This is a genomic window from Lysobacter sp. CCNWLW3, from assembly GCF_036697405.1.
GTDB lineage: Bacteria > Pseudomonadota > Gammaproteobacteria > Xanthomonadales > Xanthomonadaceae > Lysobacter.
In genome coordinates, this window is the sequence record NZ_JBAHWA010000003.1 from 1 (window position 1) to 114,662 (window position 114,662).

Consider the following 114,662-nt stretch of genomic DNA (forward strand, 5'->3'; position numbering starts at 1 on the left):
AGCCCTTCTCTTTGGTTACTTTCTCTTGGGCTAGCAAGAGAAAGTGACCCGCACGCGCAGCGGGCGGAAGCCCTTGATCCAAAGCAAAGTCCGATGCCAGCGGATCCCAACAAAACCCCAGCCAGCGCAGTAGCCGAAGTTCGCGGTCGCGGCTCGCGCCGCTCCTACAGGAGGCTGGGCGAGAGAAAGTGACCCGCCGCAGCGGGCGGAAGCCGTTGATCCAAAGCAAAGTCCGATGCCAGCGGATCCCGACAAAACCCCAGCCAGCGCAGTAGCCGAAGTTCGCGGTCGCGGCTCGCGCCGCTCCTACAGGGGGCTGGGCGAGAGAAAGTGACCTCGCCGCAGCGGGCGGAAGCCGTTGACCCAAAGCAAAATCCGATGCCAGCGGATCCCAACAAAACCCCAGCCAGCGCAGTAGCCGAAGTTCGCGGTCGCGGCTCGCCGTTGCCCTCGACCGCCGCCCGCGAGAAGAAAATCACGGCCCCGAAACGCAACGAGCCCGGCAATGCCGGGCCCGTCGGGCAACCCCTGCGCGATCGGTTACTTGATCAGACGAAGCGCGACCGGATAGCGATAACGCTCGCCGTTGTTGGCCTTGATGCCGGCGATGATGAAGAACACCAGGGACACCGCCCAGACCAGCAGCGACAGCGGGCTGGCGAGCCCCAGCGTCACGATGGTCAGCACGAACAGCACCACGTACACGATCAGCAGCGTGATGTTGAAATTCAGCGCTTCCTTCGACTGGTCGATCAGGAAGGCCTTCTCCGGCTTGTCCTTGTTGATCAGCCAGATGATCAGCGGGACGATGAAGCCCAGCACGATGCCCGACAGATGGGTGATCAGCGCCAGGGTCCGGTCTTCGGAGTTGCCGTCGGCCGATGATTCGTTGATATCGCTCATTCCTTGTTTCCCCTTTCCAGTTCCTGTTTTGGATGGCATTGGCGGCAGCCGTACGGCCGCCCCAGCCGCCCCACTCTCAGCCGCGTCGCCACCGCTGTCAAGGACGGTGGCGCACGGTCCGCAGGGCGCGGCCCCCGTAGCAACGCAGGCGACGCCCGGCAACGGCCAGGCGAATGCGGTGGCGCAGCATGACCGGCCAGGATGACAGGCCGGCGTCGGCGCCGGGCTCAGCCTTCGCCGGCGTCGCCGGCCACGGTCATGCGCCCGACCAGGATGGAGCCGGTGTGCAGGTGCGAGCGCGGGTCGACGTCGCTGCCGACCGCCTCGATGGCCTCGAACATGCGCTTGAGATTGCCGGCGATGGTGATGCCGTCGACCGGATGCTGGATCTGGCCGTGTTCGACCCAGTAGCCGGCCGCGCCGCGCGAATAATCGCCGGTCACGGTGTTCACGCCCTGCCCCATCAACTCGGTCACCAGCAGGCCGCGCCCCATGCCGCGCAGCATGGCCTCGAAATCGCCGGCGTTCGCGGCGACCTCGAGGTTGTGCACGCCGCCCGCGTTGGCGGTGGTCTGCAGCCCGAGCTTGCGCGCCGAGTAGCTGCCCAGCAGGTAGCGCTGCAGCACGCCGTCGCTCACCAGCGCCGATTCGCGCGTGGCCACGCCTTCGGCGTCGAAGGCGCTGGAGCGGAAGCCGCGCTGCAGGAACGGACGCTCCTGGATCGAGAACCAGTCCGGGAACAGGCGGGTGCCGGCGGCGTCGAGCAGGAAGCTCGCGCGCCGGTACAAGGCGCCGCCCGAGACCGCGCCCAACAGGTGGCCGATCAGGGAACGCGCCGATTCGGCCGCATACAGCACCGGATATTCGCCGGTCGCGATCTGGCGCGGCGCCAGGCGCGACACCGCGCGCTGCGCGGCCTGGCGGCCGATCGCGGCGGTGGTTTCCAGGTCGCCCTCGGCCAGGGCGATGCTGTACCAGCCGTCGCGCTGCATGGCTTCGCCGCGGCCGGCGATCAGGGCGCAGCTCACGCTGTGCTGGGTGCTGCCCTCGCGGCCGATGAAGCCGTGCGAATTGGCGTATACGCCCAGGCTGGCGCCGGTGCCCAGCGAGGCGCCGTCGGAGTTCTCCACCCGCGCATCGAACTCGCGGCCGGCGCTCTCGCAGGCCAGGGCCAGGTCGACCGCGCGGTCGGCCTCGATCATCCAGGGGTGCCAGCTGTCGAATGCGCGCCAGCCGCCCTCGGCCTGGGGCGCGGCCATCAGCCCGGCGTCGGCCAGGCCGGCGGCGGGGTCGTCCTCGGTGTAGCGCGCGATCGCGCAGGCCTGCTCCACCGTGGCCTCCAGGCTGTCGTCGCGCAGGTCGGCGGTGCTGGCGCTGCCCTTGCGGCGGCCGAAATAGACCGTGATGGCGATACCGCGGTCGCGGGTGGCCTCGACCGTCTCGACCTCGCCCATGCGCACGTTCACGTTCAGGCCGGTCTCTTCCGAGCACGAGACCTCGGCCTGACTGGCGCCGCGCGCGCGCGCGGCCGCGAGCAGGCGCTGGGAGAGCTCGGACAGGGCGTCCAGGCGCGCTTCGGGGTCGGCGATGACGTGGGCCGGGGCGGTCAGGGGGAGGGCGACTGCGTTCAATGTCTTATCCTTGGCTGCCGTGACGCCGTGGCGTCGCGGGATTTCGATTCGGTTTGACGGTAGGAGAGGTGGTAGCGATGCGCGGCAGAGACGAGGAAACCGGCGAATTTTTCAGCCCCAGCCGCAGCCAGAACCGGCGCGAGGCGCTGGAAGTGTTGTCGCTGGGCGAACAGCTGTCCAAGCTGACCGACGCCCAGCTGGCGCGGCTGCCGATCCCGGAGGACCTGCTGCCGCACATCCGCGAATGCCGGCGCATCACCGCGCACATCGCCCACAAGCGCCAGCTGGCCTACCTGGCCAAGCAGATGCGGCGCGAGGACGACGCCACCCTGGAAGCGATCCGCGACGCGCTCGACGTCAACGGCGAAGCCGGCCGGCGCGAAGTCGCCGCGATGCACCGGGTCGAATCCTGGCGCGAACGCCTGCTCGAAGGCGGCGACACGGCGCTGGCCGAACTGATCGACGAACATCCGCAGGCCGACCGCCAGCGTCTGCGCCAGCTGGTGCGCAACACCCTGGAAGAGCGCAAGCGCAACAAGCCGCCGCACTCGTTCCGCGAGCTCTACCGCGAACTGCGCGGCGTGATGCTGGGCGCGAACGAGGCCGGCGACGACGACGACGGGATCGTGTCGGACGACGAGAACTGAGTTAGGGCTGCTTTGCGCCTCTCGCGTTTGCGGGGAGAACGCGGCAATACGTAGCCCTTCTCCCGCAAGCGGGAGAGGGGTTGGGGCGAGGGCCCGGCGCGGGCGCTTGGCGCCCTCCTCCATCGCAGCCCTCATCCGCCCGGCGGGCACCTTTTCCCGCATGCGGGAAAAGGAACGTCGAAAGCCTCTTCTGGTGGGACCTGTCCCTGACGGGAACAGGAGACCGGCGCAGCTCACGACTGCGTGCCACCCACCGTCAGCCCGTCGATCAGCAGCGAGGGCTGGCCCACGCCCACCGGCACGCTCTGCCCGTCCTTGCCGCATACGCCCACGCCCTCGTCCAGGGCCAGGTCGTGGCCGATCATGCGCACCTTCTGCATGGTCTCCGGGCCGTTGCCGATCAGGGTCGCGCCCTTCACCGGCGCGGTGATCCTGCCGTCCTCGATCAGATAGGCCTCGGTGGCCGAGAACACGTACTTGCCGCTGGTGATGTCGACCTGGCCGCCGCCGAAATTGACCGCGTACAGGCCCTTCTTCACCGAACGGATCATCTCTTCCGGATCGTGCTGGCCGGCCAGCATGTAGGTGTTGGTCATGCGCGGCATCGGCAGGTGGGCGAAGGATTCGCGGCGGCCGTTGCCGGTCGGCGCCATGTCCATCAGGCGCGCGTTGAGGGTGTCCTGCATGTAGCCGACCAGCACGCCGTCCTCGATCAGGGTGGTGCAATGGGTCGGCGTGCCTTCGTCGTCGATGTTGAGCGAGCCGCGCCGGCCCGGCAGGGTGCCGTCGTCGACGATGGTGACGCCGGGCGAGGCCACGCGCTGGCCCATGCGGCCGGCATAGGTCGAGGTGCCCTTGCGGTTGAAGTCGCCTTCCAGGCCGTGGCCGACCGCTTCGTGCAGCAGCACGCCCGGCCAACCGCTGCCCAGCACCACCGGCATCACGCCGGCCGGGGCGTCGATCGCCTCCAGGTTCACCAGCGCCTGGCGCAGCGCTTCGCGCGCCAGCGCCTCGGGCTTGCCGCCGGCGAACAGCTCGGCATAGCCGTAGCGCCCGCCGCCGCCGGCATAGCCGCTTTCGCGGCGGCCGTTGTGCTCGACGAACACCTGCACGTTGATCCGCACCAGCGGGCGCACGTCGGCGGCGAGCACGCCGTCGCTGCGCGCGACCAGCACGGTGTCGACGCCGCCGGACAGGCTGACGGTGACCTGCTGCACGCGCGGGTCGGCGGCGCGCACCAGGCGGTCGAGCTTGCGCAGCTGTTCGACCTTGTCTTCGTTGCCGATGCCGTCTATCGGATCCTCGGCCGGGTACAGGGAGCGCCCGCCGCCGCGCACCAGCGCTCGCGGCGCATGCGCCGAACCCTCGCGTGCGATCGCGCGCGCCGACTTCGAGGCCGCCAGCAGCGCATCGCCGTTGATCTCGTCGGAATAGGCGAAGCCGGTCTTCTCGCCGCTGATCGCGCGCACGCCCACGCCCTGTTCGATCGAATGCGAACCGTCCTTGACGATGCCGTCCTCGACCGTCCAGCTCTCGCGGCGGCCGTGTTGGAAATACAGATCGCCGAAATCCACGCCCGGCCCCAGCAGGGTGCCGAAGGTGCGTTCCAGGCCGCTGGCGTCCAGGCCGGCGGGCAGCAGCAGGCGGGTTTCGGCGAGTTGCAGGGGCAGCGTCATGGGGAGTCCGGGGGCGGTGAAGGGGACATGCTAACCAACCGGCGCCGGCGGGGCCTGGGCGGGGACTGGGCAGCGCAGGGTTTGACCAGGAGATGGTGCCTGGGCGGGGCGGGTTCAACCGGGGACGGTGGCCGGGTTCGGCGTTCATGCGACGGGATCGGGCGCCGGTTTCCCACGAAAGGTGGGCAGCGATGGCGGTTTGGCGCCTGATCGAGGTCCCGGGTCGCGCATATCGCCGACCTCGCACCGAGAGCAGCCCGCGCCTGCGCCGGATCCTCCCCTTCTCCCCGCAAGAAGGGCTTCAGCCAAGGCGGCTAGCCGGCCGGCGCCGGCTCGCGGCTGGCGTTGCGGGTCTGGTCGCGGGTCATGACTTCGACCTTGGGCTCCTTCCAGGGGCCGGTCACGCGGTAGGTCTTGGCGCCGATCTGGCTGAGCGGCTTCTGCAGCACGGTGCCGGCGGCGGCGCCGATGGCCGCGCCGACCGGGCCGGCCGCGATCGCGCCGACCGCGGTGAGCAGGTTGCCGGTCTTGGGCCGGACCTCGATGGTCTGGTCGTAGCTCTGCGCGCGCAGATTGGTCGAGCCGCGGATGTTCACGGTCGCGGCCGGGCCGTCCATGACCAGGTCGTCGCTGCGCGCGCTGCCGTTGCCGACGGCGATGTGGCCGCCGACGCGGTTGAAGGCGAAACCCTTGGAGAACAGGTCGCGGAAATCCAGGCCCAGGCGGCGCGGCAGTTGGGCGATGCTGAGCAGGCCGATCACGCGCCCGGTGCCGGGCTCGACTTCCAGCAGGCGCCCGTCGCGCACGTCCAGGCTCAGGCCGCCGTCCAGCGAACCCAGAGCGAATGCGGCCGGGCTGCCGGGCCAGCCCGCGTCGAAGCGGATCTTGGCCTTGCCGCCGGCGACCAGGCCGCCGAAGCCGAAACCGGTCAGCAGGGCGCCGGTGTCGCCGCTGTCGATGTTCATGGTCAGGCGCGTGCGCGCGGCCGCGCCGCGGCCGTTCCAGTCGCCGCTGATGTCGATGGCCTGCTTGTCGGCGCGGGTCTGGATCTGCTCCAGGCGCATGCCGGCGGCGGTGGGGCGGGTGCGCACGCGCGCGCTGCCCATGCGCGCCTCGCCCAGGCGCAGATCGGCGATGTCGATGTTCAGCGGCGGCACCTTGGCCGGATCGAAGCCGGCCTCGGCCGCGCTCGCGGCCGGCGCGGCAGTCGCCGGCGCCGGCGCCGGCGCCGGCGGCGCGCCGCCGTTGCCGGCGGCCGAGGACGCGGGCGCGCGCCAGTACACGCGCTCGAACCTGCCGGCCAGCGGCGCGGCCGGATCGGCCTGCGCCAACACCGCGCCTTGCAGCGACGGGCCTTCGACGCGCACCGCGGTGGCGCCGCGCGGCGCCGGCGCGACCACCAGGCGGGTGTCGGCGAACACGCCGCCCAGCAGTTGCAGCTTCTGCGCGGTGACGTCCACGCGCTGCAACGGCAGGCCCTCGCCTTCGCCCTTGCCCTTGCCGCCTTCGGCGAAGGCCATCCATTCGATCGCGTCCAGCGAGCCGGTGCGGCCGGTGGCGATCAGTCCGTGCGCGGGCGGCGCTTCGTCCACGCGGGTGGCGCCCAGCGCCACGCGCACGCCGGTGCGGCCGTTGACGGTGCGCGCGCGCAGCGCCATCACGTTGCCGAAGCCCACCCGGATGTCGCCGCTGCCCACCGGCAACGGCGTTTCCACCGTCGTCGCCAGGCTGCCAGCGGCCGGCTTGCGCAGCGGCGCCGGCAGTTCCAGGGCAGTGCCGACCAGGTTGGAATGCAGTTGCAGCAGGGTCGGCGGCGCGGCGCCGTCCAGCGCCCTCGGAATCGCGATGCCGATGGTCCAGTTCGAGCGCCCGTCCAGATACGGCTTGAGCCAGCCCAGTTCCGGCGCGCGTTCGATCAGCGACTGCGCGCCGACGCTGGCGTCGAGCCCGGCTTCGAACACGTTGCCGCGGTCGCGCACGTAATCGCCCGCGCGCAGCGAGAGCCTGCCGGGCTGGCCTTCGTGGCGCACCGCCAGATCGTTGGCGCCGAAACCGCCGCGCGCGTATTCGGCGCGCCCGCGCACTTCGTCGAAGGCGAGCTTCCAGCGCGCGTCGGCGAGCTTGGCGCCGCCCAGGTCCACCGAACCCGAGATCGCGGTGACGCTGCCCGGCTTCAGCGGCAGCTTCATGTCGAAGGCGACCTGGGCCGGGCCGCTGGCGCTGAGATTGGCGAAGGTGTCGGCGTGCTGTTTCTGCAGCGGACTCAGGCGCAGCATGCTCAGCAGCTGCGCGGCGTCGGACTTGGTCTGCGCCTGCACCGTCAGCGCGCCGTCCTTGTAGTGATCGATGCCGGCATGGATCTGCTGGATGCCGACGCCGGCGAGCTTGGCGACGCCGTCGACGCTGAAACCGTCGGCGACGAAGGCCACGTCCGCGTCCAGGCCCTCGGCCGCCGGCCATTCGGGTTGGAACTTGACCACCGCCTGGTGCAGCTTCGCGGTCGCCTCGAAACGGCCGTTGCGGTCGCGGAACGGCCAGTTGTCGAGATCGCCGGACACGATCGCGTGGCCGTCGCGCACGCTGCCGCCGAGCAGGGCCGAGTCCAGCCATTTCACCAGCGCGGGCGACATGCTGTGACGGATCCAGAAGCCCTTGGCGACCGGCACCCGCGCCTCGTCCAGGTCGGCGGCGATATCGATCCACGGCCGCGTGCCGTCGCCCTGCCACCACATGCCGCCGCGCGCACGCGCGCCGAAGCCCTCGCCCTTGATGGTCAGGGCGTGGGTACCGATGCGCCAACCCGCGCCTTCGCGCCAGCCGGCGACGGTGCCGTCGAGGTTCACGGTGTGGACCACGCCGAAGCCGCTGGGCCAGTCGAAACGCATCGGCGAAGCCGGATCCAGGCGCAGGCTGAAACCGTCGGCGTCGCCCTCGATATCGCCCGACAGACCGCTCAGGCCCGGCGCGGTGCCGACCGCGGCGAAACCCAGGCCGTCGAGGCGCGCGCTCGCGTGCAGCGGGCCGTCGCGACGGCCGGCCACCGAGATGCGCTGCAGCGACACCTGCGGCTTGGTCCGGCTCAACCAGCGCCGCAGGCCCGCGGGCACGCGATCGCTGAGCGCCGCGGCCTGCAGCAGGGGGCCGGCGTCGATGCGGTCGGCGAGCAAGGCATAGCGCTCGCCGCCGGCGACCGCCAGGCCGTCCAGCACCTGCTGCTTGGCGCCGCCGCCGATGCGCAGGCGCGGCGCGTCGAAGCGCCAGCCGCCCTCGGCCAGGCGCCAGCGCGCGCGCGTTTCCACGCTGTCGAAACGGATCCGCGGCACCGCCTCGTCGCCGTCGCCCAGCGGCGCGCCGCGCAGCGCGACGCGCTCCAGCACGGCATCGACGGTGACCATGGCGACGCGGTGGCCGCGCAGCTCGGCCCAGGCCTCGGCGCGGCCCTGCCCGCTCTCGGCACCGATGCCGGCGACCTGCAGCAAGGCCGTCCAGGCGCCGAGATCGGCGCGGCGCGCGCCGGCGTAGGCGCGGCCGTCGCCGCGCTTACGGTCGAAATCCAGGGCCGCGTCCAAGGGCGACGCGGGTGCGCCGGCGACGCCGACGCTGGGCCAGGCGCGCAAGCCCGCGCGCACGCGATCGCCGTCCACGCGCAGGCGCAGGTTGATCTTGGGAATGCGCGCGTCGACGCCGAGCTTGGGCGCGATCACCGCCAGCTTGCCGTCGATCACCTGCAGCTCGCCCAGGCCTTCCAACGCCGCCAGCGGGTCCTTGCTCGGCTGCTCCTGCCCGGGCAGGCCGCGCACCTTCCAACGGCCGTCGTCGGCGCGCTCCAGGGTCAGGTCCAGGCCGTGCAGGCGCAGCTCGGAGAAGGAATGGCCGGGCAGCAGGCCGGCGTAGATCGACACCAGCATCTCGGCGTCGCCGACCACGAAGGCCTGCGCGCCTTCGCCGACCCGCAGGCCGTCCAGGCGCAGCAGCGGACCGCGCCGCGTCCATTGGGTTTCAACGCGATCGAACGCGACCGGCCGCCCGGCGCGCTGGCTCAACCACGCCGCGATCCGGTCCGGATTGCGCTCGGCCATCGGCAGGATCTGGCTGGCGATGCCCAGCAGCACCGCCAGCAACACCAACAGCACCGCGCCGGTATAGGCCACGCTGCGGCGGGCGAAACGCAGACGGCGGCGCAGCGGGGTCGGCATCAGCGTCGCGCTCCGCGCGCCGCCGGGATTCGGCATTCGGGATTCGGGATTAGGCAAAGCCCGGGCCGGCATTCGCCTTTGCGAATCCCGAATCCCGAATCCCCAATCCCGGCTTCAAAGCAACACGACATCGAACTGCTCCTGCGCGTACTGGTCGTCCGGCTGGAAGCGGATCGACTTGCCCAGGAATTCCTCGAGCTCGGCCACCGCCGCCGATTCCTCGTCGGTGATGCGCGCGACCACCTTCGGCGAGGCGATCACCAGCAGCCGCGGGGCGTCGAACTGGCGCACCTGGCGCACGATGTCGCGGAAGATTTCGTAGGTCACCGTTTCCGGCGTCTTCAGGGTGCCGCGGCCGCCGCACTCGTGGCAGGGCTCGCTGAGTTGGCGCTCCAGGCTTTCGGTGGTGCGCTTGCGGGTCATCTCGACCAGGCCCAGCGGCGAGAACTCGTAAACCGTGGTCTTGGCGTGGTCGCGCGCCAGGGATTTCTCGAGCTGGCGCAGCACCTGGCGCTTGTGCTCGGCGTCGGTCATGTCGATGAAGTCGATGATGATGATGCCGCCGAGGTTGCGCAGGCGCAGCTGCCGGGCCACCGACTGCGCCGCTTCCAGATTGGTGCGGTAAACGGTTTCCTCGAGATTGCGTTGACCCAGGAAGGAGCCGGTGTTGATGTCGACCGTGGTCATGGCCTCGGTCTGGTCGATCACCAGATAACCGCCGGACTTCAACGGCACCTGCTTGTCGAGGGCGCGCTGGATTTCGTCCTCCACCCCGTACAGGTCGAAGATCGGACGCGCGCCGGTGTAATGCTCGATCTTCTCGTCCAGGCCCGGCATGTACTGGGCCGCGAACACGCGCAGGCGCTCGCAGGTTTCGCGCGAATCGACCTTGACCTTCTCGACGTCGCGCCGCATCAGGTCGCGCACCGCGCGCAGCGGCAGGCTCAGGTCCTCGTACACGCGCTCGCCCACGCGCGAGCTGCGCGACTTCTCGGCGATCAGCGCCCAGGCGCGGCTGAGGTAGGCCACGTCCTCGGCCAGGGCCTCGGCGGGCTGGCTTTCGGCGTTGGTGCGCACGATGTAGCCGTGGTTTTCGCCGGCCGGCGCCAGCGCGGTCACGTGCGACTTCAGGCGCTGGCGTTCGGCCTCGTCCTCGATCCGCGCCGACACCCCGACCACGCGCGTGCGCGGCAGCAGCACCAGATAGCGCGAAGGGATGCTGAGCTGGGTGGTCAGGCGCGCGCCCTTGCTGCCGATCGGGTCCTTGACCACCTGGACGATGATTTCCTGGCCCTCGCGCAACAGCTCGGCGATCGGCCGGGTCGGGGTCGGCGGCAGCGGCGCCTCGTCGCCCTCGCCTTCGCTGACCTGGGTCGGCTTGACGATGTCGGCCGCGTGCAGGAAGGCGGCTCGCTCCAGGCCGATCTCGACGAAGGCCGCCTGCATGCCCGGCATCACCCGCTGGACCTTGCCCTTGTAGATGTTGCCGACCACGCCGCGGCGCCAGCCGCGCTCGATGTGCAGCTCCTGCAACATGCCGTTTTCGACCACCGCGACACGGGTTTCGCGCGGGGTGACGTTGACGAGTATTTCTTCGGTCATGGCGTGGAGGCGCTCAGCGGGTCGTCAACGGAAGGGGAAGGCAGCGCGGCGGCCGACGCGCGGGTCACGCATCGAGTCCGGCCTCGCGCAGCAGGCGCACGGTTTCGTGCAGGGGCAGGCCCATCACGCCGGAATAGCTGCCCGACAGGCGGGTCACGAAGGCTTCGGCGCGGCCCTGGATGGCGTAGGCGCCGGCCTTGCCCTGCCACTCGCCGCTGGCGACGTAGGCGGCGATGCGCGCCTCGTCCAGGGTGTCGAACGCGACCTCCGAGACCGACACGGTCTGGGCCTCGCGCGCCGGCGAGACCAGCGACACCGCCGATATGACCCGGTGGCTGCGCCCGGACAGGCGGCGCAGCATGGCCGCGGCGTCGTCGCCGTCGCGCGGCTTGCCGAACACCTCGTCGTCCAGCACCACCTCGGTGTCGGCGCCCAGCACCAGCGCGCTCGGATTGGCGACCACCGTCAGCAGACCGGCCCCGGCCTTCTCGCGCGCGACCCTGCGCACGTAGTCCTCGGCGGGCTCGCCGGGCTGGCGATGCTCGGGGATATCGAGGTCCAGCACCCCGAACGGCAGGCCCAGGCGGCTTAGCAATTCGTGGCGTCGTGGCGACTTGGAGGCGAGATAGAGCATCCTGCGAAGCATAACCCGCGCTGACTGAGCGCCGCCCCACGCGGGTTAGCACAACCCCGCCGTGGATCACGATTCGTTCACTGGATCGGCAACACCCTAGTTCCCACATCAACAGGAGTTGAACATGTCGTCCTCGCCAAGCCGGCACCGCACCGCGCCGTCCCTGTCCCGTTTCGCCCTGCGCCCCCTGGTGCTGGCCGCCACCCTCGCCTTCGGAGCCGTCACCGCCATGTCCGCCACCGCCCAGACCGCTCCGGCCTATGTGGCCACCGACGGCACCCTGCTCTCGGTGTCGGCCGAGGCCCAGGTCAAGCGCGTGCCCGACATCGCCGTGATCTCGACCGGCGTGGTCACCCAGGCCGCCGACGCCAACGGCGCGATGCGCGCCAATGCCGACCAGATGGCCAAGGTCGTGGCCGCGATCAAGGCCGCCGGCATCGCCGAGCGCGATATCCAGACCAGCGGCGTGAACCTCAACCCGCAGTACCGCTACGCCGAGAACCAGCCGCCGGTGATCACCGGCTACCAGGCCAGCAACACGGTCAACCTGACCGTGCGCGACATCGCCAAGCTCGGCAAGATCCTCGACGCCCTGGTCGCCACCGGCGCCAACCAGATCAACGGCCCGACCTTCGACATCGACGACAAGGTCAAGGACGTCGCCTACGACGAGGCCCGCCGCGGCGCCGTCGACAAGGCCCAGGCGCGCGCCGAGATGTACGCCAAGACCCTGGGCATGAAGGTGCGCCGCATCGTCAGCATCAGCGAAGGCGGCCGCTTCAACCCGCCGATGCCGATGATGGCCATGCGCATGGAGAAGGCCGGCGCCGCCGCCGACACCTCGATCTCGCCGGGCGAAAGCGCCTTGTCGGTCAACCTGGACGTGGTGTTCGAGCTGGGCAAGTGAGCACGAAGGCCGCCCCCGACCCGCGCAAGCCCGCGCCCGGCTACTCCGAGCCGCAGCCGCGCGATCCGGACGACGCGCGCCAGCCGCATCCCAAGCGGCCGCCGAATCCGGACGAGGGCGGTCTGGACCGCGAGCCGGATCCGGCGCCAGATCCGGCCGACCGCTGACCCGGCGTCATTGGCCGTACCGAAGGCCCGCGCAAGCGGGCCTTCTTCTTTGCGCGCCGCGGCCGTTGGCGGGCTGCGCGACGCCTGCCCGCGCCCGCCCGCGCCCGCCCGCGCCGGCCCGCGTCCGCCCGCGGATGCCGCGTTCGCCCTGTCCCCATGTGTTCGCACCGGGACCGGAACGCGCCTTCGGGCCGACCGCCGGACATCCGCGATTTTTTTTCGTCCGGCTTAACCCCGCCCGCAGCCCCGGCCCGTTTCGATCCGTGCAGACCACTCCAGGAGAGCTTCCATGGCGCACACGATCGAACACCCCGACCGTCAATTGGACAGCAGCCGCATCGTCGGCACGGCCGGCGCCATCGCCGTCAACGTCGCGCTGCTGATGTTGCTGATGGTGCCGATGTCGGCGCCGCAGTGGATGGCGAAGCCCGGTGAGATCGTCGTGAATTTCGTCCCTCCGGAAAAGCGCAAAGTCGACCCGCCCAAGCCGGAAGTCGTGAAGATCGAGAAAGTGCGGCCGAACACGCCGACGCCCAAACCGGTGCCGATCGAGATCCCGCCGACCCCGCCTATCGTCGACCCGATCGCGACCGACAGCCTAGTCGTGCCCGACACGCCGCCGCAGCCCGAAACCTTCGCCCGCAACGACATAGGCCGCGGCGAGGCCCTCACCGGCGTGACCCTGCAGGTGGTCAACAACCCGCCGCCGACCTATCCCGGCGAGGCGGTGCGCAATCAGCTCACCGGCACGGTGATGCTGGAGATCCTGGTCGGCATCGACGGCAAGCCGATCGAGGTGACCGTGGTCAAGAGCAGCGGCCACCGCGTGCTCGACCAGGCCGCGCGCCGCGTGGTGATGTCGCGCTGGACCTTCCAGCCGGCGATGGAAGGCGGCCAGGCGGTGCAGGCGCGCGGCCGGGTGCCGATCGAATTCACCCTGGAACGTTGAGTCCTTTGGCGAGGGGCGGCCCGGGCCGGTATGGCCGGGCCGTTTTTTTGCGCCGATTACGCTGGGCGCAAAAAAGCGAAGCTCCCGGGACCCGCCATGCAATGAGAAGAGCGGAGCCCGCGAACGCAGACGAAGAACGTTTCGCCCCCCTCCTTAAAAAGGGAGCGAGGGGATTTGCTTTGCCCGCCCTACTCGATCAAGCGAAAAGCAAATCTCCCCCGGCCCCTCTTTTTCAAAGAGGGGAGACAAGCCAAGCAGGGGAGACAAGCCCAAGGGAAGCGCAGCGGACCGGCGATGCTCAGGCGCGGTGATACGGATGATTCGCCAGCAGCGCCGCCGCGCGGTACAGCTGCTCGGCCGCGACCAGGCGCACCAGCATGTGCGGCAGGGTCAGCGGGCCCAGCGACCATTGCTCGTCGGCGCGCGCGAGCACCTCGGGCGCATGGCCCTCGGGGCCGCCGATCAGGAAAGCCAGATCGCGCCCCTGGCCGCGCCAATGCTCCAGGCGCTGCGCCAGCTGTTCCGAAGTCCACAGGCGCCCGCGCCCCTCCAGCGCGACCACGCAGGCGTTCTTGGGCAAGGCGGCGACCACGCGCGCGCCTTCGTCGGCAGTCGCGCGCGCGGCATCGCGGCCCTTGCCGCGCAGGCCGGGTTCGATTTCCACCAGTTCCAGCGGCAGCCAGTGCGAGAGCCGCTTCTGGTACTCGCCGAAACCCTCGGCGACCCAGCGCGGCGCGCGTTCGCCGACGGCGATCAGTTTCGCTTTCATCGCGCCATGGTAGCGGTCCGCGACGCATGCACGGAGCAAACCGCGCCTGCGTCGCATTCAGACGCGATGACACCCGCGTGTCATCGAACGGTTATCGCACCGACCTAGCGTGCAGGCTCCCCCAGCCAGCAGGAGCCGCACCATGGATGCTTTCGATCCCTCCCGCCGCCAGGTCCTCAAGGGCAGCGCCGCCGCGATGGCGGTCGGCGCGATGGGCACGCTAGGCGCGCTGTACTCGCGCCAGGCGCTCGCCGCCCAAGACCCGACCCGGCTTGCCCCCGTCCCCAGCCGCTACGGCCCGCTCGCCCCGGTGGCCGACCGCAGCACCGGCCTGCCCTTGCTGCAGTTGCCGCGCGGCTTCAGCTATAGCTCCTTCGGTTGGAGCGGCGACCGCATGGACGACGGCCAGCCCTGCCCCGACCGCCACGACGGCATGGCCGTGGTCGGCGTGCGCGCGGGCGGACGCCGCCCGCACGGTCTGGGCGCCGACCGTTTCCGTCCGCACGGCCCCGAGTACGTGCTGATCCGCAACCACGAACGCGGCGCGGCGGCGCCGATCCAGGCCCCGGGCATGTACGACACCGGCGACCTCGGCGGCGGCAAGTACGCCGGCGGCGGCACCACCACCCTGAGCTACCGCAACGGCGAATGGGGCAGCCTGGAACCCAGCCTGGGCGGCACCCTGGTCAACTGCGCGGGCGGCCCCACCCCGTGGGGCACCTGGCTGAGCTGCGAGGAGATCAAGAGCGACGCGGTCTCCAGCGCCGGCCGCAAGCACGGCTACGTGTTCGAGGTCGATCCGCGCAGCGAGCGCACCAGCGGCCGGCCGCTGATCGGCCTGGGCCGTTTCAGCCACGAGGCGGTGGCGATCGATCCGCGTACCGGCATCGTTTATCTGACCGAGGACGACCGCAACAAGGCCGGCCTGTACCGCTTCATTCCCAACGATCGCGGCGGCCGTTACGGCTCGCTGGAACACGGCGGTCGCCTGCAGGCGGCGCGCGTGCGCGGGCGTCCCAACGCCGACCTCACCGTCGCCACCATCGGCACCGAATACACGCTGGAATGGGTCGACGTGCCCGATCCGGACCTGGACTCGATCGCCGCCCCGGCCGGCTACCCCGACATCTCGGCCGGCGAAACCCTCAGCGGCACCTTCGCCCAGGCCTGGAGCGAGGGCGCGCTGCGCATGAGCCGCGGCGAAGGCATCTGGTACAGCTACGGCAAGATGTTCATCGTCGACACCAGCACCGGCGTCGACGGCCAGGGCCGCAAGGGCCGCGGCAACGGCGCGGTGTGGGTGCTGGACCTGTCCAGCCAGCGCCTGCGCGCGCTGTTCGTGAGCGGCAACCAGCTCGCCGCGCACAACCCCGACAACATCAGCGTGAGCGCGCGCGGCGGCGTGATCCTGTGCGAGGACGGCGGCGAAAGCCCGGACGAATACGGCCCCGGCGCGCGACTGATCGGTCTGACCCGCGCCGGCGAATCCTTCTATTTCGCCAAGAACAACGTCGCCCTGACCTCGCAGCAGATCGCCGACGCGGGCAAGAGCGTGCCCGAGGGCGACCACCGCGACTCGGAATTCTGCGGCGCCTGCTGGGACCCGTTCGCGCGCACCTTGTTCGTCAACCTGCAGACGCCGGGGATCACGGTGGCGATCACCGGGCCTTGGGAGCGCGGGCCGTTGTAGGGTCTTGTCGCGACTCGGAGCAAATCCCCCCTAGCCCCCTTTTTCAAAGGGGGACAGACGCCGCGATTGTCTCCGCCTTCGCAAAGGGGGCAGGCGCTCCTGCTTGTCTTCCCCCTTTGAAGAAGGGGGATTGAGGGGGATTTGCTTTTACGCGAACCCAAACGAAAACGGCGCCTGAGGGCGCCGTTTTCCGTAGCGAACAAGCGACGCCTTACAGGCGATCTTCCTCGTCCGTCTCCAGTTCGTCGTAGCTGGGCGGCTGGTCGCCGACCGTCCACAGCCGCTCCAGCGCGTAGAACTCGCGCACGCGCGGCAGCATCACGTGCACGACCACGTCGCCGAGGTCGACCAGCACCCATTCGGCCTCGCGCTCGCCTTCCACGCCCAGCGGCATAACGTCCAGGTTCTTGGCGAACTTGACCACTTCGTCGGCGATCGACTTGACGTGGCGGGTGGAAGTGCCCGAAGCGACGACCATGTAGTCGGTGACGCTGCTCTTGCCGCGCACATCGATCTCGACGACGTCCTTGGCTTTGAGTTCCTCGACCGCCGCGCGCACCGTGCTCAACAGCGCGTCGGTGGACGGGGGCGGGGTCGGCATGCGGGTCTTGATGACGTGGGCTTGGCTGGTCAAGGAAAGGGCTCTGGGGGGCTTAGCGGGGTTGCGCCGGAGATTATAGCGGAGCGACGGGCGAGGCCTGGTCCGCGTACAGGCCATGGCGCTCGATATAGACGGCCACCGGCGCCGGCACCAGGTCCTGCCAGGGCTGGCCGGCGGCGATGCGCTGGCGCACCTGACTGGCCGATTCGGCGTGCAGGGGCTGGTTCAGGCGCAGCACCCGGCCGGCCGGGGCGGCCCGCAGGGCGGCCGCATCGGCGGCCTCGCGGCCGGCGATCTGGGCGCTCAACTCGGGCGCCAGGCCCTGCTCCAGGGGGCTGCCGGGCCGCTGCGCGACCACGAAATGGGCCAGATCGAACAAGGCCTGCCACTCGCGCCACTGCGGCAGGTCCAGGAAGCTGTCGGCGCCCACCAGCAGCGCGACCGGCGCCTGGGCGCCGATCTGCGCGCGCAGTTCGCGCAGGGTCTCGACGGTGTAGGAGCGGCCGGCGCGCGCGAGTTCGCGCGTGTCGACGATCAGGCCCGGCTCGCCGGCGACCGCCAGGTCGAGCATGCGCGCGCGCTGGGCCGCGTTCGCGCCCGGCGGCGCGCGGTGCGGCGGATCGGCCGCGGGCATCAGGCGCACGGTGGCGTCCAAGGCGTCGCGGGCGGCGCGCGCGATCGCCATATGGCCGTCGTGGACGGGGTCGAAGGTGCCGCCGTAGAACACCAGCAGGCTCATCGCGCCACCGTCGCGGCGGCCACGCAGCGCCCGTCGCCCACGCTCGCGTTCACGCGCCGCCCGTGCTCAGCAGTCGCGCCGCGCGCGGTTCGGCCACGGCCAGCAGCAGGCGCTCCAGCGCCACCCAGGCGTCGCCGGCTTCGCGGCCCTTGGCCATGCGATCGACGCGACCGGCCTGGGCGACGAACGCGTCCCAGCGGCGCGCGTCGTGGCGTTGCAGGGCGCGCCGGTACATCGGCTGCTTGGAATCCCACACCCGCTGCGCCTTGAACTCCGCCGACAGGTTGCCGCCGCGCGCGTTCACCCGCGCCAGCGCGGCGCCGCGCTGCAGTTCGATCACCACCATGCCCAGCAGCGCCGGCACCGCCTCGCCTTCGGCGCGCAGGCCGGCCAGCATGCGCGAGACCTGCGCGCCCTGCCCGTTCATGGCCGCGTCGACCACCCGGAACACGTCGTAGCGCGCGGCGTCGGCGACCAGGGATTCCATACGCGCCAGATCGATGCTTTCGCCGTCGGACAGCAGGGCCAGCTTGTCGACTTCCTGGGCGGCCGCGAGCAGGTTGCCTTCGACGCGGTCGGCCAGGCTCTGCACCGCGTCGCGGTCGGCGCGCAGGCCGCGCGCGCGCAGGCGCCGCTCGATCCACTCGGGCAATTCGTGCGGCTTGATCTGCCAGGCGATCGCGACCCGGCCGACCCGGCCGATCGCCTCGCTCCACTTGCCGCCGTGCTGCTTGCTCCACTCGCCGCAGCTCACCAGCAGGCACACGTCCTGGGGCGGGTCGGCGCAGAAACCGGAGATGACCTCGGCGCCGTCCTTGCCGGGCTTGCCGGTGGGCAGGCGCAGCTCGACCAGGCGCCGGCTGGCGAACAGGCTGGGCGCGCGGAAACTGGCCTCCAGCGCGTTCCAGTCCGGCTCGCGCTGGTTGCCTTCGGCTTCGAACACTTCGCGTTCGGCGATGCCCTGCTGGCGCGCGGCGGCGCGCACGGCATCGGCGGCTTCGAGCACACGCAGCGGCTCGGGGCCGGCGATCAGGTAGGCGGGACGCAGCGGCTCGGACGCGACTTGGGTCGCCAGCTGTTCCGGCTTGAGCTCCATCGTCAGCGCGGCTTGGGCGGTGCCGGTTCGGTCTGGGCGGGGGCCTGCGGCGCGACCGATTCGGCCGCCTCCATCGCCGCCTGCGCGGCGTCGGTGGCGATCGGACGCTCGCGGTGGGCGGCGGGCGCGGCGGCGGCATCGCCGCCGTCGACCTTCTTCACCACCGCATCGATGCGGCGCAGCACCGAGGCGCTCATCTCGCGGCGCATTTCGCGCTGCAGGACTTCGCGCTCGCCCTCGGTGCCCAGCGAGTTGACCGGGTTGGAGACGTAGTCGCGCGAAAGCTCGACGGTCTGGCGCGGCACCAGGGCGGTGCCGTCGGCCTTGCGCAGTTCGAAGATCACCGCGTAGCGCAGGCTGTACTCCTGGGTGCGGCCGAGCTGGTCCAGCGCGACCGGGGTATCGCCCCAGCGCTCCGACAGCAGGTCCAGCACCGCCGCCGATTCGGTCTCCGGCGTGGCCGGCACCGCGCCGGCGCGGGTCAGCGCGGTGGCCAGCGATTCGGCCAGCGGACTGTAGCGGTCCACCGACACCACGCGCACCGGACCCAGGTCCGGCGGCAGCGTCAGCGCGCTGCGCAATTGGAAACCGCAAGCCGACAAGGCCAGCACGAGGGCAGCCGTAGCGGCGGCGATGAACGGACGACGGGTCATGCGCGAAGTCTGGACGAGCGGGCCGCGCGCATCAATAGCGGGGCGGCTTTGGGCTGAACGAGGCTTCAGGGGTTGCAAGAAGCCAGTCCCCCAGCCCCTCGACGAAGAGGGGAACAGAAAAGCGGAACGGCTGACCGCTCGCCCGGCTTCGCTTCCCCCTTTGGAAAGGGGGACCGAGGGGATTTGCGCGCGCGCTCAGCTCGCGACGATGTTGACGATCTTGCCCGGCACCACGATCACCTTGCGCACGGTCAGGCCTTCCAGGTACTTGATCACGTTGGGCTCGGCCAGGGCCAGACGCTCGGCCTCCTCCTTGGCGACGTTGACCGCGACCTCGATGGTGCCGCGCAGCTTGCCGTTGACCTGCACCGCCAGGGTGACCGCGTCGCGCTGCAGCGCCGAAGCATCGGCCTGCGGGAAGCTCAGGTCCTCCAGCAGGGTCTCGGCGTGGCCCAGGGCCTGCCACAGGGCGTGGCTGGCGTGCGGGGTGATCGGATTGAGCAGCAGCACCGCCGCAGCCAGCGCTTCCTGGCGCAACGCGCGGCCGTTGGCGCTGGCGTCGTCGAACTTGGACAGGTGGTTCAGCAGCTCCATCACCGCGGCGATCGCGGTGTTGAAGCTGTGGCGGCGGCCGTAATCGTCGCCCACCTTCTGGATGGTCTCGTGCAGCTGGCGGCGCAGGGTCTTCTGCGCGGCGTCCAGACCGGACAGGTCCAGCGCCGGGGCCGGGCCATCGGCGGCGTGCTTGTGCACCATCGTCCACAGCCGGCGCAGGAAGCGCGCCATGCCTTCGACGCCGGCCTCGTTCCACTCCAGCGACTGCTCCGGCGGCGCGGCGAACATCGAGAACAGGCGCACGGTGTCGGCACCGTACTTGCCCACCATCAGCTGCGGGTCGACGCCGTTGTTCTTGGACTTCGACATCTTCTCGGTGCCGCCGATATGCACCGGCGCGCCGTCGGACTTCAGCGTCGCGCCGACGATGCGGCCGCGCTCGTCGCGCGCGATCTCGACATCGGCCGGATTGATCCAATCCTTGTTGCCGTCGTCGAGCTCGCGGTAGAAGGTCTCGGCGATCACCATGCCCTGGGTCATCAGGTTGGTCGCCGGCTCGTCGCTGTCGACCAGGCCCTGGTCGCGCATGAGCTTGTGATAGAAGCGGAAGTACATCAGGTGCAGGATCGCGTGCTCGATGCCGCCGATGTACTGATCCACCGGGGTCCAGTACTTGGCTCGCTCGTCGACCTGCTCGCTGGCGCCCGGCGAGGTGTAGCGCGCGTAGTACCAGCTCGACTCCATGAAGGTGTCGAAGGTGTCGGTCTCGCGCTCGGCGGCGCCGCCGCAACTCGGGCACACGGTCTTGCGCCACTCGGGATCGGCCTTGATCGGCGACTGCACGCCGCTGAAGGCCACGTCCTCGGGCAGCACCACCGGCAGTTGCTCCTCCGGCACCGGCACGTCGCCGCAGCTCGGGCACAGGATCACCGGGATCGGGCAGCCCCAGTAGCGCTGGCGGCTCACGCCCCAGTCGCGCAGGCGGTAATTGACCCGGCGCACGACCCGGCCGTCGTCGCCGTAGCGGGCGGCGATCGCGTCCAGGGCCTGCTGGAAGTCCAGGCCGTCGAACTCGCCGGAGTTCACCAGCCAGCCGCGCTCGGTGTAGGCCGATTCCTCGGCGATGCGGCGCTGGAACTCCTCGACCACCTGCACCGCGGCGGCGGTGTCGTAGACGTCGACCGAACCGGCCTCGCCCAGCGCGCTGCGCATCGGATCGTCGTGGCGGGCGACGTGGCGGCCGATCTCGTCGAGCGCGTCGCGCACTTCGTCGGGCACGATCACCATCTTGATCGGCAGCGCGTAGCGCAGCGCGAACTCGTGATCGCGCTGGTCGTGGCCGGGCACGGCCATGACCGCGCCGGTGCCGTAGTTCATCAGCACGAAGTTGGCCACGTACACCGGCAGTTCCTCGCCGGTGACCGGATGCAGGGCGCGCAGGCCGGTGTCCATGCCGCGCTTTTCCTGGGTCTCCAGCTCGGCCTCGGTGACGCCGCCGCGCTTGAGGTCGGCCAGGAAGGCGGCCAGATCGGGATCGCTTTGCGCCGCGGCCAGCGCCAGCGGATGCTCACCGGCGATCGACACGTAGGTCACGCCCATCAGGGTGTCGGGACGGGTGGTGAACACGGTCAGCGGCTCGACCGATTTGCCGGCCTCGTCGCGCACGTCGAAGCGGATCTCCAGGCCCTCGCTGCGGCCGATCCAGTTGCGCTGCATGGTCTTGACCGCATCCGGCCAGCCCGGCAGCGCGTCCAGGCCGTCCAGCAGCTCCTGGGCGTAGGCGGTGATCTTGAGGAACCACTGCGGGATCTCGCGCTTCTCCACCAGCGCGCCGGTGCGCCAGCCGCGGCCGTCGATCACCTGCTCGTTGGCCAGCACGGTCTGGTCGACCGGATCCCAGTTGACCACCGAGTTCTTGCGGTAGGCCAGGCCCTGCTTCATCAGGCGCACGAACATGCGCTGCTCATGCACGTAGTAGTCCGGACGGCAGGTCGCGAACTCGCGCGACCAGTCGATCGCGTAGCCCATGGTCTTGAGCTGCGCCTTCATGTGTTCGATGTTGGCGTAGGTCCATTTGGCCGGCGCGGTCTTGTTCTTGATCGCGGCGTTCTCGGCCGGCAGGCCGAACGCGTCCCAGCCCATCGGCTGCAGCACGTTGTGGCCGGTCATGCGCTTGTAGCGGCTGATCACGTCGCCGATGGTGTAGTTGCGCACGTGGCCCATGTGCAACGCGCCGGAGGGATACGGCAGCATCGACAGGCAGTAGTACTTGGGCTTGTCGGAGCGCTCGTCGACCTCGAAGGCGCGGCTACCGTCCCAAAAACGCTGGGCGGCGGCTTCCACGGACTTGGGGTCGAAGGCGTTGCTGTCGATCGGGGCTTGGGCGGCGTCGCTGGACACAGGGGGGGTCTGGCAGGGCAAGGAAAGACCGGAAAGCCTACCGCAGCGCACAAAAGCCCGCCATGGCGGCGGGCGCGGCGGCGCTCCCGCAAGCCTGAAACCCGTGGCTTGCGCCGGTTTTCGACGGATATTCGCGCTCTTGGGCGGCTCGTCCCGATGCGCCGCCGCGGCGGGCGGCGAACCGGATCGCTCTGGCCGCGCGCCGCAAGCCGGCCCGGGGCCGCGCGCATGCGGGCGACTGCGGCGCCGCGGCCGGTGGGGTACCGGCCGCGGCGCACCCATACCGGTGCAGCGGATTCAGCGCTTGGTGCACACCCAGGCAATCACCTTGCCGGTGCTGTCGTATACCGGCGTCGCCCTCTGCCCGATCGGGCATAGGAGCAGAGGCTGGCTGGTCGCGCTGGCCAGTGCCGGCGCCAGCGACATGCCGATGAAGGCGAGGAGCAGACAGAACGTCAGTTTCATGGACGAACTCCTGTTGATTTCCGCAAAGGTTCGCTTGCATGCTGCGGCGGCCCATTCCCGGACCGCGCGGGCGATTGTCTACGCATTCGGACCGGGATGTGCGAAGTCGGTCGCATTCTCTGCCGGTGCGCCAGCGTATGGCGCACCCGATCCTTCACGTGTACAGCCGGAATCCACGATGACTCGTCCGTCCGCCGCCGTATCGTTCGTCCTCGCCGCCTTCCTCGCGCCGCCCGCCTTCGCCGCCGAAGCCCCGACCGCGCTGCACTGCGGCCGCTTGTTCGACGCGCGCAGCGGCCAGTTGCTTGACGCCCGCACGGTGGTCGTGCGCGAGGGCAAGGTCGCCGAGGTGCTGCCGGGGCGTGCCGATGTCGCCGGCGCGCGCGCGATCGATCTCAGCGGCCACACCTGCACCCCGGGCTGGACCGATCTGCACGTGCACCTGGGCTCGCAGTCCAGTCCGCAGAGCTATTCGGAAGGCTTCCGCCTCGACGACGTCGATTTCGCGTTCCGCTCGGTCGGTTTCGCCAAGAAGACCCTGATGGCCGGCTTCACCAGCGTGCGCGACCTCGGCGGCGAGGTCAGCCCGCACCTGCGCGACGCGATCAACCAGGGCCTGGTCGACGGGCCGCGGATCTGGGCCGCGGGCAAGTCGATCGCGACCACCGGCGGCCATGCCGACCCCACCAACGGCTACAACGACGCGCTCTCGCACCTTATCGGCCCGCCGGGCCCGACCGAGGGCGTGATCAATTCGATCGACGACGCGCGCCAGGCCGTGCGTCAGCGCTACAAGGACGGCAGCGACGTCATCAAGATCACCGCCACCGGCGGCGTGCTGTCCTACGCCAAGTCCGGCGATGCGCCGCAGTTCACCGTCGAGGAGGTCAAGGCCATCGTCGACACCGCCAAGGATTACGGCTACCGGGTGGCGGCGCACGCGCACGGCGAGGAAGGCATGAAGCGCGCGGTGCTCGGCGGCGTGACCAGCATCGAGCACGGCACCTACATGAGCCCGGACGTGATGTCGCTGATGAAGCAGAAGGGGACCTGGTACGTGCCGACCATCTATGCCGGCCGCTTCGTCGCCGAGAAGGCCAAGATCGACGGCTACTTCCCCGAAGTGGTGCGGCCCAAGGCCGCGCGCATCGGCGCCCAGATCCAGGACACCGCCGGCCGCGCCTATCGCGGCGGGGTCAAGATCGCGTTCGGCACCGACATGGGCGTGGGCCCGCACGGCGACAACGCGCGCGAGTTCGTCTACATGGTCGAAGCCGGCATCCCGGCCGCGACCGCGCTGCAGGCCGCGACCATCCGCGCCGCCGAGGTGTTGGGCGTGGACGATCAGGGCGTGATCGAAGCCGGCAAGCGCGCCGACATCGTCGCCGTGCCCGGCGATCCGATCGCCGACATCAATGCGGTGATGAAGGTCGATTTCGTAATGAAGGACGGCAAGGTCTATCGCCAGCCCGGTGCCGGCGACTGACGCCCCAACCCCGCCGGCGGCCGTTTTCGGTGCCGGCGCGCGGCGTGGATGGATTTTACGGCCAGTCCGTAACATGTCGGATCCGGCATTCGGCATGCATCACAGCCATAGGCGTTGGCGAGTCACCGTACAAGCGGCCACGCAGTCAGCTTTAGATCGCCAACCATGATCGCAACCGGCGCATGATTCTGGGGAGAACGGGCTGATGGCCATGCACGAACGAATACCCTACGCCCAACTCCCCATCGAGCTCAGGGCGTTCGTTCGGGTCCATGACTTCATCAAAGCATATGCGCTGCCTGATTCCGGGAACTACATTTTGTGGACCCACAATCAGTCGCTTGGGAAGCAGCAGGAAAAGGAGTTCTCGGCAGATCTGGGGCGCCTGCTTGAGCGCAGCGAGCGTGAGCGGCGGCTTCCGGCCCCGCAAAAAATATCGCTTGAGGTGCGCGGTTTTTGGATCGTCAAGGGATTTCGTCTGGAGGAGCGCACGGATTGCCTTTACGAGACATATGCCGTGCACGATCCCGACACTCTGCAGGCGATCCTGACGTGCGAGCAGATCGTGTTCGTCCCGAGTATGCGCGCGGTTCGCGACCTGGTGGGCGACGCGCTGGACAGCCACATGTTTCCGCGCGAGTACGCGTCATGGAGCGAAGGCGAGAAGATCGCGCATTGGGTTCGGTTTCTTTATCGGATCCGACGCCAAGCCGGTGAGACGGGATCGGATCCCAATGTCGTATTCGACGCCAGCCTCTTTGAGCACATGAGCAGCATCGATCCGCACATCCGCGCCACGATCGAGCAAGTGCTGGATGGTCTTGCAGGCATGGAGGCGATATCGGCCGCGGATCTTCGCGTTGCCCTCGAACGGGGCTGGCGTGGCCTCTAGGCGTCAATCGAAAAGGTTTCGGACAAACCGCTAAGCGGAGCAACGGGGAGCGCCACGATGGATCTGGAATGGATGGGTTACGTCGCCGCCACCCTGACCACGCTGTCATTCCTGCCGCAGGCGGTGAAGACCATCCGCAGCCGCGACACGCGCGGCATCTCGCTGGGCATGTACGTGGTGTTCACCATCGGCGTCGGCTTCTGGTTCGGCTACGGCCTGGCCCTGCACTCCTGGCCGATGATCGTGTCCAATGCCATCACCTTCGCGCTGGCGGCGACCATCCTGGGCCTGAAGATCAAACACGGTTGAGGCCGCGCTCAGCGCGTGGCCGCCTGCGCGCGCGCCGCGACCAGCCACCACAGCAACCAGGCGCCGAAGGCCGCGCGCTGGGCCAGGCCCGCCGGCAGCAGCGACGGCAGCACCAGCGCGCACAACAGCACCGCCAGCGCGGCGATCAGGCTGGCCTGGCTGAGCGTGCGCAACTCCGGCCGGCCGCGGCTGCGGCTGCCGAACGCGATGGACAGCGCGCCGGCGGCGAAGGCCAGCCACCACAGCAGCCACACCGTCGCGTGCAGGCGGCTGGGCGCGGCATCGAAGTCGTTCGGATCCAGGGGCAACAGCCCTTGCGCGGCGAACGCCAGCGCCGACAGCAGCACCAGCTGCGCGCCCACGCGCACGCTCCAGCGCGTGCCGCTCAACGCCTGGCGCAGGCCCAGGGCCACCGCGGCCGCGAGCAGACCCGGCAGCACGAAGCAGAACAGGTTGAACCACAACGCCTGCGGCGCGCCCGAACTGCCCAGCCATGCGACCGGGTGCTGCGTGTGCCGGTAGCCGTCCAGCGCCGCGCCGTAGCCCGCCAGGGCCAGCGCGAAGCACAGCAGCGCGGTCGCGGCGGCGATCGATTTCCAAGACTTCACGGCGACTCCCATACGAATACGTCCTCGACTCCTACTTCGAACGCGCGCGCGATCCGGAACGCCAGTTCCAGCGAAGGCGCATAGCGTCCGGCCTCCAGCGCGATGATGGTTTGCCGGGTCACCCCGCAGGCTTCGGCCAGCGCCTGCTGGGTCATCTCGCCGCGCTCGAAGCGCAGGCGGCGGATCCGGTTCGCGATCGGGGTGGCGCCCATGCGCGCGCTCAGTGCCGATCGCGCCAGTAGTAAACCGCGCTGGCCGCGTATTCGAACAGCCGGCCGCACATCAGCGCGAACACCAGCAAGCCCGACACCATCGCCGGCGTCGCCCACTCCAGCCGCGAGGCCGGGCTGAAGCCCAGCGTCACCGCGATCCCGACCACGCAGGCGATCAGCGCGCCATGGCCCCAGTCGGCCGCATGACGGGCGATCTCGCGATCGCGCTCGTCCTGCTCGATCGCGCCGCGCCAGCGCGAGCCCAGCGACTTCGACAGCACCGCCCAGGCCACCAGCAGCAGGACCAGATGGCGCCCGACCGCGCCGGCTTCCGGATTGCGCCAGACCTCGGCGCCCTGGAAGGCCTGCAGCTTGGCCAGGTAGTAGGCCGCCGCCACCGCCATGAAGCCCAGACCGATCCAGGCCCGCCATTCGCCGAGGGCGGCGCGGCCCTCGAATTCCGAACGCGGCACGCGTTGCAAGGCCAGCAGCGAGCCCCAGGCCGCGGTGACCAGCAAGGCCGCACCGAGCTTGCCGCCGTCGAAACCGAGCACCGCCGACGGGTTGACGATCAGCAGCCACAACGACAGCCCCGCCACCGCCAGCAACCCCGCCAAGCCCCAACCGCGCCTCACCATGGTGTATCCCCTGCCGGACAATATGTCCGCTGTACATTACATTCGTCCCGAAGCATGTCAAGTATTCTTTACACGGCTTGGATTCGCGCCACGCTGGCACCATGTCCGGCTGATCGTTTACGCAGGACCGCCCATGACCGCCTCCGCCGCCCCGCAGCCGCACGTCTTCGACGCCACCACCGACCGTTTCGAGGCCGAGGTTCTGCAGCGTTCGCTGCAGACGCCGGTGCTGGTCGACTTCTGGGCCGCCTGGTGCGAGCCCTGCAAGACCCTGGGCCCGCTGCTGGAAAAGCTGGCCGGCGAGTACAACGGCGCCTTCGTCCTGGCCAAGGTCGACGTGGACGCCGAGCAACAGTTGGCCGGCATGTTCCAGATCCGCTCGATCCCGACCGTGTACCTGGTCAAGGACGGCCAACTCGTGGACGGCTTCCCGGGCGCCCTGCCGGAAGGCCAGCTGCGCGAGTTCCTAAGCCACCACGGCATCCAGCCGGCCGCCGCCGTCGAGGAGGAGCCCGTGGCCGACGAACCGGCGCTCGCGCTGGACCCGCACACTGAAGTGCTGCGCCTGCGCGCCGAAGTCGCGGCCGAGCCCGATCAGGCCGAGCGCAAGCTCGAACTGGCGCTGGCGCTGCTGCGCACCGGCGCCGCCCACGAGGCCGAACAACTGCTCGACGCCCTGCCCGCCAACCTGGCCACCGACGACCGCGCCCTGCGCGCCCGCGCGCGCCTGGGCTTCGCCGCCCTGCTCAAGGACGCGCCCGCGCCGGAGGTGCTGGAAGCGGCGATCGCCAGCGACGAGACCGACCTGCGCGCACGCCACCTGCTCGGCGCGCACCGCCTGATCGGCGGCCAGTCCGAGGCCGCGCTGGAGCAGTTCATCGAGATGCTGCGCCGCGACCGCGCCTACCAGGACGGCCTGCCGCGCAAGGCCTTGATCGACGCCTTCCGCGTGGTCGAGGACGAAGACCTGGTCGGCCGCTACCGCCGCAAGATGTCCTCGCTGCTGTTCTGAGCCACGCCCGCGCCGCGGGAGCGAGCCCGCTTTGGCTCGCTCCTCACTCCTCCAGGCTCACTCCCTGCCCTTGACTATACGCATGCGTATGGCAGGCTGAGCACCCCTCGCCCGCCACGACCGCGCATGCAAGCCAGCACTCTGAAACTCGGCCTCAACCTGTGGCCGCCGTTCCTGTTCAGCGGCATCCGGGTCCGCGAGATCGCGCCCGACTACCGCCGCGCGCGGGTCGAATTGCGCATGCGCCCGTGGAATCGCAACTACGTCGGCACCCACTTCGGCGGCAGTCTGTTTTCGATGACCGATCCGTTCTGGATGCTGCTCACGCTCAACGCGCTCGGCCGCGACTACATCGTCTGGGACAAGGCCGGCAGCATCGAATTCGTGAAGCCCGGGCGCGGCACGGTGCGCGCCGAATTCGCGCTCGGCGCCGAGGTTCTGCAACAACTGCGCGACGCCACCGCCGGCGGCGACAAGACCCTGCACTGGTTCGACACCGAGGTGATCGACGCCGACGGCGAGGTGGTCGCACGCGTGCGCAAGCAGTTGTACGTGCGCCGCAAGCCGGGCCGCGGCGCGGGCGCCGCTGTGCCCAACGCGGCCGCAACGACGGTGTGAAGAGCGCCCGCGGTCTATTTCTGACGCGGTAGGGCCAATCCCGACGCGTCCGCAGCCTTCGCCGGCCCGTGGCCGCGCGCGCGCCTGTGGCCTTGCGCGCCCGACCATGCACAATAGGCGTGCGCGACAACGGATGGCGCGTCTTCACGTAATTTGCGTGATGTGAGTGTGGTCAGTCCCGGCACGCATCGGCGTATGCTGGGCACTCGCGACAGGGGGCCGCGATGTCCAGGTCTACACAAAACCCGCACGAAAACGCAGTGCCGTTGCCGGAGATCGCCGGCTATCGCCTGCTCCGCGTGATCAATCATGGCGGCATGTCGACCGTGTACCTGGGCGAACAGATCGGCTTGGCCCGCGAAGTCGCGATCAAGGTCATGCTGCCCTTGGCGCTGTCGGACGAAGTCAGCCGCCGCCGCTTCGAAAACGAAGTGCGCACCATCGCGCGGCTCGAGCATCCCAACGTCGTCGTCATCCACGAAGTCGGACGCACCCGCGAAGGGCTGCCCTACTACGCCATGCCCTACCTGGCGCGCGGCCATCTCGGCCAGCGCGACCTGAGCAAGGACGAACCGCGCGCGATCGCGATCATGGAAACGCTGCTGTCGGCGCTGGACTACGCGCATGCGCGCGGCGTCGTGCATCGCGACGTCAAGGCCGAGAACGTGTTGTTCGACGATGCCGAGCGCCCGTTGCTGGCCGACTTCGGCATCGCCCTGCGGCGCGGCTTCGGCCCGCGCGTGACCGCGGCCGGTCTGGCCGTGGGCAGCACCGCCTACATGGCGCCGGAACAGGCGCGCGGCGAAGACGTCGACGGCCGCGCCGATCTCTACAGCCTGGGCGTGCTGGGCTGGGAAATGCTGACCGGACGCCTGCCCTTCGAAGCCGCCGACGCCTTGTCGATGGCGGTGATGCACGCGCAGGATCCGATTCCGAAACTGCCGCAGCACCTGCGCCATTGGCAGCGTTTCATGAATCGCGCGCTGGCCAAGCAGCCCGGCCAGCGCTTCCAGGACGCCGCCGAAATGACCGAGGCGCTGGCCGACGTGCAGCGCAGCGGTTTCGTGCACAGCCTCAAGCGCCTGATGCCGCGCGCGAATCGCCTGCGCCGGTTCGCGGTGCCGGTGTGGGCCGGGGTCGCGGTCGCCGCGGTCGCCGTGGTCGCGATCGGCTTCGCCCTCAGCAGCGCCCAGGACGACGAGTTCTTCCGGGTCGAACGCAGCGCCGCCGCGCCGGTCGCCGCCGTGGCGAACCCGGCCGGCGACCCCACCGACGCCATGCTTGCGCCGTTGCCGGAAGCGCCGCTGCAGCGCTCGCTGGAAGAGGCGCGCCGCTACATCCGCCAGGGCAAGCTGACCGCGCCGGCCGACGGCAACGCCTACAACAGCCTGCTCACCGCCTGGCACGCCGACAGCACCAGTCCCGACGTGCGCGCCGGCGTGACCGAACTCACCCGCGCCCTCGGCGATCAGCTCGCCGTGGCGGTGCGCGAACGCAACGATCAGCGCGCGCGCGAGCACATGCTCAACGCCACCACGCTGGCTCAGCAGACCGGCAGCGCCGATTCTGCGGCGATGCGCGCCTTGCGCGAACAGGCCGCGGCCGCGCTGCAGGCGCGCATCGAACTCGCCGGCAAGCGAGACGATCGCGAGGACGCGCAGCGTTCGGCCGCGCTCGCGACCGAACTCGATCTGCCCAAGGCCACGTCCGCGCGTCTGATCGCGCAGGCCAAGGCGATCGGCGGCCTGCGCCCCGGCGAACAGGTCGCGGTCGGCAGCGTGACCCAGGACAACGGCCGCATCACCGTCGCGCTCAGCCCGCGCCCGGTCAGCCGCGCCGAATACGCGCGCTTCGCCAGCGCCAGCAATCGCAGCCCGGCGCTGTGCCGCGAACGCGCCTCGCTGCTGCGCGTGCTGGCGCCGCGCAACTGGGAATCGCCGGGCTTCAAGCAGAGCGACGGCGAGCCGGTGGTGTGCGTCTCGCAGGCCGACGCCGAGGCCTATGCGCAGTGGTACAGCCAGCAGACCGGCCGCCGCTACCGCTTGCCGACCGCGGCCGAGGCCGAACACCTCAACGACACCCCTGGCCGCGCGCTGTCGATGTGGCTGCGCGACTGCGGCCGCGATTGCCAGCAGCGCCAGGCCAGCGGCGCCTCCTGGCGCAGCAGCCAGGCCCAGCGTCCGCTCGCCGCCGCGCGCGGCTACGACGACGTCGGCTTCCGGCTGGTGCGCGAACGCTAAGCGCATCCGGCGCAGCGCCGCTCCGTTCGACCAACGCGGCTGCTGCCGCGAAAGCGCCTGCGTAGGATGCGGTGAGCCGAAGGCGAACCGCATCGCCCGCGACCTGCCCGATGGCGACGGTGCGGTTACCACCGCACCCTACCGCAGCAAGGGCTGCGCCCCTCCGATGGCGCCACTCGTACGATCTCGTAGGATGTGGTGAGCCGAAGGCGAACCGCATCGCCCGCGACCTGCCCGATGGCGACGGTGCGGTTACCACCGCACCCTACCGCAGCAAGGGCTGCGCCCCTCCGATGGCGCCACTCGTACGATCTCGTAGGATGTGGTGAGCCGAAGGCGAACCGCATCGCCCCGCGCACCCTTCCTGACCGTTCGCAATGCGCCGTCCGACCGCGAACGGCCGCCCGCGCACAGGCCCGCGAAGCGAATCCTCCCGCCGCAGCGCCGTCCGCGCCCGCGCTCGCCTACAATCTGGCGCCATGCGCATGTCCAACCTGCAACGCCTGTTCCTCACCGGTCTGCTGACCCTGCTGCCGATCTGGCTGACCTGGGTCGTGGTCAAGTTCGTGTTCGTGCTGCTGTCCGACACCAGCCGGCCGCTGATCGACCCCTTGTTGGCCAACCTCGCCGCGACCAACCCGCAGGCGCTGGGCTGGCTCACCGAACGCTGGTTCGCCACCGCGCTGGCGCTGGCCGCGACCCTGGGCGTGATCCTGCTGTCCGGGGTGATGGCGCGGCGCGTGGTCGGCCAGACCGTGCTGCGCGGCCTGGAATCCCTGATCAAGCGCATCCCGCTGGCCAGCACCATCTATTCCAGCGCGCGCCAGCTGCTCGACATCCTGCAGACCAAACCCGACGGCACCCAGCGCGTGGTCCTGATCGACTTCCCGCATACGGAGATGAAATCGATCGGCTTCGTCACCCGCGTGCTCAAGGAACACGGCACCGGCCGCGAGCTGGCGGCGGTGTACGTGCCGACCACGCCCAATCCCACATCGGGCTATCTCGAAATCGTGCCGGTGGAGAAGATCACCCCGACCGATTGGAGCGTCGACCAGGCGATGAGCTTCATCATCTCCGGCGGCGCGGTATCGCCGGAGACCATTCCCTTCTCCGTCCCCGTCGTCGCCGACGCGCCCACTTCGAACTGAGGCCCGCATGAGCCAGCAAGGACGCACCGCACTCGCCCGCCTTTTGCCTTTCCCCTCTTCGAAAAAGAGGGGCTGGGGGAATTCGCTTTTCGCGCGCCCCAAGGCGAAAGCGAAAGCGAATCCCCGGTCGTCCGCTGCGCGGACGCCTGCCTCCTCTTTCGAAGGGGGCGTGTTCAAGAGGGGGCTGGCGATGGCGTTGTCGGCGATGCTGTTGGCTGCCCTGCCCGCCGCCGCGACCGAATCGGTGGCCCTGCTGCCGCAGACGATCAAGCTCGACGACGGCCGCAGCTTCAAGCTCACCCTGCCGGCCAACCTCGAAGTCGTGCCGGTGGCGCAGGGCTATAAGCGCATCCGCTTCTTCGCGCGCAGCCCCGACGGCCGCATCTTCCTCACCGACATGCGCGACCTCAGCGACAACCGCAAGGGCCGGGTGCTGATCCTGGACGGCTGGGACGAGAAGAAGGCCAGGTTCGCCCGCATCACGCCCTACCTGACCGATCAGCGCAACCCCAACAACCTGGCCTTCCACACCGACAAACAGGGCCAGCAGTGGCTGTACCTGGCGCTGACCGACAAGCTGGTGCGCTACCGCTATCGCGCCGGCGATCTCGCGCCCAGTTCGGCGCCCGAAACGCTGGCGACCTATCCCGACTACGGGCTGAGCTACAAGTACGGCGGCTGGCACCTCACCCGCACGGTCGCGTTCGCCGACAACGGCAAGATGTACGTTTCGGTCGGCAGCAGCTGCAACGCCTGCATCGAGAAGGAATCCGTGCGCGCGACGGTGATGGAGTACAACCCCGACGGCAGCGGCGCGCGCTTGTACGCGCGCGGCCTGCGCAACGCGGTCGGCCTGATCGCCCACGACGGCCGCCTGATCGCGACCAACCAGGGCTCCGATCACCTCGGCCTGGACAAGCCCGACGAAACCTTCTTCAAGCTCGTCGACGGCGCCGACTACGGCTGGCCGCACTGCTATCACAGCCGCGGCAAGGTCTACGCCGATCCCAAGTTCCCGCGCGCCAGCGGCTGCGCCAAGGTGCCGCCCGCGTTCGGCTGGTTTCCCGCGCACGCTTCCGCGCTGGGCGTGGACTGGTTCCCGGCCGGCGACGCCATCCTGAGCAGTCAGTACGTGGTCGCCCTGCACGGCTCGACCAATGCCAAGATCGGGCACGGCTACAAGCTGGTGCGGGTCAACGCCGACGGCAGCAATGGCGGCGACCTGATCACCGGCTTCCTCGACGGCGCCAAGGTCAACGGCCGCCCCTGCGGCGTGCTGCGCATGGGCCGCGACGCGTTCCTGTTCACCGACGACAAGTACGGCGTGATCTATTACGTGAGACCGAAACGATGAGCGCACCGGCGGCCGATGTCACGAAGACGCTGGAAGACCGCGCGCTGCGCTTGTTCATCGTGCTGTCGGCGTTCTTCTGCGTGAACGCGGTGCTGGCCGAGTTCATCGGGGTCAAGATCTTCGCGCTGGAAGACACCCTGGGCATCGCGCCGCTGCAGTGGAACCTGTTCGGCCAGAGCGGCTCGCTGAGCTTCACCGCCGGCACCCTGCTGTGGCCCGTGGTGTTCCTGATGACCGACGTCATCAACGAATTCTTCGGCCGCCGCGGCGTACGCACGATTTCCTGGCTGGCCGCGCTGCTGATCGTGTACGGCTTCGTGTTCGCGTTCGCCGCGATCTCGCTGGCGCCGGCCGGCTGGTGGGTGAAGGCGGCCCAGGCGCAGGGCGTGGCCGACTACCAGGCCGCGTTCTCGGCGGTGTTCGGCCAGGGCCTGTGGACCATCGCCGGCTCGCTGGTGGCCTTCATGCTCGGCCAGCTGATCGACGTCGCGGTGTTCCACCGCATCCGCAACGCCACCGGCGAGAAGCACATCTGGCTGCGCGCGACCGGTTCCACCGCGGTCTCGCAGCTGGTCGACAGCTTCGTGGTGCTCTACATCGCCTTCGTGCTGGGCCCGCAGAAGTGGCCGACCTCGCTGTTCCTGGCGGTCAGCACGGTCAACTACGCCTACAAGATGCTGGCCGCGATCGCGATGATTCCGCTGATCTACCTGGTGCGCGCGGCGATCGTGCGCTACCTGGGGCAGGCGCGGGCGCAGCAGCTGCGCGACGAAGCCGCCGCCTGAACGCGACGCGCGCCGCGGTTCGGCGCATCCAAGGCCGCGCCGGCGCCGACCCGTGACTTCCGACCGGGGCGGCTGCGCGGGCGCTCGGCCATGCTGGGGAACTCATCGCTCCGGGGAACCCCGTAATGACCTTGCGTCCGCTCGTTCTCGCACTCGCTCTGACGGTCGCCGCCGCGACCGCCGCCCCCGGCTACGCCGCCGAGACGCCCAAGACCGCCGTCTCCGACCAGGCCAAGGCCGCCAAGCTCACCGCGCTGTACGGCCAGTACTGGGAGGAAGTGCTCAAGCTCAACCCGGTCCAGGCCACCTTCCAGGGCGACAACCGCTACAACGACCAGCTACCCGACTTCGGCACCGCCGCCTACCGCAAGCAATCGCACGACTTCACCGTGCGCTGGCTCAAGACCGTGCAGGACATCGGCCCGGCCGGCCTGCAGGGCCAGGACCTGCTGAGCTACGAGACCTTCGTGCGCGACTCCAAGATGTCGCTGGAGTCCGAGCAGTTCCCCGACTGGATGATGCCGATCAATCAGATGGGCAGCATGGCCAGCTTCGCCGTGCAGATGGGCTCGGGCACCGGCCCGCAGCCGTTCAAGACCGTCAAGGACTACGACAACTGGCTCGCGCGCGGCAGCAAGCTGCCGGGGCTGTTCGACACCGCGATCGACAACATGCGCCAGGGCATGAAGGCCGGCGTGGTCCAGCCCCGGGCGCTGATGGTCAAGGTCATCCCGCAGTTGGACGCGCTGATCAAGGACAAGCCGGAAGAGACCTTGTTCTGGGGCCCGATCACCAGCCTGCCCAAGGACTTCTCCGACGCCGACAAGCAACGCCTGACCGCGGCTTACCGCGAGATGGTCGCCACCCGCCTGATGCCGGCCTACAAGAAGCTGCGCGCCTTCATCAACGACGAATACCTGCCGGCCACGCGCGACAGCGTCGGCCTGGACAAGCTGCCCAACGGCCAGGCCTGGTACGCCTTCAACGCGCGCCAGCGCACAACCACCGACCTGAGCCCGGCGCAGATCCACCAGATCGGACTGGACGAGGTCGCGCGCATCCACGGCGAAATCCGCAAGGTGATGACTCAGGTCGGCTTCAAGGGCTCGCTGCAGGACTTCTTCAAGTTCATGCAGACCGATCCGCGCTTCGGCTTCAGGAGCGAGGACGCGCTGCTGGCGCATTACCGCGCGCTGGAAGCCAAGATCAACCAGAAGATCCCGCAGCAGTTCTCGCTGGTGCCCAAGGCGCCGTTCGAGATCCGCGCGGTCGAACCCTTCCGCGCCCAGTCCGCGGCCGGCGGCGAATACCGCAGCCCCAGCGAAGACGGCAGCCGTCCGGGCGTGTTCTACGTCAACACCTACGACCTGCCCACGCGCAAGACCTGGGACGCCGAGGACCTGTACCTGCACGAGGCGATTCCGGGCCACCACTTCCAGCTCGCGCTGCAGCAGGAACTGACCGGCATCCCCGCGTTCCGCCGCTTCGGCGGCGAAACCGCCTTCATCGAGGGCTGGGGCCTGTACGCCGAATCGCTGGGCAAGGACCTGGGCGTCTATACCGATCCCTACGATTACTTCGGTTATCTGCAGAACGAGCTGTGGCGCGCGATCCGCCTGGTCACCGACACCGGCCTGCACAGCAAGGGTTGGACGCGCGAGCAGGTGATCAAGTACATGCTCGACAACTCGGCCGAGAGCGAGACCCAGTCCACCGCCGAGGCCGAGCGCTACATCGCCTGGCCGGGCCAGGCGCTGGCGTACAAGATCGGCGAGCTGAAGATCCAGGAACTGCGCCGCAAGGCCGAGAAGGAACTGGGCCCGAAGTTCGACGTGCGCGAGTTCCACGCCGAAGTGCTGAAGGACGGTTCGGTGGCGCTGGACGTGCTGCAGCAGAAGATCGACCGCTGGATCGCCAGCAAGAAGGGCTGATCGCAGCATCGCGGCAACGGAAGAAGCCGGGCTTGCCCGGCTTTTTCTTTGTCCGGCGCCGGGCGCCAGGCGCCGGCGCCGGGGCGCTTGGTCCCTGCCCGCGCCATCACCTGCCCGGGGCTAAGCTCGTCCCGCCATGTCGCCGGTCGTTTTCTTCCTCTGCATAGCCCTGGGTGCGCTGCTGCTGGCGGCCCTGTTCGGCCTGGCCTGGCGCCGGCGCGCCCGCCCGGTGCTGCTGGTCGCGGCCGTGGCCTGGCTGGCCTACGCCCTGTATGAAGCCGCCGTTCAGCTCTACAGCCCTGGCGCCGCGCTGCGCGCCGACCTGCTGCTGATCTGGCCGCTGCTGGTCCTGATCGCTGTGTACGCGCTCTGGCGCGCGCGCCGCGCACGCCCCTGAGGGTCGGCGGCGAGCTACCGGGCCGGCCGCGGCCGGGCGGCGAAAAAAACGCCACAAGGCACGCGCAAGCGCCATAATACTGCGCGGCCCGTCACGTTTTGGGCTCGAATCCCAGCCCCTGTCGCCAGCCACGGAAGACGGATGTTCGCCATAGCAGTGCCGCCCCACCACGCCAGGCGATGGCGTCCGCTGGGCCGATGTCTGGTCGCCCTCCTGATCACGCTCGCATTGTCCGCCACGGCCTCGGCCCAGGAGTGGACCTACCGCGTGCGGCCGGGCGACAACCTGTGGGATCTGAGCGCGCGCCACCTGCGCACGGACGTCGATTGGCGGCGGCTGCAACAGCTCAATCGCGTCGCCGACCCTTACCGTCTGCCGCCCGGCACCCTGCTGCGTTTCCCGGTGTCCTGGCTGCGGATCGAGCCGGCCAAGGCGCGCCTGGTCGCGCTGCGCGGCGCGGTGCGCGCGCAGGTGTCCGCGCGCGCGGGCGTGACCTCGGCCAGCCAAGGCCTGCGCCTGAGCATCGGCGGCTGGCTGGAAACCGGGCCCGGCGCCAGCGCCACCCTGGAATTCGCCGACGGCTCGCGCCTGATGCTGACCGACAACAGCCGCATCGTGTTCGACCGCCTCAGCGCCTACGGCCAGACCGGCATGGTCGACACCCGCATGCGTCTGCAGCGCGGCCGCTCCTCCAACCGGGTGATTCCCGCGCGCGGCCCGGCCTCGCGTTACATCATCGAAACCCCGTCGGCGACCTCGAGCGTGCGCGGCACCCGTTTCCGCGTCAGCGCGGGCGACGGCGACCGGCCCGGCAGCACCGAAGTGCTGGAAGGCAAGGTCCAGGTCGGCGGCGCCCAGGGCCCCGAGGTGCTGGTGCGCCCGGGCTACGGCAGCGTCGCCGCCGGCGGCGCGGCGGCCTCGGCACCGACCCGTTTGCTGCCCGCGCCCAGGCTGGAGGAAGCCGGCACCCAGTTGGCCTCGCTGCCCATGGCCCTGAGCTGGAGCGCGCTGCCCGGCGCGGTCGCGTATCGGGTCGAAGTGGTGCGCGACGACGCGCCCGACGAACTGCTGTTCGAGGCGTCCACCGCCGCCACCCGCCTGCGCATCGCCGACCTGCCGCCCGGACGCCATCGCGTGCTGCTGCGCGCGGTCGCGGCCAACGGCCTGGGTGGCGAGGACACCGAGCGCAGTTTCGAGGTCAGCGCGCATCCGCTGCCGCCGCTGACCCTGCGTCCGCTCGACGGCGAGACCGTGCACGCGCCGCGCCCGCGCTTCGAATGGGCGCGCATCGAGGACGCCGCCGGCACCACCCTGGAGCTCGCCGACGATCCCGCGTTCGAGCGCCTGCGTTTGCAGACCCGGGTCGAAGGCCAGCAATATCGCCCCTCCGAACCGCTGCCGCCGGGCCGCTACTACTGGCGCCTGGCTTCGCGCGACGGCAACGGCCGCAGCGGCCCCTACGGCGACGCGCTGCCGTTCGAGGTCAGCGACGCTCCAGCGGATCCCGGCCTGCAGGCGCCCGAAGCCGCGCAAGGGAAACTGACCTTGCGCTGGAAGGACGCGGCGCCGGGCCAGCGCTTCCGCGTCCAGATCTCGCGCAAGGCCGACTTCGCCAAGCCCTTGCTGGACAGCGAAGTCGAGCAGCCGCAGATCAGTCTGGATCGCCCCGGCGGCGGCCGCTGGTACGTGCGCGTGCAGACCGTCGACGACGACGGCTACGCCGCGCCGTTCGCGCCGGCGCAGGAGATCCGTCTGCCGTGTCGCCTCTGTTATGCCGGCGCCGGCGCCGCAGTGCTGTTGCTGCTGGCCTTGTGAACGTGCGCGCGCCGTCCTGGGCCCTGCGCGTCGCCGCCGCCCTCGCCGTAGCGGGGCTGGCCGCGCTGATCAGCGTCGCCGGTACGCTCTGGTGGCTGGACGACGCCTTCTACGACCAGCACCTGGCGGCCTGGACCTATCCGCCCGACGACGACGTCATCGTGGTCGCGGTCGACGACCAGAGCCTGGGCGAACTCGGCCAATGGCCCTGGCCGCGCGACCTGCATGCGCAGTTGCTGGATCGTCTGGCCCACGCCGGCGTGCGCGGCGTCGCCCTGGACCTGGTGTTCGCCGAACCCGACCGCAGCGGCCGGGCGCACGACGACGCGCTGGCCGAGGCGATACGGCGCAACGGCCGCGTCGCGCTGCCGGTGATCGCCGCCGCGCCCAGCCAGAACGGCCCGCCGGTGGAAGTGCTGCCCACGCCGGTGCTGGCCGCGGCCGCGACCACGCTGGGCCACACCGACATCGAACTCGACGCCGAAGGCACCGCGCGCGGCATGTACCTGCGCGCGGGCCTGGGCGAAGCGCGCTGGCCGGCCCTGTCGCTGGCCACCATCGGCCTGGATCCGGCCTACGCGCAACGTCCGCTGCCCGGTCTGCGCCGGCCCGCGGCCGTGGGCGGATCGCCCTACCAATGGACGCGCGACCATTACGTACGCATCCGTTATGCCGGCCCGCCCGGCAGCTTCGCCCAGGTCTCCTACGCCGACGTGATCTCCGGGCGGGTGCCGGTCGAATTGCTGCGCGGGCGCTGGGTCGTGGTCGGCGTGACCGCGGCCGGCCTGGCGCCGCCGTTCCTGACCCCGATGTCCGACGAACTGCGCATGCCCGGCGCCGAGTACCAGGCCAACGTGCTCGAGATGCTGCTGCACGATCGCGCGATCGTGCCCTTGGCCCCGCAGTGGGCCGCCGCGCTCACCGCCGCGGTGGTGCTGGCGGTGGTGCTGTGCATCCTCGTCCCCGGCTTCCCGCGCCCGCTGCTGCTGGCCCTGGCCGCCGCCGTCGCCACCCTCGCCGCGAGCATCGCGCTGTTGCGCATGGGCAACCTGTGGTTCCCGCCTGCGACCGCGATCGTCGCCATCGCCCTGGCCTACCTGGCCTGGATGATCGGCCACCTGCGCCACTGGCGTCGTCAGGCCCACCTCGACACCCTCACCCGCCTGGCCAACCGACGCCGCTTCGATCACGTGCTCGAGCGCGAACTGGCGAGCGCGCGCCGCACCCGCGCGCCGCTGACCCTGGCCCTGATCGACGTCGACCACTTCAAGGCCTACAACGACGCCGAAGGCCACCGCGCCGGCGACAAGGTGCTGCGCCAGGTCGCCCACATCATCGCCGCGCACGCGCGCCGGCCGCGCGACCTGGCCGCGCGCTTCGGCGGCGACGAATTCGCCATCGTCCTGCCCGACACCGCCGGGCACGGCGCCGCGCTGGTCGCCGAGGCCCTGCTCGCCGACATGCGCGCGCTCAACCTGCGCCACGGCGACGTCCTGGGCGGCGCCAAGGTCAGCATCAGCATCGGCCTGCACACCTGCGTCCCCGGCCCCCGCACCCGCGAGCGCACCCTGTTCGACGCCGCCGACGCGGCGCTGTATCGGGCCAAGGAGAACGGGCGCGACGGCTATATGGCGACGCGGGCGGTGGAGGCGGAGTGAGGCGACGCGATAGCGCTAGGCGTCGGTGAGTTCCCGCGCAGCGTCCTCGTCGCCCATCGCCACCGCCTTCGCCAGCCAGTGTCGGTACCTGCGGCGCCGACCTTCGTCCCTATCGACGCCGCTGTCGTCCACGTAGAAATTGGCGACGCATAACTGAGCCTCGGGAACATTCGATCCTTCAACCGCCATACCGGGGATAGCTCGCGGGGACGGCGATCGGTCCTCGTCGCCCGCGCTCGCGCTTGCTGGCGTCCCGCCTGGTGGTGGCCTTCGTGCAATCGCGCGCGGCACGCTCCGTGCCCGGCGGGTCGGCGGCATCGACGCACACGCTGCGGCCGGCCGCGATCATCAGGGCCTGCCCGCCGCCGTAGTCCTGGATTTGGTCGTACTTGAACTCCGTCAGCGGCCGGCCGTCGGCGTCCAGCAGGGCGATGCGTTTCGCGCGCCATACCGCGATAAGTCCGCTCAGGTCCCAGGTGTCGCCGATATCGCTCTGGTCGTAGACCCGCTTGCCGTGCATATCGAACAGCTCCAGCCGATAGCGCTCGGCGTGCGCCTTGCGCCATTGCATGCGTTCGTACTGGTTGAGCGCTTCGGGCTCGGGATTGAGCAGGGTGCCGTAGCCCACCGTCCGGCCGTAGTAGCTGCCGCCCGGCCTTTGCATGCGTAGGCCGGTGATGAAGTTCACGGTGAAACTCTGGTATTCCTGCTCGGACACGCGGGCCCAGCCGTTGTCCAGGCCGTCGACCGCGTAGCCCGGCGAAACTTCGTAGTACTCGATCGGCAGGATCACCCGGCCCTGGGCGTCGAGCAGGCCGCGACGGACTTTGCTCGGCTCGCCGGGCCGGGCGATATCGCGCTGCACCTGGTACCAGCTGACGTCCGGCCGCAACTTGGTGCTGACCGCGACGATGTTGCGGTACTCGAACGCAATGACGGTCTTCCCGTCCTGGTCGATGACGCCGTAGCGATCGTCCATGAAATCCGCGCCCGGCGGCCTGACGATCGCGACGGCCTGGCCGTTGACGAAATGCAACTCTCTGTCGAACAGGGTCGCCGATACTTCATTTCCCTGGCGATCGAAGTCGCGCACGCTCTGCAGGCCGATGGCGCGCAGGCTGCCGTCGCCCAGATCGACGATGCGTTGGTAACCGATCGGGATCACCACGAGGTCGCGCTGATCCACCACGCCGAAGGCCGGCTGGCCTTTTCGATCGATCCGCGCCAGATGCAGGCCGCCGCCGAGCGATGCGATCTTGCGATGCGATGGCGCGGGCTTGCCGCGCTCGGCGATCGGAAGCGGTTTGGGCTGCGCCGCTTCCTTTCCGGTCATCGCCTGATAGAAGCGAACCGGCGCACAAGCGGCCAACAGGCAAAGCAGAGCGATGGGGACGATCCGGGCCATTTTTCTCATACGTCCGATGTTTGCATGCACGGCCGCTCGCGCGCTCAGGCAGGGGCTACGGCTCGTGGCGGACCGCGCGCTCTGTAGTGTTTGGAAACGACTCAGAACTTCTCGCCCACCGGCAGATAGCGCCATTCCCCAACCGGCATCTTGCTCAGCGAAATGCGGCCGATGCGCAGGCGCCTGCTGGAGATCACCTCCAAGCCGACCTGGGCGCACATATGCCGCAGCTGCCCGCCCATCACGTTCTTGATCGCGAAGCGCAAACGGGTTTCGTTGGCCCAGCTGACCTTGCACGGCGCCAGCGCCCGCCCGCGGTACTCCAGGCCGTGCGCCAGTCGCTTCAGACCGTAGGGGCCCAGTTCGCCGCTGACCTCGACCACGAACTCCTGCTCGATCTGGGCGTAGTCCTCGGTCAGGCGGCGCCAGGCGCGGCCGTCCTGGCTCAGCACCACCAGGCCGGAAGCCTCGGCGTCGATCGGCATCAGCGGGGTCAGGCTGTGGAAATGACGCTTGAGCAGGCGCACGCCGGACAGGTCGCCCTCGGCGTGCGCCGCCGGCAGGGCCAGGCCGGGCGTGTCCTTGAAGTCCAGGCCGGCCGGTTTGTGCAGCAGCAGGGTCGCCGGCTCGGCCGGCTCCAGCCGCGCCTCCGGGTCCAGCACCACGGCCTGGGTCGTGACCGGCGCCTGCGGCTCCTCCACCACCTCGCCGTCCACCCGGACCCAGCCGCCCTCGATGTATTGCTGGGCTTGCGCGCGCGAACAGCCCGCCAGTTCTGCGACGCGTTTATCAAGACGGACAGCTTCGGACATGGACAAAGTCGGCGGTAGAGGCGCTAAGTGTAAAGATACGCCCATATCCGGCGCCCGCCCCCCCTCCACCGGATCGTTCGTACACAGGACTAGATGAAGACTCCCCCCGGTTTGCAGGCGCTGATCGACGACGGCGTGATCGATGAAGTGATGCGTCCGCTCAAGAGCGGCAAGGAAGCGGCGGTGTATGTGGTGCGCTCCGGCAACGAGGTGCGCTGCGCCAAGGTCTACAAGGACATGGCCCAGCGCAGCTTCCAGCAGCGCGTGCAGTACCAGGAAGGCCGCAAGGTGCGCGGCAGCCGCGAGGCGCGCGCGATCGGCAAGGCCAGCAAGTACGGGCGCAAGCAGCAGGAAACCGCTTGGAAGAACACCGAGGTCGACGCGCTGTACCAACTGCGCGACGCTGGCGTGCGCGTGCCCGAGCCCTACGGCTATTTCCACGGCGTGCTGGTGATGGAACTGGTGACCGACGCCGACGGCCATTCCGCACCGCGCCTGGGCGAGGTCGAACTGGCGCCGGACCAGGCGCGCGGCTTCCACCGCTTCCTGGTCCGCCAGGTGGTGAAGATGCTGTGCGTGGGCCTGATCCACGGCGATCTGTCCGAGTACAACGTGCTGGTCGCACCGGACGGCCCGGTCATCATCGACTTCCCGCAGGTCGTCAGCGCCGCCGGCAACAATGCCGCGCGCGCGATGCTGCTGCGCGACGTCAACAACCTCACCGCCAGCCTCGGCGCCTGGGCGCCGGAACTGCTGGACACCTGGTACGCCGAGGAGATGTGGGCGCTGTTCGAGGCCGGCGAGCTGCACCCCGACAGCGAACTCAGCGGAACGTTCGTGCACGACGAATCGACGGTGGACCTGGGCAGCGTGCGCGACGCGATCAACGACGCGCGCGAAGAGGCGCTGATCCGCCAGCAAGGACGGGAAGCGGCGGCGGCGGAAGACTGAGCCCGAGGCGGCCAGCGCCGCCTGCGTCCCTCAAGCGGCCTGCGCCTTCGCTTGCGCTGCTTTGCCAACGCCGAAGACCGGTCGCCGCGTGCCAAAACCCGGCCTGCCGCCCCGCGGGGAAGGCGGCCGGGCGCGGTCGGCGCGGTCGCGATGGCTACCCCGCCGCGGCCGCCGCATTCGGAGCCAAGTTCCGACCGCACATGGGAATTTTCGTTCATGTTTGCGGCCATCGCCGCCGCGGTCGCACCGGAAAAGTGCCCAGACCACCCGAATTCACGACCCCGTCGCACTTTCGCATCGCCGGAGGTGGGGTGGATTCAATCCACTCTCGTTCCACTCTTTGCGGCTGGCCTAAGCGCTGCGCATGCCAGCGCAGGACCCACGCCTGCCCTAGACCCGCCGCAAGCTGTTCGCATCCTCTCTCTTATCTAAGGAGTTTCTGGATATGCGTAAGTTCAGTATGTCGGTTATCGCTGCGACCGCAGCCATGGCTGTTTCCGGCGCGGCCTTCGCCGCCGACGACCTCGCCCCCGCGTTGAAGTCGGCCATGCAGCGCGACTTGGGGCTGTCCGGCGCTCAGTTGGCCCAGTACCTCAAGGCCGAGCGCCAGGCCGAGCAACAGGAAAAGGCCGCCGAAAGGCAGCTGGGCCGCAACTTCGCCGGCGCCTGGCTGGAGCGCAAGGCCGACGGTTCCTTCGGATTCGTCGCCGCCAGCACCTCGGCCAAGGGCAAGGTCGCCGGCGTCGAAACGCGCCAGGCCCGTCATAGCCTGGCCGCGCTGAACTCGGCCAAGGGCCAGCTCGACAGCCAGCTCGCGCGCAGCGCCGGCGCGCCCAAGGGCGTGTACAGCTGGGCGGTGGATCTGCCCAGCAACAGCGTGGTCCTGGGCATCGCGCCGGGCGCCGAGGAAGCCGCGGTCGATTTCGTCGCCCGCAGTGGCATCGATGCGAACACCGTGCGTTTCGAAACCCTCAACGAGGCCCCGCAGCGCCTGATCGCCGTACAGGGCGGCCGCGGTTACCTGCGCGATCCCGGCGACGGCTATCTGTACGCCTGCTCGGTCGGCTTCACCGTGACCCAGGGCAGCTCCCCGGGCTTCGCCACGGCCGGCCACTGCGGCACCACCGGCGAGGTCGTCTATCACGAAGTCTCGCAATGGACGCCGGGCGTGAGGATCGGTTCGTTCGCCTCCTCCACCATGCCCAGCGGCACTCAGACCGGTCCCGACCGTGGCTGGGTCAAGGTGGATAGCACGCATACGCTGTCGCCCAGCGTGTACGGCTACGGCAATGGCGACGTCAACGTGCGCGGCAGCACCGAAGCCGCGGTTGGCGCGGCGCTGTGCCGTTCCGGCCGCACCAGCGGCTGGCGCTGCGGCGCGATCCGCAGCAAGAACATGACCGTGTCCTACGTGGACGGCTCGGGCAATCCGGACGGCACCGTGACCGGCCTGACCCAGACCACCGCGTGCGCGGAAGGCGGCGATTCCGGCGGTTCCTTCATCACCGGCGTCGGCCAGGCCCAGGGCGTGCTGTCGGGCGGCAGCGGCAGCTGCAAGGGCCGTCAGGGCCGGACCGGCGGCGGCAACAGCTACTACACGCCGATCAACCCCATCCTCAGCGCTTACTCGCTGACCTTGCGTACCAGCCCCTGATCCCTGCGGGCTGAACCACGAGTATGGGCGCCCCGGTTTTCGGGGCGCCTTTTTGTTTCGTCAGGCACAACGCCCTGGGCGCGATCGGCGGCAGAGCGGCCGCCAGGCTGAAGGATTCACCGAGCAAACAGTCGACTCCACGTCAGGGCGCCGACGCAGGCCAGGAGCAGGCGCCAGGTCGACAAGGAAACAGGATCCTTCGCAACGGCGCTTTTCAGGCGCGGTCCAAGCCTGCTGGCGCGATGCCGGGGTGCTTCAGATAAAGCGGCAAATCGGAACTCGCGTGATTCGTTGATGGGCATTGCTTCAGAAGCCTATGCGCTTCGGGAATCCTTTCGCCGACCGCTTCAGCCGTCTTTCGATTGGCGATCATTCCGCGGCAACCCCACTATCGTGGTCTGCCGCCTACATCTCCCAGTTCGCCTTCGACACGATGCGCCGCCCCTCCAGGGTCAACACCGCCTCGGTTGCGGTCATGACCAGCGTGAACGAGGGAATGCCGGGGGCTTCGTCGGTGGCGGTGTAGCGCAGCTTGAGACGCTTGCGCTGGGTATCGAATTCCTCGACGCGCACCCGCTGCCTGGGCACCACCTGCCCCTTATCGCCAGGCTGGTAGATGAAGACGCTTCCGATCACGGGGCGCTTGTCGTAGCCGATTTCCAGGTTCAGCGAGTACCCGTCACCGTCGAACAGCAGGGACGAGGTGGCATGCGCGAGCCGCGCGGGCGCGAAGGCCAGCACCAAGGTGACAAGCAGAGCGAGCAGCGACTTCATGGATGCGTTCCTTGCTTTCCGTGGGAAGGCCAATCCTAGCGCGCGACGGGCCCGTCCGCCCTGTGCGCCGCCAAAGAAAAAGGCCGGCGATGCCGGCCTTTCTCGTCGACGCTGCGAAACGCTTACGCGCCTTCGCGGCGCTGGCCGTTGCCCGAACCCGTGCGGCCGCCGCTGCGGTGCTGCGGACCGGCGTGGGCGTGGCGCGGGGCCGGCTTGCCGTGCGGACGGTGGGCCGGCTTGCGCGGGCCGTTGTTGCCGCCCGGGCGCTGACCGCCGGGGCGACGCGCGCCCGGAGCGTCGGAACCCATGCGGATCGGACGGCTCGGCTCGAAGCCTTCGACCGTGACCATCTGGATGTCGTCCTTGAGGATGCGCTGGATCTGGCGCAGCAGGCCGCCTTCGTCCGGCGACACCAGCGACAGGGCTTCGCCGGTCGCGCCGTTGCGGCCGGTGCGGCCGATGCGGTGCACGTAGTCCTCGGCCACCATCGGCAGGTCGAAGTTGATCACCAGCGGCAGGCTGGGGATGTCCAGACCGCGCGCGGCGACGTCGGTGGCGACCAGCACGCGGGCCTTATTGGCCTTGAAGTCGCGCAGGGCCTTCTGCCGCTGGGCCTGGCTCTTGTTGCCGTGGATGGCGACGGCCTTGAAGCCGGCGTCTTCCAGCTGTTCGGCCAGACGGTTGCAGCCGTGCTTGGTGCGGCCGAACACCAGCACCTGATCGGTGCTGCGCTCGGCCAGGATGCGCACCAGCAGATCGCGCTTGCGGCCGCCGTCGACCGGATGCGCCTTGTGGGCGATGGTGTCGGCGATGGTGTTGTTGGCCGCGACCTGGACCTGCTGCGGTTCGCGCATGAACTCCAGCGCGAGCTTCTTGATCTCGGCTTCGAACGTGGCCGAGAACAGCATGGTCTGGCGCTGCGGCGGCACGCGGCCGAGGATGCGCTTGATCGCGGGCAGGAAGCCCATGTCGAGCATGCGGTCGGCCTCGTCCAGCACCAGGATTTCGATCGCGTCGAGCTTGGCGGTGCCGCGCTCCATGTGATCGATCAGGCGGCCCGGGGTGGCGACCAGCACGTCGACGCCGCGACGCAGCATGTCGACCTGCGGGCCCATGCCGGCGCCGCCGTAGATCGAGCAGATGCTCAGGCGCAGATGCTTGGCGTAGCTGCGCAGGCTGTCGTTGACCTGCACCGCCAGTTCGCGGGTCGGCACCAGCACCAGCGCGCGCGGCTTGCGCGGGCCGTTGCTGCCGGTGAGCTTGGACAGGCGGTTCAGCAGCGGCAGGCCGAACGCGGCGGTCTTGCCGGTACCGGTCTGGGCGCCGCCCAGCAGGTCGTGCCCGGCCATGGCCAGCGGGATCGCTTCGGCCTGGATCGGGGTCGGGGTGTTGTAATTCTGCTCGACGAGCGCGCGCAGCAACGCGGGCGCAAGCCCGAGGGATTCAAACGTCATGTGGAACTCCAAGTACTAAGGATCCGCGGACCGGAGTCGCGGAGTCACTCGGAGCGTTCCCTAGAACCGCGCTGCGAGTAATCGAAATGACGGTGCCGGATGCTCCGGACCGTGTCGGCGCTACGAAAGACGTGCGGGATAAAGCCGATCGCCCAAGAGCATTGGACTCTTGCGATGCGGCGGGCAACCTGGGAAACGTACCCCTTGCGGGGAGGCAGCCGTGCGCTGAACAGGCGGCACTGTACGCGAAAGCGCCGGGCTGCGCCAGCTAAATTCTTGTCGGGATTAGGAAAACGCCCGGAGGCGACGGATCGGTTCGGACAAGCTCGAGCGCCGGTTCTGGCCCGGCCATTCGCGCCGCACCGGACGCGGCCGACGCCGGGAAGGGTCGTGACGGACGTTGCAGATGCGCCGCATAAACCCACGATGCAGCCGCTATAGGCACCCTTTCTACACTTTAAACACTCACTGAATGTGCTAATGGAGCGGCTAAGGGCCGCAGGACGCGGTCAACGGGCGATGCACCAGCGCCGCCCGCCTTGCTCCGATCTTCCCCCAATCGGTACCAGGAGGTGTTCATGGAAGTCGCGCCCGTCCGGCCGCATGCGCTCGCCCTAGCCATCGTCGCCGCCCTGCTCGCCCTGCCCCAGCCCGCCCGCGCGACCTGCACGCCCGCGCCCACCGCCGGCGACGATGTCATCACCTGCGACGGCAGCGCGCCCGATCCCACCGCCTCGCTGGTCCTGACCGGCGGCGGCAACGACCGCGTCACGGTGAACGGCGGCACCATCACCGGCGCGGTCAGCTTCGGCACCCGCAACGACGGCCTGAGCATCAGCGACGGCAGCATCGGCGGCCTGGTCGATCAGGGTTCCGGGCAGGACAGCTTCAGCATGACCGGCGGCACCATCCAGGCGCTGGACCAGGGCGCCGACCGCGACACCGCGGTGATCCGCGGCGGCCGCATCGTCGGCGCGTTCAACGAAGGCGACATCGTCGACATGAGCGGCGGCCGGATCGGTTCGGTCAATCTGCGCGTCGGCGACAACATCATGAACATGAGCGGCGGCGGCATCGACGGCGTGCTCAACGCCGAGCAAGGCAACGACCTGCTCAATCTCAGCGGCACGGCGACGATCGGCGGCAACGTCGATTTCGGCAACGGCAACAACACCCTCAACATCGCCGGCGGCAGCGTCGGCGGCAGCCTGCTCACCGGTGCCGGCACCGACGCGCTGAGCTGGGCCAACGCCGGCACCGTGGCCGGCAACATCTCGCTGGGCGCGGGCAACGACAGCGCGGCGCTGCGCAATCTGGCGGCGGCGACGATCGCCGAGGTCGATGCCTTCGACGGCGGCACCGGTTCGGACCGCTTGCTGTTCGCCAACGCGCAGGTCGCCGGCGTATCGCGGATCCGCAATTGGGAGACGCTGGATCTCGCCACGGGCACGCGCTTCGCGCTGGACGCCGACCTGAGCCTGGGCGATGCCGGCACCGGCGGCGGCGCGCTCAACATCGACGCCACCAGCAGCCTGCTGGTCAGCGGCGCGCGCGCGGTGCGGCCGTTCAGCGCGGGCCAGTTCGGCAACGTCAACAACGCCGGTTACATCGATCTGACCTCCGGCGGCGCGGTCGCCGGCGACAGCCTGACCGTGATCGGCAACTACGTCGGCAACGGCGGCCAGCTGCATCTGCAGACGGTGCTGGGCGCGGACGGCTCGGCCTCGGACAAGCTGGTGATCTCCAACGGTCTGGCCAGCGGCAGCACCTCGATGCTGGTCAGCAATCTCGGCGGCAGCGGCGCGCAGACCCTGGCCAACGGCATCCTGGTGGTGCAGGCCATCGCCGGCGCGCAGACCCAGGCCGGCGCCTTCAGCCTGGCCCAGCCGGTCGCGGCCGGCGCCTTCGAGTACCTGCTGTTCCGCGGCGGCGTCGATGCCGGCACCCAGGACAACTGGTACCTGCGCTCCTACTCGGTGGCGCCGCCTCCGCCGCCGCCCACTCCCCCGCCTCCGCCCGTGACGCCACCGCCGCCGCCGGAACCGCCGCCGGCACCGCCCGCACCGCCGGTGGTGCCGCCGCCTCCGCCGACCCCGCCCGCGCCGCCTCCGCCGGAGCCGCCGGCACCGCCGCCGCCCGCACCGCCGGCGCCGCAGGTCGGCGAGGAGCCGATCCCGCTGTATCGGCCGGAGACCGCGGTCTACAGCGCGCTGCCGGCGCTGGTGCGGATCAACGGCCTGGCCACGATCGGCACTTTGCACGAGCGCCAGGGCGAGCAGTCGCTGCTCGGTCACGGCGGCGGCTTCGACGCCGGCTGGCTGCGCGTGTACGGCGAAAGCACGCGCCAGCGCTGGGAAGGCGCGGCGCTGCCGCGCTTCGACGGCGACATCAGCGGCCTGCAACTGGGCCTGGACCTGTACGCGGGCGAACGCGACGGCGGCGGCAGCGACCGCATCGGCGTGTTCGTCGGCGCGGCCCGCAGCCGCGGCGACATCGACGGTTTCGCGATAGGGCGCATGCAGCGCGTCGGCCGCCTGGAACTCGACAGCCGCAGCCTGGGCCTGTACTGGACGCGCAGCGGCGAAGGCGGCCGCTATTTCGACGCGGTACTGCTGGGCTCGCGCCTGGACGGTAAGGCGCGTTCCAGCCGCGGCCTGGGCTCGGACGTCGACGGTTCGCAGTTCATCGCCTCGCTGGAAGGCGGCTGGCCGATCGCGCTGGGCGAGCGCCTGGTGCTGGAGCCGCAGGCGCAGCTGGTCTGGCAGCACAGCTCGCTGGACGACACCGCCGATGCGTTCTCCAGCGTGTCCTTCGACGCCGGCGACGGCCTCAGCGCGCGCATCGGCGCACGCCTGCACGGCGCCAACGCGGATGCGAGTTGGCGCCCCTACCTCAAGCTCAACCTGTGGAGCGAGCTCGGCGGCGACGACGACACCCGCTTCGGCGACGACCGCATCCGCACCGAAAGCCGCGCCGACGCGGTCGAGTTCGGCGCCGGCCTGGTCGGCCGGATTTCGCCCGCAGTCGGCCTGTATTTCGTCGCCGACTACACCCACGAGTTGTCCGGCGAGGAACACCGCAGCGTGCAGGGGCATGCAGGATTGCGCGTGGACTGGTAGAAAGGACCGGAGCCGCGCGCCCGACGGGCGCGCGGCGCGGCACCACCGGATCCACCGCAGCCTGGGGGCAGGCCATGGACAACCGCAGCCTAGCGACCACCGCCCGCACGCTGATCGCCAGCGTCTTCATCGTCATGGGCCTGTACCGCCTGCTCGACGCCTGGGGCGGCGCGGCGACGCCGACGGCGACCCTGGCGTTCAGCGCGGTCGAACTGGTGCTGGGCCTGCTGATCGCCAGCGGCTGGAAACTGCGCTGGACCGCCGGCCTGGCCGCGGCGCTGATGGCGGCCGACGCACTGATGTCGCACCCGTTCTGGAGCCTGGCCGGTGCCGAGCGCGGCGCCCAGCTGCTGCACTTCATGAAGAACGTCGGGATGATCGGCGGCCTGCTGTTGCTGATGGCCCATGCCGGCCACCCACCGCGACGCTGAGCGGCGCCGCGCGATGAGCGACGCCCCCGCACGCAGCCTGTTGCGCAACCGCAACGCGCACGAGCACGGCCGCGTGACCATGGTCGAGCTGTTCTTCGACCTGGTGTTCGTGTTCGCGGTCACCCAGCTGTCGCATACCCTGCTCGACCACCTGAGCCTGACCGGCGCGCTGCAGACCCTGCTGCTGTTCCTGGCGGTGTGGTGGGTGTGGATCTACACCTCCTGGTGCACCAACTGGTTGGACCCGGATACCGCGCCGGTGCGGCTGCTGCTGTTCGCCTTGATGCTGGGCGGGCTGCTGCTGTCGAGCTCGCTGCCGGAGGCGTTCGGCGAGCGCGGGCTGATGTTCGCCGCGGCCTACGCGACCATGCAGGTCGGGCGCACGCTATTCATGGTGGTCGTGCTGCGCGGCGTGCATCCGGGCTTGTTCCGCAATTTCCTGCGCATCGCGGTGTGGCTGATGGTGTCCGGCACGCTGTGGATCGCCGGCGGCCTGGCCGAAGGACAGGTGCGTTTCGGCTGGTGGGTGGGCGCGCTGCTGATCGAGTTCTTCGGGCCGATCGCGTTCTACTGGGTGCCCGGCCTGGGCCGCTCAAGCATCGGCGACTGGGACGTGGACGGCGGCCATCTGGCCGAACGCTGCGCGCTGTTCGTGATCATCGCCCTGGGCGAGTCGATCCTGGTCACCGGCGCGACCTTCGCCGGACTGCCGCTGGACGCCAGCCACGGCGCCGCGTTCGTGAGCGCCTTCGTCGGCAGCGTGGCGATGTGGTGGCTCTACTTCGACAGCGGCGCCGAACGCGCCAGCCATCGCATCGCGCATGCCGCCGATCCCGGCCGGCAGGCGCGCATGGCCTATACCTATCTGCATCTGCCGATCGTGGCCGGCATCATCGTCTGCGCGGTCGCCGACGAGATCGTGCTGATGCATCCGGGGCACGCCGACACCGCCGGCATCGCGGCGATCGTGGGCGGGCCGGCGCTGTACCTGCTCGGCAACGCCTTGTTCAAATGGACGACCAACGACCGCCGCGGCCCGCCGCTGTCCCATCTGGCCGGCCTGACCTTGCTGCTGGCACTGAGCTTGGCCGCGAAGCCCGCGCACCTGTCGGCTTTGGCGCTAGGCATCGCGACCACGGCGGTGCTGGCGCTGGTGGCGCTATGGGAGACGCTGGCCTTGAAGCGCGCAGCGGCGGCGCCTGCGCGCTGATCGCGCGCGCAGGCCCGCGGAAAGCGGAACTCAGGCTTCCAGGCTCATGCCCGGCCGCACCAGCACCGGCTTGACGCCGTAACGCTCGCCGATCTCTCCCGCCAGCGCCTCGCGCGCCTTGTCCTCGCCGTGCACCAGGGCCAGCGGCGGATGCCCGGCGATCGCGCCGTACCAGTCCATCAAGCCGCGTTGGTCGGTGTGCGCCGACAGGCCGCCGACGGTGTGGCGCTGCGCGTTGACGCGCACGTCGCGGCCGTGGATGCGCGCCCACTTGGCGCCGTCGACCAGGCGCCGGCCCAGGGTGCCCTCGGCCTGGTAACCGACGAATACGACCCGCGTTTCGCGCCGGTCCAGACGCTGCCGGAAGTGGTGCAGGATGCGGCCGGCGTTGGCCATGCCCGATCCGGCGATCACGATCGCGCCGCGCTCGATGCGGTTGATCGCCATCGAATCCTCAGCCGACTCGGTCAGGCGCAGGTTGGGCAGCCGGAAAGGACTGGGCTTGTCGCGCCAGACTTGCCGGGCATCCTCGTCGAACAGTTCGGTGTGGCGGTCGTAGACGCCGACCACCTTGGCCGCCATCGGGCTGTCGAGAAAGACCTGCCAGCGCCCCATCTGCCATTCGTCCCAATGCTTGGCGAACCAGTACAGCAACTCCTGGCTGCGCCCGACCGCGAAGGCCGGGATCAGCACATTGCCGCCGTCGCGCCAGGTCTCGTCGAGGATGCGTCCGAGTTCGCGGATGGTTTCGGCGCGGTCGCGGTGCAGGCGGTCGCCGTAGGTCGACTCCATCAGCACCAGGTCGGCGCTGTCGATGCGCGCCGGATCGCGCAGGATCGGCGTGCCCTTGGGGCCCAGGTCGCCGGAGAACACCAGCTTGCGGCCGTCGGCGTAAACCTCCACCGAAGCCGAGCCGAGGATGTGCCCGGCCTCGCGGAACGCGATCTCGACGCCGGGCAGGATCTGCGCGCGTTGGTCGTAGGGCAAGGGCCGCACTCGCGTCATCGCGGCTTCGACATCGGCCCGGGTGTACAGCGGCACCAGCTCCGGCTCGCCGCCGCGACGACGGCGGTTGCCGCGTTCGGCCTCGCTCTCGGCGATATGGGCCGCGTCCAGCAGCATGATCCGTATCAGATCGGCGGTGGCGGCCTGGGCGTGGATCTGGCCACGGAAGCCGCGCCGCACCAGCAAAGGCACGCGGCCGATGTGGTCGATATGCGCATGGCTGATCACCAGCGCGTCCAGCGCGGCCACGGCGAACGGAAACGGATCGGCGTTGCGGGCTTCGGCCTCGGGACTGCCCTGGATCATGCCGCAGTCCAGCAGCACGCGCTGTCCCGCGGCCTCGACCTCGTGCAGCGAACCGGTGACCTCGCCGGCGGCTCCGTGGAAATGGACGCGCATACCTAGTAGCTCCGGAAAGGTGAACTGGTCGCACCTTTGCGCAAAACGCCTCACCCTACAAGGGGTGCGCCTGGAACAAATCCGGATGCAATCTCCGAATAGACTGCCGCCCCGACTGGCGGGGCGGCGTCGTGTCAGGTAGCGCCGCAGCAGCTGCGGCGCAGGCGTCAGCTACCGACAACGCGGCAACAAGTACGCGAGGAACGCAGCGTCGCCGCGCCAGCCGAATTGTTCTGCGCCGAGCACACGCCGCCGGAGAAGAACACGAATGGCATCTGCCACGTCGACGACTGACAGTTGGTGGCAGTCTGCATCGGATGCGTGGAGGGGCACGCCGGAGCGACCGAGTTCGCGGTGGCGCCGGCGGCAACTGGCGTGTCGGTCGTGCCGCTGTCCACGCACTGGAGCAGCAGCGGACCCGGGTTGATGAAGTAGCCGACGATATCGCCGACGAGGTGGGTCTGGGCGGTGGTGTAAACGCTGAGTTCGTTGGCCGAGGCGCCCTGATCCAAAGCCACCGTGGAGAGGTTGCCGCGAACGTCGCCAGCGGCAAAGTTCAACGTGGCAGTGTCCGGCTGGGGACGGCCGAATGGCCACGTGATGAGATGGCCGGGGCCTGCAGGGAACACCACCGTGAAGTTGATCACCGCGGCGCCGAACGAGCCGGCCGCGCCGACACCGTTGCAGTTGCTCGCGTGACCGCCCTGGAAGCTGTAGTCGGATACCGCAGTCACGTCGAAGCTGCGCACGGTAAACGCCGGGATCGGGCCGCCAGCCAAACGGGTATCGAAAAGACGGCAGGGCGTGATCGGCACGAATACCAGATCGGTGGCCGCGTCGCCCAGCGCGGTGGGCTGGACATCGGCCTTGCTGACCAAGGTCTCTCCCGTCAGCGCGGCGTTCATCGCATCGAAACTGCGCGCATCGGCGGCAGCTTGCAGCGAATCCATCGGCGCCTTGGCGAAACTCTGACCCATCTCCTTGGACCAAGCGCCGATATCTGCGCGATAGGTCTCCTGCACGTATGGGCCCCACTTCTTCACGATCTGGTAGACCAGTTCGCCGCGCGCACCACGGCCGGCGGCGTCGGCGGTGCTCGATAGCACCGGAGCGAGGGCAAACAGCCCCGCGGCCAGGATCAACTTGTTCATGTGCGTTCCCTTTGGTTCGGTTTGCGGGCCGGGTCCCCCTTGGACTCGATCGCCGACACTCAAAAAGGACGAGAACCGGATTTAAAATAGGACATTAGTCACATTTTTTCGCGCATCCGCGCTTGTACGCGAGGTCGACGTAGTGGATTCCTTTCAGGCGACCGCGCGTTGCCGCAGGCCTGCAAACGGTTGCACAACCGAAGCAACCAGGGCCGCACTCGATTTTGTGGCTACGTTGCCAGCGCAGAGTCCGCGCGAAACAGGCGCGATTCGGCCGCACGCAAAACCGAACCGGAACCGGTCAGGGCTTGGGTTCGCACGTAGCCGGCATACGCGCTCATGTCGCTGACTGGGCGTCGCCGCTGCGCCCCGCCCGCTGCGAATAGATCGTCGGCGGCGTCGTGACGGGCACAGTCGGGGGTGCGATGCCCACAGCCGAGTAGTGTGTCGGAGCGATGGGCGACGTGCGTCCGCCGATCCCGACGCATGCACACCATCCGCGGCCCCTGAATACGCCTCCGCGGCAACGGCCGCGCCCATCCTGTCCTTCCGCGGCGCCCGCAACGCCGGGAGCCCGTCCTGCCCCTACCACCAGGGCGCCATGACCTTCGACACCCCCTCGCCGGCCCGAAGGGGTCTATTGTCCTGCCACGCCCCGAATGGGGCGGTATCCATGCCCTACTCCCAAACGCCGCCAGGCCGGAGCCCGTTGTGACCTTGAAGAAACCCCAAATCCTGCTGCTGACCCTCGCCATCACCACCGCGATGGTCGCCTGCACCAAGAAGGACGAGGCCGCGCCGGTTGCCGACGCCGCCAAGCCGACCGCCGACGCCGGCGCTGTGAAGATCGACGACAGCAAGCTGCCGGGCGTCAACCGCTTCCAGGTCAGCGACCTAGACACCACCAAGGACGCCTGCACCGACTTCGGCGGCTACGTCAACGGCAAGTGGCTGGCCGCCAACGCCATTCCGGGCGACCGCACCTCCTGGGGCGCGTTCGAAATGCTCGACGAGCGCTCCACCGCGGTGCAGAAGCAGCTCGCCGAGAAGGCCGCCGAACTGCCCAACGCCACCGGCGTGGACAAGATCGTCGGCGACTTCTACGCCAGCGGCATGGACGCGGCCAAGATCAACTCGCAGGGCATCAACCCGATCAAGGGCGAGCTCGACGCGATCGCCAAGCTCGAGAACAAGGACCAGATCGCCGACTACCTGCGCGCCAGCGCCGCCAAGGGCCAGAACGTGCTGTTCGGTTTCGGCGCCGAGGCCGACTTCAAGGATTCCAAGAACAACATCGCCTACGCCTCGCAGGGCGGCCTGGGCCTGCCGGACCCGACCTACTACACCTCGCCGGAGAAGAAGGACAAGCTGGCCGCGTACGAGACCCACGTCTCCAACGTCCTGCAGCTCAGCGGCGTGGCCGCCGCAGACGCCGCCAAGCAGGCCAAGGACGTGATCGCGTTCGAAACCCGCCTGGCCAAGGTCTCCAAGACCAGCGAGCAGCTCTCGCGCGACGCCGAGTTGTACTACAACCCGGTCAGCCCGGCCGACGCGGACAAGCTGGCGCCGAACTTCCCCTGGACCAAGTTCATCGAGTCGCAGGGCGTGGCCGTGCCGAAGATGTTCTCGCTGGCGATGCCTGACTTCCACAAGGAAGTCAGCAAGATGCTCGCCGACGTGCCGGCCGCGCAATGGCAGAGCTACCTGCGCTTCCACACCGTCGATAGCGCCTCGCCCTACCTGTCGGACGACTTCGTCAAGGAGAACTTCGAGTTCTATCGCAAGACCCTGCGCGGCCAGACCGAGCTGAAGGAACGCAGCAAGCGCGTGCTCGACACCATCGAAGAGCAGGCCGGCGAAGCCCTGGGCCAGATGTACGTCAAGGTCGCGTTCTCGCCCGAGTCCAAGACGCGCATGGAAGCCCTGGTCAAGAACCTCAGCGAGGCCCTCAAGGCCCGCATCGAGAAGCTGGACTGGATGAGCCCGGAAACCAAGAAGAAGGCGATGGAGAAGTGGGCCGCCTTCACGCCCAAGATCGGCTACCCCGACAAGTGGCGCGATTGGGCCGGCCTGCAGACCAGCCGCGACAGCTACTTCGCCAACGTGATGGCCGCCAACGAGTTCAACTACAAGTGGAACCTGGGCAAGATCGGCAAGCCGGTCGATCGCACCGAGTGGGGCATGCCGCCGCAGATGGTCAACGCCTACTACAACCCGCTGCAGAACGAGATCGTGTTCCCGGCCGCGATCCTGCAGCCGCCGTTCTTCGATCCGAACGCCGACGACGCCACCAACTACGGCGGCATCGGCGCGGTCATCGGCCACGAAATGACCCACGGCTACGACGACCAGGGCAGCCGCTTCGGCGCGACCGGCAACTTCGAGAACTGGTGGCAGCCGGCCGACGCCAAGGGCTTCGGCGGCCGCACCGACAAGCTGATCGCGCAGTTCAACGGCTACGAGGCCGCGCCGGGCGCCAAGGTCAACGGCAAGCTGACCCTGGGCGAGAACATCGCCGACCTGGGCGGCCTGGCCACGGCCTACGACGCGATGGTCAAGGCCACCGCCGGCCAGCCCGACCCCAAGACCGACGGCCTGACCCGCGACCAGCGCTTCTTCCTCAACTGGGGCACCGTGTGGCGCCGCAACTTCAAGCCCGAAGAGCTGAAGGTGCGCCTGGCCACCGACCCGCACGCGCCGGCCAACTTCCGCGCGATCGGCGCACCGTCGAACCTGCCGGCCTTCGCCGCGGCGTTCTCGTGCAAGCCGGGCCAGCCGATGGTGCGCGAAGGCGACAAGCAAGTCGTGATCTGGTGAAACCCGGCGCCGCCGGCCAGGCGGCGCCGTCAAGCGTTACTTGCCCTCGTCGGCAGGCGCGAAGGCCCGGGTTTCCCGGGCCTTCGCTTTTGGGGGCCGCCGAAGCCGAACCGGCGGCCGCCATCTTCCGCAACCGCGAAACCCGTTCATGGGCAAGCGCCGGTCGCTTGTTAAACTGGCCCGATCACCAGGACGGAATCCGCGATGACGACCCTACGCCCGCTTAGCTGCGCCCTCGCCCTCAGCCTGATCGCCAGCCTGGCCCTGCCCACCGCCGACGCCGCCAAGAAGAAGCGCGCCCCCGCCAAGCCCAAGGCCGCCGCCGTCGCCACCGCCTGCACCGACTTCTACGCCAACGCCGACTGGCTGCGCGGCAATGCCCTGCCCTCCGGCACCGCCTCGGTCTCGGCCCTGGAGCAGCTGGACGCGCGCACCCGCCAGCAGACCCTGGACCTGCTCAACGGCGCCATGACCGCGCCGCAGGGCAACGTGCAGAAGCTGCTGGGCGACTTCTGGGCCAGCGGCCTGGACGAGGCCGCGGTCGAGCGCGACGGCGCCCAGCCGATCGCCCCGCTGCTGTCGCGCATCGCCGCGATCAAGAAGGCCAAGGACATCCCGGCCTCGATCGCCGCCCTGCACCAGGTCGGCATCCCGGTCGCGTTCAACTTCGCCGCCGACGTCGACCTGCAGGACCTCAACCGCCACATCGGCTACTTCGGCCAGGGCGGCCTGGGCCTGCCCGACCCGGCCTACTACACCCGCAGCGACACCGAGACCCGCCAGCTGCTGGGCCACTACAACAACTACGTGCAGAAGATCCTGGCCCTGACCGGCACGCCGCAGGCGCAGCTGGCGGCCGAATCGCAGCTGGTGATCGACCTGGAGACCCGCATCGCGCGCGCCTCGCAGTCGCTGCCGGAGCTGCGCCAGCTGCGCAACCACTACGCCCCCGTGCAGGTGTCGGCGCTGGCCAAGACCTACAAGCGCCTGCAACTGGCCGAGTTCCTCAAGGCCCAGGGCGTCAAGGACGACAGCGTCTCGATCGGCAACGCCAAGCTGTTCGCCGAACTAGACAACCTGGTCGGCACCCTCAAGCCCGAGCAGTGGAAGGTCTATCTGCGCTGGCGCGTGGGCGACTCGATGGCGCCTTACCTGGCCAAGCCCTTCCGCGACGCCCAGTACGACTTCCACGGCCGTATCCTGCGCGGCAGCGCGCCGCCCTCGCGCCAGCAGGCCGTGCTCAACGCGATGAACCTCGCCGCCGGCCCGATGATCGGGCGCGAATACGCGGCCAAGTACCTGCCCGCAGCCACCGACAAGCGCGCCGAGGAAATCGCCTCGCAGGTGCTGGCGACCCTGGGCAAGGCGATCGACGCCGACACCCGTTTCAGCGAATCGGCCAAGGCCGAGGCGCGCGCCAAGCTGGCCAAGCTCAAGATCGAAGTCGGCACCCCGCACCGCGACCTCGACTACTCGGTGCAGCCGATGGGCCGCGGCAGCTTCGGCAGCAACATGCTGATCGCCTCCACCTGGCGTCATCGCGAAGAGATGAAGCGCATCGGCCGCGGCAACGCCGACCGCCGCTGGGACGTGCTGCCGCAGGACCCCGCCCTGGCCTACGACATCGCCCAGAACCGCCTGATCGTCACCGCCGCGGTGCTGCAGGCGCCGGTGCTGGACATGAGCAAGGACGCAGCCTCGCAGTACGGCTCGTTCGGCGCCCTGGTCGGACACGAACTCAGCCACGGCTTCGACAGCCGCGGCCGACTGGTCAACGCCAAGCAGGAAATCGGCGACTGGTGGACCCCCACCGAAACCGCGGCCTGGGAAGCGCTGGGCAAGCGCGTCGCCGCCCAGTACGGCGCTTACGAATACCCCGGCCTCAAGGGCGTGAAGGTCAACGGTCAGCAGACCCGCGACGAGAACATCGCCGATATCGCCGGCGTCGAACTGGCCTGGAAGACCTTCCGCGCCGAAGTGCCGAGCCCGGCCAAGGACGCCGACCAGGCCTTCTACCGCGCCTGGGCCGGGCTGTGGGCGCAGCAGGCCAGCACCGAGGCCTACACCCAGCGCGCGGCCACCAGCGTGCATGCGCCGGGCCAGTGGCGCACCAACGGCCCCTTGTTCAACCAGCCCAGTTTCGGCGAGGCCTACACTTGCAAGCCCGGCCAGCCCATGCAGGCCAAGCCGGAACAGCGGATCACGATCTTCCCCTGATCGGCCGCAAGCGCAGGCATAAAAAACGGCGCGGATTCCGCGCCGTTTTTGTTTGGCCGGGCGTCGTCTCGACGCTTAGCGCACCAGGCGCGGCCGCGGCGGTTTCGGCCGCCCGAACGGCGGTTGCCCGCGCCAGTAGCGGATCAGCAACCAGCCGAACAGCATGCCGCCCAGGTGGGCGAAATGGGCCACGCCGGGTTGCTGCCCGGTGATGCCCAGCAACAGTTCGACCACGCCGTAGATGATCACCAGCGTGCGCGCCTTCATCGGGATCGGCGGGATCAGCAGCATCACGCGCTGGTTCGGGAACAGCAGGCCGTAGGCGAGCAACAAACCGAAGATGCCGCCGGACGCGCCCAGCGTCGGATAGGCCTCGCCGCCCTGCGACATGCTCCAGAAACCGACCGCGAGCTGGCACAGCGCCGCGCCGACCACGCATACCAGGTAATAGCTCAGATAGCGGCGCGGCCCCCACACGTGCTCGATCTGCGCGCCGAACATCAGCAGGGTGAGCATGTTGAACAACAGATGGGCGAAACCGCCGTGCAGGAAGGCGTAGGTCAGCACCTGCCAAGGCATGAAGCCGTAGCCGGCGTAGGGGCCGGCCTCGGCGCCGGGCGGCCACAGCATCAGAGGGTAGAACGTCGCGTCGCTGAGCGTGAGTTGCAACAGGAACATCAGGCCGTTGGCGATCAACAGGCCCTTGGTGACAGGCGGCAGATTGGAGAACATCGGTACTCCCGGGGGATGCGGCTATGGTAGCCGTTGCGCGCGCGCGTCGTCTTGAACGCCGCGCGCGCGACTGCGCCGGTTCAGTCCGGCGGCCCCCAGATTTGGGCATCCAGCGTCGCGGCGGCGCGAACGCCGATCACCCGCCCGGCTTCCACCCGCAGGCCTTCGGCGCGCAGGCGCCGGCATTGCTCGCGGTAGCCCCTGGAGCCTTCCGGCAGGGCGATCCGGCCGTCGGAGCGCAGCACGCGGTGCCAGGGCAGCTTGGGGTCCTCGTTCTGGCTGAGCAGGCGCGCGACCAGGCGCGCGCGCCCGGGCAGGCCGGCACGGCGGGCGACTTCGCCATAGCCGGCGACTTCGCCCTTGGGGATGGCGGCGATCGCGGCGAGGATGCGTTGGGCGGCGACCTCGGAGTCCATGGGGGTTAGCATAGAGCGTGTCATGCCCTTTGCAGCACTTTCCCGCAGCCCAGGCAGCCGGATAAAACACCGCAAAGGGCACGACACGCGCTATCAGGCCGTACGAACAAAGAAGCCCGCAGGGAGCAGACCCATGAAATTCGAACAAATCCGCAAGCACCTTACCCAGTCCGGCTTCCACCTCACCCTGCACGACGAGGGGGTGCTGTGCATCGAGCTGTCCCTGGAACAGGGCACGCGCCATCAGGCGATCTTCCTGTCCGAGCTGGAGGACGACGACCAGCGTCCGTTCCTGCGCGTGAGCACCGCGGTCGCGCCGACCACCGGCCTGGACGCGCGCCGCGCCCTGATCTTCAATTGGCAAAGCCACGTCGGCTACCTGGCCATCGGCGACCTCGACGGCGTGCCCTACCTGCAGCTGTGCGAGAACCGCCCGCTGGAGGGCCTGGCCGCATCCGAGATCGACCGCCTGGTGCTGGAGATCGGCGGCCTGGGCGACCGCATGGAGCGCATGCTGTCGGCGGACGGCGACCTGCTCTAAGCATCCTACGGGCTGCGTAAACGCGTCCGCCTTGGGTGGGAGCGGCGTGAGCCGCGATCGCGCCGGCCGGCGCGGTAGCGCAATCGCGGCTCACGCCGCTCCCACACGAAGCGACAATCACGAAGCCACAAACACCCCACAAAAAAGCCCGCATCGCTGCGGGCTTTTTCGTGGAACTCGGGCCGTGGCTCAGGCCCAGCCCAGCGCCTCGATCAGGCGCCACAAGCCGTAGGCGATGCCGCCGGCGGCCGGGATGGTCAGGATCCACGCCCACACGATGCGTTCGATCACGCCCAGCTTGAGCTTGCGCGGATTCTTGGCGAAGCCCACGCCCATGATCGCGGTGGAGATGCTGTGGGTGGTGGACACCGGCATGCCGAAGTGCGCCGCGGTCACCAGGATGGTCGCCGACGCGGTTTCCGCCGCGAAGCCGTCGATGGTCTGCAGTTTCACCATCTTGTGGCCCAGGGTCTTGATGATGCGCCAGCCGCCGGCGGCGGTGCCCGCGGCCATCACCAGGGCGCAGGTCGCGATCACCCAGGTGTCGATGTCGTCCTTGCCGCCGTCGGGGTGCAGGAAGGACAGCCACGCCGGCAGGTCGTTGAGGATGCCCGAGGACTGCGCGCCGAAGATCGACAGGGCGATGATGCCCATGGTCTTCTGCGCATCCTGGCGGCCGTGGGCGAAGCCCATGTAGGCCGCCGACACGAACTGGGCCTTGCCGAAGAAAGCGTTGACCCAACGCGGCTTGGCCATCTTCGCCAGCGGGCCTCCGGCCTTCATCATCGCCGCGATGATCAGGTACAACAGGGTGATGATGCCCACGCCCAGCAGGAAGCCCGCCAGCGGCGAGGTGATCATCGGCACCACGACCTTCCACAGCAGGCCCTTGTTGCTGGTCCAGTCGGCGTCGCCGGCCTTCGACCAGATCAGCGCGGTCCAGTTGTTGTGCGAGGCCGCCAGCGCCGCGCCGCACAGGCCGCCGATCAGCGCATGCGAGGACGAGGACGGCAGGCCGCGCCACCAGGTGATCAGGTTCCAGATGATCGCGCCCAGCAGGGTGCAGATCAGCACCTGCGAGGTCATGGCGACCACGTCGGTGTCGACCAGGCCCGAGGCGATGGTCTTGGCGACCGCGGTGCCCATGAACGCGCCGATCAGGTTGGTGCTGGCGGCCAGCATGATCGCCTGACCGGGCGTCAGCACCTTGGTCGCCACCACCGTGGCGATGGAGTTGGCGGTGTCGTGGAATCCGTTGATGAACTCGAACACGAGCGCAGCCAGGATCACGACCAGGACCAGAGTCAGCATCACGAGGAGAGCCTCAGCTGTTCTTCAGCACGATCTGGTAGGCCACCACGCCGGCTTCGCGGCAGCGGTCGATGGCCTTTTCCAGAATCTCGAAGAACTCCTTGAGCAGGAACATCTGCAGGTTGTCCAGGCGGCCGGAATAGATGTCGCGGTACAGCTCCAGCATCAGGCGGTCGGCTTCGTTCTCCAGCGAGCGCAGCTTCTCGTTGAGCTCGGTCATGCGATCGATGTTCATCTTCTGCAGGTCGTGGACCATTTCCACCACCACCGCGGCGGCCTGCTCCAGCATCGCCGCGCGCGGCGCGAAGTCGATGCCGTCCAGGTGCTGGATGGCCAGCGAGTAGCGGTCGGCGAACTTCTCGACCTGCTTGGGGATCTTGTACAGGGCCGAGCCCAGCGACTCGATGTCCTCGCGCTCGATCGGGGTGATGAAGCTGTCGACCAGGGCGTGGCTGATCTTGTCCGAGGTCGCGCGCTCGCGCTGGCGGGCCAGCTTGAAAGCGTCCAGGGCCGGCTGACGATCGGCGGCCTTCATCATGGCGTGCAGTGCCTTGGTGCTGTCGTAGGCGGCCTGGGCGGCCTCGTCGAGCAGGGTGTAGAACTGCTGGCCGGAGCCGAAGATGGTCTGCAGCGAGAACATGCGTGAAAGCCTCTGAATGCCGGCCGCGACCGGCCCGGGGTGGTTGTGCGGGCGCGATTATGACGGTTTGGTGGCAAACGCGCCCGTCTTTCGCGCCGTCGTCGGCCCCGGACCCGGCGAAAACCGCCCCGGCCGCCCCCCTCACCCGCCGCTCACGCGGCCGGCGGGGCGGCGCCTGTTAAGATCGGGGCCGCGCATCCCCCGCCCACCCTGCACTATGGACGACGACCCAACATCGCCCGCCCGCGCTTCCGCGGCCTTCCTGCCCGGCCCCCGGCGCACCGCTCACGCCCCCGGCATCCCCGCCACTGACCCCTCGATGGAGCAGCCCGCATGCTCGAGCTGCTGATCGTCGCCGCCTTGATCGTGCTCAACGCGTTCTTCGCCTTGTCGGAGATGTCGTTGATGACCTCGCGCAAGCTGCGCCTGAAACAGATGGCGGAGACCAGCCGCGGCGCGCGCATGGCGCTGGCGCTGGCCGAGCATCCGGACAACCTGCTGTCGACCGTGCAGATCGGCATCACCGGCATCGGCGTGCTGACCGGCTATTTCGGCGGCGAGTCGATCGGCCTGGTCATCACCGGCTGGCTCGGTCACCTGCTGAGCGGCGACTTCTCGCAATACGCGCGTCCGATCGGCATCGGCACCGCGATGGCGCTGATCACCGCCGCCCAGGTCATCTTCGGCGAGCTGATCCCCAAGCGCCTGGCCCTGACCAATCCCGAGCGCATCGCCAGCGCGGTCGCGATCCCGCTGTACGGTCTGTCGCGCGGCGCCCGGCCGGCGGTCATGACGCTGGGCGCGATCAACCGCCTGGTCCTGCGCATCCTGGGCATCAAGGACGACGCCCGCAGCGAGATCAGCGAAGAGGAAATCCGCCTGCTGGTGACCGAAAGCCACGAGCAGGGCGTGATCGACGCCGACGAACGCAAGATGATGAACCGCGTGCTCAGCCTGGGCGACCGCACCGCCGAAAGCCTGATGACGCCGCGCACCCGCATCGCCTGGCTGGATGCCAACTCCAGCTTCGCCGAGAACCTGGCGACCATGCGCGAGAACGCCTATTCGCGTTACCCGGTCTACCGCGACAACGACAGCGACGTGCTCGGCGTGCTGGAGGTGAAGTCGCTGCTGGACCGCCTCGACCAGACCGCGCCCGACCTGTTCCCGGACCTGCGCCCGCCGCTGTTCGTGTCCGAATCCACCCACGCCCTGAAGCTGCTGGAGATCTTCCGCGAGGAGCAGCAGTCGCTGGCGCTGGTGGTGGACGAATACGGCGACGTCGCCGGCCTGGTCACGGTCAACGACCTGATGGGCGCGGTGATCGGCCGCTTCCAAACTTCACGGAACCAGACCAACGAGACCGACGACGACGCCGCGCCGGTGGTCCAGCGTTCCGACGGCTCCTACCTGCTCGACGGTTCGCTGGCGCTGGAGGACCTGCGCGAACTGGTCGGCGGCGGCCGCCTGCCGGACGAGGACGAGCACGACTTCCATACCGCCGCCGGCATGGTGATCGCCCACTTCGGCCGCATCCCGCACGTCGGCGAGCATTTCGATTGGAGCGTGTGGCGGATCGAAGTGGTCGACCTGGACGGGCCCCGCATCGACAAGCTGTTGCTGCAACGCATCGCCGCGCAACGCGAGGATGCCCAAGAGCCGGTGGCCGATGACGCCTCCGGCTGACCGCAAGCCCGCGGCGCAGGAAGCCGGCACGCGCGCGCTGCTCGACGACTTCGCTTCCGGCGACCCCGCCGAGGTGCTGCGCCTGGGCGACGTGCTGGCCGGCCTGGGCAACCGCTCCTTCGGCATGCTGCTATTCGTCTCGACCATCCCGGCCTTCATTCCGATCCCGGGCGTGGGCGGCGCGGTCAGCGGCCCGCTGGTGATCCTGATCGGCCTGCAGTTGCTGATCGGGCTGCGCAAGCCCTGGCTGCCGGGTTTCCTGGCCCGGCGCGGACCGCACCGGCAGGCGATGGCGCGCTTCCGCAACCTGCTCTCGCCCTGGCTGGCGCGGCTGGAGCGGCTGGTCCGCCCGCGCGCGACCGGACTGCTCGATCACCGCCTCGCCAACGCCTTCACCGGCCTGTTGCTGGTGCTGCTGGGCGTGCTGCTGTCGCTGCCGATCCCGTTCACCAACTTCCTGTTCGGCGGCCTGTTGCTGCTGTACGCGCTGGCGCTGCTGGAACGCGACGGCCGCCTGATGGCGGTGGCCTGGGGCACGGGCGCGATCGCGGTGGCGATCTTCGGCGTGCTCTCGGGCAGCCTGGCGACGCTGATCGGCGGCTGGATCGATCGCTTGCAGTGAGGCTGCGAGGTCGGGCTTCCGGGTAGGAGCGGCGTAAGCCGCGACCGTGACCCCGTAGGAGTTGCGTGGTCGCGGCTCACGCCGCTCCTGCACCAAGCCCAGCGATACGCGATCAACCCAACAGGGTCAGGAACTCTTCCGCGCCCACCGGGTGGCCCAGCCAATAGCCCTGGGCGAGATCGCAGCCGCGTTCGCGCAGCACCGCGTACTGGCCTTCCTTTTCCACGCCCTCGGCGACCACGGTGATGCCCAGCGAATGCGCCATGGCGATGATCGCGGTGGTCAGGGCCAGGTCGTCGGGGTCGCGCAGCACGTCGGCGATGAAGCTGCGGTCGATCTTGACGCCGTCCACCGGCACCCGGCGCAGATGGCTGAGGCCGGAGAAGCCGGTGCCGAAATCGTCCAGCCACACCTTCACGCCGGTCGAGCGCAGCCGCGCGAGCAGGCTGCTGGCGTGGATTTCGTCGCCGATCACCGCGGTCTCGGTCAGCTCCAGATGCAGGCGCTGCGCCGGCAGGCCGGTTTCGTGCAGGCAGGCCGCGACCACGTTGGGCAGGTCGCCGCTGCGCAGCTGGCGCGGCGAGACGTTGACCGACACGAACAGCGGTTCCGCGCCCGGACGCACGTGCTGCCAGCGCACCGCGTCCTGGCAGGCCGCGCGCAGGACCTGCGGGCCCAGGGTTTCGATCAGGCCGCTCTGTTCGGCCACGTCGATGAACACCGACGGCGCGACCAGGCCCTGCTCGGGATGGCGCCAGCGCAGCAGCGCTTCGGCGCCGACCATGGCGCCGTCGCCGAGTCGGTACACCGGCTGGTAGACCAGGCTGAGCTCGCCGCGGTCCCAGGCGCCGCGCAGCTCGTGCTCCAGGTGCACGCGGCGCTCCACCGCCTGGTCCATGGCGCGGCTGTAGAAGCGATAGCAGTTCTTGCCCGCGACCTTGGCCTGGTACATGGCGATGTCGCCGTTCTTCATCAGCGAGGTCGCGCCGGATGCGTCCTCGGGGAACAGGGTCACGCCGATCGAGGTGCCCAGGAATACCTGGCGGTCGTGGACCACGATGGGCTGGCCGAGCTCGGCCACCAGCACGTCGGCCAAGTGGCTGGCGCGCGCGCGCACCCCGCCGTCCAGGTCGTCGCCGTCCTGCACCAGGATCACGAACTCGTCGCCGCCGAAGCGCGCCAGCAGCGCATCCTCGCCGCCCAGGCGGGTCACGGTCTCCTGGATGCGGTTGGCGAACTGCAGCAGCACGTCGTCGCCGGCGTCGTGGCCCAGGGTGTCGTTGACGCGCTTGAAGTCGTCGATGTCGGCGAACAGCAGGCCCAGTTGGCGCCCGGCGCCGCGCAGCTGCAGCAGGCGCTGGTCCAGGGTCTCGCGGAACGCCAGGCGGTTGGCCAGGCCGGTCAGCGCGTCGGTGTAGGCCATGCGCCGGATGTCGCGGTCGTGGCGGGCCAGGCTCTGGCTCATGCGCCCGAACGCGCGCATCAGGTCGCCGACCTCGTCGTGGCGATTGCTGGCCGGGGTGCTGGTGTCGAAATGGCCGGCCTCGATTTCCATCGACGCATCGGCGAGTTGACGGATCGGCTGGACCAGGAAGCGCTGGATCAGATAGATCATCAGCGCGCCCAGCGCGAGCAGGCCGGCCGCGAGCAGGCCGATCCAGATCATGTGCTGCTGGGCCAGGGCGTCCAGGCGCCCGCGCAGGCTGCCCAGGGCCTGGTCCTGGAACTGGTGCACGGTCTTGAGGTCGTAGCCCACGCGCACGCCGCCCAGGCGCTCGGCGCCGATCATGATCGGCGCCGACACGTCCATCACCGTGTCGCTGGACTGGGTGTGCAGCTTGCGCGCGGCGATCACCTCGAACGCCATCGGATCGTCCATGCGCTTGCCGTAGCTCGGAATCTCCTCGCTGCCGTCGTGGACGATGTTGCCGTCGTTGTCGTAGACCAGGACGTAGCTGATGCCCGGGTTGCGCAAGGTCGCGCGGCTGAGCACGCCGACCGCGTCCAGATCGAAGTAGTACAGGGGGTTGGCCAGCGATTCGGCCAGCTGCGCGACCATGCCCTCGCTGTGGCGCTTGAGGTTGTCGGCGATCATGCCGCTCATGGCCTCGCGGCTGACCCCCACCACCTCGCCCTGCATGCGCTCCTGGCGATTGAGCAGCAGCACGATCAGGGCCAGCACGACCAGCAGGGCGATGGCCATCATCGCCAGGAACTTGGCCTGCAAGCCGAAGCGCAGCTTCATTCGACCTCCGACCGGACCTGGGCGACGCCGTTGCCGATGCGCTGCAGGGCTTGGGCCGATGCCGGGTCGATCGGCATGAAGCGGGTGGTCTTGAAGAAGCGCAGCAGGGCCTCGCCGGCGTCCGGGTCGCCGGCCGCGTCCAGCAGGACCTCGCGCAGGCGCGCCTCGACGCGCGGATCGATGTCGCCGCGCACTACCTCGACCGCGCGCGGATAGTCGCCGGTGCGGCCGATCTCGGTCATGTCGCGGCGGAACGCGGGCGGCATCCGGCGCGGGTTGTCCCAGTCCAGATTGCTCATGACCCCGACATCGACCAGGCGCTTGTGCACCCAGGTCGAGATATTGAGCTCCGAGCGCGCGAACAGATAACCGACCTCGCCGTGTTCGATGCGGTCGGTCGGCGAGAGCAGGATTTCCAGGCTCAGGCCGCGGTCCAGCAGTTCGGCGACCGGAACGAAATAAGCGCTGGTCGAGGACGGGCGCTGGAAGGCCACGCTGTGCCCGCGCAGGTCGTCCAGCGAGCGCAGGCCGCTGTCGCGGCGGGCGAAGAACACGCTGTGGTAGTGGCTGGTGCCGTCGCGCTCGGTCAGCAGCAGCGGCTTGGCGTCGGCGCGTTGCTTGAGCAGCATCGCGGTGCCGGCGGTCTCGGTGACCCAGTCGACCCGGCCGCGGCGCAGGTAGCTGGCCATCTGCTGGGAGTCCTTGGCCATCAGGATCCGGCCCTCGCGGATGCCGACGCCGGCCATGCGCGGGACCACGTAGTCCAGCAGCGGCTTGAGTTGTTCGTAGTGGGCCTTGGGGTCGTCGCTGATCCGGCCCAGCACCAGCACGCCGCGGGCGTCGCTGTCGGCCGATTGCGCGGGAACCGGCACCGACAGTCCCGCGACCGCCAACGCGAGCCCGAGCAGGACAGCGATGCAACGCGCGCTAGCGATCAAGAAAGTGACTCATCGGGACTGCCCGCCGCAGCGTAATCGAAACCGGCCCTGGCCGATACCACCGAAGGCCGGCCGGGCGCCCCCGGCCCTCAACGCCGCTGGCCGGCCAGCATCGCCATGCGCTCGGCATCGGCGAGGATGCCGCGCAGCAGCCGCACCTCGCGCTCGTCCAGTTCGGCGCGCAGGAACAGCCGGCGCAGCTTGCGCAGCGCCGACTCGGGCGCGCGCCCCTTGTGGAAGTCGATCGCCTCCAGGGTCTCGCCGAGCTGGGCGAAGAAACCCTCCAGCTGCGCATGCGAGGCCGGCGGATCGGCGCGCCCGGGCGCAGGCGCCGGCGGCGCCGCCGCGAGCGCGGCCATGCGCAGCTCGTAGGCCAGCACCTGCACCGCCGCGGCCAGGTTCAGCGAGCTGTAGCCGGGGTTGGCCGGGATGTGCACGGCGGCGTGGCACAGCTGCAGCTCCTCGTTTTCCAGGCCGGTGCGCTCGCGGCCGAACACCAGCGCCACCTCGGCGCCGTCGGCGGCCTCGCTCAGCATGCGGCCGGCGGCCTCGCGCGGGTCGTACTGCTCCAGTTGGACCCGGCGGTTGCGCGCGGTGCAGCCCAGCACCAGCCGGCAGTCGGTCAGGGCCTCGGCCAGGGTCGGGAAAACCGTCGCGGCCGCGAGCACGTCGTCGGCGCCCGCGGCCAGGGCCGCGGACTCGTGGTTGGGGGCCTTCTCGGGCGCGACCAGGACCAGCCGGGACAGGCCCATGGTCTTCATCGCGCGGGCCGCGGAGCCGATGTTGCCGGGGTGCTGGGTGCCCACCAGGACGATGCGCAGCCGCGACAACGAGGCGGTTTGGTCAGGATTCGGATCGTTCGCCATGCGCAATGGTAAACTCCCCGCCCCGGCCATAGCGCCGGTTCGTTCTTTCAGCCCGCCAGCCCGTCCCCCACCTCCGTTCCCGAGGCCGTTCGCCATGCAGAAACCCGCCGTCACCCTCATGGTCAAGGCCGCCCGCGCCGCCGGCAACGTGTTGCTCCGCCACATGTACCGCCTGGACGCCCTGAACGTGGTCGAGAAGGACCGGATGGACTACGCCAGCGAAGTCGACAGCCTGGCCGAGGCCGAGATCATCAAGGAGTTCCGCCGCTCCACGCCCGACTACGCCATCCTCGGCGAAGAGAACGGCTCGATCGGCAGCGGCCGCTACACCTGGGTCATCGATCCCCTGGACGGCACCAGCAACTACCTGCGCGGCATCCCGCACTACTGCGTCTCGATCGCCCTGGTCGAGGGCGGCGAGCCGATCCATGGCGTGATCTTCGATCCGCTGCGCAACGAGCTGTTCACCGCCAGCCGCGGCAGCGGCACCCAGCTCAACGAGAAGCGCGTGCGCGTGGCCGAACGCAAGGACTTGAACGGCGCCATGGTCGTCACCGGCTTTCCGCCGCGCGAGCGCCCGCGCGCCAGCGCCCATCTCAAGTGCGTGGATTCGCTGCTGACCGAGGCCGAGGACATCCGCCGCACCGGCTCGGCCGCGCTCGACCTGGCCTACGTGGCCTGCGGCCGCGCCGACGCCTATTTCGAGGCCGGGGTGAAGCCCTGGGACATCGCCGCCGGCGCCCTGATGGTGCGCGAAGCCGGCGGCAAGGTCTGCGACTTCCGCGGCCGCGGCACCGGCCCCATGGACGCGCGCGGCACCATCGGCCGCCAGTTGGTCGCCGGCAACCTCAAGGTCTGCGACGCCCTGCAGAACCGCATCGTCAACACCGGCTACGCCGCCGCGTTCGACTGAGCCGCGGACATACGGCGCACACGAGAAGGCCGCGCGGATGCGCGGCCTTTTTCTTTGTCCGGCCCGCGCGCCTACACTCGCCCGGCCGCAACAGACGGCCTCGGCTACCTGTAGGAGCGGCGTAAGCTGCGACCGCGAATCCCGGCCAGCGCGCAGGCTCGATCGCCTTCGCGGCTCCGGGTCGCGGCTTACGCCGCTCCTACCCCAAAGCGGAGAACCAGGCCGCACGATCCGCCTACGAATTCCTCCTGTAGGAGCGGCGTCAGCCGCGACCGCGAAGCCCGGCCAGCGCGCCGGTTCCGACGCTGTCGCAGCTCCGGGTCGCGGGCTGACGCCGCTCCTACCCCAAAGCCGGCCCCATGCCTCTTGTGGGAGCGGCGTAAGCCGCGATCGATTGCCGGCGTAGCGGCATTGACCTATGGGATCCGCAGGCCGGCCTCGCATGGCGATGCAAGTCGCGCGGCCGCGCGTGTTCTCGCTATCGCGGCTCACGCCGCTCCCACAGAAAGCCGCGGAGCGCGCGTTACGCGGTCACGCCCCCGGTGCGACGCCCCGCCCCATTGCCTCGACGCAAACGAAAAGGCCGCGCATCTGCGCGGCCTTTTCGTTGCCTGGAGCCGACGCCCCAGCCCGGGACTCAGGGTCGGCGCGCCAGCGCCGCCTCGTCCTTGGCCTTGGGCATCAGGTCCTGCTTGGTCACCTTGAGCCAGCCCATGGTCAGCAGCGGGCAGGCCACGAAGATCGAGGACAGGGTGCCGATCACGATGCCGAGCATCTGCGAGATCGCCATGCCTTCCAGCGAACCGCCGCCGTACAGGTACAGCGCCAGCACGGTCAGGAAGGCCACGAACGAGGTGATCACCGTACGCGACAGGGTCTGGTTGATCGACTTGTTGAGGATGGTCTCCGGATCGGCGCGCATGGTGCGGAAGTTCTCGCGCACGCGGTCGAACACCACGATGGTGTCGTTGATCGAATAGCCCATCACCGACAGGATGCCGGCCAGCACGGTCAGGTCGAACTCGTTGCCGAACAGCGCGAACCAGCCCGCCACCACGACCACGTCGTGCAGGGTGGTCAGCACCGCCGCGACCGCGAACTTCTTCTCGAAGCGGAACGAGATGTAGATCAGGAAGCCGACCACCACGAACAGCAGCGCCCAGACGCCGTTGGCGGCCAGGTCGCGGCCGACCTGGGGACCGACGTAGCCGCCGCCCTTGATCTTGCCGGGGTTGTCGGGCGTGGACGCGATCGACTGGACTTCGTTGATGGTGTTGTCGGAGTCCTTCTGGCTGCCGCCCTTGGGCTGCAGGCGGATCAGCAGCTCGTTGCCGGTGCCGAAGGTCTGGACCTGGGCGCCGGTATAGCCGGCCTCATCCAGGCGCGAGCGGATGCCGTCGACGTCGACCGGCTTGGCGAAGCTCAGCTCGACGCTGGTGCCGCCGGTGAAGTCGAGGGCGAAGTTGAAGCCCTTGGCCACGATCGCGCCGATCGCGACCAGCATGATCAGGGCCGCGACCGCCAGCGACACCCAGCGCAGGCGCAGGAAGTCGATATTGCTGCCGTAAGGGAACACGTTGAAGGGTTTCATGTCGCGTGCTCCGTCAGATCGCGATCGATTTCAGCTTGCGACGACCGCCGTAGATCAGCGTCGCGATGCCGCGCGACACAGACACCGCCGTGTAGGCGGAGGTGGCGATGCCGAGCATCAGGGTGATACCGAAACCGCGCAGCGGACCGGTGCCGAACACCGCCATCGCCAGACCGGCGAGGAAGGCGGTGACGTTGGCGTCGATGATGGTGCCCGAGGCATGTTCGTAACCGCTGGCGATCGCGGCCTGCGGCGGCAATCCGGCACGCAACTCCTCTCTTATTCGTTCGTTGATCAGCACGTTGGCGTCGACCGACATGCCCACCGTCAGCGCGATGCCGGCCAGGCCGGGCAAGGTCATGGTGGCGCCGAACAGCGACATCAGCGCGACCACCATCAGCAGGTTGATCAGCAGCGCCAGACAGGTGATGACGCCGAACATGCGGTAGTAGACCAGGAAGAAGATCAGGGCGAAGGCGAACGAGAAGCTCACCGCCTTCAGGCCGCGCGCGACGTTCTCGGCGCCCAGGCTGGGGCCGACCACCCGCTGCTCGATGAAATCCATCGGCGCGGCCAGCGAACCGGCGCGCAGCAGCAGCGCCAGGTCGGACGCTTCCTGCTGGCTGTCGAGGCCGTTGGTGTTGAATTCCTTGCTGAAGACGCCCTGGATGGTGGCGACGTTGATCACTTTTTCGTCGATCCGGGTCGAACGCACTTCCTTGCCGTCGACCGTGCGCGACTCGGGGATGCGCTCGATGTAGACCACCGCCATCGGCTTGCCGACGTGTTCGGTGGTGTAGTCGAACATGCGCTGGCCGCCGACGCCGTTGAGGCGTACCTGCACCGCGGGGGTGCCGCTCTGCGAGTCGAAGGCGGCGGTCGCGCCGATCAGCTGGTCGCCGGAGGCGATCACGCGCTTGTTGAGCAGGATCGGAATCGGCTTGCCGTCCGGGCCGGTCTCGCGGCGGAAGTAGATGCGCGCTTCCGGCGGCACGCTGCCGCTGCGCAACGCTTCCTGGGCGTCGCCCTCGACCACGCCGCGGTACTCCAGCGTGGCGGTGGCGCCGAGGATGCGCTTGGCCTGGGCGGTGTCCTGGATGCCGGGCAGCTGGACCACGATGCGGTCGGTGCCCTGGCGCTGGATGATCGGCTCGGCCACGCCGAGCTGGTTGACGCGGTTGCGCAGGGTGCCGACGTTCTGTTCGACCGCCTCGGCCTGCATGCGCGCGATCTCGGCCTCAGGGACCTGGATGCTGATGGTGTTGCCGACCACGTCCTGGCCCATCGTCGGCATGCCGCGCGCGATCTCGGCGCGCGCCTTGGCGGCGTCTTCAGCCTTGGTCAGGGTCACGACGATGACGTTGTTGGCGCGGCGCTCGACCGACTCGTAACGCACGGCCTTGTCGCGCAGGGTCACCCGCACGTCCTCGATGGTGGCGTCCAGGCGCTTGTCCAACGCGGCCTTCTGGTCGACCTGCATCAGGAAGTGCACGCCGCCCTGCAAGTCCAGGCCCAGCAGCATGGGCTTGGCCTTGATCGTCTCGAGCCAGCCGGGCACGGTCGAGGCCAGGTTCAGCGCGACGATGTAGTCGCTGCCCAGCGGATCGCGCAGCAGATCGGCGACCTTGTTCTGGCGGTCGTTGTCGGCGAGCCGGACCAGCAGGGTGCCTTCCTTCTCGATCGCCACCGACTTGGCCGGCACGCCGGCCTTGCTCAGCGTGTCGGCGACGCGCTTGCGCAGCGCTTCGTCGACGGCGGCGCCGCGGGCCGAACTGATCTGCACCGACGGGTCCTGCGGGAACACGTTGGGCAACGCATACAGCGCGCTGAGCAGCAACACTACGAGGATGGCCAGATATTTCCAGCGCGAGTAAGTCAGCATCGATTGCCCCTGCGGCGGCCACCCCGGCCGCCGTGCTTCATGTGTCGTGGCGTCGGCTTAGGCCGACTTCAAGGTGCCCTTGGGCAGTACGTTGCCGATCGCGCCCTTCTGCACGCGGATGCGCACGTTGTCGGCGATTTCGACGGTGATGAAGTTCTCGCCGATCTCGGACACGGTGCCGGCGATGCCGCCGTTGGTCAGCACCTCGTCGCCCTTGGAGAGCTTTTCCAGCATCGCGCGGTGTTCCTTGGCGCGCTTCATCTGCGGGCGGATCATCAGGAAGTACATGATCGCGATCAGGATGACGGGCATCAGCAGGCCGCCGAGGCCGCCGCCGAACAGTCCGCCGCCGGCGGGCGCACCGGCCGCGGCCTGGGCGTGAGCGGGGGCGATCAGAAGGTCGAGCAGGTTCATCTAAGGAAGTCCTGAAACGAAAATAGCCGGGGATTATGCCATGGCCGGCTGGCGGCCATGGCTGGGCCCGAAATGGGCCCTGGCGCACGCTTTGCCGGCCGCGAGGGGGTCGGGACGGGCCCCGGCCTCGCGGTGGCCGCCTGGGCGCCGGGCGGTCCTGAGGGGCCCCGGTCGAGGGGGTTCAGGATCGCTCGGCAGGCGGCCCTTATCCCGGCCCACCCGGCCCGACCGCAGGCGGGAGAGGGGGAAAGGGAGTCCGCCAGCCTTGCGGGCGAACGGCGTTCTACAGGCGTGCGGCGTAGAAGGACTCGCGGAAGGCGGCAAAGGTTCCCTGCTCGATCGCCGCGCGCATCTGCGCCATCAGGCGCTGGTAGTAGCGCAGGTTGTGCAGGGTGCCCAGCATCGGCCCCAGCATCTCGTTGCAGCGGTCCAGGTGGCGCAGGTAGGCGCGGCTGAAACCGTTGGCGCAGGCATAGCAGTCGCAGCCTTCCTCGATCGGGCGCAGGTCGCGCTCGTACTTGGCGTTGCGCACGCGCACGGTGCCGGCGGCGGTGAAGTAATGGCCGTTGCGGGCGTTGCGGGTGGGCATCACGCAGTCGAACATGTCGACGCCGCGCGCGACCGACTCCACCAGGTCCTCGGGCCGGCCGACGCCCATCAGATAGCGCGGGCGGTCCTGCGGCAGCTGCGGGCAGGTGTGTTCGAGCATGGCGTTGCGCTCGGCCTCGGGTTCGCCCACGGCCAGGCCGCCGACCGCATAGCCGTCGAAGCCCAGCTCCTTGAGGCCGGCCGCCGAACGCGTGCGCAGCTCGTGGTGGACGCCGCCCTGGACGATGCCGAACAGCGCCGCGTCGTTGCCCTCGTGGGCTTTCTTGGAGCGCTCGGCCCAGCGCAGGCTGAGTTCCATCGATTTGCGCGCGACTTCCTCGGTGGCCGGGTACGGCGTGCACTCGTCGAAGATCATCACGATGTCGGAATCGAGCACGCGCTGGATGTGCATGCTCTCCTCCGGGCCCAGGAACACCTTGCTGCCGTCGACCGGCGAGGCGAAGGTCACGCCCTGCTCGGTGATCTTGCGCCGGTGTGCCAGCGAGAACACCTGGAAGCCGCCGGAGTCGGTCAGGATCGGGCCCTGCCAGCGCGCGAAGCCGTGCAGGCCGCCGTGGTCGCCGATCACGTCCAGGCCCGGGCGCAGATAGAGGTGGAAGGTGTTGCCGAGGATGATTTGCGCGCCCAGCGCGCTGACGTGCTCGGGCATGATGCCCTTGACCGAGCCGTAGGTGCCGACCGGCATGAAGGCCGGGGTCTCCACGCTGCCGCGCGGGAAGCTCAGGCGGCCGCGGCGCGCGGCGCCGTCCTGGCCCAGCAGTTCGAACGACATCCGGCTCATGCGCCGGCCTCCGGGTACAGCAGCATGGCGTCGCCGTAGGAGAAGAAGCGGTAGCGCTCGCCGATCGCGTGCGCATAGGCGGCGAACACGCGCTCGCGGCCGGCGAAGGCGGAAACCAGCATCAGCAAGGTGCTCTCCGGCAGATGGAAATTGGTGATCAGGGCGTCGACCGAACGGATCTTGTAGCCGGGCAGGATGAACAAGCGGGTCTCGCCGGCGAAGGGCCGCAACTCGCCGTCGGCGCCGCCGTTGCGCATGGCCGACTCCAGCGCGCGCACCACCGTGGTGCCCACCGCGATCACGCGGCCGCCGGCCGCGCGGGTGCGGCGGATTTGTTCGATCAGGCCGGCGCCGACGTTGAGCCACTCGCTGTGCATCACGTGCTGCTCGAGGCTGTCGACGCGCACCGGCTGGAAGGTGCCCGCACCCACGTGCAGGGTCACATGGCCGAACTCGACGCCGCGCGCGCGCAGGCGCGCCAGCAGCTCTTCGTCGAAATGCAGGCCGGCGGTGGGTGCGGCGACCGCGCCGACTTCGCGCGCGAATACGGTCTGGTAGCGCTCGTCGTCGTCGCTGCCGGGCTCGCGCTGGATGTAGGGCGGCAGCGGCAGTCGGCCGGCATGCAGCAGCCAGTTCTCCAGCGAGTCGCCGCGCGGCTGGCCGTCGAGATGGAACTGCAGGCGGTAGAACTCGCCCTCGCGGCCCAGCACCTCGGCTTCGCCGCCGGCGTCCAGGGCGATGCGCGCGCCGGGCTTGGGCGACTTGCTCACGCCCAGCTGCGCGCGTGCCTGGGCGCCGCCGAGCAGGCGTTCGATCAGGATCTCGACCCGCCCGCCGCTGCTCTTGTGCCCGTACAGACGCGCCGGGATCACCCGGGTGTCGTTGAACACCAGCAGGTCGCCGGGTGCCAGCAGCTCGGGCAACTCGCGGAAGCTGCGGTCGGCGATCTCGGCCGGCGCCGGCGGCACCAGCAGCAGGCGGCTGGCGGAGCGCTCGGCGAGCGGCGCCTGGGCGATCAGTTCCGGCGGCAGTTCGTAATGGAAATCGGATTTTTTCAAACGGGCGGGTCTTGGTCGGCGGCGAAGAGCCGCTATGCGGTCGGGAGCGATGAGACCGGATACCGGTCGAGGGCGCGGGGCCCCGGCAGCCAACGGCGCCGGAAGCCGGGCATTATCGGCCGCCAGCGGCCCCGGGGCAAAAGCGGCCGTTGGACCGGTTCAGGGCACCTGGCAATTAGCCCGGCCGGACAGGCAGCGCGCGAGAGACGATCTTAAGGCGTAGGGCCCTGCCCGCTCCCCGCCTCGCTCCCCGCCTCGCTCCCCGCCTCGCTCCCTGCCTCGCTGCCGCTGCCGCTGCCGCTGCCGCTGTCGTTGCGGTTGCGGTTGCGGTTGCGGTTGCGGTTGCGGTTGCGGTTGCGGTTGCGGTTGCGGTTGCCGTCGCCGTTGCCGTTGCCGTTGCCGTTGCCGTTGCCGTTGCCGTTGCCCCGGCATTGAAATCCATAGCGCCGCACTCGCCTATCAACCGTAGACCCGAAGGGCGGCGCGCAGGACGCGCTCCGATCTCGCAGGGGAGGTTTGGCGAGACACTGCCCTTCTCTTTGGTTACTTTCTCTTGGGCAAGCAAGAGAAAGTGACCCGCATGCGTAGCAGGCGGAAGCCGTTGACTTTGCTAACCACCATTCGCAGCAACACCCGACGAAGCGCTGAAGTCACTGGATCCCCGCCTTCGCGGGGATGACGAGCAAAGGCAAATCCTCCCCAGCCTTCCTTCAAAAGAAGGAGTCAAAAGCAAAGGCGGGCGCAGGAGCGGAGAAGATGCGCGCGCGCCGAAGATGGCGACGATGCGGTTCGCCTGCGGCTCACCACATCCTACGATCCCCGCCTTCGCGGGGATGACGAGCAAAGGCAAATCCTCCCCAACGTTCCTTCAAAAGAGGAAGTCAAAAGCAAAGGCGGGCGCCAGGAGCGGAGAAGATGCGCGCGCGCCGAAGGTGGCGACGATGCGGTTCGCCTGCGGCTCACCACATCCTGCGACCCCCGCCTTCGCGGGGATGACGAGCAAAGGCAAATCCTCCCCAGCGTTCCTTCAAAAGGAGCGAGTCAAAAGCAAAGGCGGGCGCCAGGAGCGGAGAAGATGCGCGCGCCGAAGATGGCGACGATGCGGTTCGCCTGCGGCTCACCACATCCTGCGATCCCCGCCTTCGCGGGGATGACGGGCAAAGTCAACAGCGGCGCGACGGAGTTCAACCATGAATTCAAACTCGCACAGAAGGCGGAGTTCGCGGTCGCGGCTCACGCCGCTCCTACAGGGAGCTACGGGAAGCTACAGCCAGCCGTTCTGACGGGCCTGGCGATAGGCCTCGATGCGATTGCCGGCACCGAGCTTGCCGATCGCCTCGGACAGATAGTTGCGCACCGTGCCCTGGCTCAGGTGCAGGCGCTGGCCGATCTCGGCGGTGGACACGCCCTCGCCCGCCAAGCGCAGGACCTGGCGCTCGCGTTCGGTCAGCGGGTCTTCCTCGCCCCAGGCGGCGACCGCGAGCTGCGGATCAATCGCGCGGCCGCCGCGATGGACCTGGCGCAGCGCCTCGGCCAGCTGTTCGGCCGGCGCGTCCTTGAGCAGGTAACCGCGCACGCCGGCGTCGAGCGCGCGGCGCAGGTAGCCGCTGCGGCCGAAGGTGGTGACGATCACCACCTTGGTGTCCAACCCGGATTCGCGCAGGCGCTGGGCCAACTCGATGCCGGTCATCTGCGGCATCTCGATGTCGGTGACCAGCAGGTCCGGCTGCAGCCGTTGCACCGCCGCCCAGGCCGCCTCGCCGTCGCCGACCGCCGCCACCACGTCCAGATCGGATTCCAGGTTCAACAGCGCGGCCAGGGCGCCGCGCACCATCGCCTGATCCTCGGCCAGCACCAGCCGGATCATGCCGCGCCCCGCTCGCCGATGGCCCGCGCCTGTAGCGGAGCGTCGTCGTTGCGGCGCGCGGCGGCCAGGGCCTCGCGCGGCAGGATCAAACGCAGGCGGGTGCCGCCGCCCACCGGGCTGTCGATTTCGACGCTGCCGCCGACCTCGCGCAGGCGCTCGCGCATGCCGGTCAGGCCATGGCCTTCGCGGCCGGCGCCGCCGCGGCCGTCGTCGGCGATCAGCAGGCTGAGGCCGCCGCGGGTTTCGCCGACCAGTTCGACCTCGACCCGGGTCGCGCCGGCATGGCGCAGCACATTGGTCACCGACTCGCGCAGGGCCAGGGTCAGGGCGGTCTCCAGCTTTTCCGGAATCTCGACCGGCGCCAGCCGGTGATCCAGGCTGATCTCGGCGCTCAGCAGGGCCAGGCGCGCGGCCGCCAGTTCGGCCTGCAGGCCGTTGGCGCGGATGCCGGCCACGGCCTCGCGGACCTGGGTCAGGGCCTCGCGCGCGACCCGCTCGACCTCGCCGATCTGGACGCGCGCGCCCTGCGGATCGCGTTCGAACAGACGCGCGGCCAGTTGCGTCTTCAGCACCACCAGCGACAAGGTATGCCCGAGCACGTCGTGCAGATCGCGGCCGATGCGCTCGCGTTCGGCCAGGCTGGCCAGTCGCCGCACCTCGTCCTGGGTCAGGCGCAGTTCGGCGTTGCGCAGCTCGCGGTTGCGGATGCTGACCACGCCGACGAACACCATCGCCGCCACGATCACGTTGATGATGAAGGTCGACAGCGGCATCGCCGCGGCCGGCACGAAGCGGTAGAAGCACACCGCTTCCAGCACCATCATCGCCACGCACAGCGCCAGCGCGCGCCCGGTCGGCAGGCTGGCCGCGGCCAGACCGACGGCGAAGATCACATAAGCCGCGCCGCTGCCGACCGGCATCGTGGCGAAACCCAGCGCGGCCACCGCCAGGGTCAGGGCGACGCGCCGGCGCCGCGACACCGCGTAGTGGTGGGCGAAATACAACAGCACGAACAGCAGCGCGGCACCGATGAAGATCGCGAGCACCCAGGCCGGCACCCGCGGCCAGTAGAACAGCGGCAGGAACGCGAAAATCAGATACAGCAAGGACACCCAGCGCCAGACGGGCGGATGTTCGTGGGCGTGGATGAAGGCCTTGATGCGCATGCGGGTGTTTCCTTCGCTGCCGCGACTGTAAGTAATCCGGAGGCAAAAGTTCAGGGCGCTGCGCCCCGGACGCAAAGCCGGTCGCGCGCGGCGGAGGCGAGGAAGGGCCCCGTAGAGCGCGACCGTCGCCGAGGATCAGCGCAGTTCGACCGCCTCGACGGCGAAGGCGAACGGGCCCGGCGCGCTCGCCGCCAGGGAGATGCCGCGCAGGCGGCTCAAGTCGACGTTGGCCAGGCTCGCCAGCGGCACCTTGACCTCGCGCCAGTCGCTGCCGGTCTCTACCCGGAGCATGCCCGGACGGCCGTTCATGTCGGGGCCGGAGAACACCAGCAGGGTCAGCGGCCTGCCGTCGCCGCGCACCCGCAGGACCAGCTCGCGCACGCCGCCGGCGTCGGTCGCGGCCATCGGCTCGCCGCCCGGGAACAGGATCAGGCCGCCCCAGGGAGACGCCGCACCGGCCGCGACTTCGCCGGCTACCTGCAGCGCCGGGCCGCCGTCGCGGCCCCGGCCGACGGCCAGCTTGGACTGCGAACGGCCGCCGATGATCTGGTCGGTGGTGGCGGCCCAGTTCGGCGCCGGCTGGTCGCCGCGCAGCAGTTCGACCGCGCCCACGCCGACTCGCGGCGTTGGTTTGTCGGCGACGCGGGCGATGCTGTAACCGTTCTTCCACACCGTGCGGATCGCGCGCGTGGCGGCGATGTCGGTGGCGGGATCGCCGTCGACCAGGACCAGATCGGCGCGCAGGCCGGGGGCGATGCGGCCGCGGTCGCTCAGCCCGAAGCGCTGCGCGGGCGCCGAGGTCGCGGCGCGCAGCGCTTCCAGCGGGCTCAGGCCGGCCCGCACCAGCAGCGCCATCTCGGCGTGCTGGCTGGCGCCGTGGGTGGTGCCCGGATTGCCGGCGTCGGTGCCGGCCAGCACGGTCACGCCGGCCGCATGCAGGCGACGCACGTTCTCCAGCGCGTTGCGCAGGTGATGGTCGATGTTCTTGGTCAGCGGGAAGGTCTGCCCCAGCGTGTCCTTCTGCGCCGGCTGCAGCATCGGCGCGATGCGCGGATCGGCGGCCAGCTTGGCGCCCTCGCCGGCGCGCGACAGGGTCGCCATCACGCTCAGCGTCGGGGTCACGAAGGCGTCGCGGCGCTTGATCTCGGCGACCAGGGCCTGGTCGGCGACGCGGTCGCTGTAGACGTGGATCAGGCCGTCGGCGCCGGCGTCGATCACCTTGCGGGCGTCGCCGGCCTGGGCCACGTGCACGATCGCCAGCTTCTTCTGCCGGTGCGCGGCCGCGATCGCCGCCTGCATGGATGCGTCCGACAGGGTCGGAGTGCGCGCACGGCCGACATAGGCGGCGCCGTTGTCGACCACCAGCTTGATGTAGTCCGAGCCCTCGCCGATGCGCTCGCGCACGAAGGCGTCGGCCTGGGCGGGATCGTCCAGGGTCGGGATCGCCATGCCGTATTCGGTGCCGTGGCCGCCCTTGGCGGTGACCAGGGTGCCGGCCGACCACAGATCGGCGCGGTCGGTGCGCGCGTGGCCCTCGCGTTCCTTGCGCGCTTCGGGGATCAGGCGGTGATCGGTGAACATGTCCAGCTCGGTGGTGACGCCGAAACGCAGGGCGTCGCGGCGGGCCTCGCCGAAGCTGTGGGTGTGGGCGTCGATCAGGCCCGGCAGCAAGGTGCCGCCGCCGCCCTCGACCACCGGCACGCCGGCCGGGATCGCGAGCTGGGGCCCGATCGCGGCGATCAGGCCGTCGCGCACCAGCACCGTGGTGGCCGGCAGCATGCGCTGGCCGTCGAACACGCGCACGTCGCGGATGGCGACGTCGCCGCCGCCGTCGCCGACCGGGTCGGCCGCGACCGCGGCGCCGCTCAGTACCGCCAACGCCAGCACGCCCAACCAGGTGGCCTGGGGAATCTTCATCGTGGAACTCCATGGGGACCGGCGCGGCCGGCTTCGGGTGACGCCACTGTCGCGATCTTGCCGCGGCCGCGGCAGTGGGCGCCGTCACCGGGCCCGCATGACAGCTGTCATCCGCGCCGGCCCGGTGGGGGTTATCGCCGTGCCCCGGACGTGGTAGACTCACACAAGCTATTGAATTGAAACGAAAAACAACCGCGAGGCCGGCCGCAAGCAGGCCGCCGCGATGGGCTTCGTTTCGGACATGCGCGTTTCGACCTGCATGAAGGGCGGCGCTTGGCGACCCGGACCCTATCCGGGGCGCTGCAACTGCGAGCGCCCGGCCACGGAGGCCGGGCCTGTTCTTCATCCCACGATGCTTCGGCCGGACTGCCGACGACCATTGGAGATCCCGTGATGACCCTGCTCAGCCCTCTCGCGCCGCTGCGTGCCCATGCCGGCGCGCGCCGCACCACCGGCCTGGACGACGCCACCGTGGCGCGCTTCGCCGCCAGCCACCCCGAATTGGTCGAGGCCATCGAAGCCGCCGCGGTGGAGTACGCCGCCGTGCGCGCCGACATCGCCGATCTGCTCGATCTGGACGAAGACGCGCAGATCCGCGCCGTCCAGGGCGGTTACGTGAATTTCTACACCGACGATGGCGTCAATCCCTACATCGCCCTGGTCGCGCGCGGCCCCTGGGTGATCACCCTCAAGGGCGCGGTGCTGCACGACTCCGGCGGCTACGGCATGCTCGGCTTCGGCCATACCCCGGGCGCGGTGATCGCGGCCATGGCCAAGCCGCAGGCGATGGCCAACATCATGACCCCGTCGCTGTCGCAGCTGCGTTTCGAGCGCGCCCTGCGCGGCGCGATCGGCATGATGCGCGGCGGCTGCCCCTACGCCCGCTTCCTGTGCCTGAACTCCGGCTCGGAATCGGTGTCGCTGGCGGCGCGCATCGCCGACGTCAACACCAAGCTGATGACCGACCCCGGCGCCAAGTACGCCGGCCGCGCGGTCAAGCGCGTGGTGGTCAAGGGCAGCTTCCACGGCCGCACCGAACGTCCGGCGCTGTACTCGGATTCCTCGCGCAAGGCCTATGTGCAGTACCTGGCCAGCTTCCGCAACGAGGACTCGGTGATCACGGTCGAGCCCTACGACATCGAGGCGCTCAACAAGGTCTTCGCCGACGCCGACGCCAATGGCTGGTTCGTCGAGGCGATGTTCCTGGAGCCGGTGATGGGCGAAGGCGACCCGGGCCGCGGCGTGCCGCCGGCGTTCTACGCCGCCGCGCGCGAGCTCACCCGCAGCCACGGCTCGCTGCTGCTGATCGACTCGATCCAGGCCGGCCTGCGCGCGCACGGCGTGCTGTCGATCGTCGACTACCCAGGCTTCGAAGGCCTGGACGCGCCCGACATGGAAACCTATTCCAAGGCCCTCAACGCCGGCCAGTACCCGCTGTCGGTGCTCGCGGTCGGCGAACGCGCGGCCTCGCTCTACCGCAAGGGCTTGTACGGCAACACCATGACCACCAACCCGCGCGCGCTGGACGTGGCGGTGTCGGTGCTGTCGCAGGTGACCCCGGAACTGCGCGAGAACATCCGCGCGCGCGGCGCCGAGGCGCTGCAGAAGCTGGAGCAGCTCAAGACCGAGCTCGGCGGCCTGATCACCAAGGTCCAGGGCACCGGCCTGCTGTTCTCCTGCGAACTGGCGCCGCAGTTCAAGTGCTTCGGCGCGGGTTCGACCGAGGAATGGCTGCGCGAGCGCGGCATCGGCGTGATCCACGGCGGCGTCAATTCGCTGCGCTTCACTCCCAACTTCACCATCACCAGCGCCGAGATCGATCTGCTGGTGTCGATGGTCGGTCGCGCGCTCAAGGAAGGTCCGCGCGCGCAGCAGGCCGCGGCCGCCTGACAAGGAAAAGGAGTGAGCGTGGAGGAGTGAGGAGCGAGCGAAAGCCGCTATCCGATTCACTCACCGCTCACTCCTCCGCGCTCACTTCTGCTCCAAAGGGGTCACGGAATGATTCGTTTATCGAACAAGGACCGCGGCGCCGACATCGGCCAGTTCCGCGGCGAACAACGGCGGCCCCTGGTGCGCGCGGCCATCGGCGGCAGCGACGGCGTCGAAATCCGGCGCCTGCGCACGGCCTGAGGCCGAAGCGCGTGCCGGCCGCGGCGACGCGGACCGGCTTGCGCGGGCCCATCCGCTGATGTCCCTCGACCTGATCCAAGCCCGGCACGAGCGCGAGATCCACCTCTCGCGCAAGTCGTTCGCCCTCGACCAGCGGTTCCATGCGCAATTGCTGGCGCGCGCGCAGCCGCACGAGGAGTACCCGCTGCTGCACCGGTTGCGCTACCACGCCGACACCGCGTTTACGCGCGGCGAATTGCCGCTGCTGCATGCGGAATTGGAGCGGATAACGGCCCAGTTCACCGAGCGCACGCAGATTCGCGCGGTTTCGCGCTTCGTCGAGCAGGCCATCGCCGACGGCGACAACCTCTACGCCAGCGCCGACTGAACTTGCGCCCCGGTTTGCCCCGCATGGCCAGGTTCCCAGCGATAACGAGAGCCGGGATTCGCTTTGCGCTTCCCCGCCCGCAGAACAGAGTCCATCCGTCGCGCCGACGTCCGCGTCTTCGAAGCAGCGGCGGCCAGCGCCCGCGACGGCCCGAGCCGCGCTTGCGTCCATCCCCATAACCAATCAATCCTTTGCGGCAAGGATCGCCCGCCCCACCCGAGGCCGCTCATGAAAATCGTCGAAGTCCGTCACCCGCTGGTCCAGCACAAGCTCGGGCTGATGCGTCGCGCAGGCAACAGCACCAAGGAGTTCCGCGAGCTCGCCTCCGAGGTCGCGACCCTGCTCACCTACGAGGCCACCGCCGATCTGGAAACCGAGGAAGCGGTGATCGAAGGCTGGGCCGGGCCGGTCAGCATCCGCCGCATCAAGGGCGCCAAGGTCACCCTGGTGCCCATCCTGCGCGCCGGCCTGGGCATGCTCACCGGCGTGCTGGAGCTGATCCCCTCGGCCAAGGTCGGCGTGGTCGGCCTGCAGCGCGACGAGCGCACCCTGCAGCCGGCCGGCTACTACGAGAAGCTCACCGGCCGCATGGACGAACGCACCGCGCTCATCCTCGACCCGATGCTGGCCACCGGCGGCACCCTGATCGCGACCGTGGACATGCTCAAGGCCGCGGGCTGCCGCCGCATCAAGGGCCTGTTCCTGGTCGCCGCGCCGGAAGGCCTGCGCGCGCTGGAAGCCAAGCACCCCGACGTCGAGGTCTATACCGCGTCGGTGGACCAGCGACTCAACGAAGTCGGCTACATCCTGCCCGGCCTGGGCGACGCCGGCGACAAGATCTTCGGGACCAAGCACGACGGCTGAGCCCCGCGATCCCTACGCGGATCGCTAGGCGGCGCTTCCCAGATGCACCAGCGCCGCCACCGCCAGCAGGCCGATCCAGCCGGGATGCCTGCCGCGGGTGCCGATCAGCACCAGCATCGAACCAGCCAAGCACGCGAACAGCATAGCCTTGACGATGACCGGATCCGGCGCCGTATCGCCCTGCGCAATCGACAGCAGCAGGTAGGCGAAGCCGAAACCGAACGCGCTCGCCAGATGCCAGGTCGCCCACAGGATTCCGATATGGCGCACCTGCAGCGGAGGCGCCGGCTCTTTCGGCACCAGCCCGGCCTTGCGCAGCCTCCTGAAGATCAGCACTTCGCCGAACACGGAGTGCACCAGCCCCACCAGGATCAGGGCTATCGCGGCGGCAAGAAAATAGGCGTGCACGCGTTTCTCGTCGGTGGTGGCGGAACCGGCATCGCGGGCGCGACGCCCTACTCCGACGTCGCCTTGGCTTTCGCGCGCCGCCGTCTGCGCGCCACCAGCGCGATCGCGATCACCAGCGCCGCGCCGCCGAACCATGGCCACAAGCGATGCGCGCCCTCCGCTTCGGGCGCGGCCACGGGCGCCGGCACCGGCGCGGCGTTCAAGGCCGCCGCCGCGGTCGCCGCCGACATCCGCCAGCGGCCGTCGACCAGTTCCACCTTGCCTTCCAGCGGCGGCAGCTGCAGTTCGCGCCAGCTCACGCGCAGATCGCCGATCTGCGGATCCAGCGGATTCTCGGCGCTGCCCAGGCCGTCGCCCTCGGGCTGGAAGGTCGCCGCCAGATTGGCCGGCAGGCGCGAGAAATTGGGCCGGAACACCCTCCACTCGCCCAGCGCATGCAGCACGCCCGAGTCGATCGGCCGCCCGTCCAGGCTGGCCGATTCCGACCACCAGCGCCGGTTCTCCAGCGGCAGCGTGGGCGGGTTCTGGTGTCCGGGCGCATAGCCCTGCGAATCGATCGGAGCCGCGTTCCAGACCCGCTCGTAGCCGGTGGGCGTGGCCCGCCACTGATACATCTCGACCCGCCGGTCCAACCCGAACCGGCGGCTGCTCACGCCGAACTCGCGGTCGCGCAAGATGCCCGCGGTAGTCGGCTCGCCGACCGGCTCGGCCGTGCTGGCGGTTGTCGCCTTGCCGCCCGGCGGCGCGGGCGCCTGCGCCGCGGCCGCGGCGACGAACAGCGCGATCGGCAGCAGCAGCGCCGCCCGCGCCGATCTCATGCAGCCAGGGCCCGCGCGTGCAGGGCCGGCACTTCGTGCGCGGTGCCGAACTTGCCCTTGTCGTCGCGCACCACCTGGGCCAAGGCGCAGCCCGGGTCGTGGGTGAAGAACAGATGCACATTGCGTTCGAGCTTGTCGGCGAGGAAGGCCTTCTTCTCGTCGATCAGCAATTCGGCATTGCGGTCGTAGCCCATGGTGATGGGCACGTGCACCCAGGGCCGGCCGGGAATCAGATCGGCGCAGAACACCACGCCGCCGTGCGGACGGCCGGCCACGATCTCGGGACCGACGATCTCGGCCAGCATCAAGCCCGGCGTGTGGCCGTCGCTGTAGTGGAAGCGCACGCTGTGGCCCAGCGTCCGCGAATATTCGCCGTCGACCAGCTCCAGACGGCCGGTGGCCTCGAGCAGTTCCGGCAATTCCGGGATGAAGCTGGCGCGATCGCGCGCATGCGGCTGGCGCGCGCGCTCGTAATGCGCGCGCCCGACCAGGTAGCTCGCGTTCGGGAACAGCAAGCTCGGCGCCTGGCCCTCGGCCCAGGGCGCGAGCAGGCCGCCGGCATGATCGAAGTGCAGATGCGACAGCACCACCACGTCGATGTCCTGCGGCGCGAAACCCGCCTCGGCCAGCGATTCCAACAGCACATGGCGCTCCTCGACCACCCCGTAGCGTTCGCGCAGCTTGGGCTCGAAGAAGGCGCCGATGCCGGCCTCGAACAGCACCGTCTTGCCGGCCAGCGGACTGGCGAGCAAGGCGCGGCAGGCCAGGTCGATGCGATTGTGTTCGTCCGGCGGCGACCACTTCGCCCACATCGCGCGCGGCGCGTTGCCGAACATGGCGCCGCCGTCGAGTTTCTGGCTATTGCCCAATACGGACCAAAGTTTCATCGCGGCCATCCGGAGGATCAGCGGGAACAGTGCGGGCGCCGGCATGCGCCCGCATACGCGGACATCCACGCACCACCGGCATAGGGTAACTCCGCGAGCGTTAGCGCCGCGATAGCGCGAGCGGGTGCAGACGGCCCTGAGCGCGACCAGGCGGCTCCGCGCGCGCCCGGCTCAATCCTGCGGGGTGGCCACGGTCGAGAAATGGAATACGAACTCGCCGGCCTTGCCGCCCTCGGCGGCGACCCGGATCGGCGCCAGGCTGGCGTCGGCGCGCAGTTTGGCGCTGCCGCGCGCGACTGTGCTGCTGATCAGGCCCGAGGCATGGCCGGTGATCTTGATGGTCATCTCCTGGCCCGGCACCAGCACCACCCGCGCGATCGAGGGGTCGCTGGCGCGCGGGCGCGCGATGGCGTCGGCGCCGGTGTCGACGTAATCGCGCGCGGCCAGCGAGAACAGTTCCTCGCCGCCGCCTTCGATCTCGAACGACCAGGAAGTGCTGCCGTTGGTGCCGTCGTCGATCACCTCGATCTGCTTGAGGGTCAGCAGCACCGCGGTCTTGCGCGGCGCTTGCGGCGCGGACACCGGCGCCACCGTCGGCTTGGCCGGGACGGTGGCCGGCGCGGGCGCGGGCGCGTTGAGCCAATCGCGCACGTTGTTGACCAGGGTGCTCAACCCGACCAGAAACGCGAGCACCGCGACCGATATCGCCGGCACGCGGGCGTACCAGGGCTTGTCCTGTTGATCCGTCACTGTCCGCCCGCCCCTGTCCGTCGCGCCGTTGTGTCGAAGGCGCAATCTACTGCACCGCGCGCGCCGGCTCTAGCGCCGCGCGCGCGACTATCGCAACCGGGTTCAGGGCTGGGCGAGCACCGCGGCCTTGCCCACCGGGTTGCGCGGATCGGTGCCGCCGGCCAGCGTGCCCGCGGCCTTGTCCCACATCACCGTCTGCAGGTTGCCCCAGCTGGCTTCGCCGGCGTTGACCTTGTGGCCCATCGCCTGCAGCGCGGCCACGGTGGCGGCGTCCAGCGCGCCGGCCTCGGCCGAGATCGCATCGGGCATCCACTGGTGGTGGTAGCGCGGCAGGGCCGCGACCTGCTGCGGCGCCAGGCCGGCGTCGTAGGCCAGGATCGCCAGCAGCACCTGGGTGATGATGCGGCTGCCGCCCGGGGCGCCGACCGCGATCACCTTGTCCTTGGACTCCAGGAAACTGGGCGTCATCGAGCTGAGCATGCGCTTGCCCGGCGCCGGCGCGTTGGCCGAGAAGCCCATCACGCCGAACGCATTGGGCGTACCGGGACGCAGGGCGAAATCGTCCATCTCGTTGTTGAGCAGCACGCCGGTGCCCGGCGCGACCATGCCCGAGCCGTACAGCAGGTTCACCGTCTGGGTCGCGGCGACGCGGTTGCCTTCGGCGTCGATGATCGAGAAATGGGTGGTCTCGTCGTCTTCCAGCGGCGCGGCCTGGCCCGACAGCAGGTCGCTGGGCGTGGCTTTCTCGGGATGGATGGTCGCGCGCAGGCCGGCGGCGTAGTCGGCGCTGGTCAGGCGCGCCAGCGGCATCTTCACGAAGTCCGGATCGCCCAGGTAGAGCGTGCGGTCGCGATAGGCGCGGCGCATCGCTTCGGCCACGATGTGGACGCGGTGAGCGTCGTCGAGCTTGGACAGGTCCCAGCCCGAGATCGTCTGCAGGATCTCGGCCAGGGCCACGCCGCCCGAGGACGGCGGCGGCGCGGTGACGATGTCCCAGCCGCGGTACTTCAGGCGCAGCGGTTCGCGTTCGCGCACCTGGTAGCCGGACAGTTCCTCGGCGCGCCATTGGCCGCCTTCGTGCTTGACCGCGGCCAGCAGCTTCTTGGCGACTTCGCCGCGGTAGAAGCCGTCGTAGCCCTTGCTGGCCAGCAGCTCCAGGGTATGCGCCAGTTCGGGCTGCTTGAGGATCTCGCCGGCCTTGGGCGGGTTGCCGTCGGCCAGGAACACCGCGCGCGTGCCGGCGTAGCGCTCCATCACTTCGCGCCGGCTGGCGTAGCCCTTTTCCAGGCGCGGGTAGATCGGGAAGCCTGCGTGCGCGATCCGGATCGCCGGGGCCAGCGAAGTTTTCAGCGGCAGCTTGCCGTAGCGCTCGGCCAGGTGCACCAGCGCCGCCGGCAGGCCGGGGATGCCGGCCGACCAGGGGCCGTTGGTGGCGCGGTCGCGGTCGAGTTCGCCGTTCTTGTCCAGATAGGCGGCCGGAGTGGCCGCGGCCGGCGCGGTCTCGCGCGCGTCGACGAACACGTCGCGCCCGCTCTTGGCGTCGTGCAGCAGGAAGAAGCCGCCGCCGCCGATGCCGGAGCTGATCGGCTCGACCACCGACAACGTCGAGGACACCGCCACCGCGGCATCGAAGGCGTTGCCGCCCTGACCGATGATCTCCAGGCCGGCGTCGGTGGACAGCTGATGCGCGCTGGCGATGGCCGCGCCCGGCGGATGCGCCGCGCCCGCCTGCGGCGCCTGTGCGGCCTGCGCGGGCGCCAGCAGCAGGGCCGCGCCCGCCAACACCAGGGACAGCAGACCTGCGCGTACTGCGGACGCCTTGCGCATCGGGATCACTCCTGTTGCAAACGCTGCAGCTTGAGCAGCAGCTGTTCGTGGGTTTCGGGATGGGCCGGATCGTTGTCGATGCATTCGACCGGGCAGACGACCACGCACTGCGGTTCGTCGTAGTGCCCGACGCATTCGGTGCAGCGCGCCGGGTCGATCACGTATATGGTCTCGCCCTGCGCGATCGCCTGGTTCGGACAGGCCGGTTCGCAGACGTCGCAATTGACGCAGAGCTCGTTGATGCGCAGGGACATGGGGGGACTATGCCACTCGGTGCGGCGATTTTCGCGGCGGGACGCTGTGTTTCGGATCTAGCCGGTTACGCAGCGGCTTGGGTCGCCCGGCGCGAGCGCCCAGCGCTCGGGCGTGCGCGGGCCAGAGGCCCGCAGACGCATCCGCTCAACCCCGCCTTCGCAGGGTAACGCTCCGGCAGAGGCGTGGCCGCCCTCGGCGACCACCCGCCGGAGCCTTACTTGGCTTCGATGAACGAGTACTCGACGCCGTACGGAGCGACGGCTGCCTTGACGCGCTCGCTGTCGGCGGCGGCGCCGATGAACAGCACCTTCACGCCCTTCATCGGCGGGGTTTCCTTGGTCGGCGCCGGGAAGGCCTCGACGATCATGTCGGCCATCTTGGCCGAGGCCGGCGAACCGTAGGCCAGCAGGGTGCCTTCGACGATGCCGCGGGCGATGTCGAGCTTGGCCTTGTCGGCCTGGCGGCTGTAGTAGCCCTGGAAATCCGCGCTGGTCTCGGCCGGCAGGTAATACAGGTAGGGGCTGACGGCAATGCCTTCGGCCTCGACCTTGCGCTTGACGACGTCGGTGAGGTACTTGCTCCACTCGGTGTCGTCGCTGCTCTTGGGCGCGGTCAGCGGGGCTTGCACGGCGGCGGCCGGCGCGGCTTCTTCCTTCTTGCACGCGGCCACGAAGGGCAGCGCGAGGCAGGCGATCAGCATCAGGCGGGAGGTGGTGTTCATCGGGATCCCCGTTTGTTGGAAGTCATCGTTTCTGATTGCGCTGCCATTCGGCCTGCAACGCTTCGGCTACCGCCGGTGGCACGAACCCGGAGACGTCGCCGCCGAGGCGGGCGATCTCGCGTACCAACGACGAGGAAATGAATCCGTACTGCTCGGCCGGGGTGAGGAACAGCGTCTCCACCTCCGGGATCAGGTGGCGATTCATGCTCGCCAGCTGGAACTCGTATTCGAAGTCCGAGACCGCGCGCAGGCCGCGCAGCAGCACCCCGCCGCCGACTTCGGCGACGAAATGCGCGAGCAGGCAGTCGAAACCGCGGACTTCGATATGCGGGTGGTGGGCCACCGCCTGGCGGGCCAGCTCCACGCGCAGATCCAGCGGCAGCGCCGGACCCTTGCCGGGGCTGGCGGCCACGCCGATGATCAAGCGTTCGAACAGCGGAGCGGCGCGGTCGACGAGGTCGATATGGCCGTTGGTGATCGGATCGAAGGTGCCGGGATAGACGGCGATTCGAGTACGGGCCACGCTCATGGAGTGATCGTTCGCGTCTGCTGGCGGAAGGCGGCGGATGCGCGCCGGAGCGGGCCTGAGGCCCCGCTACCGTCGCGACGCGTCCGTCGGGACGGGTCGAAGTGTAGCAGCCGCGCGCATTCGCAGGGTCCGCTGCGACCGGGGCGGCCGCCCCGGCATTCCGGACCGCCGATACGGCTCAGTCCGTCGCCGGCCGGTGCCGGTACAGGGCGTAGCTCACCTCGCGGGTGCCGCCCTCGCGGTGCCGCAGCCAGTCCGGCGGCAGAGCCGGCGTCGTACCCTGCGGCGCCTCGACGTACAGCCAGGCGCCTGCGGACAGTTTCGGCAACAGCGCCGGCCAGACCGCGTCCCACAAGCCGGCCGCGAACGGCGGGTCGACGAAGGCCAGGTCGTAGCCGGCCTCGGGCTGTGCGCCCAGCCAGACCAGGGCGTCGGCCTGCACCACCTGCGCCGCTTCGCCGCCGGGCAGGCGCGCGGCGGTCGCGCGCAGGGCCGCGGCCAGGGCCGGGTCGCGTTCGACCAGGGTCGCGACGGCCGCGCCGCGCGACAGCGCTTCCAATCCGAGCGCGCCGGTGCCGGCGAACAGATCCAGCACGCGCGCGCCGGGCAAGGCCGGCGCCAGCCAGTTGAACAAGGTTTCGCGCACGCGGTCGGAGGTCGGGCGCAGGCCCGGCGCATCGGCCACTTCCAGACGGGTGCCGCGCCAGCGGCCGCCGATGATGCGGATGCGGCCAGGAGCCGCGCCGGCGCGCGTGGGCCGGCCTGCGGTGGATTTGTTCATCGGGAGCGTGCGGGAGCCGGTGCTAGCATGTGCGCATTCTCGCGCATTCGTGACGCTTCCCCCTGATGATCGGTTTTTTCCGCCGCAAGAAGCCCGAAACCCCCGCCAGCGAACCCCGCCTCAGCACCGAGGAACTGGCCGCCGCATTCCCGTCGGCGCCGACCGGCGCGCCCGCTCCGGCCGACCCTGCCGCGCCTGAAGCCGTGGCCGCGGTCGAGCCCGTGCCGGCCGAGGTGATCGCCGCCGCGCTCGAGGTCGACGCCGAGGTCGCCCAGGCCGTCGCCGACGAACCGGCCGCCCCGCCCGCACCCGCCGGCAAGCCCGGCTGGCGCGAACGCCTGCGCGGCAGCGCCTTCGCGCGCAGCCTCGGCGGCCTGTTCTCGCGCAATCCCAAGCTCGACGACGATCTGCTCGACGAGATCGAAACCGCGCTGATCACCGCCGATGTCGGCGTGACCGCGACCACCCAGCTGATCGAAAGCCTGCGCCGGCGCATGAAGGCGCGCGAGTTCGCCGATGCGCCGGCCCTGCTGACGGCCCTGCGCGCCGATCTGATCGCGCTGCTGCGGCCGGTCGCGCAGCCGCTGCGCATCGACCCCGCGGCGCGCCCGTTCGTGCTGCTGACCGTGGGCGTCAACGGCGTCGGCAAGACCACCACCATCGGCAAGCTGGCCAAGCGTTTCCGCGACGAGAACCGCGCCCTGATGCTGGCCGCCGGCGACACCTTCCGCGCCGCCGCGGTCGCGCAGCTGCAGGCCTGGGGCGAACGCAACGGCGTGCCGGTGATCGCCCAGGGCCAGAACGCCGACGCCGCCTCGGTCGCGTTCGACGCGCTGCAGGCGGCCAAGGCGCGCGGCACCGAGGTGCTGATCGCCGACACCGCCGGCCGCCTGCACACCCAGCAGGGCCTGATGGCCGAACTGGGCAAGATCAAGCGCGTGCTGCAGAAGGTCGACGCCGCTGCGCCGCACGAAGTGCTGATGGTGATCGACGGCACCACCGGCCAGAACGCCCTGTCGCAGCTGCGCCAGTTCCACGCCGCGGTCGGCGTGACCGGCCTGGTGGTGACCAAGCTGGACGGCACCGCCAAGGGCGGCGTGGTGTTCGCGCTGGCGCGCGAGTTCGGCATTCCGATCCGCTACGCCGGCATCGGCGAGCGCCCCGAAGATCTGCGCGTGTTCGACGCCGAGGCCTTCGTCGACGCGCTGCTGCCAGAAGCGCTAGGCGCCTGAGCCAGGCCGCCGGCGCGCGCATGGTCGCCGACACCGCCAACACCGCCCGGCCGCCGCGACGCGCGCGCCGGCTGCTGATCGCGCTGGCCGCATCGGGCCTGCTGGGCGTGCTCGCGCTGAGCTGGGTCTCGCGCCCGAACCGCGCCGCCGCACTGGTCCTGGGCCAGGTCGGCGCCGCGCTGGGGCTGCAGATCAGCGCCGCCGGCGTCAGCGAATACCGATTGCGCGGCACGCCGATGCTGCTGGTGCGCGATGTGGTCGTGCGCGAACCCGGCGCCGCCACGCCGCTGCTGAGCGCGAGCCGTATCCAGCTGTCGCTGCCGTGGTCGACGATCCGCAGCCGCGGCGGCCAACTCACGGTCGAACGCGTCGAACTCGACGCACCGCTGTTGAACCTGCCGGCGCTGCAGCATTGGCTGGCGAGCCGGCCGCCGTCGACGCAGACCCGCATCCCCACCCTCACCGACGGCCTGCGCATCGTCGACGGCCGCATCGTCAACGACGACTGGCGCATCGAAGCCATCCAGGCCGAGCTGCCCGCGCTGTACCCGGATCGCCCCGTGCGCGCGCGCCTGCGCGGCCGCTATCTGGACGCGCCGCTGGCGATCCCCTTCGATCTCGCGGTCGCGCTGTCGCGGCCGGCGCCGGCGGCCGGGCTGGGCGCGAACGGCCGCATCGCGATCGAACAGGCCGGCTGGCGCCTGCCGGCGACGGTGGCCTTGTCCGGCCCGCTGCGCATCGGCGACGACGAACTCACCATCGTGCCGGCCCTGCTGGGCGCGGCGGCCAGCTACGAATCCGGCGACACGCGCCTGCCGTTCGCGCTGGGCCTGCACGGCCCGCTCAAGTTCGACGAGGCGGTGTGGTCGCTGGAACCGGTCGCGCTGGCGCTACGCGCGCGCGGCGGCGACGACAATCCGATCCCCAGCCTGGACGCCGGCGGCGCCCTCGCGCTGGGCCGGCGGCTGGTGCTGCAACTGGACGGGCGGCTGGCGCGCTGGCCGCAGGCCTGGCCGGCCCTGCCGGCGCCCTTGGACGCCGCCTCCGAACCGCTGCCGTTCGAGCTGCGCTACGTGGGGAGGCCGGACCTGTCGGAAAACATCGGCCTGCGCCTGAGCCGCGGCGACACCCAGGCCGACAGCGAGTTCCGGCTGCCGGCGGTGCTGGCCTGGATCGACGCCGGCGAACGCGGCGCGCCGCTGCCGCCGCTGCGCGCCCGCGTGCGCACGCCGAAACTGGAAATCGCAGGCGCCACGCTGGAAGCGGTCGAGATCGAACTCGGCGACGAGGACTTGCCGTGAGCCGCGCCGCAGGCGCTAGCGCCAAGGCGCCCGCCGCGCCGGCCGCAGCCAACGCGGACGCATTCGCGAGCCGATTGCTGCGCTGGTTCGAGGTCTCCGGCCGTCACGACCTGCCCTGGCAGCATCCGCGCACGCCGTACCGGGTGTGGCTGTCGGAGATCATGCTGCAGCAGACCCAGGTCAAGACCGCCGCGCCCTACTTCGAACGCTTCGTCGCCGCCCTGCCCTCGCTGGCCGAACTCGCGGCCGCGCCGCAGGACCAGGTGCTGGCGCTGTGGTCGGGCCTGGGCTACTACGCCCGCGCCCGCAACCTGCACGCCGCGGCCAAGCGTTGCGTGGAACTGCACGGCGGCGAACTGCCGCGCGATATCGACGCGCTCACCGCCCTGCCCGGCATCGGCCGCAGCACCGCGGCGGCGATCCTGTCGCAGGCCTGGAACGACCGCCACGCCATCCTCGACGGCAACGTCAAGCGCGTGCTCAGCCGCTATCACGGCGTCGCCGGCTATCCCGGCCTGCCGGCGGTGGAAAAGCGGCTGTGGGCGCTGGCCGAGCAGGCCGTTTCGAGCCCGCAGCTGCCGGCCGCGCGCCTGGCCGACTACACCCAGGCCCAGATGGACCTGGGCGCGACCCTGTGCACGCGTGCCGATCCGGCCTGCGTGCTGTGCCCGCTGCAGGACGACTGCGTCGCCCGCCGCGAGGGCCGCGTCGCCGAACTGCCCACGCCCAAGCCCGGCAAGGTCGCGCCGCAGCGTCATGCCCAGGTGCTGTGGCTGATCGACGCGCAGGAGCGGGTGCTGCTGCAGCGGCGCCCGCCGGCCGGGATCTGGGCCTCGCTGTGGACCCTGCCGCAGGCCGACGACGCCCAGCTCGCGCAACACTGGTTCGCCGCCCATGTGCGCGGCGATTTCGCCGATGCCGAAACCCTGGCCCCGATCGCGCACGCGTTCAGTCACTACAAGCTGGAACTGCAGCCGCTGCGCTGGCGCGGCATCGCCCTGCGCGACGCGGTGGGCGACAATGACGAGCTGCGCTGGGTCGCGCGCGCGGAACTGTCCGCGCTGGGCATACCGGCGCCGATCCGCAAACTGCTGGAAAGCAACGACTAGCGCCGCAGCCCCACCGCCGCGCACCACGCCCGCGGCGTCCGCCGCGAGCCGTCACACTCAGGAACTCCGATGCCGCGCACCGTCCATTGCCAATACGAACACCGCGACACCGACGGCCTGGACTTCGTGCCCTGGCCTGGCGAATTGGGCAAGCGCGTGTTCGCCCACATCGGCAAGAGCGCCTGGGCCGCCTGGCTCGCGCACCAGACCATGCTGATCAACGAAAACCGCCTGTCGCCGCTGGACCCCAAGCACCGCGCCTTCCTGGAAACGGAAATGGAGAAGTTCCTGTTCGGCGGCGGCGCCGACAAGCCGGCCGGCTACGTGGCGCCGCAAGACTGACCGGCGCCGCGCCTTAGCGGTTCACTTGCGGTCCTGCGGCGAGACGCTGTCGTCCTTGGTTTCCGGCATCGAGCCGGCCGAACGCATGTCGCGTTGCGCCTGCTTGATCGCCTTGACGTCGAGCGGACGGATCTGGCCGATATGGCAGGGGAACGGGATCGCGCCCTGGCCGAGCACCATCACCTTGTCGAAGCGCGAATAGACCCGCCCGGCCTGGTTGCTGACGGTGATCGCCGAGGCGAAATCCAGGTCCGAACAACGGCCCTGCAGTTCCAGCAGATAGGCCTGGTTCGGCCGCGTCCACACCGCCAGGGCGCTGTCGCCCAGCGGGGTCCAGCCGTCGAGGCGGCCGTAGTACTGGAAGGCCGGCACCGGCGCGCCGGCGTGGGCGCGATACAGGGCCAGGCGGTCGGCGTCGCGCATCTTCGGATCGGTCGCGCAGGCGCTCATCGCGAACAGGGCGAGCAAGGCGGATACGGCGAATAGATAGCGTTTCATGACGGCTCCTGATAGAGGCGTACAGGCCATGCCTACGAACTCCGGCACCATCATGCTCCGCCGCCGGCACGCTGCACGCGCGCCTGCTCAAGCCGTTCAGCGGACATGCGGCTTGCCAGATCGTTCAGCGCTACGTATCATGCCGCTCCTCATCACGGCCTGCCGTGAAATGGCCGGGTAGCTCAGTTGGTAGAGCAGGGGATTGAAAATCCCCGTGTCGGGGGTTCGATTCCCTCCCCGGCCACCATTTCGCAAGCCTTGAACCGTCAACCCCGCATGGCGCCCGCCCTGCGGGGTTTTCTGTTTCTGGGCCCAGGTCTGCAAGGAAGCTGCGCAGGCCGCTCGCGCTGCCGCTCCCGCGCGCATCCGGTTTCGTCCCTGCCCCGTATAACCAGGCATGGATTTCCAAGCGCGCACCCGCACGACGGCCCGCCCTCGCCCGCCTACGCGTCCACGACGCGTCGTGCCGGCGCGCCGCGACCGCGACGAGCCGCGGCCATGAACCGCCATTTCGCCGCAGCGCGGCGCGCGCATCGGGCCGCAGCGTCGCGCCGACACGGATGGCCTATATTCGGCCGGTCCGATCGACGGCCGGCGCCGCACCCTCCACGCCGCGCCGCGCACGCAAGCCCGATCCGTCTTGGTCCTACAGGTGCAGGAATGCCCGAATCGCCGCAACGTCAGCGCACCCCGGAAAGCGAACGCCTCGACGGCCTGTTGAGCGCGGTCGCCGGCGGCGATCGCGCCGCCTTCGAAGCGCTGTACCGCGCCACGTCCGGCAAGCTGCTCGGCGTGTGCCTGCGCGTGCTGCCCGACCGCGCCGAGGCCGAGGACGTGCTGCAGGAGGTCTACGCCAGCGTCTGGCGCAAGGCCGTGCAGTTCGACGCCGGACGCGCCAGCGCGGCCACCTGGCTGGCGATGATCGCGCGCAACCGGGCCATCGACCGCGCGCGCGCCACGCCGGCGCCGCAGCGCACGGCGGCGATCGAACTCGCCGACGAACTCGCCGACCAGGCCGCCTCGCCCTTGCAGCAGGCCGAAGCCGCGAACGACCGCAGCCGCCTGGAACAGTGCATGCAGCGCCTGGAATCGCGCCGGCGCGCGCTGATCCGCACCGCGTTCTTCGACGGCGCGACCTACGAGGAACTGGCGGCGCGGATCGGGTCGCCGCTGGGTTCGGTCAAGAGCTGGATCCGGCGCGGCCTGAGCCAACTGCGGACCTGCCTGGAATCATGAGCGCGAACGATCCCCGTTTCGAGGACGAGGCCGGCCCCGAGCCGCCCGATGCCGATCTGTTCGCGGCCGAATACGTGCTCGGCGTGCTCGACGCCGGGCAACGGCTGCAGGCGCAGGCGCGTATCGCCGCCGATCCCGCGTTCGCGCAGGCCGTCGCCGATTGGGAACGGCGCCTGGCCAGCCTGCTGGACGAGATCGCGCCCGCGGACGTGCCCGCGCAGCTGTGGCCGCGCCTGCGCACGCGCCTGGGCTGGTCGCCGGTCGCCGACCAGCGCCACGGCCTGTGGCAGAACCTGGGCTTCTGGCGCGCCGCCACCGCATTCGCGGCCGCCGCCGCGCTGGCGGCGATCTTCGTCGGCCGCCCGCCGCGGCCGCCGGCCGCCGCGCCGACCCCACCGGTCGCGGTGCAACCGGCCGCGCAAGCCAAACCGGTGACCACCCTGGTCCACGACGACGGCAGCCCCGGCTGGATGGCCTCGCTGGACCTCGAGCAAGGCCAGGTGCTGATGGTCCCGGTGCGCGCCCCGGCCGACGCCCAGGGCCGCATGCCGGAGCTGTGGCTGATCCCGGCCGGGCACGCACCGCTTTCTTTGGGCATGGTCTCGACCGAATGGCCGAACAAAGTCACCGTGCCCAAGCAACACCAGTGGGCGCTCAAGCCGGGATCGACCCTGGCGGTCACCCTGGAACCGGCCGGCGGCGCGCCGCAGGGCGCCCCCACCGGGCCCATGGTCGCCAAGGGCGGCCTGAAGACGATCTAGCAGCCCCGCGAGCCGCGGCGATCCGCGCGGTCGCCGCCGCGGCCGGCCCATGCTTGCCGCCGCCGGCGCCGCGATAGCGCCTCCTGCCGCGAGTCATCGTGCACGGCGACATCAGGCCTCCAACGTCCTGGCGACCGCCGAGGGCAAGGCGCGACTCATCGACTTCGGCATTCCGATGCTGTGCGATTCGACCGCACCCACTGCCGAATACGCCGCGCCGGAAGTGCTGTCCGGAAACCACGAGCGAGAGAAAGCCGAACAGGCTCGCCGGCTCTAGCCCTGCTTCATCCAGCAGGCAACGACCCGGATTTTATTTGCCTCCGCCCATTGCATCGTCAATCTGAAATCCCCGTACCCCCAGAAATAATCGGACAAAAAAGGGCCCGGCGAAGGCCGGGCCTAGTCTCGCCGGGACGGCGAGGGGGATGCGATGACTTCCACTCCTGCTCTATGGCGCTAACGCGTACGGCCCGCGTGGACGGCCATCGCGCCCGCAATGCGCCGGGCCTTCGGCAAAAAAATGGGCATCCGCTACGACCCGGATGCCCCCGATGAAATCGGCAGAGAGAGCGAGAGAGGAAACAACGACGGCCTTGCAGGGCGTCCCTGGCCTTCCGTGGCCGGGGGTGCGCCCGGGATCAATAGCCCTGCGCGACCTGCGCCGCCTCGTAGGCGTCGGCATGGCCGCTGCCGACCTCGAAGGGCAACCGGCCGGGCATGGGATTGGCGGTGGCGGTGAGGATCTGTTTGACCTCGGCGGGCGTCAGCGAGGGATTGGCCTCCAGCAGCAGGGCGACGATGCCGGCCACGTGCGGGGTCGCCATCGAAGTGCCGCTCATGTGGGTGTAGTACAGGGCCTTGGCCCCCAGCGAGAGATCCTGCTGCGCGGCCAGCACCGGCAGCAGGCCGGTCAGGGCGCGGGTCGAGACGATGTCGACGCCGGTGGCGACCAGGCTGGGCTGGTTGCTGTAGGTCCAGCTCACGCCGTCGGGCATGGTGAAGCTGGCCGTTTCGCCCGGATTGCCGCGCGAGGAGAAGTCGGCGAGCGTGCCGTCTTTGTTGCCGGCGCCCACCGAAATCACCCACGGCGCTTGCGCGTAGGGGTTGTGGGTGTTCGCGGCGGGGCCGTCGTTGCCGGCCGCGAACACGCTGACGATGCCGCGCTTGTAGGCCTCGTAGCTGGCGAGGTTGACCGGATCGGCGGGGTCGAAGGCGCCCGAGCTGCCCCAGGAGTTGGAAATCACCCGGATCGGCGCGGCGAAGCTGTTCTGCTTGCTGATCGCGTAGTCGTAGCCGCCGACCGCGTCCAGGATCGAGATCACCGCGCCGGAGCCGTAGCCGATCAGATCGGCGCCGGTGGCCACGCCGCGGTAAAGACCGGCCGATTGCACGCCGCTGCCGCCGACGGTGCCGGCGCAATGGGTGCCATGGCCGGAGCTGATGTCGGTATTGAGCTGGTTCTCCAGCACCACCACCGGCAGGACATCCAGCACCGAATGCAGATTGGTCAGGGCCTGCACGTTCTGGACCACGCGCACGCCGTACTTGAGGTCGGCATGGGTGGCGTCGATGCCGGAGTCGTTGATCATCACCGACACCCCGCGCCCGGTGTAGGGCGTGGTGCGGCCGAAGTCGCCGGGATTGGCCTGGACCCGGTTGACCCCGGACAGCTCGCGCGCTTCCTGGTTGTAGTACTCCAGGGCGCGGTTGAGGTGGATCGCGCGCACATCGCTGCGTTGGGCCAGGGCGCGGATCTGCGCCGGCGTGGCCAGTGCGCCGGCGATCGGCAGGTTGCGCATGCCGATGCCCTTGCCGATGCCCAGCGTGCGCAGCGCCTGCAACTGGGTCGCATTCACCGCCCCCTGCTGCTGGTAGGACACCACCACTTCCAGCTTGTCGAGCGCGGTGGCGGTGCCCAGCACGCGGTTCAGGGCCGCGTCGATATGGGCGCCGGCCAGGGCCATGCCGCTGGCCATCATGCCCACGGCCAGTGCGGACAGCTTGAGGAAGTTGCGGCGGTTGCGATGCATGCTGGGCTTCTCCATGAAAACGTTTGTCGGCGCCGGGGACGAAGGGGGGCCGGCCTGGGCACCTTGGCCGGCCGGCGCGGGATCCGACCATCCGGATGAACGCCCATGCTGCGTGGGGGAAAATCCCTAGAGACTTGAAGGGGGCACGCGGAGTACGCTCGGCGCATGCCGTTGCTCTGTCTGCGCCCACGGCGGACGCCGACCTGGGCCACGGTCTACGGGGGGTGCGAGATGGGAAAGTGGGCGTGGAGCGCGCTGCTGGCGGCAGTGCTGTGGAGCGGATGGGGGCCTGCCAAGGCGCAGTCGCTGCCGGTCAACGTCACCGTCTCGGGCAACGAGGCCAGCGCCTACGTCGGCCTGCCCGGGCTGACCATCCTGGACCTGAGCCTGGAATTCGAGAACGCCCAGGGCCTGAGCGCGAACAGCCTGGGCATCGGCGCCAAGGTCGTCAGCCCGCTCAGCCCGCTGCTGCAGGGGCGGCTGCCCAACCTCAACCTGACCTCGCTGACCGCGGCCCTGCCGGTGCTGATCACCGTCGAGCCGCCGGCCAGCGGCGGCCTGCGCTTTCAGGGCACCGGCCGCTTCGAGCTGCACACCCACGTGCTGCCCTATGCCCTGGGCAGTTCGCTGCGCCTGTTCAAGGCGCCGCTGGGCGGGCCGTTCCAGGACATCACCGACGAGATCGCCCAGGGCAGCGTGCGCGCGCGCGGCACCTACGGCGGCTTTTCGCAGTTCCTGATCCTGATCGACCTGCGCCCCACCGGCATGGTCATCGACGAGAAGATCCTGCGCCTGCGCAACCGCGTCGCGCTGCTGCCGGCGGCCTTGCAACCGGCCTACACCGCATTGCTGGACGACACCGAGGACGCGCTGGACGGCAACGACTACCCGGCCGCGATCGCGGCGGTCGACGGCATCCGCAGCCTGGCCCAGTCCCAGGGCGGCACCACCCTGTCCAACGAATGGCGTGCCGACCACAGCACCACCAACCACGCCGGCGAGTTGATCGCGGGCGCGGCGACCTTGCGCTTCAGCGTGGTCTACCAACGCGACTACGGACAGTGATGCGCGTTCGCGATAGGGCCGCCGGCCGCGCTTAAGATGCGCCCATGCCGGCGCGCCTGATCGCTTATCCGCCCGAAACCGCAGCGATCACGCGCTGGATCGCCGCGGGCGGTCGCCTGCGCATCGGCCGCGCGGCCGACTGCGACCTGGTGCTGGACCACCCCTCGGTCTCGCGCGCCCACGCCGAACTCAGCTACGACGGCCAACGCTGGCAGTTGCGCGACCTGGGCAGCAAGAACGGCAGCTACGTCGACGGCATCGCGGTCGAGGACTGCCTGGCCCTGGCGGTGCCGTCCTGGCTGCGCTTGGGCGACGTCCACTGCGATTTCGCCGAATTCAACGAAGCCCAGAGCAACGGCCTGCGCCTGCGCCAGCAGCAACGCCGGGATTTCTCGCTCGCGCTCACCCGCCGGGTCGAGGCCGAATCCGACCAGGCCCGCCTGCCCGAGGAAGTGCTGCGCGGCGTGGTCGAGTTGGCCGACTGCAGCCGCGGCTTCCTGCTGCTGGCCAGCGGCGGCGATTACGCGGTGCGCGCCAGCGTGGTGCTGGACCCGGCCATGCTGCGCTCGCGCGTGTTCTCCGGCAGCGTCGGCGCGGTCGAACGCGCGCTCGCGCTGCGCCAGCCGGTGGTGGTCAACGAGGTCGCGCGCAGCGACTGGGCCGCCGAACGCGCCTCGATCGTCGACAGCGGCCTGAAATGCCTGGTCTGCCTGCCGCTGCTGGACGGCCCGCGCACCCTGGGCGCGATCTACGCCGACCGCCGCAGCCCGGGCGAACCGATCACCCAGTTCGACCTGGAACTGCTCAGCGCCTTCGCCGAGAGCGCCGCCCTGTGGCTGCTGGCGCGCAGCGCGGTCGAGGCATTGGACGATGCGCCGCGTTGGAGCACGATAGTGGCGGGCCCGCACGGCAGCACGCCATGACCGATTCTTCCGCGCCGACCGCCACCGGGCTATACGCGCAGCAACGGCTGGCGCCGGGCACGGTGCTGGCCAGGCGCTTCCGGATCGAGGCGGTGCTGGGCGTGGGCGGGATGGGCGTGGTCTACCGCGCCACCGATCTCACATTGGATGTACCCATCGCGCTGAAGCTGCTGCGCCCGGAGCTGGCCACGCGCGCCGACGCCTTCGAGCGCTTCCGTCAGGAACTGCTGATGGCGCGCCAGGTCTCCAGCCCGCGCGTGGTGCGCATCCACGACCTCGCCCAGCACGACGGCCAGTGGCTGATCGGCATGGACTACATCGACGGCGAGGCGCTGGACCGCAAGCTCGACCGCGAGGGCCCGCTGCCGATCGAGGATGCGATCCGGATCGCGCGCCAGCTCGCCCAGGGCCTGAGCGCGGCGCACGCGGTCGGGGTGATCCACCGCGATCTCAAACCCGCCAACGTGCTGGTCGACCGCGCCGGCGACGCCTGCATCACCGACTTCGGCGTCGCGCGCTCGCTGGCCAGCACCGGCCTGACCCAATCCGGCGCGGTGGTCGGCACGCCCGACTACCTGTCGCCCGAACAAGCGCGCGGCGAAACCGTGGACGCGCGCAGCGACCTCTACGCGCTGGGCCTGATCCTGTACGAAATGCTCGCCGGCGCCCTGCCCTTCGCCGGCGGCACCGTGCACGAAGTGCTGGCGCAACGCATGCTGCGCGCGCCGGCGCCGGTGACCGGGCAACGGCCGCAGACGCCGGCCTGGTTGGCGCGCCTGGTCGATCGCCTGCTGCGGCCGCAGCCCGGGCATCGCCTGGGCAGCGCCGACGAGGTCATCCGCGTGCTCGACCAGCGCAAGCTCGCGCGCGACTACCGGCCGCGCCGCGGCACCTGGCTGGCGGTGGCGGCCGCGCTCGCCCTGGCCGCGGCCGGCGGAGCCTGGCTGTGGCGCGCGCAGACGCCGACGGTGCCCGCGGGCGTGGCCGCGGTCGCGCCGCTGCACCGCCTGCTGGTGCTGCCGCTGGACGCGCCGGAGCAGGCCGCGCTGGCGCCCGCGCGCCGCGCCGCCCTGGCCGCGCAGTTGCGCAGCGCCCTGTCCGGCGTACCGGGTCTGGCGGTGGTCGACGAAGACCGCACCCAGCAGGCGCTGCGCCAGCTCGATCCCACCGGCAGCGCCCGGCTCGATCCGGCCGCGCTGCGCCGCACCGTCGGCGCCGACCGCGTGCTGCGCGTGAGTCTGCGCCCCGACGCCGGCCGCTGGCTGGCCGACGCCGAATTGTCGGACGAACGCGGCGGCATCCGCCGCAGCAGCGGCCGCGGCGGCGATCCGCAGGCCGCGTTCGCGGCGCTGCCGGACGACGCCGGTTTCCGCGGCGACCTCGGCCTGCGCGCGCCGCTGGCCCTGGACCTGCCCGCCGCGCCGGCCCTGGACGCCTACGGCGAAGGCCTGCGCGCGCGCCAGGACAGCGCGCCGGTGGAAGCGCTGGCGGCGTTCCGCAAGGCCGCCGACAGCGCGCCCGGGTTCGCCCCGGCCTGGATGGGCGCGGCCGAATCGGCGCAGGCGATCGGCGACCTCGACGGCGCCTACGATGCGATCGAACGCGGCCAGCGCGTCGCCGCCAACGCGCCGCCAAGCCTGCGCCGCCGCTTCGCCGCCGAACGCGCCCTGCTCGACGGCGACGCCGAGGCCGCCGCGCGCGAATGGCGCGCGCAGCTGCAGGCCACGCCCGACGATACCCGCGCCGAACTCGAACTCGGACGCGCGCTGGGCGCCGGCGGCGACCTCGCCGGCGCGGTCAAGCAATTGCAGGCCTTGAGCGCGCGCGACGCCAACGACCCGCGCGCCTGGTACGAACTGGGCAAGTTTTCGATCCTGCACGGCCAGGCGCGGCGCGCGGTCGACGACTACCTGGTGCGTGCGCTGGTGCTCTACAAGCGCAGCGGCAACCGCTACGGCGAAGCCGAAACCGTCAACGCGCTCGGCATCGGCTACAGCCGCCTGGGCCAGAACGACCACGCCCAGGAGCAGTACCGAAAAGCGGTGGAACTGCGCGGCGCGGTCGGCAACCGGCGCGGCCTGGCGACCAGCCTGCGCAACCTCGGCAACGTGCTGTCGCTGTCGGGCCGCTACGACGAAGCCGCGGCCAGCCTGGAGCAGGCGCGCAAGCTGCACCTGGCGCTGGACGATCGCCACGGCCTGGCCGCGGTCGACAACGAACTGGGCCTGCTGGCCGAGGAGCGCGGCGACTACCCGGCCGCGCTGCGCGCGTTCCGGCTGGCCCTGCAAGGCTGGCAACAGACCGGCGACGCCCAGGGCACCGCGCAGGCGCTCAACGACATCGGTTTCGCCCATTACCAGCTCGGCGCCTACGACGACGCCCAGGCCTATCTGTCGCAGTCGGCCGGCGCCTACCAAAAGCTCGGCGACCAGACCGGCCGCATCCGCACCTTGCAGAATCTCGGCCTGCTGGCGATTGCGCGCGGCCAATGGGACGCGGCGCGCGAACAGCTGCAGCTCGCGCTCGCCGACGCCGAACGCGAACAGATGATCGAGGAAGCCGCGGTCAGCCGCCGCAACCTGGCCGAGCTGGCCCTGATGCAGGGACGCTACGACGAAGCCCTGGCCGAGGCCGGCAAGGCCGAGGCGCTGTTCCGCCAGCGCCAGGACCCGCGCGGCATCGCCGACGCCGGCCTGCTGCGCGCGCAGACCCTGATCGCGGCCGGCGCCCGCGCCGATGCGCTCAAGGCCCTGGACGCGATCGCCGCGCCGGTATCGCAGGCGCCGGCCGAACAGCGCGGCATCGACGCCTTGCTGCGCGCGCAGCTCGCGCGCCAGGGCGGCAACGGCAAAAGCGCCGCGCAGCAACTGGCCCTGGCGCGCCGCTACGCCGATGCGTCGGGCGTGCGCCTGCTGCGTTTGCAGGTCGATCTGGAGGCGATGAAGGCCGGCACCGGCGAAGCCCGCCTCGGCGCCGAAGTCGCCGCCCTGGGCCACGTCGCGCTGCGCCTGGACTGGGCGGAAACCGCGATCGCCCAGGCCTTGGCCGCGGGCGATGCGGATGGCGCGGTGAAGCGCTACCGCGAGATCCTGCCGCTGCTGCGGCGTGGCGATTACGCCGGCGCCTTCCGCCTGCACGAACTGGGCGCGCAGGCGCTGAGCCAGGCCGGCGACGCCTCCGCCGCCGCGCGCGCGCGCGACGACGCCCTGGCCGCGCTGCAACGCCTGCGCGGGCGCATGCCCGCGCCCCTGCGCGGCGGCTTCGACGCGGCGCCGCAGATCGCCCGGCTCGAACCGGCGCGCAAGCCCTGAGCCGCGGCCGTGGACGAACTCGCCAGCCTGCGCCGGCAATACCAGGAACTGCTGGAGCGGCTGGAACGCAACGAGCGCGAATTCCGCCGCCTCGGACGCGCGGTCTGGCGCGTGCAGGAGGACGAGCGCCGCCGCCTCGCGCGCGAGCTGCACGACGGCATCGGCCAGAACCTGACCGTGCTCAAGCACCGCCTGGGCCAACTCGACGGCGCCCTGCCGGCCGACCGCGAGGATGCGCGCGCCGCATTGGCCACCGCGCTGGCCCTGTGCGGCGACACCTTGCAGGACACGCGCGAACTCTCGCGCCTGCTGCGGCCGCCCATCCTCGACGACCTGGGCCTGGAGGCCGCGCTGCGCTGGCTGGTGCGCAGCCAGGCCGAAGCCTGCGGCGCCCGCATCGATCTCGACGTCGATGCCCTGCCCGCCCTGGACGGCGAACTGCAGACCCTGCTGTTCCGCGTCGCCCAGGAAGCGCTCAACAACGCGGCCAAGCATTCCGGCGCCAGCCATATTCACGTGCAACTGACCGCCCGCCACGGAGGCTTGCAACTGCGCGTGCACGACGACGGCCGCGGCTGCGAACCCGAACTGGCCCTGCAGGCCGGCGGCAGCGGACTGGGCGGCATGCGCGAACGCCTGCGCCTGTACGGCGGCGTGCTGCAACTGCGCAGCGCGCCCGGCGAGGGCGCGCGCCTGAGCGCGCGCGTGCCCTTGTCGCCTCCCTGAACACCGGCGCTTGACGCGCGCCGGACACGCGAGCAGCGTAAGCGCCATGGGGACCAAGACCGTGCGGGTACTGATCGCTGACGACCACACCATGGTCCGGGAGAGTCTGGTCGGCCTGTTGCAGGCCGAAGGCGACGTCCAGGTCGTGGCCCAGGCCGCCGACGGCTTGGAGACGCTGGAAAAGGCGGTCGCGACCCGCCCCGACGTGGTCATCACCGATATCTCGATGCCGCGCCTGAACGGCATCGAGGTCGTGCGCCGCTTGTGCGAGGCCCTGCCCGACACGCGCGTGCTGGTGCTGACCATGCACCAGGAGAACGAATACGTGCTGCAGGCCGTGCGCGTCGGCGCCTCCGGTTACATGGTCAAGGACAGCGCGGCCTCCGAGCTGCTGGCGGCGGTGCGCGGCGTGCACGCCGGCCACGGCTACTTCGGCCCGCAGGCGGCGCGCGCGCTGGCCGAACAACTGCAGCATCCCGAACGCGATCTCGGCGACCCCTACGGCCGCCTGACCGCGCGCGAACGCGAGGTCTTCCACCTGATCGCCGAAGGCCACACCACCAAGGAAATCGCGCGCGAGCTGACGATCAGCGTCAAGACCGCCGAAAACCACCGCGCGCGGGTACTGGCCAAGCTGGACGTGCGCAACACCGCCGAGCTGGTGCGGTACGCGCTGCGCAAGGGTCTGGTGGACTGAGGGGCGGAAAGCAAATCCCCTCTAGTCCCCCTTTTTCAAAGGGGGGAACGGCACGGTTTCACTGGGGAGAAACCGCGGTCGAGCAGACGCGCTCGAATTAGCACGCTTCCCGCTCGTTTTTTGAAACGCGCTTTATTCCCCCCTTTGAAAAAGGGGGACTAGGGGGGATTTGCTTTTGCCCTTCCCCGTCCCCAACCCCCACCCTACGCCGTAGTATCCTCAACGCCCCATTACGGCTTACGGCGGAGCGGCAGCATGAAGGCGATGCGTTGGACTCGTGGTTTGGCCCTGATGGGCTGCGCCTTGCTGTTGGCGGCCTGCATCGGCGGACCGGTGCGCCGCGTGTCCGAGCCCTCCGCACGCATCCAGCAGCTGACCGTGCGCGCCGACGGCAGCTGGTCGGCCGAGCTGCGGATCGAAAACTTCAGCAGCATCCCGATGCGCTTCGACCGCTTCGACCTGGTCCTGGCCCTGGGCAGCGACGAGGCCGGCCGCCTGCAAGGGACGCCGGCGGTGTCGATCGGCCCCGAGTCGGCCGACGTGATCGCGGTGGACCTGCGCCCCAACGGCGCGGCCAAGCTCGCCGTCGCCGACGCCCTCGCCAGCGGCCGCAGCCTGTCCTACACCCTCAAGGGCAGCATCGACGCGACCCCCGACGAAAAGAAGCAGCGCAATTTCGCCATCGACCGCAGCAGCGCGCTCAGCCCCGCGCCCGGCCTGCCCGGCGTGCTGCGGTAAAGCCGGGAATCGGGAATGGGGAATCGGCAATCGTTTGTAGCCACGGCTTATGAACGACCCCACACCCCACCTCCGCTCCTGAGCTCTATCCGATTCCCTATTCCCCATTCCCTATTCCCGAACAGCCTATGAGCACCTACAAAGCCCCACTCGCCGATATGCGTTTCGCCCTGTTCGACGTGCTCGGCGCCGAAGCCGCGTTCCAACGCCTGGGCTTCGCCGAGGCCACGCGCGACGTACTGGACGCGGTGCTGGACGAAGGCGCGCGTTTCACCGAGACCGTGCTGGCCCCGCTCAACCGCGTCGGCGACGAGATCGGCTGCAGCTACGACAAGGCCAGCGGCGCGGTGACCACGCCGCCGGGCTTCAAGCAGGCCTACGCGCAGTACGTCGAGGGCGGCTGGGCCGGCCTGGTCTCGCCCAGCGAGTTCGGCGGCCAGGGCCTGCCGCACGCGGCCGGCGTGCCGTTGAAGGAAATGATCGACGCCGCCAACCTGGCCTGGGGCAACTTCCCGCTGCTCTCGCACGGCGCCACCGAAGCCCTGCTGCACCACGGCGAAGCCTGGCAGCAGGAGGTCTTCCTCAAGCCGCTGGTCGAAGGCCGCTGGACCGGCACCATGTGCCTGACCGAGCCGCATTGCGGCACCGACCTGGGCCTGCTCAAGACCCGTGCCGAACCGCAGGCCGACGGCAGCTATTCGATCACCGGCACCAAGATCTTCATCACCGCCGGCGAGCACGACTTCACCGACAACATCGTCCACCTGGTGCTGGCGCGCCTGCCGGACGCGCCGGCCGGCAGCAAGGGCATCTCGCTGTTCGTGGTGCCCAAGGTCCAGGTCGCGCGCGACGGCACCATCGGCGCCGCCAACGCGGTGCGCTGCGGCGCGCTCGAACACAAGATGGGCATCCACGGCTCGGCCACCTGCGTGATGAACTTCGACGGCGCCCAGGGCTATCTGATCGGCCAGCCGCACAAGGGCCTGATGGCGATGTTCACCATGATGAACACCGCCCGCCTCGCGGTCGGCCTGCAGGGCCTGGGCCTGTCCGACCGCGCCCTGCAGAACGCGTTGACCTACTCTCGCGAACGCCTGCAGATGCGTGCGCTGTCGGGCGCGAAGTTCCCCGACAAGCCGGCCGATCCCATCATCGTCCACCCCGACGTGCGGCGCATGCTGCTGACCTGCAAGGCCCTGGTCGAAGGCGGCCGGGTGATGGGCTACCACGGCGCGCTGCTGGTCGACGTCGCCCACAATGCGCCCGACGCGGCCGAACGCGAACGCGCCGACGCGCTGGTCGGTTTCATGACCCCGATCGTCAAGGCCTGCCTCACCGAATGGGGCGTGGAATGCACCTATCACGCGCTGCAGTGCTACGGCGGCCACGGCTACATCGCCGAGCACGGCATGGAGCAGCTCGCGCGCGACGCCCGCATCACCACCCTGTACGAAGGCACCACCGGCATCCAGGCCCTGGACCTGCTGGGCCGCAAGGTCATGCAGCTGCAGGGCGCCGGCCTGCGCGTGATGCTGGAGGAGATCGAAAGCTTCTGCGCCGCCAACGCCGACAACCCGGCGGTCGCCGAGTTCATCGGCCCGCTGCGCGAACAGGCCGCGCAGTGGCAGCAGCTGACCCTGCGGATCGGCCAGCGCGCGGTCGCCGACGCCGACGAAGTGGGCGCGGCTGCCTACGACTATCTGATGTATTCGGGCTATGTGGCGCTGGCCTATTGGTGGGCGCGCAGCGTCGCCGCCAGCGAAGCCTCGTCGCAGTCCGAGCGTTTCAAGGCCGGCAAGCGCGAGACCGCGCGCTTCTACTACGCGCGCCTGCTGCCGCGCACCCGCGCCCATGCCGAAGCGATCGCCGCGCCGGCCTCGACCCTGACCGCGCTCGACGCCGAGGCCTTCGACGCCTGATCGCAATACCCGCGCGGCCACGGACGGCCGCGCAGCGGGCATCGCGCCCGCGCGAGCCGCGCATCGGCTACCCAAAACGTCATCAAACGGGTATAAGCTGATATCCCGATGGAGACCGATAGAGCGAGCCTACGCTTGGTCCGAACCGGAACCCACGCAGAGCGACTGCTGCGTGAGCCGGAAATCCTCGGCGTCTCCGGCTTGGACCTCGCCCAGCGCTACGCGCACCCCCGCCCGCCCAGCGACCGCCTCAACGCGGTGCGACTGCTTTCGCTGGATGCGCACGGCCGCGTGCTCGACTGGATGAACTGGCAGGAAGCGACCTGTCTGTACGTGCGCGGCGCGGTGGCCTGGACCCTCGGCGACCCCTGCCTGCGCGTGCACGGCGGCACCAGCCGCCTCAGCGGCGAACAAAGCCTGATCGAACTGCATCCGATCGTGGCCGCGCGCGGCCATGCGCGTTCGCACGCGCTCGACCCGACCCCGGCCCTGACCAATGCCGCCCTGTTCGCGCGCGACGACTACCTGTGCCTGTACTGCGGCCGCGACTTCAACCGCCCGCACCTGACCCGCGATCATGTGATCCCGGTGTCCAAGGGCGGCCGCGACATCTGGGAGAACGTGGTCGCGGCCTGCTTCCACTGCAATTCGCGCAAGGGCAACCGCACCCCGCAGCAGGCCGGCATGCCGCTGCTGGCGGTGCCGTACCGGCCGAGCTGGGTCGAGCACCTGATCCTGTCCAACCGCAACATCCTCGCCGACCAGATGGCGTTCCTGCGCAATCAGCTGCCCAAGAACGCGCGCCTGAGCGGTTGAGCCCTGTCCACGCCGGTCGGAGCGCGTCGTGAATCGCGATCCGCGCGGAACCGCGCGCGCATCGGCCATGGGTCGAAAACGGTCGTTTCGCCGGGACTTTGCGTATTAAGCCGTGACGCCGGTCGCGATCTGCCCGCAGCCCGAGCGGGCACCTGCCGAAGAACGCTGGTTTGCGACGCGTTGCGCGCGTTGACGACGTGAGTGCCGTCCGCAACACTCGTCCACCACCGCAACGATGGACGCAACGATGGCCCTGACCCTCGGTCTGACCGGAATGGACCCGGCGACGGAGACCGCACTGCAGGCGGCCTTCAAGGACGCCAACTCCCGCCTCGGCGGGCGCTGGCAGCTGCTGCCCGAGAGCCAGGCCGACTACGTCGTCGTGGATATGGACAGCATGTACGGCCCGATGAGCTGGCTGCGTCTGCATGCCGCGGGCAAGAGCGTGATCGCGCTGACCAGCGCCCAGCGCACCCAGGCCGACTATCGCCTCGGCCAGCCGTTCGACGCCAACGGTATCGGCGATTTGTTACGCGAAATCGCGACCCAGGCCGGCCAGCCGCTGGAAGCCGCGCCGGCGCCGCCGACGATCGCCAACGCGCCCAACCCGGTGGCTCCGAGCCCGGCACCGGCCGCGCCCAAGCCTGCACCCGCACCCGCGCCGGCCGCGGTGCCCGCCCTGGACCGCGCGGTCGAGATCCCGCTGGGCATCGCGCCCACGCCGGCTCCGGCGCCTGCTCCGGCAGCGCCGGCTCCGGCGCCCGCGCCTGCCCCGGTGGCCGCGGCGCCCGCTCCGGCTCCTGCGCCGGCACCCGCACCCGCGGCTCCCGCATCCGCTCCCGCGCCTGCAGCGGCCGCCGGCGAATCCCTGCTGGTCTGGTTGACCTCCGGGCGCTTGCGCGGCCGCGTGCGCCTGCGCGGCGACGAGCCGCTGCTGATCGACGCCGAGCGGCGCCAGTACCACGGCCACTCGGCGCTCAAGCCGCTGTCGCCCTATTTCGAGAAGAACGTCTCCGCGGCCGACTTCCTCGCCGTCGACGACAAGACCTGGGCCATGACGGTCGCGCCGCTGGGCGAGCCCATGCCGCTGGTGCGCCTGGTCTGGTTCGGCAGCCTGCTCGCCGGCCATGGCGCGCTGGCGCCCGGTTACGACCCGCAGCGCCGCTATCAGATGGTCAAATGGCCGCAGACCGAACGCGAGTTCCCCAAGCACTTCCGCATCGCCACGGTGATGATGAAGGGCCCGGCGAGCCTGGCCGAGATCACCGAGGCCAGCGGCGTGCCGGCCGCGGATGTGGCCGACTTCGTCAACGCCAACCTCGCCACCGGCTTCGCCGAGCCCGAGGCCGAGCCCGATCCGGCCGAACCGGCCAAGGCCGGCGGCCTGTTCGGACGCCTGCGCGGCCGCTGATCGCGGGCGCCCCAGGCGCGCTCCCCCGCGGCCGCGCCTGAACCCGCCACGCACTCGCTTCTTGCCCGCCTCACACAGGGGCGGGACAATGACCGACTGAACGCCAGAACCCGTCGGTAATGATCGATCCGCAGCGCTACCCGCGTCTTTCCCGCATCCAAGTTCCCGCCGACCTGCGCCAGTTCGGCGAAGACGAACTGCCGGCGATCGCCGAGGAGTTGCGCAGCTACCTGATCGAACAGGTCGCCCTGGTCGGCGGCCACTTCGGCGCCGGCCTGGGCGTGATCGAACTGACCGTGGCCCTGCACTGGCTGTTCGAGACCCCGGTCGACCGCCTGGTCTGGGACGTCGGCCACCAGTGCTACCCGCACAAGATCCTCACCGGCCGCCGCGACGAGATCCACACCGTCAAGCAGAAGGACGGCGTCGCGCCGTTCCCCAAGCGCGAGGAATCCGAGTACGACACCTTCGGCGTCGGCCATAGCTCGACCTCGATCTCGGCCGCGCTGGGCATGGCGATCGCCCTGCAGCGCGCGGGCGACGAGCGCAAGGTGGTGGCGGTGATCGGCGACGGCGCGATGACCGCCGGCATGGCCTTCGAAGCCCTGGCCCACGCCGGCGGCATGACCGACCCCGAGCCGAACCTGCTGGTGATCCTCAACGACAACCAGATGTCGATCTCGGAGAACGTCGGCGGCGTCACCAAGATGCTCGGCCGCCTCACCGGCAGCCGCACCCTCAACGCCCTGCGCGAAGGCGGCAAGAAGCTGCTCGGCGACAAGCGCAAGCCGGCGGCCAAGTTCGTGCGCCGCTGGGAAGAACACTGGAAGGGCATGTTCGTGCCCTCGACCTTCTTCGAGGAGGTCGGCTTCCACTACACCGGCCCGATCGACGGCCACGACCTGCCGGCCCTGCTCGGCGCGATGAAGACGCTCAAGACCCTCAAGGGCCCGCAGCTGCTGCACATCATCACCACCAAGGGCAAAGGCTACGAACTGGCCGAAGGCGACCAGATCGGCTACCACGCGGTCGGCCCCTTCGACCCCGAAAAGGGTCTGGTCAGCAAGCCCGGCGCCAAGAAGCCGACCTACACCGACGTGTTCGGCGAATGGCTGTGCGACATGGCCGCGGCCGACGACAAGCTGCTCGGCATCACCCCGGCGATGCGCGAAGGCTCGGGCCTGGTGCGCTTCAGCAAGGAATACCCGGCGCGCTACTTCGACGTCGCCATCGCCGAGCAGCACGCGGTCACCCTGGCCGCCGGCATGGCCTGCGAAGGCGCCAAGCCGGTGGTCGCGATCTACTCCACCTTCCTGCAGCGCGGCTACGACCAGCTGGTGCACGACGTCGCGATCCAGAACCTCGACGTGCTGTTCGCGATCGACCGCGGCGGCGTGGTCGGCCCGGACGGCGCCACCCACGCCGGCAACCTCGACCTGTCCTACCTGCGCTGCGTGCCCAACATGGTGGTGATGGCGCCGGCCGACGAGGACGAGTGCCGCAAGATGCTCAGCACCGGCCACCGCTATCCGGGCCCGGCCGCGGTGCGCTACCCGCGCGGCACCGGCCCCGGCGTGGCGGTGCAGCCGAATCTGGACACGTTGCCCATCGGTAAGGCCGAGCTGCGCCGCAGCGGCTCGCGCATCGCCCTGCTCGCCTTCGGCGCGATCGTGCCGGCGGCCGAACAGGTCGCGGCCGAGCTGGGCCTGAGCCTGGTCAACATGCGCTTCGTCAAACCGCTGGACCGCGCCCTGATCCTGGAACTGGCCAAGGGCCACCACGGCTTCGTCACCCTCGAGGACAACGTGGTCGCCGGCGGCGCCGGCAGCGGCGTGGCCGAACTGCTCGCGGCCGAAGGCATCGTGCTGCCGATCCTGCACCTGGGCCTGCCCGACGAATTCCAGCACCACGCCAGCCGCGAACAGCTGCTGGCCGAATCCGGCCTCGACCCCGCCGGCATCCGCCACGCCGTGCTCGCGCGCTGGCCGGAACTGCTGGAAGCGCCGCCGCGCAGCGCGGCGCTTTGAGGAACACCGAACGTAGGATGCGGTGAGCGCAGCGAACCGCATCGCGCAAGCAGCGCAGCGGCCCATGGTGCGGTTCGCTGCGCTCACCACACCCTACGGCAGGACGGCATCGCCGCTCTCGGCCTCGAGCACGACGCGACGACAAGCTTTCTGTAGGAGCGACGTAAGTCGCGACCCCAGTCGCCGGATTGCACGGATCCGGTGGAGTCCAGTCGCGACTTACGTCGCTCCCACAGGAAGCGAAGCCACGACACGAACCGTAGGACGGTAGAACCGTAAGACCGTAGGATGCGGTGAGCGCAGCGAACCGCAGTGCGTAGGCAGCCGCGCCGACGCATGGTGCGGTTCGCTGCGCTCACCACACCCTACGGCAGGACGGCATCGACGCTCTCGGCCTCGAGCACGACGCGACGACAAGCTTTCTGTAGGAGCGACGTGAGTCGCGATCCCCAGTCGCCGGATTGCACGGATCCGGTGGAGTCCGATCGCGACTTACGTCGCTCCCACAGGAAGCGAAGCCACGACACGAACCGTAGGACGGTAAAACCGTAAGACCGTAGGATGCGGTGAGCGCAGCGAACCGCATCGCGTAGGCAGCCGCGGCGGCGCGCATGGTGCGGTTTGCTGCGCTCACCGCACCCTACGCAGGACGGGGATCGACGCCCTTCGGCGTCGGCTGCGCCACCGCGATCAGGGCAGCGATAAGGCCGCCACCGCGCCGCCGAGCAGCACCGCCACCGCGAGCCTGGCGCTGGCCTTCGGCCACAAGGTCAGCACCAGCGACCAGGCCAGCGCCGACAGCATCAGCACCGCAGCCCAGAAGATCGGGCCGAACTCCCAGCCCTTCCAGGCCGCGAAACCGGCGAAGGCGGCCGCGTGCAGCGCCCAGCCGCAGCCGCGCAGGACGCGCGCGCGGCGCGCGTCGTAGCGCGCGGCGAACACCTGCGCATGGTGCTTTTCCATGCCCAGGCTCAGCAGGCACCAGGCCAGCGTCGATACGGCGAATCCCAACCACAGCATGCGGGCGTTCTCAGGGTTCGGCGAGTGCGGGTTCGCGCTCGCCGCCGCGCTGGCGCGCGCGCTCCGGCGCCGGCCGGCGTGCGGCCGCGCGTGCGCGCAAGGCCAGCACCGCGAAGCCCAGCGCCAGGCCGAGCGCGGTCAGATCGACCGCGGCCAGGGCCCAGTCGCCGCGCGCGACGCTCG

The 114,662-nt window shown here is 70.0% G+C and carries 103 protein-coding genes and 1 tRNA gene (1 of these 104 running past the window's edge); 51 read left to right on the plus strand and 53 right to left on the minus strand.

The annotated features are described in order from the left end of the window. Positions 1–540 precede the first annotated feature (540 nt). Together V1318_RS07405 and pmbA are read right to left on the minus strand one after the other, a co-directional pair. Complete coding sequence (locus V1318_RS07405) at positions 541–903, minus strand: DUF4870 domain-containing protein (RefSeq protein ID WP_332939017.1); 363 nt, start codon at positions 901–903, stop codon at positions 541–543. A gap of 227 nt (positions 904–1,130) precedes the next feature. Then, positions 1,131–2,513, minus strand: a complete 1,383-nt coding sequence (gene pmbA / locus V1318_RS07410; protein ID WP_332939284.1) for a metalloprotease PmbA — start codon at positions 2,511–2,513, stop codon at positions 1,131–1,133. A gap of 98 nt (positions 2,514–2,611) precedes the next feature. On the opposite strand from pmbA, the gene yjgA reads away from it, so the two are divergent. Next, positions 2,612–3,181: a ribosome biogenesis factor YjgA gene (yjgA, locus tag V1318_RS07415; RefSeq protein ID WP_332939018.1), complete on the plus strand. Its 570-nt coding sequence runs from the start codon at positions 2,612–2,614 to the stop codon at positions 3,179–3,181. A 233-nt stretch (positions 3,182–3,414) separates the two neighbouring features. On the opposite strand, the gene tldD is transcribed toward yjgA, so the two are convergent. From tldD to V1318_RS07435, 4 genes are all read right to left on the minus strand, one after another. After that, positions 3,415–4,857 carry a metalloprotease TldD gene (tldD, locus tag V1318_RS07420; RefSeq protein WP_332939019.1) on the minus strand — a complete coding sequence of 481 codons (1,443 nt, stop codon included), beginning with the start codon at positions 4,855–4,857 and terminating at the stop codon, positions 3,415–3,417. Positions 4,858–5,171: 314 nt separating this feature from the next. Further along, a complete protein-coding gene (locus V1318_RS07425) occupies positions 5,172–9,053 on the minus strand; it encodes a YhdP family protein (RefSeq protein ID WP_332939285.1) in 3,882 nt (1,293 codons plus the stop codon). A gap of 114 nt (positions 9,054–9,167) precedes the next feature. Beyond that, complete coding sequence (gene rng, locus V1318_RS07430) at positions 9,168–10,655, minus strand: ribonuclease G (protein ID WP_332939020.1); 1,488 nt, start codon at positions 10,653–10,655, stop codon at positions 9,168–9,170. A 64-nt stretch (positions 10,656–10,719) separates the two neighbouring features. Next, positions 10,720–11,289, minus strand: coding sequence for a Maf family nucleotide pyrophosphatase (locus tag V1318_RS07435; RefSeq protein WP_332939021.1), 570 nt, complete (start codon positions 11,287–11,289; stop codon positions 10,720–10,722). 124 nt (positions 11,290–11,413) lie between these two features. Here V1318_RS07435 and V1318_RS07440 point away from each other — a divergent pair, with 124 nt between their 5' ends. The 3 genes from V1318_RS07440 (at position 11,414) to V1318_RS07450 (ending at position 13,312) form a co-directional block, all read left to right on the plus strand. Further along, entirely contained in the window at positions 11,414–12,196 is a 783-nt protein-coding gene (locus V1318_RS07440) for an SIMPL domain-containing protein (RefSeq protein WP_332939022.1), read from the plus strand. Continuing rightward, positions 12,193–12,363 (plus strand): hypothetical protein, encoded by a 171-nt coding sequence (locus V1318_RS07445; RefSeq protein ID WP_332939023.1) that lies wholly within the window; start codon positions 12,193–12,195, stop codon positions 12,361–12,363. The genes V1318_RS07440 and V1318_RS07445 overlap by 4 nt, the downstream gene beginning before the upstream one ends. A 289-nt stretch (positions 12,364–12,652) precedes the next feature. Further along, complete coding sequence (locus tag V1318_RS07450) at positions 12,653–13,312, plus strand: energy transducer TonB (protein WP_332939024.1); 660 nt, start codon at positions 12,653–12,655, stop codon at positions 13,310–13,312. 298 nt (positions 13,313–13,610) lie between these two features. On the opposite strand, the gene rlmH is transcribed toward V1318_RS07450, so the two are convergent. Continuing rightward, positions 13,611–14,081, minus strand: coding sequence for a 23S rRNA (pseudouridine(1915)-N(3))-methyltransferase RlmH (gene rlmH / locus V1318_RS07455; protein WP_332939025.1), 471 nt, complete (start codon positions 14,079–14,081; stop codon positions 13,611–13,613). Between the two features lie 142 nt (positions 14,082–14,223). On the opposite strand from rlmH, the gene V1318_RS07460 reads away from it, so the two are divergent. Beyond that, a complete protein-coding gene (locus V1318_RS07460; RefSeq protein ID WP_332939026.1) occupies positions 14,224–15,771 on the plus strand; it encodes an alkaline phosphatase PhoX in 1,548 nt (515 codons plus the stop codon). 211 nt (positions 15,772–15,982) lie between these two features. On the opposite strand, the gene rsfS is transcribed toward V1318_RS07460, so the two are convergent. The 6 genes from rsfS to V1318_RS07490 form a co-directional block, all read right to left on the minus strand. Next, the gene (gene rsfS / locus V1318_RS07465; RefSeq protein ID WP_332939027.1) at positions 15,983–16,405 is read right to left on the minus strand and encodes a ribosome silencing factor; all 423 of its coding nucleotides are present in this window, start codon (positions 16,403–16,405) and stop codon (positions 15,983–15,985) included. Positions 16,406–16,445: 40 nt separating this feature from the next. Further along, on the minus strand, positions 16,446–17,111 hold the full coding sequence (gene nadD / locus V1318_RS07470) for a nicotinate-nucleotide adenylyltransferase (protein WP_332939028.1): 666 nt from the start codon (positions 17,109–17,111) through the stop codon (positions 16,446–16,448). A gap of 49 nt (positions 17,112–17,160) precedes the next feature. Continuing rightward, positions 17,161–18,207 carry a DNA polymerase III subunit delta gene (gene holA / locus V1318_RS07475; RefSeq protein ID WP_332939029.1) on the minus strand — a complete coding sequence of 349 codons (1,047 nt, stop codon included), beginning with the start codon at positions 18,205–18,207 and terminating at the stop codon, positions 17,161–17,163. Between the two features lie 2 nt (positions 18,208–18,209). Continuing rightward, positions 18,210–18,860: an LPS assembly lipoprotein LptE gene (lptE, locus tag V1318_RS07480; RefSeq protein ID WP_332939030.1), complete on the minus strand. Its 651-nt coding sequence runs from the start codon at positions 18,858–18,860 to the stop codon at positions 18,210–18,212. Between the two features lie 195 nt (positions 18,861–19,055). Beyond that, positions 19,056–21,815: a leucine--tRNA ligase gene (leuS, locus tag V1318_RS07485; RefSeq protein ID WP_332939031.1), complete on the minus strand. Its 2,760-nt coding sequence runs from the start codon at positions 21,813–21,815 to the stop codon at positions 19,056–19,058. A 297-nt stretch (positions 21,816–22,112) separates the two neighbouring features. After that, a complete protein-coding gene (locus tag V1318_RS07490; RefSeq protein ID WP_332939032.1) occupies positions 22,113–22,280 on the minus strand; it encodes a hypothetical protein in 168 nt (55 codons plus the stop codon). Between the two features lie 178 nt (positions 22,281–22,458). Here V1318_RS07490 and V1318_RS07495 point away from each other — a divergent pair, with 178 nt between their 5' ends. The 3 genes from V1318_RS07495 (at position 22,459) to V1318_RS07505 (ending at position 24,967) form a co-directional block, all read left to right on the plus strand. Continuing rightward, positions 22,459–23,766, plus strand: a complete 1,308-nt coding sequence (locus tag V1318_RS07495) for an amidohydrolase family protein (RefSeq protein WP_332939033.1) — start codon at positions 22,459–22,461, stop codon at positions 23,764–23,766. A 205-nt stretch (positions 23,767–23,971) separates the two neighbouring features. Beyond that, positions 23,972–24,658, plus strand: coding sequence for a hypothetical protein (locus V1318_RS07500; RefSeq protein ID WP_332939034.1), 687 nt, complete (start codon positions 23,972–23,974; stop codon positions 24,656–24,658). A 57-nt stretch (positions 24,659–24,715) separates the two neighbouring features. Then, the gene (locus tag V1318_RS07505) at positions 24,716–24,967 is read left to right on the plus strand and encodes a SemiSWEET transporter (protein WP_332939035.1); all 252 of its coding nucleotides are present in this window, start codon (positions 24,716–24,718) and stop codon (positions 24,965–24,967) included. Positions 24,968–24,975: 8 nt separating this feature from the next. Here V1318_RS07505 and V1318_RS07510 read toward each other — a convergent pair whose 3' ends face one another. Genes V1318_RS07510 through V1318_RS07520 form a run of 3 tightly spaced genes read right to left on the minus strand, consistent with a single transcriptional unit; the run spans position 24,976 to position 26,425 of the window. Next, on the minus strand, positions 24,976–25,575 hold the full coding sequence (locus V1318_RS07510) for a DUF998 domain-containing protein (protein WP_332939036.1): 600 nt from the start codon (positions 25,573–25,575) through the stop codon (positions 24,976–24,978). Continuing rightward, on the minus strand, positions 25,572–25,772 hold the full coding sequence (locus V1318_RS07515) for a helix-turn-helix transcriptional regulator (protein WP_332939286.1): 201 nt from the start codon (positions 25,770–25,772) through the stop codon (positions 25,572–25,574). Before V1318_RS07515 ends, V1318_RS07510 begins: the two co-directional genes overlap by 4 nt. 23 nt (positions 25,773–25,795) lie before the next feature. Further along, positions 25,796–26,425: a hypothetical protein gene (locus V1318_RS07520; RefSeq protein WP_332939037.1), complete on the minus strand. Its 630-nt coding sequence runs from the start codon at positions 26,423–26,425 to the stop codon at positions 25,796–25,798. Positions 26,426–26,558: 133 nt separating this feature from the next. Between V1318_RS07520 and trxA the strand changes: the two genes are divergently transcribed. The 10 genes from trxA to V1318_RS07570 all read left to right on the plus strand — a co-directional run bounded on the left by trxA (position 26,559) and on the right by V1318_RS07570 (position 39,386). After that, a complete protein-coding gene (gene trxA, locus V1318_RS07525; protein WP_332939038.1) occupies positions 26,559–27,437 on the plus strand; it encodes a thioredoxin in 879 nt (292 codons plus the stop codon). Positions 27,438–27,563: 126 nt separating this feature from the next. Continuing rightward, positions 27,564–28,055 (plus strand): DUF4442 domain-containing protein, encoded by a 492-nt coding sequence (locus V1318_RS07530; RefSeq protein ID WP_332939039.1) that lies wholly within the window; start codon positions 27,564–27,566, stop codon positions 28,053–28,055. Between the two features lie 260 nt (positions 28,056–28,315). Then, the gene (locus tag V1318_RS07535) at positions 28,316–30,295 is read left to right on the plus strand and encodes a protein kinase (protein WP_332939040.1); all 1,980 of its coding nucleotides are present in this window, start codon (positions 28,316–28,318) and stop codon (positions 30,293–30,295) included. A gap of 479 nt (positions 30,296–30,774) precedes the next feature. After that, entirely contained in the window at positions 30,775–31,446 is a 672-nt protein-coding gene (locus V1318_RS07540) for a DUF502 domain-containing protein (protein ID WP_332939042.1), read from the plus strand. A 169-nt stretch (positions 31,447–31,615) separates the two neighbouring features. After that, entirely contained in the window at positions 31,616–32,800 is a 1,185-nt protein-coding gene (locus V1318_RS07545; RefSeq protein ID WP_332939043.1) for a hypothetical protein, read from the plus strand. Then, positions 32,797–33,585, plus strand: coding sequence for a queuosine precursor transporter (locus V1318_RS07550; protein WP_332939044.1), 789 nt, complete (start codon positions 32,797–32,799; stop codon positions 33,583–33,585). The genes V1318_RS07545 and V1318_RS07550 overlap by 4 nt, the downstream gene beginning before the upstream one ends. A 125-nt stretch (positions 33,586–33,710) precedes the next feature. Continuing rightward, positions 33,711–35,516 (plus strand): DUF885 family protein, encoded by a 1,806-nt coding sequence (locus tag V1318_RS07555; protein ID WP_332939045.1) that lies wholly within the window; start codon positions 33,711–33,713, stop codon positions 35,514–35,516. A gap of 136 nt (positions 35,517–35,652) precedes the next feature. Next, on the plus strand, positions 35,653–35,913 hold the full coding sequence (locus V1318_RS07560) for a hypothetical protein (RefSeq protein ID WP_332939046.1): 261 nt from the start codon (positions 35,653–35,655) through the stop codon (positions 35,911–35,913). Between the two features lie 228 nt (positions 35,914–36,141). Further along, positions 36,142–37,728: a FecR domain-containing protein gene (locus tag V1318_RS07565; protein ID WP_332939047.1), complete on the plus strand. Its 1,587-nt coding sequence runs from the start codon at positions 36,142–36,144 to the stop codon at positions 37,726–37,728. Continuing rightward, positions 37,725–39,386, plus strand: coding sequence for a CHASE2 domain-containing protein (locus V1318_RS07570; protein ID WP_332939048.1), 1,662 nt, complete (start codon positions 37,725–37,727; stop codon positions 39,384–39,386). Before V1318_RS07565 ends, V1318_RS07570 begins: the two co-directional genes overlap by 4 nt. A gap of 178 nt (positions 39,387–39,564) precedes the next feature. Here the strand turns inward: V1318_RS07570 and V1318_RS07575 are convergent, their stop codons facing one another. Both V1318_RS07575 and V1318_RS07580 read right to left on the minus strand, forming a co-directional pair. Further along, complete coding sequence (locus V1318_RS07575) at positions 39,565–40,719, minus strand: WG repeat-containing protein (RefSeq protein ID WP_332939049.1); 1,155 nt, start codon at positions 40,717–40,719, stop codon at positions 39,565–39,567. 173 nt (positions 40,720–40,892) lie between these two features. After that, positions 40,893–41,603: an rRNA pseudouridine synthase gene (locus V1318_RS07580; protein WP_332939050.1), complete on the minus strand. Its 711-nt coding sequence runs from the start codon at positions 41,601–41,603 to the stop codon at positions 40,893–40,895. A 93-nt stretch (positions 41,604–41,696) separates the two neighbouring features. On the opposite strand from V1318_RS07580, the gene V1318_RS07585 reads away from it, so the two are divergent. Both V1318_RS07585 and V1318_RS07590 read left to right on the plus strand, forming a co-directional pair. Continuing rightward, a complete protein-coding gene (locus V1318_RS07585; RefSeq protein WP_332939051.1) occupies positions 41,697–42,554 on the plus strand; it encodes a PA4780 family RIO1-like protein kinase in 858 nt (285 codons plus the stop codon). A 487-nt stretch (positions 42,555–43,041) separates the two neighbouring features. Then, positions 43,042–44,208: a S1 family peptidase gene (locus V1318_RS07590; protein WP_332939052.1), complete on the plus strand. Its 1,167-nt coding sequence runs from the start codon at positions 43,042–43,044 to the stop codon at positions 44,206–44,208. A gap of 405 nt (positions 44,209–44,613) precedes the next feature. Here V1318_RS07590 and V1318_RS07595 read toward each other — a convergent pair whose 3' ends face one another. Beyond that, a complete protein-coding gene (locus V1318_RS07595; RefSeq protein ID WP_332939053.1) occupies positions 44,614–44,982 on the minus strand; it encodes a hypothetical protein in 369 nt (122 codons plus the stop codon). Between the two features lie 122 nt (positions 44,983–45,104). After that, complete coding sequence (locus V1318_RS07600; RefSeq protein ID WP_332939054.1) at positions 45,105–46,436, minus strand: DEAD/DEAH box helicase; 1,332 nt, start codon at positions 46,434–46,436, stop codon at positions 45,105–45,107. A gap of 578 nt (positions 46,437–47,014) precedes the next feature. Here V1318_RS07600 and V1318_RS07605 point away from each other — a divergent pair. The 3 genes from V1318_RS07605 to V1318_RS07615 all read left to right on the plus strand — a co-directional run bounded on the left by V1318_RS07605 (position 47,015) and on the right by V1318_RS07615 (position 51,196). Beyond that, on the plus strand, positions 47,015–49,555 hold the full coding sequence (locus tag V1318_RS07605; protein ID WP_332939055.1) for an autotransporter domain-containing protein: 2,541 nt from the start codon (positions 47,015–47,017) through the stop codon (positions 49,553–49,555). Positions 49,556–49,629: 74 nt separating this feature from the next. Next, positions 49,630–49,986 carry a hypothetical protein gene (locus tag V1318_RS07610; RefSeq protein ID WP_332939056.1) on the plus strand — a complete coding sequence of 119 codons (357 nt, stop codon included), beginning with the start codon at positions 49,630–49,632 and terminating at the stop codon, positions 49,984–49,986. 13 nt (positions 49,987–49,999) lie between these two features. Then, on the plus strand, positions 50,000–51,196 hold the full coding sequence (locus V1318_RS07615) for a low temperature requirement protein A (RefSeq protein ID WP_332939057.1): 1,197 nt from the start codon (positions 50,000–50,002) through the stop codon (positions 51,194–51,196). A 30-nt stretch (positions 51,197–51,226) separates the two neighbouring features. On the opposite strand, the gene V1318_RS07620 is transcribed toward V1318_RS07615, so the two are convergent. Both V1318_RS07620 and V1318_RS07625 read right to left on the minus strand, forming a co-directional pair. After that, complete coding sequence (locus V1318_RS07620; RefSeq protein WP_332939058.1) at positions 51,227–52,600, minus strand: MBL fold metallo-hydrolase; 1,374 nt, start codon at positions 52,598–52,600, stop codon at positions 51,227–51,229. A gap of 167 nt (positions 52,601–52,767) precedes the next feature. Next, positions 52,768–53,751: a hypothetical protein gene (locus V1318_RS07625; RefSeq protein ID WP_332939059.1), complete on the minus strand. Its 984-nt coding sequence runs from the start codon at positions 53,749–53,751 to the stop codon at positions 52,768–52,770. 735 nt (positions 53,752–54,486) lie between these two features. On the opposite strand from V1318_RS07625, the gene V1318_RS07630 reads away from it, so the two are divergent. Both V1318_RS07630 and V1318_RS07635 read left to right on the plus strand, forming a co-directional pair. Beyond that, entirely contained in the window at positions 54,487–56,568 is a 2,082-nt protein-coding gene (locus tag V1318_RS07630; protein ID WP_332939287.1) for a M13-type metalloendopeptidase, read from the plus strand. Between the two features lie 204 nt (positions 56,569–56,772). Further along, complete coding sequence (locus tag V1318_RS07635) at positions 56,773–58,785, plus strand: M13 family metallopeptidase (protein ID WP_332939060.1); 2,013 nt, start codon at positions 56,773–56,775, stop codon at positions 58,783–58,785. Between the two features lie 75 nt (positions 58,786–58,860). Here the strand turns inward: V1318_RS07635 and V1318_RS07640 are convergent, their stop codons facing one another. Continuing rightward, entirely contained in the window at positions 58,861–59,517 is a 657-nt protein-coding gene (locus tag V1318_RS07640; protein ID WP_332939061.1) for a rhomboid family intramembrane serine protease, read from the minus strand. Between the two features lie 80 nt (positions 59,518–59,597). Then, positions 59,598–59,945, minus strand: coding sequence for an MGMT family protein (locus V1318_RS07645; protein WP_332939062.1), 348 nt, complete (start codon positions 59,943–59,945; stop codon positions 59,598–59,600). A 121-nt stretch (positions 59,946–60,066) separates the two neighbouring features. Between V1318_RS07645 and V1318_RS07650 the strand changes: the two genes are divergently transcribed. Further along, positions 60,067–60,474 carry a hypothetical protein gene (locus tag V1318_RS07650; protein ID WP_332939063.1) on the plus strand — a complete coding sequence of 136 codons (408 nt, stop codon included), beginning with the start codon at positions 60,067–60,069 and terminating at the stop codon, positions 60,472–60,474. A 189-nt stretch (positions 60,475–60,663) separates the two neighbouring features. On the opposite strand, the gene V1318_RS07655 is transcribed toward V1318_RS07650, so the two are convergent. Both V1318_RS07655 and V1318_RS07660 read right to left on the minus strand, forming a co-directional pair. Further along, positions 60,664–61,785 (minus strand): inorganic phosphate transporter, encoded by a 1,122-nt coding sequence (locus V1318_RS07655; protein ID WP_332939064.1) that lies wholly within the window; start codon positions 61,783–61,785, stop codon positions 60,664–60,666. A gap of 13 nt (positions 61,786–61,798) precedes the next feature. After that, positions 61,799–62,425, minus strand: a complete 627-nt coding sequence (locus V1318_RS07660) for a DUF47 family protein (protein ID WP_056181884.1) — start codon at positions 62,423–62,425, stop codon at positions 61,799–61,801. Positions 62,426–62,758: 333 nt separating this feature from the next. Here V1318_RS07660 and V1318_RS07665 point away from each other — a divergent pair, with 333 nt between their 5' ends. Continuing rightward, positions 62,759–64,111, plus strand: a complete 1,353-nt coding sequence (locus tag V1318_RS07665; protein ID WP_332939065.1) for a hemolysin family protein — start codon at positions 62,759–62,761, stop codon at positions 64,109–64,111. Further along, the gene (locus V1318_RS07670; RefSeq protein WP_332939066.1) at positions 64,095–64,733 is read left to right on the plus strand and encodes an exopolysaccharide biosynthesis protein; all 639 of its coding nucleotides are present in this window, start codon (positions 64,095–64,097) and stop codon (positions 64,731–64,733) included. The genes V1318_RS07665 and V1318_RS07670 overlap by 17 nt, the downstream gene beginning before the upstream one ends. A 112-nt stretch (positions 64,734–64,845) precedes the next feature. On the opposite strand, the gene V1318_RS07675 is transcribed toward V1318_RS07670, so the two are convergent. The 3 genes from V1318_RS07675 to V1318_RS07685 form a co-directional block, all read right to left on the minus strand. Further along, positions 64,846–66,978, minus strand: coding sequence for an EAL domain-containing protein (locus V1318_RS07675; protein WP_332939067.1), 2,133 nt, complete (start codon positions 66,976–66,978; stop codon positions 64,846–64,848). Continuing rightward, a complete protein-coding gene (locus V1318_RS07680) occupies positions 66,975–67,913 on the minus strand; it encodes a phosphate/phosphite/phosphonate ABC transporter substrate-binding protein (protein WP_332939288.1) in 939 nt (312 codons plus the stop codon). The genes V1318_RS07675 and V1318_RS07680 overlap by 4 nt, the downstream gene beginning before the upstream one ends. Before the next feature lie 92 nt (positions 67,914–68,005). Continuing rightward, positions 68,006–68,782, minus strand: coding sequence for an RNA methyltransferase (locus V1318_RS07685; RefSeq protein ID WP_332939068.1), 777 nt, complete (start codon positions 68,780–68,782; stop codon positions 68,006–68,008). Positions 68,783–68,876: 94 nt separating this feature from the next. Here V1318_RS07685 and V1318_RS07690 point away from each other — a divergent pair, with 94 nt between their 5' ends. After that, a complete protein-coding gene (locus V1318_RS07690) occupies positions 68,877–69,695 on the plus strand; it encodes an inositol monophosphatase family protein (RefSeq protein WP_332939069.1) in 819 nt (272 codons plus the stop codon). 637 nt (positions 69,696–70,332) lie between these two features. Here V1318_RS07690 and secF read toward each other — a convergent pair. The 11 genes from secF to V1318_RS07745 all read right to left on the minus strand — a co-directional run bounded on the left by secF (position 70,333) and on the right by V1318_RS07745 (position 80,980). After that, positions 70,333–71,286 (minus strand): protein translocase subunit SecF, encoded by a 954-nt coding sequence (secF, locus tag V1318_RS07695; RefSeq protein WP_332939070.1) that lies wholly within the window; start codon positions 71,284–71,286, stop codon positions 70,333–70,335. A 13-nt stretch (positions 71,287–71,299) separates the two neighbouring features. After that, positions 71,300–73,168 carry a protein translocase subunit SecD gene (gene secD / locus V1318_RS07700; RefSeq protein WP_332939071.1) on the minus strand — a complete coding sequence of 623 codons (1,869 nt, stop codon included), beginning with the start codon at positions 73,166–73,168 and terminating at the stop codon, positions 71,300–71,302. 57 nt (positions 73,169–73,225) lie between these two features. Next, on the minus strand, positions 73,226–73,582 hold the full coding sequence (gene yajC, locus V1318_RS07705) for a preprotein translocase subunit YajC (RefSeq protein WP_332939072.1): 357 nt from the start codon (positions 73,580–73,582) through the stop codon (positions 73,226–73,228). Between the two features lie 283 nt (positions 73,583–73,865). Beyond that, the gene (gene tgt, locus V1318_RS07710) at positions 73,866–74,972 is read right to left on the minus strand and encodes a tRNA guanosine(34) transglycosylase Tgt (protein WP_332939073.1); all 1,107 of its coding nucleotides are present in this window, start codon (positions 74,970–74,972) and stop codon (positions 73,866–73,868) included. After that, positions 74,969–76,030 carry a tRNA preQ1(34) S-adenosylmethionine ribosyltransferase-isomerase QueA gene (gene queA / locus V1318_RS07715; protein ID WP_332939074.1) on the minus strand — a complete coding sequence of 354 codons (1,062 nt, stop codon included), beginning with the start codon at positions 76,028–76,030 and terminating at the stop codon, positions 74,969–74,971. The genes tgt and queA overlap by 4 nt, the downstream gene beginning before the upstream one ends. 212 nt (positions 76,031–76,242) lie before the next feature. Continuing rightward, positions 76,243–76,482 carry a hypothetical protein gene (locus V1318_RS07720; RefSeq protein ID WP_332939075.1) on the minus strand — a complete coding sequence of 80 codons (240 nt, stop codon included), beginning with the start codon at positions 76,480–76,482 and terminating at the stop codon, positions 76,243–76,245. Positions 76,483–76,898: 416 nt separating this feature from the next. Continuing rightward, the gene (locus V1318_RS07725; RefSeq protein ID WP_332939076.1) at positions 76,899–77,033 is read right to left on the minus strand and encodes a hypothetical protein; all 135 of its coding nucleotides are present in this window, start codon (positions 77,031–77,033) and stop codon (positions 76,899–76,901) included. Between the two features lie 38 nt (positions 77,034–77,071). Continuing rightward, a complete protein-coding gene (locus V1318_RS07730; protein ID WP_332939077.1) occupies positions 77,072–77,218 on the minus strand; it encodes a hypothetical protein in 147 nt (48 codons plus the stop codon). Between the two features lie 76 nt (positions 77,219–77,294). Then, on the minus strand, positions 77,295–77,897 hold the full coding sequence (locus tag V1318_RS07735) for a response regulator transcription factor (RefSeq protein ID WP_332939078.1): 603 nt from the start codon (positions 77,895–77,897) through the stop codon (positions 77,295–77,297). Then, a complete protein-coding gene (locus V1318_RS07740; protein ID WP_332939079.1) occupies positions 77,894–79,063 on the minus strand; it encodes a sensor histidine kinase in 1,170 nt (389 codons plus the stop codon). Before V1318_RS07740 ends, V1318_RS07735 begins: the two co-directional genes overlap by 4 nt. Positions 79,064–79,198: 135 nt before the next feature. After that, positions 79,199–80,980, minus strand: a complete 1,782-nt coding sequence (locus tag V1318_RS07745; RefSeq protein ID WP_332939080.1) for a CIA30 family protein — start codon at positions 80,978–80,980, stop codon at positions 79,199–79,201. Positions 80,981–81,373: 393 nt separating this feature from the next. Here V1318_RS07745 and V1318_RS07750 point away from each other — a divergent pair, with 393 nt between their 5' ends. The 4 genes from V1318_RS07750 to upp all read left to right on the plus strand — a co-directional run bounded on the left by V1318_RS07750 (position 81,374) and on the right by upp (position 84,341). Further along, on the plus strand, positions 81,374–82,870 hold the full coding sequence (locus V1318_RS07750; protein WP_332939081.1) for an aminotransferase class III-fold pyridoxal phosphate-dependent enzyme: 1,497 nt from the start codon (positions 81,374–81,376) through the stop codon (positions 82,868–82,870). A 108-nt stretch (positions 82,871–82,978) separates the two neighbouring features. After that, the gene (locus V1318_RS07755) at positions 82,979–83,110 is read left to right on the plus strand and encodes a hypothetical protein (RefSeq protein ID WP_332939082.1); all 132 of its coding nucleotides are present in this window, start codon (positions 82,979–82,981) and stop codon (positions 83,108–83,110) included. Positions 83,111–83,168: 58 nt separating this feature from the next. Further along, complete coding sequence (locus V1318_RS07760; protein ID WP_332939083.1) at positions 83,169–83,477, plus strand: hypothetical protein; 309 nt, start codon at positions 83,169–83,171, stop codon at positions 83,475–83,477. A gap of 228 nt (positions 83,478–83,705) precedes the next feature. Continuing rightward, entirely contained in the window at positions 83,706–84,341 is a 636-nt protein-coding gene (upp, locus tag V1318_RS07765; protein WP_332939084.1) for a uracil phosphoribosyltransferase, read from the plus strand. Positions 84,342–84,365: 24 nt separating this feature from the next. On the opposite strand, the gene V1318_RS07770 is transcribed toward upp, so the two are convergent. From V1318_RS07770 to rsmD, 9 genes are all read right to left on the minus strand, one after another. After that, a complete protein-coding gene (locus tag V1318_RS07770; protein WP_332939085.1) occupies positions 84,366–84,749 on the minus strand; it encodes a hypothetical protein in 384 nt (127 codons plus the stop codon). Between the two features lie 47 nt (positions 84,750–84,796). Then, positions 84,797–85,567, minus strand: a complete 771-nt coding sequence (locus V1318_RS07775) for a TMEM43 family protein (protein ID WP_332939086.1) — start codon at positions 85,565–85,567, stop codon at positions 84,797–84,799. Continuing rightward, positions 85,564–86,454, minus strand: a complete 891-nt coding sequence (locus tag V1318_RS07780) for an MBL fold metallo-hydrolase (protein ID WP_332939087.1) — start codon at positions 86,452–86,454, stop codon at positions 85,564–85,566. Before V1318_RS07780 ends, V1318_RS07775 begins: the two co-directional genes overlap by 4 nt. A 171-nt stretch (positions 86,455–86,625) precedes the next feature. Beyond that, positions 86,626–87,204 (minus strand): hypothetical protein, encoded by a 579-nt coding sequence (locus V1318_RS07785; protein ID WP_332939088.1) that lies wholly within the window; start codon positions 87,202–87,204, stop codon positions 86,626–86,628. 102 nt (positions 87,205–87,306) lie between these two features. Next, positions 87,307–89,031: a gamma-glutamyltransferase gene (ggt, locus tag V1318_RS07790; protein ID WP_332939089.1), complete on the minus strand. Its 1,725-nt coding sequence runs from the start codon at positions 89,029–89,031 to the stop codon at positions 87,307–87,309. A 5-nt stretch (positions 89,032–89,036) separates the two neighbouring features. Beyond that, positions 89,037–89,285 carry a YfhL family 4Fe-4S dicluster ferredoxin gene (locus V1318_RS07795; protein WP_332939090.1) on the minus strand — a complete coding sequence of 83 codons (249 nt, stop codon included), beginning with the start codon at positions 89,283–89,285 and terminating at the stop codon, positions 89,037–89,039. A gap of 215 nt (positions 89,286–89,500) precedes the next feature. Further along, on the minus strand, positions 89,501–90,007 hold the full coding sequence (locus V1318_RS07800) for a hypothetical protein (RefSeq protein WP_332939091.1): 507 nt from the start codon (positions 90,005–90,007) through the stop codon (positions 89,501–89,503). Between the two features lie 22 nt (positions 90,008–90,029). Continuing rightward, a complete protein-coding gene (gene coaD, locus V1318_RS07805; RefSeq protein ID WP_332939092.1) occupies positions 90,030–90,536 on the minus strand; it encodes a pantetheine-phosphate adenylyltransferase in 507 nt (168 codons plus the stop codon). A 178-nt stretch (positions 90,537–90,714) separates the two neighbouring features. Beyond that, complete coding sequence (gene rsmD, locus V1318_RS07810; protein WP_332939093.1) at positions 90,715–91,317, minus strand: 16S rRNA (guanine(966)-N(2))-methyltransferase RsmD; 603 nt, start codon at positions 91,315–91,317, stop codon at positions 90,715–90,717. 65 nt (positions 91,318–91,382) lie between these two features. Here rsmD and ftsY point away from each other — a divergent pair, with 65 nt between their 5' ends. The 4 genes from ftsY (at position 91,383) to V1318_RS07830 (ending at position 95,301) form a co-directional block, all read left to right on the plus strand. Further along, positions 91,383–92,549, plus strand: coding sequence for a signal recognition particle-docking protein FtsY (ftsY, locus tag V1318_RS07815; protein WP_332939094.1), 1,167 nt, complete (start codon positions 91,383–91,385; stop codon positions 92,547–92,549). Between the two features lie 20 nt (positions 92,550–92,569). Beyond that, positions 92,570–93,850, plus strand: a complete 1,281-nt coding sequence (locus V1318_RS07820; RefSeq protein WP_332939095.1) for a hypothetical protein — start codon at positions 92,570–92,572, stop codon at positions 93,848–93,850. After that, on the plus strand, positions 93,847–94,959 hold the full coding sequence (gene mutY / locus V1318_RS07825; RefSeq protein WP_332939096.1) for an A/G-specific adenine glycosylase: 1,113 nt from the start codon (positions 93,847–93,849) through the stop codon (positions 94,957–94,959). The genes V1318_RS07820 and mutY overlap by 4 nt, the downstream gene beginning before the upstream one ends. A gap of 69 nt (positions 94,960–95,028) precedes the next feature. Beyond that, on the plus strand, positions 95,029–95,301 hold the full coding sequence (locus tag V1318_RS07830) for an oxidative damage protection protein (RefSeq protein ID WP_332939097.1): 273 nt from the start codon (positions 95,029–95,031) through the stop codon (positions 95,299–95,301). A gap of 21 nt (positions 95,302–95,322) precedes the next feature. Here the strand turns inward: V1318_RS07830 and V1318_RS07835 are convergent, their stop codons facing one another. After that, on the minus strand, positions 95,323–95,799 hold the full coding sequence (locus V1318_RS07835) for a DUF6491 family protein (protein ID WP_332939098.1): 477 nt from the start codon (positions 95,797–95,799) through the stop codon (positions 95,323–95,325). 171 nt (positions 95,800–95,970) lie between these two features. Between V1318_RS07835 and V1318_RS07840 the strand changes: the two genes are divergently transcribed. The 4 genes from V1318_RS07840 to V1318_RS07855 all read left to right on the plus strand — a co-directional run bounded on the left by V1318_RS07840 (position 95,971) and on the right by V1318_RS07855 (position 98,073). Beyond that, positions 95,971–96,046: transfer RNA gene (locus V1318_RS07840), tRNA-Phe, on the plus strand. Between the two features lie 413 nt (positions 96,047–96,459). Then, positions 96,460–97,035 carry a sigma-70 family RNA polymerase sigma factor gene (locus V1318_RS07845; protein ID WP_332939099.1) on the plus strand — a complete coding sequence of 192 codons (576 nt, stop codon included), beginning with the start codon at positions 96,460–96,462 and terminating at the stop codon, positions 97,033–97,035. Beyond that, positions 97,032–97,796 (plus strand): anti-sigma factor, encoded by a 765-nt coding sequence (locus tag V1318_RS07850; RefSeq protein WP_332939101.1) that lies wholly within the window; start codon positions 97,032–97,034, stop codon positions 97,794–97,796. Before V1318_RS07845 ends, V1318_RS07850 begins: the two co-directional genes overlap by 4 nt. Positions 97,797–97,845: 49 nt before the next feature. Continuing rightward, positions 97,846–98,073: a hypothetical protein gene (locus V1318_RS07855; RefSeq protein ID WP_332939102.1), complete on the plus strand. Its 228-nt coding sequence runs from the start codon at positions 97,846–97,848 to the stop codon at positions 98,071–98,073. Positions 98,074–98,434: 361 nt separating this feature from the next. Here V1318_RS07855 and V1318_RS07860 read toward each other — a convergent pair whose 3' ends face one another. Continuing rightward, entirely contained in the window at positions 98,435–99,826 is a 1,392-nt protein-coding gene (locus V1318_RS07860) for a S8 family serine peptidase (protein ID WP_332939103.1), read from the minus strand. A 231-nt stretch (positions 99,827–100,057) separates the two neighbouring features. Between V1318_RS07860 and V1318_RS07865 the strand changes: the two genes are divergently transcribed. From V1318_RS07865 to dxs, 10 genes are all read left to right on the plus strand, one after another. Then, on the plus strand, positions 100,058–100,891 hold the full coding sequence (locus V1318_RS07865) for a DUF6689 family protein (RefSeq protein ID WP_332939104.1): 834 nt from the start codon (positions 100,058–100,060) through the stop codon (positions 100,889–100,891). 44 nt (positions 100,892–100,935) lie between these two features. Then, complete coding sequence (locus tag V1318_RS07870; protein ID WP_332939105.1) at positions 100,936–101,814, plus strand: FHA domain-containing protein; 879 nt, start codon at positions 100,936–100,938, stop codon at positions 101,812–101,814. Next, complete coding sequence (locus V1318_RS07875; RefSeq protein ID WP_332939106.1) at positions 101,811–105,125, plus strand: tetratricopeptide repeat protein; 3,315 nt, start codon at positions 101,811–101,813, stop codon at positions 105,123–105,125. The genes V1318_RS07870 and V1318_RS07875 overlap by 4 nt, the downstream gene beginning before the upstream one ends. Positions 105,126–105,134: 9 nt before the next feature. Beyond that, positions 105,135–105,851 carry a sensor histidine kinase gene (locus V1318_RS07880; RefSeq protein WP_332939107.1) on the plus strand — a complete coding sequence of 239 codons (717 nt, stop codon included), beginning with the start codon at positions 105,135–105,137 and terminating at the stop codon, positions 105,849–105,851. A 46-nt stretch (positions 105,852–105,897) separates the two neighbouring features. Next, complete coding sequence (locus V1318_RS07885) at positions 105,898–106,548, plus strand: response regulator transcription factor (RefSeq protein WP_056181754.1); 651 nt, start codon at positions 105,898–105,900, stop codon at positions 106,546–106,548. A 264-nt stretch (positions 106,549–106,812) separates the two neighbouring features. Continuing rightward, the gene (locus V1318_RS07890) at positions 106,813–107,286 is read left to right on the plus strand and encodes an LEA type 2 family protein (protein ID WP_332939289.1); all 474 of its coding nucleotides are present in this window, start codon (positions 106,813–106,815) and stop codon (positions 107,284–107,286) included. Positions 107,287–107,414: 128 nt separating this feature from the next. Next, the gene (locus V1318_RS07895) at positions 107,415–109,205 is read left to right on the plus strand and encodes an acyl-CoA dehydrogenase C-terminal domain-containing protein (protein ID WP_332939108.1); all 1,791 of its coding nucleotides are present in this window, start codon (positions 107,415–107,417) and stop codon (positions 109,203–109,205) included. 201 nt (positions 109,206–109,406) lie between these two features. Then, the gene (locus tag V1318_RS07900) at positions 109,407–110,021 is read left to right on the plus strand and encodes an HNH endonuclease (RefSeq protein WP_332939290.1); all 615 of its coding nucleotides are present in this window, start codon (positions 109,407–109,409) and stop codon (positions 110,019–110,021) included. Between the two features lie 247 nt (positions 110,022–110,268). Beyond that, positions 110,269–111,432 carry a hypothetical protein gene (locus tag V1318_RS07905; RefSeq protein ID WP_332939109.1) on the plus strand — a complete coding sequence of 388 codons (1,164 nt, stop codon included), beginning with the start codon at positions 110,269–110,271 and terminating at the stop codon, positions 111,430–111,432. 119 nt (positions 111,433–111,551) lie between these two features. Further along, the gene (gene dxs, locus V1318_RS07910) at positions 111,552–113,459 is read left to right on the plus strand and encodes a 1-deoxy-D-xylulose-5-phosphate synthase (RefSeq protein WP_332939110.1); all 1,908 of its coding nucleotides are present in this window, start codon (positions 111,552–111,554) and stop codon (positions 113,457–113,459) included. Positions 113,460–114,149: 690 nt separating this feature from the next. Here the strand turns inward: dxs and V1318_RS07915 are convergent. Together V1318_RS07915 and V1318_RS07920 are read right to left on the minus strand one after the other, a co-directional pair. Beyond that, on the minus strand, positions 114,150–114,479 hold the full coding sequence (locus V1318_RS07915; RefSeq protein ID WP_332939111.1) for a DUF3325 domain-containing protein: 330 nt from the start codon (positions 114,477–114,479) through the stop codon (positions 114,150–114,152). Positions 114,480–114,489: 10 nt separating this feature from the next. Then, on the minus strand, positions 114,490–114,662 hold the end of the coding sequence (locus V1318_RS07920) for a PepSY-associated TM helix domain-containing protein (RefSeq protein WP_332939112.1). 1,387 nt of this gene lie beyond the right edge of the window; 173 of the gene's 1,560 nt are visible here — the last part of the coding sequence; the start codon falls outside the window, past its right edge — the gene reads right to left on this strand; the stop codon is at positions 114,490–114,492.

Coding starts and splice junctions, on each gene's coding strand:
- V1318_RS07405 (WP_332939017.1), bottom strand. CDS start 903: ATGAGCGATATCAACGAATCATCGGCCGACGGCAACTCCGAAGACCGG.
- yjgA (WP_332939018.1), top strand. CDS start 2,612: ATGCGCGGCAGAGACGAGGAAACCGGCGAATTTTTCAGCCCCAGCCGC.
- tldD (WP_332939019.1), bottom strand. CDS start 4,857: ATGACGCTGCCCCTGCAACTCGCCGAAACCCGCCTGCTGCTGCCCGCC.
- V1318_RS07425 (WP_332939285.1), bottom strand. CDS start 9,053: ATGCCGACCCCGCTGCGCCGCCGTCTGCGTTTCGCCCGCCGCAGCGTG.
- rng (WP_332939020.1), bottom strand. CDS start 10,655: ATGACCGAAGAAATACTCGTCAACGTCACCCCGCGCGAAACCCGTGTC.
- V1318_RS07435 (WP_332939021.1), bottom strand. CDS start 11,289: ATGCTCTATCTCGCCTCCAAGTCGCCACGACGCCACGAATTGCTAAGC.
- V1318_RS07440 (WP_332939022.1), top strand. CDS start 11,414: ATGTCGTCCTCGCCAAGCCGGCACCGCACCGCGCCGTCCCTGTCCCGT.
- V1318_RS07450 (WP_332939024.1), top strand. CDS start 12,653: ATGGCGCACACGATCGAACACCCCGACCGTCAATTGGACAGCAGCCGC.
- rlmH (WP_332939025.1), bottom strand. CDS start 14,081: ATGAAAGCGAAACTGATCGCCGTCGGCGAACGCGCGCCGCGCTGGGTC.
- V1318_RS07460 (WP_332939026.1), top strand. CDS start 14,224: ATGGATGCTTTCGATCCCTCCCGCCGCCAGGTCCTCAAGGGCAGCGCC.
- nadD (WP_332939028.1), bottom strand. CDS start 17,111: ATGAGCCTGCTGGTGTTCTACGGCGGCACCTTCGACCCCGTCCACGAC.
- holA (WP_332939029.1), bottom strand. CDS start 18,207: ATGGAGCTCAAGCCGGAACAGCTGGCGACCCAAGTCGCGTCCGAGCCG.
- lptE (WP_332939030.1), bottom strand. CDS start 18,860: ATGACCCGTCGTCCGTTCATCGCCGCCGCTACGGCTGCCCTCGTGCTG.
- V1318_RS07490 (WP_332939032.1), bottom strand. CDS start 22,280: ATGAAACTGACGTTCTGTCTGCTCCTCGCCTTCATCGGCATGTCGCTG.
- V1318_RS07495 (WP_332939033.1), top strand. CDS start 22,459: ATGACTCGTCCGTCCGCCGCCGTATCGTTCGTCCTCGCCGCCTTCCTC.
- V1318_RS07500 (WP_332939034.1), top strand. CDS start 23,972: ATGGCCATGCACGAACGAATACCCTACGCCCAACTCCCCATCGAGCTC.
- V1318_RS07505 (WP_332939035.1), top strand. CDS start 24,716: ATGGATCTGGAATGGATGGGTTACGTCGCCGCCACCCTGACCACGCTG.
- V1318_RS07520 (WP_332939037.1), bottom strand. CDS start 26,425: ATGGTGAGGCGCGGTTGGGGCTTGGCGGGGTTGCTGGCGGTGGCGGGG.
- trxA (WP_332939038.1), top strand. CDS start 26,559: ATGACCGCCTCCGCCGCCCCGCAGCCGCACGTCTTCGACGCCACCACC.
- V1318_RS07530 (WP_332939039.1), top strand. CDS start 27,564: ATGCAAGCCAGCACTCTGAAACTCGGCCTCAACCTGTGGCCGCCGTTC.
- V1318_RS07540 (WP_332939042.1), top strand. CDS start 30,775: ATGCGCATGTCCAACCTGCAACGCCTGTTCCTCACCGGTCTGCTGACC.
- V1318_RS07550 (WP_332939044.1), top strand. CDS start 32,797: ATGAGCGCACCGGCGGCCGATGTCACGAAGACGCTGGAAGACCGCGCG.
- V1318_RS07555 (WP_332939045.1), top strand. CDS start 33,711: ATGACCTTGCGTCCGCTCGTTCTCGCACTCGCTCTGACGGTCGCCGCC.
- V1318_RS07560 (WP_332939046.1), top strand. CDS start 35,653: ATGTCGCCGGTCGTTTTCTTCCTCTGCATAGCCCTGGGTGCGCTGCTG.
- V1318_RS07575 (WP_332939049.1), bottom strand. CDS start 40,719: ATGACCGGAAAGGAAGCGGCGCAGCCCAAACCGCTTCCGATCGCCGAG.
- V1318_RS07580 (WP_332939050.1), bottom strand. CDS start 41,603: ATGTCCGAAGCTGTCCGTCTTGATAAACGCGTCGCAGAACTGGCGGGC.
- V1318_RS07585 (WP_332939051.1), top strand. CDS start 41,697: ATGAAGACTCCCCCCGGTTTGCAGGCGCTGATCGACGACGGCGTGATC.
- V1318_RS07590 (WP_332939052.1), top strand. CDS start 43,042: ATGGCTGTTTCCGGCGCGGCCTTCGCCGCCGACGACCTCGCCCCCGCG.
- V1318_RS07595 (WP_332939053.1), bottom strand. CDS start 44,982: ATGAAGTCGCTGCTCGCTCTGCTTGTCACCTTGGTGCTGGCCTTCGCG.
- V1318_RS07600 (WP_332939054.1), bottom strand. CDS start 46,436: ATGACGTTTGAATCCCTCGGGCTTGCGCCCGCGTTGCTGCGCGCGCTC.
- V1318_RS07605 (WP_332939055.1), top strand. CDS start 47,015: ATGGAAGTCGCGCCCGTCCGGCCGCATGCGCTCGCCCTAGCCATCGTC.
- V1318_RS07610 (WP_332939056.1), top strand. CDS start 49,630: ATGGACAACCGCAGCCTAGCGACCACCGCCCGCACGCTGATCGCCAGC.
- V1318_RS07615 (WP_332939057.1), top strand. CDS start 50,000: ATGAGCGACGCCCCCGCACGCAGCCTGTTGCGCAACCGCAACGCGCAC.
- V1318_RS07620 (WP_332939058.1), bottom strand. CDS start 52,600: ATGCGCGTCCATTTCCACGGAGCCGCCGGCGAGGTCACCGGTTCGCTG.
- V1318_RS07625 (WP_332939059.1), bottom strand. CDS start 53,751: ATGAACAAGTTGATCCTGGCCGCGGGGCTGTTTGCCCTCGCTCCGGTG.
- V1318_RS07635 (WP_332939060.1), top strand. CDS start 56,773: ATGACGACCCTACGCCCGCTTAGCTGCGCCCTCGCCCTCAGCCTGATC.
- V1318_RS07640 (WP_332939061.1), bottom strand. CDS start 59,517: ATGTTCTCCAATCTGCCGCCTGTCACCAAGGGCCTGTTGATCGCCAAC.
- V1318_RS07645 (WP_332939062.1), bottom strand. CDS start 59,945: ATGCTAACCCCCATGGACTCCGAGGTCGCCGCCCAACGCATCCTCGCC.
- V1318_RS07650 (WP_332939063.1), top strand. CDS start 60,067: ATGAAATTCGAACAAATCCGCAAGCACCTTACCCAGTCCGGCTTCCAC.
- V1318_RS07655 (WP_332939064.1), bottom strand. CDS start 61,785: ATGCTGACTCTGGTCCTGGTCGTGATCCTGGCTGCGCTCGTGTTCGAG.
- V1318_RS07660 (WP_056181884.1), bottom strand. CDS start 62,425: ATGTTCTCGCTGCAGACCATCTTCGGCTCCGGCCAGCAGTTCTACACC.
- V1318_RS07665 (WP_332939065.1), top strand. CDS start 62,759: ATGCTCGAGCTGCTGATCGTCGCCGCCTTGATCGTGCTCAACGCGTTC.
- V1318_RS07670 (WP_332939066.1), top strand. CDS start 64,095: ATGACGCCTCCGGCTGACCGCAAGCCCGCGGCGCAGGAAGCCGGCACG.
- V1318_RS07675 (WP_332939067.1), bottom strand. CDS start 66,978: ATGAAGCTGCGCTTCGGCTTGCAGGCCAAGTTCCTGGCGATGATGGCC.
- V1318_RS07685 (WP_332939068.1), bottom strand. CDS start 68,782: ATGGCGAACGATCCGAATCCTGACCAAACCGCCTCGTTGTCGCGGCTG.
- V1318_RS07690 (WP_332939069.1), top strand. CDS start 68,877: ATGCAGAAACCCGCCGTCACCCTCATGGTCAAGGCCGCCCGCGCCGCC.
- secF (WP_332939070.1), bottom strand. CDS start 71,286: ATGAAACCCTTCAACGTGTTCCCTTACGGCAGCAATATCGACTTCCTG.
- secD (WP_332939071.1), bottom strand. CDS start 73,168: ATGCTGACTTACTCGCGCTGGAAATATCTGGCCATCCTCGTAGTGTTG.
- yajC (WP_332939072.1), bottom strand. CDS start 73,582: ATGAACCTGCTCGACCTTCTGATCGCCCCCGCTCACGCCCAGGCCGCG.
- tgt (WP_332939073.1), bottom strand. CDS start 74,972: ATGAGCCGGATGTCGTTCGAACTGCTGGGCCAGGACGGCGCCGCGCGC.
- V1318_RS07735 (WP_332939078.1), bottom strand. CDS start 77,897: ATGATCCGGCTGGTGCTGGCCGAGGATCAGGCGATGGTGCGCGGCGCC.
- V1318_RS07740 (WP_332939079.1), bottom strand. CDS start 79,063: ATGCGCATCAAGGCCTTCATCCACGCCCACGAACATCCGCCCGTCTGG.
- V1318_RS07745 (WP_332939080.1), bottom strand. CDS start 80,980: ATGAAGATTCCCCAGGCCACCTGGTTGGGCGTGCTGGCGTTGGCGGTA.
- V1318_RS07750 (WP_332939081.1), top strand. CDS start 81,374: ATGACCCTGCTCAGCCCTCTCGCGCCGCTGCGTGCCCATGCCGGCGCG.
- V1318_RS07755 (WP_332939082.1), top strand. CDS start 82,979: ATGATTCGTTTATCGAACAAGGACCGCGGCGCCGACATCGGCCAGTTC.
- V1318_RS07760 (WP_332939083.1), top strand. CDS start 83,169: ATGTCCCTCGACCTGATCCAAGCCCGGCACGAGCGCGAGATCCACCTC.
- upp (WP_332939084.1), top strand. CDS start 83,706: ATGAAAATCGTCGAAGTCCGTCACCCGCTGGTCCAGCACAAGCTCGGG.
- V1318_RS07775 (WP_332939086.1), bottom strand. CDS start 85,567: ATGAGATCGGCGCGGGCGGCGCTGCTGCTGCCGATCGCGCTGTTCGTC.
- V1318_RS07780 (WP_332939087.1), bottom strand. CDS start 86,454: ATGAAACTTTGGTCCGTATTGGGCAATAGCCAGAAACTCGACGGCGGC.
- ggt (WP_332939089.1), bottom strand. CDS start 89,031: ATGCGCAAGGCGTCCGCAGTACGCGCAGGTCTGCTGTCCCTGGTGTTG.
- V1318_RS07795 (WP_332939090.1), bottom strand. CDS start 89,285: ATGTCCCTGCGCATCAACGAGCTCTGCGTCAATTGCGACGTCTGCGAA.
- V1318_RS07800 (WP_332939091.1), bottom strand. CDS start 90,007: ATGAACACCACCTCCCGCCTGATGCTGATCGCCTGCCTCGCGCTGCCC.
- coaD (WP_332939092.1), bottom strand. CDS start 90,536: ATGAGCGTGGCCCGTACTCGAATCGCCGTCTATCCCGGCACCTTCGAT.
- rsmD (WP_332939093.1), bottom strand. CDS start 91,317: ATGAACAAATCCACCGCAGGCCGGCCCACGCGCGCCGGCGCGGCTCCT.
- ftsY (WP_332939094.1), top strand. CDS start 91,383: ATGATCGGTTTTTTCCGCCGCAAGAAGCCCGAAACCCCCGCCAGCGAA.
- V1318_RS07820 (WP_332939095.1), top strand. CDS start 92,570: ATGGTCGCCGACACCGCCAACACCGCCCGGCCGCCGCGACGCGCGCGC.
- V1318_RS07830 (WP_332939097.1), top strand. CDS start 95,029: ATGCCGCGCACCGTCCATTGCCAATACGAACACCGCGACACCGACGGC.
- V1318_RS07835 (WP_332939098.1), bottom strand. CDS start 95,799: ATGAAACGCTATCTATTCGCCGTATCCGCCTTGCTCGCCCTGTTCGCG.
- V1318_RS07845 (WP_332939099.1), top strand. CDS start 96,460: ATGCCCGAATCGCCGCAACGTCAGCGCACCCCGGAAAGCGAACGCCTC.
- V1318_RS07850 (WP_332939101.1), top strand. CDS start 97,032: ATGAGCGCGAACGATCCCCGTTTCGAGGACGAGGCCGGCCCCGAGCCG.
- V1318_RS07855 (WP_332939102.1), top strand. CDS start 97,846: ATGCTTGCCGCCGCCGGCGCCGCGATAGCGCCTCCTGCCGCGAGTCAT.
- V1318_RS07860 (WP_332939103.1), bottom strand. CDS start 99,826: ATGCATCGCAACCGCCGCAACTTCCTCAAGCTGTCCGCACTGGCCGTG.
- V1318_RS07865 (WP_332939104.1), top strand. CDS start 100,058: ATGGGAAAGTGGGCGTGGAGCGCGCTGCTGGCGGCAGTGCTGTGGAGC.
- V1318_RS07870 (WP_332939105.1), top strand. CDS start 100,936: ATGCCGGCGCGCCTGATCGCTTATCCGCCCGAAACCGCAGCGATCACG.
- V1318_RS07875 (WP_332939106.1), top strand. CDS start 101,811: ATGACCGATTCTTCCGCGCCGACCGCCACCGGGCTATACGCGCAGCAA.
- V1318_RS07885 (WP_056181754.1), top strand. CDS start 105,898: ATGGGGACCAAGACCGTGCGGGTACTGATCGCTGACGACCACACCATG.
- V1318_RS07890 (WP_332939289.1), top strand. CDS start 106,813: ATGCGTTGGACTCGTGGTTTGGCCCTGATGGGCTGCGCCTTGCTGTTG.
- V1318_RS07895 (WP_332939108.1), top strand. CDS start 107,415: ATGAGCACCTACAAAGCCCCACTCGCCGATATGCGTTTCGCCCTGTTC.
- V1318_RS07905 (WP_332939109.1), top strand. CDS start 110,269: ATGGCCCTGACCCTCGGTCTGACCGGAATGGACCCGGCGACGGAGACC.
- dxs (WP_332939110.1), top strand. CDS start 111,552: ATGATCGATCCGCAGCGCTACCCGCGTCTTTCCCGCATCCAAGTTCCC.
- V1318_RS07915 (WP_332939111.1), bottom strand. CDS start 114,479: ATGCTGTGGTTGGGATTCGCCGTATCGACGCTGGCCTGGTGCCTGCTG.